Consider the following 113059-nt stretch of genomic DNA (forward strand, 5'->3'; position numbering starts at 1 on the left):
TTGCCGCCGCCGGTGCTGCGCAGCGTCACACCGACCGGCCGGGCGATCAACGCCTCCAGCTCGCGCATCCGCGCGATCATGTCGGCCTCGTGGCGCGGCACCCGGTGGGCATGGCCGTGGCCACGGGGCGCGGTCGCGGCGGCCTGCCGTTCGAGCTGGTCGAACAGCCAGTCGGCGGCGGCCCGCGTGGTCAGCTCCTGCGGCATCCGCTCGAAGCGCTCGGGGCGCAGCTTCGGCCGGAGCGAAGTGAAGACGAGAGTCCGCGCCGGCGCCACGACCACCGGCTCGACGATCACCGGCGCCACCAGAACCGGGGCGGTGGTGACGGTCGTGACCGTCTCGGGCACCTGCACAGGCGTCGCGACGACCGGATCCATCTCCGACTTCAGCGCGCCCTCCGCGGCGGGCTCGTCGAGCACCGCGACCGCGCAGGCCGGCACGGCGCCGACGTCGCCAACGCAATCGGGCGCCGCCACCGCGGCCGGCCCGTCGGCGCGGGCGAAGGTGGTGAAGCCGAAGCTGGCGAGGCCGGCGACGGCGAGCGTGGCGCCGGCGAGGGCAGACGCCAGCGGCGGGCGGAGGGAGGGGGGCAGCAGGGACATGCAGAGCTCCTTCGGGCACGAGGGCCGCGCGAGGAAGGCGGCCGGTTCTGGTGACAGCACGGGGGCTGATCCTTGGCCGCCATCTTGCCCCTCCCCTGCCGCGCTATCCAATAGCGGGGGCCCCGATAGCCCATAGCGCAAGCCCTTTCGGCCCCCGCCGCCCTCCGCTACCCTTCCCCCGAACCGGCAAGAGGATCCCCATGGGCTCGGAGCTTCCCGACTACTACTTCCGCATCCGCGACAACGGCGCGATGGTGTTCCGCGTCGACACCGACAACCGCCACCGGCGCATCGAGATGGACCAGATCGCGGTGGTCAACATCAGGAAGGGCGAGATCAAGCCGCAGGGCGAGCGCAGCCTCTCGGAGGCCGACATCGCCGAGATCGAGCGCTGGATGGCCGCGCGACGCGACCTGCTCGCCCGGCGCGAGGTCGACGACATCCTGCGCGCCGTCGACCACCTCAACACCACCACCCAGTGGGCCCAGTCCACCGCCACCGAGGAGCAGCTCGACAGCGTCACCGACCACCTGCTGCTGGCGATGCACGACCTGCGCACGGTGCTGGTGCGCAAGAAGGCCGACCGGCTGCTCAAGGGGCGCCGGGACGGCTGAGCCGCCGCGCGCCCTTGCAAAGCCGCGGCGGGCGGGCCACATCACCACCGCATGTTCCGCCGCCTCCTCTCCCGCCTCGAAGACGCCGAGCGCCGCTGGCGCCGCGGCTTCGGCCGCGACATCACCGACCCGCGCGAGCGGCGGCGCTCCACGTGGCACTACAACTGGCTCGACCACGCCCACCTGCGCCGCGTCTGGACCAACCAGGTGGAGATCGCCCCCGGCGTCTGGCGCTCCAACCAGCCGACCTTCCGGCGGCTCAGGGAGCTGCGCGACCGGCACGGCGTCCACACGATCCTCAATCTGCGCGGCGAGGACGTGTTCGCCCACTACCTGTTCCTGCGCGAGGAATGCGCCGCGCTCGGGCTGCGGCTGGTCGACGTCAAGCTCAACGCGACCACCGCCCCGACCCGTGAACGGCTCGTCGAGCTGCTCGAGGCGTTCGACCGGGTGGAGCGGCCGTTCCTGATGCACTGCAAGAGCGGCGCCGACCGCACCGGCCTCGCCGCCGCGCTGTGGATGATGCTCAAGGAGGGCCAGAGCCTCGAGCAGGCGCGCGACCAGCTCCACCGCCGCCACTGGCACTACCGCAACGGTCCGGCCGGGGTGATCGACGAGATCCTCGACCTCTACGAGGCGCGCAACACCCGCGCGCCCGTCGCGATCGATACCTGGATCCGCACCGAGTACACCAAGGAGGCCGTCAAGGCCGCGTTCGAGGCGCGGCGGGCGGCGGCGAGAGGCGGCCGGAGCCGCGCCAGAACCGCGCCGAAAGCATGATCGCCGCCGCGCCGAGCCCGATCGTCATGCCGGCCCAGACCCCGATGCCGCCGAAGCCGAAGGTGAAGCCGAGCAGGTAGCCCGCCGGCAGCCCGAGGCCCCAGTAGCTCACCGCCGCGATCAGCAGCGGCACGGCGGTGTCCTGCACCCCGCGCAGCAGCCCGATCGTCATCACCTGCGCCGCGTCCACCACCTGGAACAGCGCCGCGATCGCCAGCAGCACCACGCCGAAGGCGAGGATCTCGGCGCGCATCGGATCGTCCGGCCCCACGAACAGCGCCACCAGCGGGCCGGGCACGGCGAGGAACAGCACCATCGTCAGCAGCGCCATCGCCGCCGACAGCGCCAGCGCGGCGACACCCCCGGTGCGCAGCGCCACCTCGTCGCGCCGCCCGAAGGCGCGCCCGGCCCGCACCGTCGCCGCCTGGCTGAGGCCGAGATGGACGACGAAGGTCATCGAGCTCAGCTGCATCGCGATCCCGTGCGCCGCCAGCGGCACCTCGCCGATCCAGCCCATCATCACCGCCGACACCGTGAACAGCGTCGCCTCCGCCACCGCCGTCACCCCCATCGGCAGGCCGAGCCGGAACACCCGCGCCAGCACCTGCCCGTCGACCTTCCACAGCCGGGTGAACAGCGCGTATTCCGGCGTCTTGCGCATCACGTAGAGCACCAGCACAGCGAACCCGGCGAGCTGCAGGATCAGCGACGCCAGCGCCGCGCCGCGGATACCGAGCTCGGGCGCGCCGAGATTGCCGAAGATCAGCACCCAGTTCAGCCCCGCGTTCAGCACCGCCGCCCCGACCGTCACCCACAGGATCACCCGGGTCCGCTCGAGCACCGACAGGAACGAGCGCAGCGCCATCACGAACAGCGCGGGAAACATCGTCAGCCCGTGGATGCGCAGGTAATCCTGCGCCAGCTGCGCGATCTCCGGCTCCTGTCCGGCGGCTCGGAACAGCGGCCCCGACCACCAGAAGACCGGGTAGACCAGCGCCGCGCTCAGCACCGACAGCCACAGCCCCATCCGCGTCGTGCGCCGGACCAGCACCGTGTCGTCGCGCTCGAGCGCCTCCGCCGCGAGCGGCGCCACCGCCCAGCCGAAGCCGGCGGCGAGCAGGAAGATCAGGATCCACAGCCCCACCGCCAGCGTCACGGCGGCGAGCGCGGTGACGTCGTACCAGCCGAGCATGATCGTATCGACCGAGCTGATCGCCACCTGCGCGACGTTGCTGCCCACCAGGGGCATGCCGAGCACCAGCAGCGCCCGCCCGTGGCCGGTGACGCTCGTCGGCCCCGGGGGCCGGAGAGGGGTGCTCGTCGCGCTCATCCTCCGGCTCTACTCCCGCTCTCTGCGCCGGTCCAGCCCGCCCGCACCGCGCGCGCGCCCCGATCTCTGTCCGGCAAGTATCCGCGGGGGTCCGGGGGCCGCCAGCCCCCGGCGGCACGGGCCCCCCGCACCGCCCCCTCCGCCCTCTCGCGGGCCGCTGTCCGGATTTCCGCCCATGGCGCGGGCCCCCTCTTGCGGGCGCCGCGGCGCAGCGCGACGATGCGCCCATGAGCCCGATCCGCACCCCTTCCCGCCGCACCGTCACCCTCGGCCTCGCCGCCGCGCTGCTGTCCGCCTGCGGCGGCCGCCCCGCGCGCCTCGCCGCCGGCCCCGCCGACACCGCGCCCGACCCGGCGCTGCTGCCCCAGCCCAACCCGGGCTGGGACGCCTGGGTCGCCGCCTTCCGCGGCCGCGCCGCCGCGCGCGGCATCAGCGCCGCCACGCTCGACACCGCCTTCGCCGACGCCGGCTTCCTGCCCGGCGTGATCGAGCGCGACCGCAACCAGACCGAGTTCACCCGCACCCTCGAGGACTACCTCGCCATCGCCGCCAGCGACGAGCGCCTCGCGCTGGGCCGCGCCGCCTTCGCGCGCCACCGGGGGGCGCTGTCGGCCATCGAAGCGCGCTACGGCGTCCCGGCGCACGTGGTGGCGGCGGTCTGGGGCCTCGAGAGCCGCTACGGCACCCGGATGGGCGACATCCCCGTCGTCTCGGCCACCTCGACCCTCGCCTACGAGGGCCGCCGCGGCGCCTTCTTCGAGGCGCAGCTGATGGCGGCACTGCGCATCCTGCAGAGCGGCGACACGGTGCCCTCCAACATGACCGGCAGCTGGGCCGGCGCGATGGGGCATACCCAGTTCATCCCCACCACCTACGAGGCCTTCGCCGTCGACTTCACCGGCGACGGGCGGCGCGACATCTGGTCGGACGACCCGAGCGACGCCCTCGCCTCGACGGCCAACCACTTCGCCGACCACGGCTGGCGTCAGGGCCAGCCCTGGGGCATGGAGGTGGTGCTGCCCGCCGGCCTCGACGCCGGGCTGCTCGGCCGCGGCAAGACCCGTGCGATCTCCGACTGGAACGCCCGCGGCGTGCGCACCCCCGCCGGCCAGCCGATCCCCGACTACGGCTCCGCCGCGATCCTCGTGCCCCAGGCCGGCGGCCCGGCCTTCATGGCGTTCCGCAACTTCGAGGTCATCGCGCGCTACAACAACGCGGTCAGCTACGTCATCGGCGTCGGCCACCTCTCCGACCGCCTCGCCGGCGGCCCGCCGCTCTCGGGCAGCTTCCCGCCCGACGCCGCCGGCCTCACCATCGCCGACCGCAAGGCGCTGCAGGCCGGCCTCAACCGCGCCGGCTTCGACGCCGGCACCCCCGACGGGGTCATCGGCTCCGGCACCCGCGCCGCCATCGAGGCCTACCAGTCCGCCAACGGCCTCCCCGTCACCGGCACCGCCTCGCGCGAGCTTCTCGGCCGCCTGCGCTGACGGTGTCGGGGGGGCGGGTGCGCACGCCCCCGCCCCGCCCGCCGCCCCGCCGCGTCGCCACCGCCCCCGGACCTTGCGCCCCGCGGCGCTTCCCGCCATCACGGGCGGGCGAACCGAGGGGAGACGACCATGTTCCAGAGCTTCGACGCGACGAGCCGGCCCGAGCAGGGGCCGCCGCGGCTGGCGGCGCTGCGCGAGGTGATGGCGGCGGACGGGCTGGACGGCTTCCTCGTGCCGCGGGCGGACGCGCACCAGGGCGAGAACGTGGCGCCGTGCGACGAGCGGCTGGCGTGGCTCACCGGCTTCACCGGCTCGGCCGGCTTCGCGGCCGTTCTCGCCGACGAGGCGGGGCTGTTCGTCGACGGGCGCTACCGGCTGCAGGTGCGCGAGCAGGCGGCGGACGTCTTCACCCCGGTCGACCGCTACGAGGTGCAACTGGGCGACTGGCTCGCCGAGCGGCTGTCGCTCGACGCGCGCGTCGGGTTCGACCCGTGGCTGCACACCGTCGGGCAGGTCGCCGCCCTGCGCGAGCGGCTCGACGAGGCCGGCATCCTGCTCGCCCCGTGCGACAACCTCGTCGACCGGCTCTGGGACGACCGCCCGCCGCCGCCCGACCGGCCCTTCCGCGCCCACGACACCGCGCTCGCCGGCGAGAGCGCGGCCGACAAGCGCGCGCGGCTCGCGGCCGAGCTGCGCGAGGCGGGGCAGCGGGCGGCGCTGCTGACGCTGCCCGACAGCATCGCCTGGCTGCTCAACATCCGCGGCGCCGATGTCGCCCGCACCCCCGTGCCGCGCGCCTTCGCGCTGCTGCGCGACGACGGCAGCGTCGAGCTGTTCTGCGGCCCCGGCCAGGCCGATCCGGTGGCCGACCACCTCGGCCCCGACGTCGCCGTGCTGCCCCGCGACGGGCTGCGCGCGGCGCTGAGCGAGACCGAGGGGCCGGTGCGGCTCGATCCGGCGAGCGCGCCGCAGGTGCTGGCGGACACCCTTGCCGAGGCCGACGTCGAGGTCGTCCACGGCGACGATCCCTGCCTGCTGCCGAAGGCCAGGAAGACCGACGCCGAACTCGCGGGGATGCGCGAGGCGCACCTGCGCGACGGGGCCGCCATGTGCCGCTTCCTGGCCTGGCTCGACGCCACCGCGCCCGACGGCGGGCTGACGGAGATCGCCGTCGTCACCGCCCTCGAGAGCTTCCGGCGCGAGACGAACGCGCTGCAGGACATCAGCTTCGAGACGATCTGCGGCGCGGGTCCAAACGGGGCGATCGTGCATTACCGCGTCACCGAGGCGACGGACCGGCCGGTGCAGCCGGGCGAGCTGCTGCTCGTCGACAGCGGCGGGCAGTACCTCGACGGCACCACCGACATCACCCGCACGGTGATCGTCGGCACGCCCGAGCCGGAGCAGCGCGCCTGCTTCACCCGCGTTCTGCAGGGCATGATCGCGGTCTCGCGCGCCCGCTTTCCCAAGGGCGTCGCCGGGGCACATCTCGACGTGCTCGCGCGCACGCCGCTGTGGCTCGCGGGGCTCGACTACGATCACGGCACCGGCCACGGCGTGGGCGCCTACCTCGGGGTGCACGAGGGGCCGCAGGCCCTGTCGCGGCGCTCCGGCGTGCCGCTCGAGCCGGGGATGATCCTGTCCAACGAGCCGGGCTACTACCGCGCCGACGCCTTCGGCATCCGCATCGAGAACCTGCTCGCGGTGCGCGAGGCGCCGCCGATCGAGGGCGGCGACGCGCGGGTCATGTACGACTTCGAGACCCTCACCTGGGTGCCGATCGACCGACGGCTGATCGACGGCGCGCTGCTGTCACGGCCCGAGAGGGACTGGATCGATGCCTACCACGCCGCTACGTTCACCCGCATCGCGCCCCGGCTCGAGGGCGCGGCGCTGGCATGGCTCGAACAGGCCTGCGCGCCCCTGCCCCGCCCCGGCGGAACCGACAGCTGAAGGAGGGCCTGCATGGCCGACCACATCACGATCCGTCCCGCCGAAGGCACCTGGGTGGTGCGCGCCGGCGGCGCGGTGCTCGGCGAGAGCGACCGGGCGCTCGAGCTCAGCGAGGGCGACTACCCGCCGGTGATCTACTTCCCGCGCGAGGACATCGCGATGACCTTCCTCGACGCCTCCGAGACCCGCTCCTCCTGCCCCTGGAAGGGCGAGGCCAGCTACTACTCGATCCAGTCCAAGAGCCAGACCATCGCCGACGCGGCGTGGTCCTACGAGGCGCCGAAGGACGAGGTGGCGCAGATCGCGGGGCACCTCGCCTTCTACCCGGGCAAAGTGGCGGTGGAGCAGGTCTGAGCGCTCCCCCGGCGGCGCGCCCGGGACGCCTGTCGGGCCAGCCTCCGGCGGGGATATTTGCAAGACAGAGGCGGGCGCGCGCCGCGCGGGCGGTCAGCTGTGCTCTTCGGCGGCGAGCGCGGCGAGGGCGCGGTTGTGGACGCGCAGCGCGTCGACCTGGAACAGGGCGCCGCGCAGCTCGGGGGGCTGGTCGGCGCCGGTGAGGCTGACCACCGGCAGGAAGGCCGGGTTGGTCTTCTCGAACAGCGGCATGGCCTGTTCGAGCGTGGCGGAGATGTCGAGGTAGGTGCCGGCCTCGATCATCTCCCAGCAGGCCGCCTCGGGGGCGGCGCGCGGGGCGTCCCGGGGGCGCATCACCGAGGCGACGTCGAAGGTGGCGAGCAGGTAGGCCTGGGGGCCGGCGGCGAGCTGCACCCCGCGCCGCTGCAGCTGGGTGAGGAAGAAGGAGCGCGCCACGAGGCGGCTCGCGACGGCGGTCGAGGTGGAGACGGAGACCATCACCGCGAGGCCCGTCTGCCAGTCGCCGGTCAGTTCGAAGACGATCAGCGTCGTCGAGATCGGCGCCCCGAGCACCGCCGCCGCCACAGCGCCCATCCCCGCCAGCGCGTAGAGCGTCGCCGCGCCCGACAGCTCGGGCAGCAGGCCCGTCGAGACGATGCCGAAGGCCAGCCCCGTCAGCGCGCCGACCATCAGCGAGGGCGAGAACATCCCGCCGCCCATGCGCCCGCCCACGGTGATCGCCACCGCGACGATCTTGATCGCCACGAAAACCACCGCCTGGAAGAACAGAAGCTCGCCGGTCAGCGCCCGCGAGGTGGTCTCGTAGCCGACGCCGATGATGTGGGGGAAGGCGATGGCGATCAGCCCGAGCAGCAGCCCCGCCGCCGCCGGGCGCGCCCAGTTGGGCGTGCCGGAGCGGATCTGCAGGGCGGTGAACAGGTCCTCCATCCAGAACACCGTGCGCATCAGGATCACCGCGACGATGCCGCAGAGCAGGCCGAGGAGCAGGAACGCCGGCAGCTCGGCATAGAAGGCGAGCGCGTTCTGGTTGGGCAGGACGAACTCGGTGACGCCGCCGTAGACCAGCCGGTTGATGACGGTGCCCGCCGCCGAGGCGATGACGATGGGCGCGAGCGAGTGCACCGCGAAATGGCGCAGCACCACCTCGAGCGCGAACAGCGCGCCGGCGATGGGGGCGTTGAAGCTCGCCGACACCGCCCCGGCCACGGCGCAGCCGAGCAGGTCGCGCCCGGTGATGCCGTCGGCGCGGATCGCCTTGGCGATGTAGGTCGAGACCACCGAGGCCAGGTGCACCACCGGCCCTTCCCGCCCCGTCGAGCCGCCGGTGGAGAGCGTCAGGAACGAGGCCACCGCCGAGGCGAGGCCCGCCTTCACCTCGACCCGGCCGTCGTTCAGCGCCGCGCCCTCGATGACGTCGCCCACCGTGCGCACCCGCGGCCCCTCGCCCCAGCGCTGCATGATGAGCCCGACCGCCAGCCCGCCGAGCACCGGCACCGCGACGATCCACCACCAGGGCAGGCTGGAGGCGAAGGAGTGGAGCCGGGTGATGTCGTCGGTGCCGTAGAGCGCCGCCTGCAGCGCCTCGATGCCGAAGCGGAACAGCAGCGCCGCCAGCCCCGCCGCGATCCCGACCACCAGCCCGATCACCCAGAACTGCGCCCGCGACGGCCCCCGGCTGCGCACCAGCGCCCAGGCGTCGGTGATCACCGTCAGGGCGTCGCGCAGGGCGACGGCCAGTATCGATGGGCGTTGCTCGGCCATCCCGCTCCGGTCTTCCGCTCGCCCGGCGGCCGCGCTAGGACGAGGGCCCGACAGGAGGCCGCCATGTCCGTCACCGCCGCACTCGACGCGTTGTCCGCACTCCTAGGGGATCGCCTGAGCCGGGCCAAGGCCGATCTGGACGCGCATGGCCGCTCGGAATCCCACTTCCCGACGACGCCGCCCGATGCCGTCGCCTATCCCGAGAGCACCGACGAGGTCGCGGCGCTGGTGCGGATCTGCGCCGCCGCGCGCTGCCCGGTGATCGGCTGGGGCGCGGGCACGTCGCTCGAGGGGCACGCGCTGGCGGTGCGGGGCGGGGTCGCGGTGGACTTCTCGCGGATGGCGGCGCTGCTCGAGGTGGCGCCCGAGGACATGGTGGCGCGGGTGCAGCCGGGGATGACCCGCGAGGCGCTCAACACCGAGCTGCGCGCGACGGGGCTGTTCTTCCCCGTCGATCCCGGCGCGAACGCCTCGCTGGGCGGCATGGCCTCGACCCGCGCCTCGGGCACCACCGCCGTGCGCTACGGCACCATGCGCGACAACGTCGCCGCGCTCGAGGTGGTGACGGCGTCGGGCGAGGTGATCCGTACCGGCACCCGGGCGCGCAAGTCGTCGGCGGGCTACGACCTGACCGGCCTGTTCGTCGGCGCGGAGGGGACGCTCGGGCTGATCACCGAGCTGACGCTGCGCCTGCAGGGCCAGCCCGAGGCGATCTCGGCGGCGGTCTGCGCCTTTGCCGACATCGGCGCGGCGGTCGACGCGGTGGTGGAGACGATGCAGAGCGGCGTGCCGATGGCGCGCATCGAGTTCCTCGACGCCGCCTCCGTCGCCGCCGTCAACGCCCATGCCAAGGCCGACTTCCCGCGCACCCCGCACCTGTTCGTCGAGTTTCACGGCAGCGAGGCCGGCGTCGCCGAGCAGGCCGCGCGCTTCGCCGAGATCGCCGCGGAGCACGGCGCGCGGGGCCTCGAGCGGGCGCACCGGCCCGAGGAGCGCAACCGGCTCTGGCAGATGCGCCACCACGCCTACTGGGCGATCCTCGCCTCGCGCCCCGGCGCGCGCGCCATCGTCACCGACGTCTGCGTCCCGCTCTCGCGCCTCGCCGAGGCCGTCGCGGCGACGCAGGCCGACATCGACGCCGCGGGCCTCGCCGCGCCGATCCTCGGCCACGTGGGCGACGGCAACTTCCACGCGATCCTGCTGCTCGACGGCTCCGACGCCGAGCGCCGCGCCGCCGAGCGGGTGAGCCGGGCCATGGTGGAGCGCGCGCTGGAGATCGGCGGCACGGCCACGGGCGAGCACGGGATCGGGATCGGCAAGCTCGGCTACATGGAAGCCGAGCACGGCGCGGCGGGCTGGGGGATGATGGGCGCGCTGAAGGCCGCGCTCGATCCGCACGACATCATGAACCCCGGCAAGCTCGTCCCGCCCCGCCAGGCCGGGCGGCCTAATCCGCGATAAGCGCCCGGGCGGCGTCGCGGGCGGCGTCGGTGAGGGTGTCGCCCGAGAGCATCCGGGCGATCTCGTCGACCCGCGCCTCGGCGTCGAGGGGGACGACCGTCGAGGTGGTCTCGTCGGCGCCCTGGCGCTTCTCGACGCGCCAATGGTGGCCGCCGAGGGCGGCGACCTGGGGCGAGTGGGTGACGACGAGGACCTGCCCGTCGTCGGCGAGGCGCGCGAGGCGGCGGCCGACGGCGGCGGCGGTGGCGCCGCCGACACCGCGGTCGATCTCGTCGAAGATCATCGTCACGCCCTCGGCTTCGCGGCTGAGGCAGACCTTCAGGGCCAGCAGGAAGCGCGACAGCTCGCCGCCCGAGGCGATGCGGTTGAGCGCGCCGGCGGGAGCGCCGGGGTTGGTGGCGACGAGGAAGCTCACCGCGTCGCGCCCCTCTGGGCCGGGTTCGGCCTCGCCGAGCGCGACCGTGAAGACGGCGCGCTCCATCTTCAGCGGCGCGAGCTCGCCCGCCATCGCCGCCTCGAGCCGGCGCGCGGCCTCCTGGCGGGCGGCGGTGAGCGCGGCGGCGGCGGCGTCGTAGGCCTCGGCGGCGGCGGCGGCCTCCTTCTCGAGCCGGGCGAGGTCGCCCTCGGAGCTGTCGAGCCGGTCGAGGCGGACGCGCAGCTCGGCGGCGAACCCGCCGAGCTGGTCGGGCAGGACGTCGTGCTTCCTCGCCAGCCCGCGCAGGGCGAATAGCCGCTCCTCGACCGCCTCGAGCGCGTGCGCGTCGAAGGCGAGCGCCTCGAGGCAGTCGGCGACCCCCTGCTCGGCCTCGCCGAGCGCGTCCATGGCGCGCGACAGCGCCTCGAGCGGCGCGTCGAGGCGGCCCTCGGCGCCGGCGCTGGCGCCGTCGAGCCAGCGGATCGCGTCGCCGAGCAGGCCCTCGGCGCCCTCGTTGGAGAGCGCGGCGTGGGCGCGGGCGATGTCGGTGCGGATGCGCTCGGCGGACTGCATCAGCCGGCGCTGGCTGTCGAGCGCCTCCTCCTCGCCGGGCTCGGGGCCGAGCTTGTCGAGCTCGCCGACGGCGTGGCGCAGGTACTCCTCCTCCGCCCGCAGCGCCCCCGCGGCCTCGCGCGCGGCGTCGAGCGCGCCCCGCGCCTGCCGCCAGTCGCGCCACGCGGCGCGCACCGGGGCGAGGTCGGCCCCGGCGAAGGCGTCGAGCAGGGTGCGGTGGCCGCGCGGGTTGAGCAGGCCCCGGTCGTCGTGCTGGCCGTGCAGCTCGACCAGCACGTCCGACAGCCGCCGCAGCAGCTCGCCGGTGGCGCGGGTGCCGTTGACCCAGGCCGTCTTGCGCCCGTCGCGGCTGTTGACCCGGCGCAGGATCAGCTCGCCGTCCTCGGCGGCGATGCCGGCCTCCGCCAGCACCGCCTCGGCGGGATGGCCGGCGGGCAGGTCGAACAGCGCCGTCACCTCGCCCTGCTCCGCCCCGGCGCGCACCAGCTCGGCGCGTCCGCGCCAGCCGAGCACGAAGCCGAGCGCGTCGAGCAGGATCGACTTGCCGGCCCCGGTCTCGCCGGTCAGCACGTTGAGGCCGGGCTGGAAGTCGAGCTCCAGCCGGTCGATGATCAGCATGTCCCGGATGTCGAGGTTGCGCAGCATGTCAGGTCACGTCCGGGCGGGCCGGACCGTCCTCCTCAGAGCCACTCGCCCCGGACCACCTGCCGATAGATCGAGGACAACCAGCTGTCGCCCGCGGCGCGCATCTCGAGCCCCTGCCCCGTCAGCAGCGCGAAGCTCTCCTGGTACCACTCCGTCGAGCGGTAATTGTGCCCCAGGATCGCGCCGGCGGTCTGGGCCTCGTCGGTGAGGCCGAGCGACAGGTAGGCCTCGACCAGCCGGTGCAGGGCCTCGGCGGTGTGGGCGGTGGTCTGGAAATCCTCGACCACCACGCGGAAGCGGTTCACGGCGGCGGCGAAGTGGTCGCGCTTGAGGTAGAAGCGGCCGACCTCCATCTCCTTCGCGGCGAGGTGGTCGAAGGCGAGGTCGAACTTGGGGATGGCGGCGCGGGCATACTCGCTGTCGGGGTAGACCTCGATCACCGTGCGCAGCGCCTGCAGCGCCTGGAACGTCAGGCCCTGGTCCCGGCCGATCTCGTCGATCTGGTCGTAGTAGGACAGCGCCAGCAGGTACTGGGCGTAGGCGGCGTCGGGGTCGGCGGGGTAGAAGTCGATGAAGCGCTGCGCGGCGGCGCGGGCGTTAGGGTAGTCGCGGTCCTGGTGGTAGGCGGCGGCCTGCATGATGAGGGCGCGCTTGGCGAACTCGGAATAGGGATAGAGCCGCTCGATCTCGCCGAAGTAGAAGGCGGCGTCGTCGGCCTGCCCGCGCGCCAGCTCGTACTCGCCGCGCTCGAAGATCTCGGCGGCGCTGTAGGCGTCGAGCGCGCCGGGCTGCTTGGGATCGAAGATGCCGCAGGAGGCCACCGCAGCCAGCGCGAGGCCGCACAGGAGGGCGCGCGCGCGCCGGGATCCGCTTGCGATACCGCCTGTCATCCCCGTCCTCTTTCCTGCTCTTGTCCGTGCTCTTCCCGCTCCGGCAACGCCCGGAGAGCGGCCGGTGCCCTCAGTCTAGCATAGAAGGATTCGGGGCAAAACGTGCTTTTCGCTCGCGGCCCGATCACACGCGCGCGGGCGTGGCGCTCAGGCGACCGCGTGGAGATCGGCGTGGCTCAGGCCGCTGCCGGGCAGCCGCGCGTCGATGTTGGCGTCGCAGGGCACCCAGGTCCAGGCGGCGGGATCGGCGAAGAGCGCGCGCAGCAGCCGGTTGGTCAGCGTATGGCCGGCGCGGATGCCGGTGTAGCGGCCGAGGATCGGCGCGCCGGCGAGCGCGAGGTCGCCGAGGGCGTCGAGCATCTTGTGGCGCACCGCCTCGTCGGCATGGCGCAGCCCGCCGGGGGTGAGGACGCGGGCGCCGTCGACGACGACGGCGTTCTCGAGGCTGCCGCCGAGGGCGAGGCCGTTGCTGTGCATCGCGTCGATGTCGTCGTTGCGGCAGAAGGTACGGCTGTCGCAGAGCTCGCGCACGAAGGCGCCGTTGGCCATGTTCAGCACCTTGTGCTGGCGGCCGATGGCCGGGTCGGCGAAGTCGATCTCGAAGTCGATCTGCAGCGACGTGGCCGGCGACAGGCGCGCCAGCGCGTCGCCGCGGCGGACCTCGACCGGGCGCAGGATGCGGATCGCGCGCTGCGTGTCGCGCTGCGCGGTGAGGCCGGCGGCGAGGATGCCCCTGACGAAAGGCGCGGCCGAGCCGTCGGCGATCGGCGCTTCGGGCCCGTCGAGGACGACGCGGGCGTTGGCGACGCCGCAGCCGGCAAGCGCCGCCATGACATGCTCGACAGTGGCCACGTCGGCGCCCTCGGGCGCGACGATGCGGGTCATCAGCGGCGACTGCTCGACGAGATCCCAGCGGGCGGGAACGCGCGCCGCGCCGAGATCACCACGCACGAAGACGATGCCGTGGTTGGCGGGGGCCGGGAACAGGCCCATGTGGACCGGGCGGCCCGTGTGCAGGCCGACGCCTTCGAACCAGACGGGTTTGGTCAGTGTCGCTTGCACGGCGGAGATCCTGTCGGACGAATGAGTGATCGCGCTGTTAACGCTTCGTTGACGGGGAGGTAGTTGCCTCGCCCCTGCCCCTCAACTCACTCTTTGCAACGCTTTGCAACATCGACGCCGCAGCGCGGCAATAACGCCACCCTCCGGCGCAGGTCGTCGGTCAAGCTGCTAATATGTCTAGCTAATTCTCAGGTGCCCGCCCGCTGCGTGGCGGCATGCACTTCCGTGATCCGGCTCCGGCACTTGCCAGGCGCAGCGGACCGCGCCGGGTGGCGGACATGATTGGGGGCCGGCTCTTGGGGGAAAGCCGGCCCCGTGACGACCACCTGGGGGGGTCGTGTCGCGGCCCGTGCCTGAAGCGGGCCGCGGTGGCGCTGCGCTGCCGGCCTAGTTGGCCTGGCGGCGCAGGAAAGCGGGTATTTCTATCCGCTCCTGCTCGGGGTCTGCTTCGTTTTCCGGCTCCTGGTGGATCGGCGTGACCTGCGGCCGGCGCTGCTGGGGGGCGGCGGCGGCTTGTTGCTGCTGCGGCTGCTCGGCATGGCCGGTCATCCGGTTGATCAGCGAGTTCAGCCCGAAGCGGGGCTTCTCCTCTTCCTCCTCGGCGCGGCGCTCGGCGCTCGGCGCGGCGGGACGGCTGCCCGGCGCGCGGGCGACCGCGGCCTGCAGGCGCGACATCGCCTCGGGCGAGGGCTTGCTGCCGCCGGTGGCGCGCGGCGCCACGAAGGCTTCCGGCTCGGCCTCGACGCTGGGCGTCGGGCGCGGGCGGTAGGCCGGGGGCGGCAGTGCACCGGTGTCCTCGTCGTCGAAGACGTTCTCGTCGTGGCCGTGACCCTGATGGCCGTCGTCGTCGAACAGGCCGGGCTCCTGCTGCTGGGCGTAGGCCTCGGGCTGCGGCGCCGGCTGGGGTGCGGGCGGGGCCGGGCGCGGCGCGGGAGCCGGTGCGGCGGCGCGGGCCTGCGGAGCCGGGGCGGCCGGGCGCGGCTGCGGCGCGGGGGCCGGCTCGGCCTGGGTCTCGGCGCTGACCTGCTGGCGCAGCGGGGCCGACATCGAGCGGCGCGGCAGCGGCACGTCGTCGGTCTTCTCGGCGGCGTCGATGCCGGTGGCGACCACGGAGACCCGCATCCGGCCTTCCATCTCGGTGTCGAGGGTGGAGCCGACGATGATGTTGGCCTCGCCGTCGACCTTCTCGCGGATCTGGTTGGCCGCCTCGTCGAGCTCGAACAGGGTGAGGTCGTAGCCGCCGGTGATGTTGATCAGCACGCCCTTGGCGCCGTGCAGGCTGATCTCGTCGAGCAGCGGGTTGGCGATCGCCTTCTCGGCGGCCTGGATGGCGCGGTTGTCGCCCTCGGCCTCGCCGGTGCCCATCATCGCCTTGCCCATCTCGTCCATCACCGCGCGGACGTCGGCGAAGTCGAGGTTGATCAGGCCGGGCCGCACCATCAGGTCGGTGACACCCTTGACGCCCTGGTAGAGCACGTCGTCGGCGAGCGCGAAGGCCTCGGTGAAGGTGGTGTTCTCGTTGGCCAGCCGGAACAGGTTCTGGTTGGGGATGATGATCAGCGTGTCGACGACCTTCTGCAGCGCCTCGACCCCGTCCTCGGCCTGCTTCATCCGCTTGCCGCCCTCGAACTGGAACGGCTTGGTGACGACGCCGACGGTGAGCACGCCGAGCTCGCGCGCGGCCTGGGCGATGATCGGCGCGGCGCCGGTGCCGGTGCCGCCGCCCATGCCGGCGGTGATGAAGCACATGTGGGCGCCGGCGAGGTGGTCGACGATCTGCTCGATGCTCTCCTCGGCCGCCGCGGCGCCGACGGTGGCGCGGGCGCCCGCGCCGAGACCTTCGGTGACCTTCACGCCCATCTGGATCTTGGCGGAGGAGCGGGACTGCGCAAGCGCCTGGGCATCGGTGTTGGCGACGACGAATTCCACGCCGTCCAGCTGCTTCTCGATCATGTTATTGACCGCGTTGCCGCCGGCGCCGCCCACCCCGAAGACGGTGATGCGGGGTTTCAGCTCCTCATGCCCGGGCATGGAAAGATTCAATGTCATGTCTGTCCGCCTGTTTCTTTTTCCGGCCCGTCCCTGGGCGATTTCACCTCGGATTAAGACATTCTTAACTGCCATGACCCTGCACGTCACGCCAAAACCCGCGCCGAAACACAAAATAGCCGTGGAAAAGTTGCCCGACCGGCAAGATACTGCCGGTACGGCAAGCGCTAGGAGATGCGGGCCGGCTCCACACCACATCTATAGCCACAGGCGTAGCCGCCGCCGCAGGGTGCGGCGCCGGTCGGGGGTGGCTGATTCTCGGGCGACTGCTCCGCCTGATCCGGACCGCTCCGGGTCCTTGTCATCCTCGCTATCAGGTTATCCACAGGCCGTCACGCGCGAATTTCACCCGCGCGCGACTGCTCGCCCATGCGCCTACCAGTTGTCCTTGAACCACTTCACCGCCCGCTTGAAGCTGCGCGCAGGGTAGCGTTCGGCGGGGATCTCGAAATCCCACCACTCGTCCTGCGGGTGCGCCGCGAACAGCGCGAGGCCGACGGCGCTGGCGAAGGCCGCGCCGGTGGCGGCCTGCGGCAGGCCCTGGACCCGGAGCGGGCGGCCGAGGCGGACCTGCTGGCCGAGGATCTTCGAGGCGAGGCTGTCGAGGCCGGGGATCTGGCTGCCGCCGCCCGTCAGCACGATCTGCTGGCTCGGCAGGTGGTCGAAGCCCGCCGCGTCGAGGCGGCCGCGCACCTCCTCGAGGATCTCCTCGACCCGGGGCCGCATGATCCCGATCAGCTCCGCTCGGCTCACCTTGCGCCGGTCGTGCTCCCAGTCGCCGGTGTCGCCGCCGATCTCGATCTGCTCGCGGTCGTCCATGCCGGTGGCGACGAGGCCGCCGTAGAAGGTCTTGATCCGCTCGGCCACCGACATCGACACCTGCAGGCCCATGGAGATGTCGGAGGTGACGTGATCGCCGCCCATGCGCACGCTGTCGGCGTAGATCATGTGCTTCTTCATGAAGATCGAGATGCCGGTCGAGCCGCCGCCCATGTCGATGCAGGCGCTGCCGAGTTCCTGCTCGTCCTCCACCAGGCTCGAGATGCCCGACACGTAGGCGGAGCTCGCGAGGCCGGCGAGCTCGAGGTCGCAGCGGCCGATGGCGTGGATCATGTTCTGCACCGCCATGTCCTCGACCGTGAGCAGGTGCATGTCGCAGGTGAGCCGGTTGCCGATCTGGCCGCGCGGGTCGGCGAGGCCGGAGCGGTGGTCGAGGGCGAAGTTCACCGGCTGGGCGTGGATCACGTGCCGGCCAGCGCCGTAATCGGGCATCTCGCAGGCGGCCAGCACCCGGCCGATATCCTGCTCCTCGACCATCTGGCCGTGCACGTCGATGGCGCCGTCGAGCCCGTAGGAGCGCGGCCGCGCTCCGCTGAGGCAGGCGATGACGTGGTCGACCCGCACCTGCGCCATCTTCTGCGCCGCCTGCACCGCGGTGCGCACCGCGCGCTCCGTCTCGGCCATCGCGTCGATCTCGCCGAAGCGCACCCCGCGCGAGCGGGTGGTCGCCGCGCCGATGACGCGGAACGAGCTCTGCCCGGCCATCGAGCCGACGCCGTCGCTGTCACGGAAGCGCTCGGGGCCGTCGAAGCGCAGGATCAGGCAGGCGATCTTGCTGGTGCCCACGTCGAGGATCGCGATGACCCCGCGCTGCATCGCCGCCTGGCGCATGTTGCGCATCGCCCTCTGGCTCTCGTAAAGCTCCCTCATCTCGTCTGCCCCATGGTTCTTGCTTCTTTATTGCCCCTGGCCCGGTTCCTGCTCCGCCACGCGGCGCAGGGCGACCATCGCCGGCGGGTTGAGCCGGATCGTCGGTCGCGCGGAATTCCTCATGTCGACGGCGGCGATGTCGCGGCCGAACAGGTCCTTGGCCTCGTCGAGCGCCAGCACCCGCTCCATCGCCTGCACCGCGCCCTCGGCGGGCAGCATCACCTTCTGCCCGTCGGCCAGCACCACGTCCCAGCGGCGCGCGCCCATGCGCACCAGCCCGCGCAACTCGTCGCCCAGCGGGCGCGAGACGCCGTAGAGCGCCAGCGCCTCGGCCAGCGCCGCGTCGGCCCCCTCGCCCGCCACCAGCGGCAGGTCGGGGCGCGCGGCGCGGTTCGCCAGCGGCGCCACGTAGGTGCCGGAAGCGTCGATCAGCTTCAGCCCGTCGCGGGTGCGCCAGACGGCGGCCGGGACCCGCTGCGTCACCGCGACCTCGAGCACGCCCCCGGGCCGGACCCGCACCCGCGCGCTCTCGACGGCCGCGACCGCGCCGACGGTCTGGCGCATCTCCTCGAGGTCGAGCAGGAACGACGACACCGGAAACTCCACCGGCAGCACCCGCCGGATCTCGGCCGACAGCCCCGCGTCGGCGCCCTCGACGGCCATCGCCGTGACGAGGAACTCGGGGCGGTTCTGGATCTGGTCGCGCACCTGGGCGTAGGCGGCGGCGACGGTGTCGCGGTTGGCGGGCTGGCTGATCCAGCCGCCGCCGATCCCGGCCACCACCAGCAGCGGCAGCCCGACACGCAGCATCCGCCGGAAGCCCGGGGTCAGCATCAGCCGCTGGTAGCGGTAGCGCCAGCGCGAGGGGGCCGGATCGCGATAGGCGCGGCTCAACGATCGCAAGAGGCGTCCTCCACCAGCCAGGTGCACAGCTCGGGAAAGCCGATCCCCGCCCAGGCGGCCTGTTCGGGCACCAGCGAGGTCGGAGTCATGCCGGGCTGGGTGTTGATCTCGAGCAGCACCAGCCCGTCGAGCCCGCGGCTCTCGTCCCAGCGGAAGTCGGTGCGCGTCACGCCGCGGCAGCCGATCACCCGGTGCGCGCGCTCGGCGTAATCGCGGCAGGCGGCCCCGATCTCGGCGGGAATGGCGGCGGGCACCTCGTGGCGCGAGCCGCCTTCCTTGTACTTGGCGTCGTAGTCGTACCAGCCGTCGGTGATGATGTCGGTGACGCCGAGCGCGCCGCGCTCACCCATCACCATCGTCGTCAGCTCGCGCCCCGGCGCGAAGGCCTCGACCATCACCCGCTCGGGCATCTCCGCGCCCAGCTTCGGCGGCGCGTTGGCGCCCTCGGCGACGATGTAGACGCCGACCGACGATCCCTCGTTGTAGGGCTTCACCACGTAGGGCGGCGGCAGGACATGCCCCGCCTCGACCTCATCCCGGGTGGCGAGGCGGCTCTCCATGACCGGCAGCCCTTCGGCGCGAAAGGCGTCCTTGGCCCGCTCCTTGTCCATGGCGAGGGCGGAGGCGAGGACGCCGGAATGGGTGTAGGGAAGCCGCAGCCACTCGAGCAGGCCCTGAACGCAGCCATCCTCGCCCCAGCGGCCGTGCAGCGCGTTGAACACCACGTCGGGCTTCGCTTCGGCGAGCCGCTCGGCCAGGTCGGGGCCGGCATCGATCTCGATCGTGGAGAAGCCGGCCTCGCGCAGCGCGTCGACACAGCCGCGGCCGGTCGACAGCGACACCTCGCGTTCGGCCGACGGGCCGCCCATCAGGACTGCAACGAGTGCGGAACGCCCGCCCGACATGTACTCTGCCTCACGCGGGCCGTTCGCGCGGCCCGTCATCTGAAGTCTTCTGGATGGTCGCCCTGCCCGGTTGCCGTCCGGACGAGGCGGAACTGCTCGTCAAGTCGGGGCCGGTTCGCCGACCCTCATGATTTCCCACTCTAGCGTGAGCCCGCGCGCCTCGTAAACCTTTTTCCGCACCGTCTCGCCCAAGGATTCAAGGTCTTGCGCCGTGGCCTCACCGGCGTTGGTGAGGAAGTTCGGGTGCTTCTCGTTCATCACCGCACCACCCAGCCGCGCACCGCGCAGGCCGGCCTCGTCGATGACCTTCCAGGCCTTCAGATCGTGGCTGTCGTCGGGGGCGCCGGTGGAGGAATAGCCGGCCGGGTTGCGGAAGGTGGAGCCGGCGGTGCGGTCCTTGGTCGGCTGGCTCTCGTCGCGCTTGGCGAGCTGGGTCTCCATGCGCGCGGCGAGCGCGTCGGGCTCCCCCGCCTCCGCCTCGAACACCGCCTCCACGATGACCGCCCCGGCGGGCAGCTCGGAGCTGCGGTAGGCGAGCTTCAGCTCGGCGGCGGGCAGCGTGGCGATGGTGCCGTCGCGGTGGACGAGGGTGATCTCGCGCAGGTGGTCGGCGACGTAGGAGCCGTAGCAGCCGGCGTTCATGCGCACCGCGCCGCCGATCGCGCCGGGGATGGTGCGCAGGAAGGTCAGGTCGCGCCCCGCCGCCGCCGCCTTGCGCGCCACGTGGGCGTCCAGCGCCGCCGCGCCGGCGCGCACCAGCCCGTCGTCGCCGATCTCGATGCCGTTGAAGCCGCGCCCGAGCCGGATCACAACGCCCCGGATGCCGCCGTCGCGCACGATCAGGTTGGAGCCGACGCCCATCGGGAACACGGCGATCTCCGCCGGCAGCGCCGCGAGGAACGCGGCGAGGTCGTCGCGGTCGGCGGGCTGGAACAGCCAGTCGGCCGGGCCGCCGACCCGCAGCCAGGTCAGGTCGGAGAGCGGGCGGTCGGCGGTGAGGGTGCCCCGGGGCTCGGGGAGGCGGATCTGGGGCTGGCTGGTCATGCGGCGCTGTCTGCAACGCTTTGGCCGCGCCGGCAAGAGTCGGGCTCAGGCCGCGAGGCGACTGCGCAACCATCGGCCGAGGAAGTAGACGGGCCAGCGCAGGATCGACGCCCCCGCGGCGAGGCAGGCGAGGCCCCACCAGGCCCCGTCGCTCCAGATCACCCAGCCGAGCAGCGGCAGCCCCGTCGCGATCAGCCCGTAGGCGCGGCGCCAGTGGTTGTCGCGGGACGGGATCAGCGCCAGCAGGTTGGCGGTCACGATCCAGGCGAAGGCGGCGGTCAGCGCGAGGGACATGGGCAAAGCTCCGGCGGTTTTCCGGAGGGGGCATAGCGGAGGAGCGCGGCGGGATTATGGCGCGAGGCCCGACGCGGCGCGCGGCCCCCGTAGGCCGGGCTTCAGCCCGGCCCCGCCCGGACGCGTGCCGGGCTGAAGCCCGGCCTACAGGCCGCCGCGGATCACCCTGCGCAGGGGGCGCAGCGCCGCCAGTCCGGCGCCGAGGGCGACGTAGCCCGTCACCGCCTCGGCGGGGTCGGCGCGATAGTGCAGCCACAGCAGCACCGCCGCCGCCAGGGCGAACAGCCAGACCAGCCGGAACAGCAGCCGCGACAGACCCGCCGCGACGATCAGCCCGATCACCCAGACCGCGACCGCCGCCCCGCCGCTCACCGCGCCAGCCGCTCCGGCAGGTTCGTCGCCCAGGCGCTGATGGTGCCCGCGCCGAGGCAGACCACCATGTCGCCGGGCCGGGCCTGCTCGCGCACCAGCCGCTCGAGGTCGTCCTCGTCGGTGACGGCGCGGGCGTGGCGGTGGCCGGCGCGGATCAGCCCGGCGACGAGGTCGTCGCGGCTCGCGCCGGGGATCGGCTCCTCGCCGGCGGCGTAGACCTCGCCGATGGCGACCACGTCGGCCTCGTTGAAGCAGTTGCAGAACTGGTCGAACAACGAGCTCAGCCGCGAGTAGCGGTGCGGCTGGTGCACCGCGATCACCCGCCCCTCGGTGGCCTGCCGCGCCGCCTTGAGCACCGCGGCGATCTCCACCGGGTGGTGACCGTAATCGTCGATGATCGCCACCCCGCCGACCTCGCCGACCCGGGTGAAGCGGCGGTTGACGCCGCCGAAGGCGGCCAGCGCCTCGCGGATCTCGTCGCGCTTCATGCCGAGGTGGCGCGCCACGGCGACGGCCGAGAGGGCGTTGGAGACGTTGTGGTCCCCCGGCATCGGCAGCGAGCAGTCCTCGATGACCGTGCCCTCGCCCTGCAGCGCGATATCGAACTTCGCCACGCCCTTGTCGTAGGTCAGGTTGATCGCGCGCACGTCGGCCTGTGCGTTGAAGCCGAAGGTGACGACGCGCCGGTCGGTGATGCGGCTGACCAGCCCCTGCACGTCGGGATGGTCGGTGCAGCAGACCGCGAGCCCGTAGAACGGGATGTTGGAGACGAAGTCGTAAAACCCCTTCTTCAGCGCCTCCTCGGTGCCCCAATGCTCCATGTGCTCGGGGTCGATGTTGGTGACGATGGCGATGGTGGCGGGCAGCCGGTTGAAGGTGCCGTCGCTCTCGTCGGCCTCGACCACCATCCACTCGCCCTCGCCGACGCGGGCGTTGGAGCCGTAGGCGTGGATGATGCCGCCGTTGATGACGGTGGGATCGAAGCGGCCGTGGTCGAGCAGCGAGGCCACCATGGTGGTGGTCGTCGTCTTGCCGTGGGTGCCGGCGACGGCGATGTTGGACTTCATCCGCATCAGCTCGGCCAGCATCTCGGCGCGCCGCACCACCGGCAGGCCGCGGCGGCGGGCCTCGTCGAGCTCGGGGTTGCCGGGCTTGATCGCCGAGGAGATCACCACCACTTCGGCGCCCTCGAGGTTCTCCGCCCGCTGGCCCTCGAAGATGTGCGCGCCGAGCGAGGCGAGCCGCTCGGTCAGCGGCGTCGTCTTCTGGTCGGAGCCCTGCACCACGTAGCCGTGGTTGAGCAGCACCTCCGCGATCCCGGACATGCCGATGCCGCCGATGCCGACAAAGTGGAGCGGTCCCACGTCGAGGGGGAGTTTCGTCGGAGCCATGTTCTGTCGTTCCCGTCAGAGAGGAGGATTGGGCGTCCCTCTACTGGTCGGCCAGCCGTTCCACCAGCCCCACCAGCCGATCCGTCGCGTCCGGCACGGCCTGCCCCAGCGCGGCGCGCGACATCTGCAGCGCCCCGTCGGCGTCGCCGAGCACCAGCGCGACCTGCTCGGCCAGCGTGTCGACCTGCAGCTTGCCCTCGGGCAGCAGGATCGCCGCCCCCGCCCCGGCGAGGCCGCGGGCGTTGGCGGTCTGCTCGTCGCGGATGGCGCTCGCGAGCGGAATCAGGATCGACGGCCGGCCGATGACGGAGATGTCCGCCACCGACGAGGCGCCGGCGCGGCTGATGACCAGCTGCGCCTCGCTCATCCGCTCGGGCAGGTCGGAGAAGAAGGTGTCGACCTCGGCCTCGATGCCCTCGCCGTAATAGTAGTCGGCCACCCGCGCGACGTCTTCCTCGCGGGCCTGGTGGCTGACCCGCACGTGGCGGCGGATCTCGCGCGGTAGCGCCGACAGCGCCGGCGGCACCACGTCCGACAGGATGCGCGCGCCCTGCGAGCCGCCGATCACCAGCACCGACATCGGGTAGTCGCCCGGCGCGATGTAGGGCGCGCCGGCCCGCGCCAGCACCGCGCCGCGCACCGGGTTGCCGACATGCACGCCCTCGACGCCCTCGGGCAGCTTCGTCGGCCAGGTGCCGCAGGCCACGGCGTCGACGCGGCGCGCGAACAGCTCGTTGACCCGGCCGAGCACGCCGTTCTGCTCGTGGATCATGCGCGGGATCCCGAGCAGGCGCGCCGCCGCCAGCGCCGGGATCGACGGATAGCCGCCGAAGCCCACCACCGCCGCCGGCCGGTCGGCCCGCATCGAGCGGCGCGCGGCCCAGACGCCGGCGCCCACCCGCAGCGGCACCGCCGCCTTGGCGAGCACGCCGCCGCGCGCGAAGGTCGCCGAGGCGATCACCTCCTGCGTCACCGCCTCGGGGAACGCGCCGGAATAGCGCGCGCCGCGCGCGTCGGTCGACAGCTTCACCCGCCAGCCCCTGGCCAGCATCGCCTCCGCCAGCGCCTGCGCGGGAAACATGTGCCCGCCGGTGCCCCCGGCGGCGATGACGAGCAGCGGTGCGCTCATGCCCGCCCCCGGCCCCGCAGGATGTCGCCGATCTCGCCCTGCGGCCGGGTCCGGGTGAAGGCGAGCAGCATCCCCACCGCGATGCCGCTGGCGATCACCGACGAGCCGCCGTAGCTCACGAAGGGCAGCGTCATGCCCTTGGCGGGCAGCAGCCGCACCGCGACGCCCATGTTGATCATCGCCTGCACGCCGAAGGCGCAGGCGAGGCCGGTACCGGCGAGGCGGATGAACGGGTCGCGCTCGCGCATCAGCCGGATCAGCGAGCGCACCACGACGATGCAGAACAGCGCGATCACCGCGAGCACGAGCAGCAGCCCGTATTCCTCGGCGGCGACGGCGATGATGAAGTCGGTGTGCGCGTCGGGCAGCGACCACTTCACCGTCCCCTCGCCCACCCCGGTGCCGAAGAAGCCGCCCTCGCGGATGGCGTTGGTGGCGTAGCCGAGCTGGGTGCGCGGATCGACGTCGGGCGACAGGAAGCCGTCGATGCGGCGCGCGAAGTGCTCGGAGCTGTTGTAGGCGAAGGTGCCCGCGACGACGGTCATTCCCACCAGCCCGATCAGCAGCACCATCGGCGCGCCGGCGACGAAGTACATCACGCCCCACGAGAACAGCACCAGGCAGGCCTGCCCGAAGTCGGGCTGCATCGCGAGGAAGCCGACGATCACCAGCGCCAGCACGAACGAATAGGCCCGCCCCGGCGGCCCGCCGATCTCCTGGCTGGCGGCCATGAACCACGCGGCGACGACGACGAAGCCGGGCTTGAGGAACTCCGAGGGCTGCAGGCTGGCGAAGCCGAGCGAGTACCAGCGCACCGCGCCCTTGCCGAAATCGGTGCCGAAGACCGGCAGCAGCATCACCGCCGCCAGCGACGCGGCGAAGCCGATGGTGGCGAGGCGGCGCACCAGCGTGGGCGACATCATCGACACCGCGAGCATCACCGTCAGGGCGATCATGCCGAAGCCGAACTGGCGGGTGACGTAGTAGAACGGCTCGAGCCCGTTCTTGGAGGCCAGCGGCGGCGAGGCCGCGAAGCCGAGCAACATGCCGATCCCGAACAGGATCAGAACGCAGGACATCGTCCACTTGTCGATCGTCCGCCACCAGCGCGGCAGGATCGGATCCCCCGCCGCCGCCGGAATCGTGCCATGGACCATTTCCGTCATGGATGTACCGCCACGCCTCTGCCCGCCCGGGTTCGCCCCGGATCTGACGGTCAGGTTAGCGCCGTTTCCGCGCCGAAGCCAGCCTTAAGCGAATCGCGCTCCGGCCGGCGGCGGCTCCGCGCCGAGGCCCCTGCCCCGCGCTCAGCGCCACGGTGCGGCGTCGAGCAGCGCCGCCACCGCCAGCGCGAGCTCGGCGCGCGGCAGGATCACCAGCAGCCCCGGCTTGGCCACCTCGAGCCGCACCGGTCCCGTCGCCTCGTTGGAGGTGCCGATCCGGCCGTCGGGCGCGAGCGTCAGCCCGTCGATCGGCCAGCGCAGGCCCTGCGAGCGCCCGGTGATCTCGCGCATGGGAAACAGCGATACCCGCACCCCCGCCGCCAGCGGCAGCGCCAACCGGGGCGGCGCGAGGAAGGTGACGTCCTCGCCGCCGAGCAGCAGGCAGGGGTGCGCCGCCCGGCGCACCAGCACGTTCATCGCGGCGAGTTCGTGATCGAAGCGCCCGCCCGTCATCCCCACCGCGATGACGAGCGGCGCGTCGATCGCACGCAGCGCCTTGTCGAAGTCGGTCGTCTCCTGCTCGGCCACCCGGTGGAGCCGCCCCTCGAGCCGGGCCGCCGCCGCCGCCGACAGGCTGTCCATGTCGCCGATCACCGCTTCGGGCATCCGCCCCAGCTCCAGCACCGAGTCGCCGCCCCCGTCGGCCGCGACGAGCCGGGGCGCCAGCGCGAGCGCCTCGCTCAGCGCCGTCTCGCTCACGGTGCCGCCGCCGGCCAGGGTGATTGGCGCGGTGCTGCGGACAATGGCCGCGCCGGCCTCGGGATTGGCCTCCGGCGCTCCGGGCTGCCCCAAAGTGGTCACGAAATAATCCCCCAATAATCCTCATCCTGTTCCGACTTGCGAACCAGTTCGTGATAGAACCGATGACCGTGGGGATGAGAGAAAGCGAGCAAAGAATGGCCGAGTCGAGCAAGATTCTGACGGTATCCTACGGCACCTTTTCGTGCACCCTCGAGGGGTTCGACGACGCGTTCGACACGATGAAGGCCATCGCGGAATACTTCCGCGACCTCGCCGCCGACGACCGCTACTTCGGCGCCGAGCCCGCCACGCCGGACCCCGAGATGCTGGCCCGCATCGCCGAGCGCGAGGCCGAGCGCCGCGTCGAGGCGCGGCTCGAGCAGGGCGGCTACGTGCTGCGCCCCTCGCTCGCGCCCGCCGCTGCCGCCCAGCCCGCCGCGCCCGCCGACGCCCCGGCTTCGGCCCCGGCCGAAGAGGCGCCAGCGCCCGCGCCGGCCGCCGAGGAGAAGGACCCCGCGCCCCAGGGCTACGGCGAGCACGAGGGCGAGGAGCGCCCCTGGGCCGAGCTCGACCAGGGCGAGCGCCGCCTGATCCGCCGCGCCCGCCGGGCCCGCCGCGACGCCGAGCGCGCCGCCGCCGCCGAGGCGAAGCGGCGCAAGGCCGAGGAAGACGCCGCCCGCAAGCAGGCCGAGGAGGCCGAGCGCGCGGCCGCCGCGAAAGCGGCAGAGGACGCCGCGCGCCGCGAGGCCGAGGAAGCCGCGCGCAAGGAGGCCGAAGAGGCCGAGGCCGCCGCCCGCCGGGCCGCCGAGGCCGCGATCGCCGAGCAGTCCCAGCGCCTCGAGCTCGAGCCGGACTCAGTCGCCGCCAAGCTCGCCCGCATCCGCGCCGTCGTCGGCCGCTCCCCCGCCCCCAGCGCGCCGCAGCAGAGCGCCGGCTACGAGGACGAGGAGACCCCTTCCGATACGCCCGCCGCCGCGCCGCAGGCCGCCCCCGTCGACCCGCTCCGCGCGATCCTCACCGAGCCGGAGGCCGAGGCCGCCGGGGAGGCCGGGACCGATGCGCCCGAAGCCGACGACCGCGTGGTGCCCATCTCGCGCGACGAGGACGAGACCGGCCGCGCCGAGACCGCCGGGCGCAGCGGCGGCATCGCCGAACTCGACGGGCTCGAGGAGCTCGACGAGCTCGTCGGCAGGGACGGCGACGACGACGACACCGGCCTCTCGCCCGACGAGGAAGCTGACCTGCTCGCCGAACTCGCCGAGGTCGAGCGCATCGGCGCCGACGAGGGGGAGACGGAGACGGCAGAGGCCGTTACCGAGGAGGACGCTTCCGAAGGGGAAACCGAGGAGATAGCCGTCGCCGAGGACGCGGAAGGCGAGGACGCCGCCGAGGACGAGGCCGCCCGGGCCGAGACCGAGGCGCCCGCCGAGGCCGACGAAGCTGCCCTGCCGGCCGAGGAGGAGGCTGCCGCCCCCGAGGCCGACGCGGCTCCCGAGGAGGCCGCCGGCCGTCGCCGGAGGGCCGGACTGCTCGCCGGCTCTCCGGACGAGGCGCGGATCCTGTCGGAGACCGACGCACAGCTCAACGAGCCCGAGGGCAACCGCCGCCGCCAGGCCATCGCGCACCTCAAGGCCGCCGTCGCCGCCACCGAGGCCGCCCGCCGGCTTGGCGAGGGAGAGCGCGCGGCCGCGGACGACGGCGAGGAAGGCGAGAACATGTTCCGCGACGACCTCGACCAGGTCGTCCGCCCGCGCCGCGCGCCCCGCGCCCTGTCGCGTTCCGACCGGCCCAAGCCCGCGCCGCTCAAGCTCGTCGCCTCCCAGCGCATCGACGTGCCGCCCGCGCCCGCCGAGGAGCCGGCCGGCCCGGTCCGCCCGCGCCGGGTCCAGAGCGGCGGCGCGAGCGCCCGCCCGCGCGACGGCGAGAGCAATGCCGGCTTCGCCAAGTTCGCCGCCGACATGGGCGCGACCGGCCTCGCCGACCTGCTCGAGTGCGCCGCCGCCCACGAGGCCTTCATCCAGGGCAACGACGACGTGTCGCGCCCGCAGATCATGAAGAAGGTGCAGTCGATCATGCCCGAGCAGTTCAGCCGGGAGGACGGGCTGCGCGCCTTCGGCACGCTGCTGCGCCAGGGCCGGCTCGAGAAGGTGCGCAACGGCCGCTTCCAGGTGGCGCAGACGACCCGCTTCCGCCCGACCAAGGCGGCGTCCAACAGCTGAGCCGTCGCGACGGCCGACGACGCGGGTGCGGGGGGCTGTCTGCCCCCCGTCGCCGTTTCACGGCGACTCCCCCCGAGGATATTTCGAGAACAGAGACGCGGGGGCGCTATTCGCCCCGGCCGACGCCCCGGAACAGGGCGCGGAAGGGCAGCGCCCAGAGCACGCCGAGGCCGGCGTAGACCAGCAGCTCGATCCACACGGGCGGGCGGCCCAGCAGGTTGAGGATGGTCACCGCCGCGACGATGTAGACCGGCAGCCCGACCAGCAGGATCACCAGCGACCAGCGCCGCTTCTGGCGGGGGCTCAGCGCCATCAGTCGGCGAACGGGTCGGTGACGAGGATCGTGTCGTCGCGCTCGGGGCTGGTGGAGACCAGCGCGACCGGGCACTGGATCAGCTCCTCGATGCGGCGGACGTACTTGATCGCCTCCGCCGGCAGGTCGGCCCAGGAGCGCGCGCCCGCGGTGGAGCCTTGCCAGCCGGGGATCGTCTCGTAGATCGGCTCGACCCGCGCCTGCCGCTCGGCGGCGGTGGGCAGGTAGTCGAGCACCTCGCCGTCGAGCCGGTAGCCGGTGCAGATCTTCAGCTCGTCGAAGCCGTCGAGCACGTCGAGCTTGGTCAGCGAGATGCCCGAGACGCCCGAGGTGGCGCAGGTCTGGCGCACGAGGCAGGCGTCGAACCAGCCGCAGCGCCGCTTGCGCCCCGTCGTGGTGCCGAACTCGTGACCGCGCTCGCCGAGCCGCTGGCCGTCCGCGTCGTCGAGCTCGGTCGGGAACGGGCCCTCGCCGACGCGGGTGGTGTAGGCCTTCACGATGCCGAGCACGAAGTCGATCGAGCCGGGCCCGATGCCGGTGCCGGTGGCCGCCTGGCCGGCGATGACGTTGGAGGAGGTGACGAAGGGATAGGTGCCGAAGTCGATGTCGAGCAGCGCGCCCTGGGCGCCTTCGAAGAGGATGCGCTGGCCGGCCTTGCGGCGGTCGTTGAGCACCTTCCAGACCGGCTGGGCGTAGGCGAGGATCTTCGGCGCGACCTCGCGCAGCTTGGTCAGCAGCGCGTCGCGGTCCACCGGCTCGAGGCCGAGGCCCGAGCGCAGCGCGTTGTGGTGCACGAGCGCGCGGTCCACCCGCCGCTCGAGGGTCGGGCCGTCGGCGAGGTCGGCGACGCGGATCACCCGGCGGCCGACCTTGTCCTCGTAGGCCGGGCCGATGCCTCGCCCGGTGGTGCCGATCTTGGCGACGGAGTTCATCCCTTCGCGGGCCCGGTCGAGCTCGCCGTGGAAGGGCAGGATCAGCGGCGTGTTCTCGGCGATCATCAGCGTCTCGGGGGTGATGTCGACGCCCTGGCCGCGCAGGGTCTCGATCTCCTCGAGCAGGTGCCAGGGGTCGAGCACGACGCCGTTGCCGATCACCGACAGCTTGCCGCCGCGCACGACGCCCGAGGGCAGCGCGTGCAGCTTGTAGACAGCGCCGTCGATCACCAGCGTGTGGCCGGCATTGTGCCCGCCCTGGAACCGCGCGATGACGTCCGCCCGCTCGGAGAGCCAGTCGACGATCTTGCCCTTGCCCTCGTCGCCCCACTGGGCGCCCACGACGACCACGTTGGCCATGCTGTCCTCCGACGAAAAACCGGCGTCTCCATAGACCAGACCGCCGGGGCGGGAAACCGGGAAATCGGAGCGCGCGCATCGGAGCGTCGCGGGGGCCGACGGGGGGTTGCGGCAGCGGGCCACAGCTTCTAGATACGGCCCGTTCCAAGAGACAGGCCGCCTCCCCCATGGAAAACGTCATCCTGATCGTTCACCTCCTCCTCGCGCTCTCGCTGATCGGCGTCGTGCTGATGCAGCGTTCCGAGGGGGGCGGGCTCGGCATCGGCGGCGGCGGGGGCGGCATGATGACCGGCCGCTCGGCGGCCACCGCGCTCGGCAAGGTCACCTGGGGCCTCGCGGTCGCCTTCATCATCACCTCGATCGCCCTGACGATCATGGCCGCGCGCGACAGCGCCAGCGGCTCGGTGCTCGACCGGATCACCGACACGCCCGCCGGCGCAGCGAGCGACGCGCTGCCCGACCTCGGCGGCGAGAGCCTGCTGCCCCCCGGCGCGGACGGCAGCGACGGGCTGCTCCCCGCCGCCGACTGAGCGGCCCCGCTCCTTCCACAATCGCTTGAAGACAGCGCTGACGCGGCAACATGATGTTGCGTCGGCGGTTGCGGGGGGCCGGCGAATCCGGCTATCGTTAAATCCCGTGACAGAGGCTCCGCAGCGCCGGAGCGCCCACACCTCGATCACGGGAGATCGCCCCCATGGCCCGCTACGTATTCATCACCGGTGGTGTCGTCTCCTCGCTCGGCAAGGGTCTCGCCTCCGCCGCGCTGGGTGCGCTGCTGCAGGCGCGCGGCTTCTCCGTCCGGCTGAGGAAGCTCGACCCGTACCTCAACGTCGACCCCGGCACGATGAGCCCGTTCGAGCACGGCGAGGTGTTCGTCACCGACGACGGCGCCGAGACGGACCTCGACCTCGGCCATTACGAGCGCTTCACCGGCGTGCCCGCCCGCAAGACCGACTCGGTTAGCTCGGGGCGCATCTATTCCAACGTGCTCGAGAAGGAGCGGCGCGGCGACTACCTCGGCAAGACGATCCAGGTCGTCCCGCACGTCACCAACGAGATCAAGGAGTTCCTGAAGATCGGCGAGGACGAGGTCGATTTCATGCTCTGCGAGATCGGCGGCACCGTCGGCGACATCGAGGGGCTGCCGTTCTTCGAGGCGATCCGCCAGTTCAGCCACGACAAGCCGCGCGGGCAGTGCATCTTCATGCACCTGACGCTGCTGCCCTACCTCGCCGCCTCGGGCGAGCTGAAGACGAAGCCGACGCAGCACTCGGTCAAGGAGCTGCAGAGCATCGGCATCGCCCCCGACATCCTCGTCTGCCGCTCGGAGCACCCGATTCCGCAGAAGGAGCGCGAGAAGATCGCGCTGTTCTGCAACGTGCGGTCCGAGTCGGTGGTGCCGGCCTACGACCTCAAGTCGATCTACGAGGCCCCCCTCGCCTACCACCGCGAAGGGCTCGACCAGGCGGTGCTCGACGCGTTCGGCATCTCCCCCGCCCCGCGCCCCAACCTCGACCGCTGGCACGACGTCGCCGACCGGATCAACAACCCCGAGGGCGAGGTGAACGTCGCGATCGTGGGCAAGTACGTCCAGCTCGAAGATGCCTACAAGTCGATCAAGGAAGCCCTCACCCACGGCGGCATGGCCAACCGGGTCAAGGTGAAGGTGGAGTGGGTCGATTCCGAGCTGTTCGAGCGCGAGGACGCCGCGCCGCACCTCGAGGGGTTCCACGCGATCCTCGTGCCCGGCGGCTTCGGCGAGCGCGGCACCGAGGGCAAGATCAAGGCCGCCCAGTTCGCCCGCGAGCGCCGGATCCCCTATCTCGGCATCTGCCTCGGCATGCAGATGGCGGTGATCGAGGCGGCGCGCAACGTGGCGGGCGTGGCGACGGCCGGGTCGGAAGAGTTCGACCACGAGGCCGGCAAGAAGCGCTTCGAGCCGGTCGTCTACCACCTCAAGGAGTGGATCCAGGGCAACCACAAGGTCGAGCGCAAGGCCGACGACGACAAGGGCGGCACCATGCGGCTCGGTGCCTACGACGCGGCGCTGACGGAGGGCTCGCGGGTGGCCGAGATCTACGGCACCGCGTCGATCGAGGAGCGCCACCGGCACCGCTACGAGGTCGACACCAAGTATCGCGAGGCGCTCGAGGCGCAGGGGCTGTGCTTTGCCGGGATGAGCCCCGACGGGCGGCTGCCCGAGATCGTGGAATGGTCGGATCACCCGTGGTTCATCGGGGTCCAGTTCCACCCGGAGCTGAAGTCCAAGCCCTTCGCGCCGCACCCGCTCTTCGCCGACTTCGTGCGCGCCGCCGTGGAGACCTCGCGGCTGGTCTGACGGCGGCCGTTACTCCCGGTGCGGCGCGGCCATCGCCTCGATGTCCCGGGCCATGCGCAGGAGCGTCGACGAGCGCTCGGCATCCTCGCCGTCCAGCGTCAGCGCGGCGACCTCGATGGCGCGGATCGCGATCTCCAGCGAGACCTGGTAGCGGGTCTCGTCGTCACAGGTGACGAGCAGGTCCGCCACGCGGTCGACGGCGGCTTCCAGCGATCCGCCCGCCGACGTGGAGAGGTGGGGTGTGTTGCTGTCTTTCATGGGTCATCCCTCGACTACAGCAATGCGGACTGCCGGCCTTCAGGATCATCTTCATCCCCGCCGGAAGCCCGGATACTGGACTGGTGCAATGTCTGACGACATGCCCTTCCGGAAGACATAGGCGACTCTTCCGTAGCGTCACGGGCGCGGTCGCTTAACAATTGGAGGTGGAAAACCGCCTTCAGGGCTCGCGCAGGGCCTCGCGCGAGCGGTAGAGCGGCTTGGTCAGGTAATCGAGCACCGTCTTCGAACCGGTGTGCAGCTCCACCGTCGCCTGCATCCCCGGCCGCAGCGAGATGCCCGCCTGGCGCGGGGTCATCGCGTCGGTGTCGAGCGCGACGGTGACACGGTAGTGCGCCTCGCTCTCGGGGCGGCGCTCGTCCTTGAAGGTGTCGGCGCTGACCATCTCGACAGTCCCCTCGAGCGATCCGTGCACGGTGTAGTCGTAGGCCGTCAGCTTGATCGTCGCCGCCTGCCCCGCCACCACGTTGGCGATGTCCTTCGGCGCGATCTGCGCCTCGACGAACAGCTCGTCGCCGGCGGGGATGATCTCGAACATCTCCTCCCCGGGCCGCACGACGCCGCCGATGGTGGTGACGCCGACCGCGTTGACGACGCCGCGCATCGGCGCGCGCACCACGGTCCGGGCGAGCTGGTCCTCGGCGAGGCGCAGCTCCTGCTTGAGCGTCGCGAGGTCGAGCAGCGTCTCCGAGTAACTCGTCGCCCGCTCGAGCTCGGCGGTGGTCTCGATCTCGCTGACCTTGGTCTCGGCGTCGGAGTTCGCCTTGCGCGCCTCCGTCACCTCGAGCAGGGCGACGATGTCGCGCGCGAACAGGTCCTCCAGCGTCTCGAGCTCGCGCGCCGTCTCGGTGGCGAGGCGGCGCGCGCCCTCGAGGCGGGTCGTGTAGTCCGACTGGCGCGCCGCGAGCAGCGCGCGCTCGGAGGCGAGGATGTCGGGGCTGTGGATGGCGTAGTCCTCGGGCACGACGAAATCGAACTGCCCCTCGAGCTCGGCCTCCAGCCGCAGCCGGCGGATCTCGGCGGCGATGACCTGGTCGCGCAGGTCGTCGACGCGGGTGACGAACTGGGTGCCGTGCAGCCGCGCCAGCACGTCGCCCTCCGACACCATGTCGCCCTCGCCCACGGCCAGCTCGGCGAGGATGCCGCCCTCGAGGTTCTGCACGCTCTGCGGCCGCGCCCCGCTGACGACCTCGCCCTGCCCGCGCACGATCTCGTCGAGCGGCGCGAAACGGGCCCAGACGAGGAACACCAGCACCGCCAGCGCCACCACCCAGACCACCAGCGAGGCGCCGCGGCCGGAGGTCTCGCGCTCGATGTCGCTCATCGCGCTCATGCCGGGGCCTTGCGGCCGCGCAGGTGCGCCAGCACCTCGTCGCGCGGGCCGTCCACCACGAGTCGTCCCTGCTGCAGGATCAGCGTGCGTTCGCAGAGCGACAGGATCGGCATCCGGTGCGTGGCGATGATCGCGGTGCGGTCCGCGAGCCAGCCCTCCATGCGGGTGACGAGGGTCGATTCGAGCGTCTGGTCGAGCGCCGCCGTCGGCTCGTCGAGCAGGCACACGCCCGGATCCTGCAGCCACAGCCGCGCCCAGCCGATCGACTGGCGCTGCCCCGTCGACAGCCCCTCGCCGCCGTCATGGATCGCGAGGTCGAGGCCCTTGGGATGGTTGCGCACGAAGGCGCCGATCCCGGCGAAGTCGAGCGCCGCGAGCAGGCGCTCGTCGTCGCGCTCGAGCAGAGACAAGTCGAGGTTTTCGCGCAGGGTGCCGGCGAAGAGCCGCACGTCCTGGCCGAGGTAGCCGATCCCGCGGCGCAGATCGCGCGGCATCACCTGCCCCATGTCCACCCCGTCGACGAGCACGCGGCCGCCGGTCGGGCGGGTCAGGCCGGAGAGCAGCTTGAGCAGCGTCGACTTGCCCGACCCGTTCGGGCCGAGCACCGCGACCTTCTGCCCGGGCCGGATCTTCAGCGCCGGGATGTCGAGGCTCTGACCGCTCTCCTCGTCGTAGGCGTAGCCGATCTCGCGCAGCTCGAAGGCGCCCCGGATCGTCTCGCGGCGCAGGTAGGTGCGGTCCTCGTCGTGGTCCTGCGGCGCCTCGGCGACCGCGTCGAGGGCGGTGAGCGCGGCCTTGACGTTGGACCAGCGCGACAGCGTCCCGGCGAGCTGTGTCAGCGGGCCGAGGGTGCGCGAGGTGAGGATGCCGACGGCGATGATCGTGCCGACGGTGAACTCGCCGGCGAAGACGAGGAAGGTGCCGACGACCACCGCCGCGACGTAGGTCGCCTGCTGCATCCCCTGCGCCCAGAAGGTCAGCGCCGAGGCCAGCCGGCGCTGCTCGGAGGTGGCGACGGCGGAGAGGCCGGTCAGCTCGCTCCAGACCCGGCGGAAGCGGTCCTCGCCGCGCTGGGTCTTGATCGTGTCGGTGTCGTAGATCGCCTCGTGCAGCAGCCGGCTCGCCTTGGTGCTGGCGCCCTGTGTCTGCTGGGTCAGGGCCATCATCTTCTTCTGCAGGAACAGCGACGGCAGCACCATCAGCACCGCGCCGGCGAACAGCACCCAGACGATCTCGCCGCCGATGGAGGCGACGAGGGCGAAGAACAGCACGAGGAACGGCAGGTCGGTGAGCGTGCCGATGGTGGAGGCGGTGAAGAACTCGCGGATCGAGCCGAAGTCGCGCACGGCAGCGAAGGTGGCCGAGGGCGCGCTGCCCTCCGGGTCGCGGCGCATGCCGAGCACCCGGTTCATCAGCAGCGACTGGATGCGCAGCTCGATGCGCCGCCCCGCCCCGTCCATCAGCCGCGCCCGCGCGATGCGCAGCACCGCCTCGAACAGCAGCGCCAGACCCGCCCCGGTCGCCAGCACCCAGAGCGTCGCCGTCGACTGGTGCGGGATCACCCGGTCGTAGACCTGCAGCGAGAACAGCGCCACGGCGACGGCGAGCAGGTTGGCCACCAGCGAGCCGAGCGCGATCTCGGCGACGGGCCGGCGCAGGCCGGTGAACTCGCCCCAGAACCAGTGCCGCGCGCGTCCCTTGACGGCGTGTCGGCGGGCGAGCTCGGTGGCGGGCACCTCGGCGCGCAGCACCCGGCCGGTGAAGTAGGGGGCGAACTCGGCGAGCGTGACCTCGGCGCGGTGGTCGCGGAAGGTCGTGTCGTAGATGGTCAGCGTCTCGCCCGACTGCTCGAGCACGAGCACGAGCTGTCCGCCCGTCATCTCCGCCAGCGCCGGCCAGTGCGCTGGCGTCGGGGCCTTCACCCGCTCGGTGCGCGTCGCGAGGCCGGCGGCGCCGAGGGCGCGGGCGACGGCATCGGGGTCGGCGGCGTCGCTGTCGTCGGAGCCGCCGAGGCCGTCGCGCGCGAGGCTCTCGAGCAGGTCGGTGCGCAGCACGCTGACGCCGAGCAGCGCCGCGTAGGTGGCGGCGAGGTCGGCGCGGGCGTGGTTGCGCGACGTTCCGGCGGCGGCGGGCGCGGCCGGTTCGGCGAGCGGCGGCGGCTCGGGCGCGGCCTCGGCGGGGCCGACGAGCTTGCCGCCCCGCGTGGCGGTGGCGTCGAAGGCGAGGACGGGGCCGGTCATATGCGTTCCCCGTCGACGAGCGTGCCCACCGTCTCGGCGATGCGCGCGCGCGTCAGCAGCACGTCGTGGCGCAGCGTCACCGCCTCGCGCTCGGTGCGCACCTTGGTCTCGAACACGCCGACGACCTCGGGCACCCGGCGCCGGCCAGCCTCGAGCTGGGCGGCGAAGAGCTCGTAGCTCTCGGCGGCCTGCGCGGCGATGGTCCCGGCCTCGGCCGCCTGCCGCTCCTGCGAGGCGAGCAGGCCGCGCAGCTGGCTGAGCTTCCTCGCCGCGTCCTCGCGCGCCGCCGCGACCTCGGCCGCCGACGCCTCGCGGCTGGCCTCGAGCGCGCGCAGCCGGGCGGGCGTGCCGAAGCCGATGCCCTCGCCGCCGGCGGTGATGCCGCCCGAGCTGCCGTCGCTCGAGAGGCTGCCCGAGGCGTTGATCCCCGGCAGCTGCCCGGCCCGCGCGGCGCGCGCCTCCGCCTCGGCGCGCGCGGCCTCGGCCTCGGCCTTGAGCACCGCGAGCGGCGTCTGGTTGCCCGGCGGCGCGACGGGCGACAGCCCCGAGACGGCGGTGACGGGCGCGGCGGCCATGGCCTGCAGCTCCGCCATCGCGGTGGCCGCCGCCTCGCGGTCGGCGGTCAACTCGCTGCGCATCCGGTCGAGCTTGGCGGCGACGAGCTGCTGGTCGGCGCGGTCGACGATGCCGGCGCTCATGCGCTCGTTCATCAGGTAGTGGAACCGCTCCATCCGCGCGATGGCGGCGGCGGTGACATCGGCGCGGGCGCGCGCGGCCTCGGCGCCGATGTAGAGCTCGAGCGCGGTCAGCACCCGCGCGTTGGTGTCCTGCGCCAGCGCGACGGCGGCGACCTCGACGTCGGCGCGGGCGTAGTCGCGCTCGGCGATCTTGCCGCCGTGGTCGAACAGCACCGCGTCCACCACCAGCGACGTCACCACGTCGCCGAGCGAGGTCAGGCTGATCTGCGGACCGAGCGTCGGCAGCCAGTTGAGCTGCGCGGCCTCCGCGCGCAGCGTCGCGGCGCGCAGCTCGGCCTCGGCGGCGCGGCTGTTGGCGGCGAGCACCGCGTCGGTCACCGCGCGCAGGGTGCCGGGCTGGAGCACCGAGCGGCGCTGGAGCAGGCCGGTGATGATCTCGGAGGCGGTGCCGTCTTCCATCTGCGCATCGAGCGCGGCGGCCGGCGCGGTGGCGGCGGCGGCCGTGACGGGTGCGTCGGCCGCCGGTCCGGGGCCGGAGCCGAGCCCGACCCGGTGGCGCGTGGCCTCGGCCACGCCGCCCACCGCGCCGCAGCCCGAGAGGGCCACGGACAGGCCGAGGCAGGCCACGAGGGTGGCCCGCCTGCCGGCTTGCTGTCTGCTCGTCTTCACTCGACCGCCCTGCCCTGCTGTCCTGCCGGTGCCGGCGGCGCACGCAACGCGGCGCGCCCGCCCCCGGCCTCGCGTGCTGCGCGTTCAGATGATGACGTTGATGTCCTCATCGATGATGACCCGACCGCCTTCGTCGCCGAGCGAGTAGATGTCGTAGCTGCGCCCGCCGATGGTCTGGCTCTCCCCGGTCGCGGTCGCGCCGGCGATGGTGACGCTGTCGTCGCTGCCGCCGTGGATGGTCAGCTCGTTGTCGTTGCGCGACAGCTTGTGCAGGTCGTCCGCGCTCAGCGTCAGCTCGCTGTCGAGGGCGAAGTGCAGGTCGATGGAGCCGATGTCGAAGCCCTCGAGGCCGGGATTGTCGACGTCGACGACGTTGGTGCCGCTCTCGTCGAGCACGAACAGCGAGGCATTCTGGTTGCCCGCCGCGTCGGTCGAGCTGATGACCAGCTGCGAGCCGTCGGAGACGGGGCTGTCGAAGTGCAGGTCGATCTCGTCGTAGCGGGTGTCGACCTCGCGCTCGAAGCCGAGGCCGGTCTTGTCGCCGCTGGCGGAGACCGACGTCACCGCGATCCCCTCGTCGGCCTCGGAGATGCCGACCGAGCGCAGCCCGTCCACGCCGCGATCCGTCGACGTCACCAGCGGCACCTCGGGCGCGACGGTGTCGATCTCGAAGCTGTCGGTGATCGTGCGCACGTTGCCCGCCGCGTCGGTCGCGGTGATCGAGACGGCGGCGGTATAGGTGCCGGGCGGGATCTCGGAGGCGGCGAAGTCGACCGTCCAGGCGCCGTCGGCTGCGACGGTGGCGGCGCGGCTGGTGCCCTCGAAGGTGACGGTGACGCTCGAGCCCTGCTCCACGGTGCCGGCGAGGGTGATGCCCGACGCGGCCTCCTGGGCGTTGACGATATCGTCGGCGGTGACGTTCTCGGAGCCGGTGAGCGGCGAGACGATCCGGTCGACGACGACGCTGTCGTTGAGCACGGCGGTGTTGCCGGCGCGGTCGGTGGCGTGGACGGTGACCGGCACGGTGGTCTCGCCGGGCGGGATCTCGCTGCCGGTGAAGGTGGCCGACCAGGTGCCGTCGGCGCCGACATCGACGGTGCGCGAGGCGTCGCCGAGATTGACGACGACGGTCGACCCCGCCTCGACGGTGCCGCCGATGGTGACGCCGGCATCGGCCTCGGCGTCGTTGATGACGTCGTCGCCCGCGACGGGCGCGGAGTCGAAGCCGAAGTTGGTGACGTGGGTGTCGATCACCACGGTGCCCGACGCGCTGGCGCTGTTGCCGGCGGCGTCGGTGGCGGTGGCGGTGGCGACCACCCCGACCTCGCCCGCCGGCACTTCGGCGCGCGTGAAGTCGGCCGACCAGGTGCCCGAGCCGGAAGCGGTGACGGTGCGCACGGCGCCGTTGAACTCGACCTCCACCTGCGCCCCGGCATCGGCGGTGCCCGAGAGCGTAATACCGTCCTCGCGCTCGACGGCGTTGACGATGCCGTCGCCCTCGATGTCGGTGTCGATGGTCACGCCGACGACGGTGTCGACGGCGATGGTGCCGCTGGTGCTGGTGCGGTTGCCCGCGAGATCGGTCGACGTGGCGGAGACCTCGAGGTCGTAGGTGCCCGAGGGGATGTCGGAGGCCGCGACCTCGACCGACCAGCTGCCGCTGCTGCCGGCGGTGGTGGTGTAGTCGGTGCCGCTGACCGTGAGCACCACGGTCGCGCCCGCCTCGGCGGTGCCGCCGATGGTGACGCCGTCGCTGCGCTCGTCGCGGTTGACGGTGCCGTCGGTCTCGACGCTGGCGGTGTCGATGGTGAGCGTGGTCACGGTGTCGACGGTGACGGTGCCCGAGGTGGTCGCCACGTTGCCGAGCGCGTCGGTCGCGGTGACGGAGACGTCGAGCTCGTACTCGCCGCCGGTGACGTCGCTGGCCGGCAGGGTGCAGGTCCAGGTGGTGCCCTCGACGACGGCCTCGTAGGCCTGCCCGCCCACGGTGACGACGACGGTGCTGCCCGCCTCGACCGTGCCCTCGAGGACGACGCCGTCGGAGACCTCCTCGGCGTTCGCGGTGCCGTCGCCCTCGACGGCGTCCTCGTCGAAGCTGACGAAGGTCTCGGTGTCGAGTTCGACGATGTCCTCGGCGGTGCTGGTGTTGCCGTTTTCGTCGGTGATGACGACGGTGACGGGCACCTCGTAGGTGCCGCCGGGAACCTCGTCGGACGGGAAGGTGACGGTCCAGTTGCCGTCGCCGTCCACGACCGTCTCGGCGGTGGCGTCGCCGATGGTGACGGTGATCGCGCCGCCGGCCTCGCCGGTGCCGGTGATGGTCACGCCGTCGGCGTGGTCGGTGCCGTCGACGATGTGGCCGGTGCCCTGGGTGCCGCCGGTGATCTCGACGTCGGGGCGGGTGATGATCTCGCCCTGGGTCTGGCCGCCGTCGTCGTCGCCGTCCTTGGGCCGGACGACCGTCGCGCCGAGGACGCCCGCGCCCACCGCGGCCGCGCCGACGGTGGCGGGGCTGAGGAAGCCGAGGCCGCCGACGAGCGGGGTCAGCAACATGCCGACGCCGTCGTCCTCGGCCGCCACCGCGGCGGCGTCGGTGACGAGGATCTCGGGGCCGCGCAGGAAGAAGAAATCGTCGAGGGGCGACCATTTGCCGAAGTCGCCGGCCTCCTCGTAGGAGGCATAGAGCACGTTGCCCTCGCCCGCCACGAGGTTGACCTGGCTCAGCTCGCCGCCGGCGGAGACGAACAGGACCTGCTCGCCGGTGCCGTTGAAGAAACCCTCGATGGTCAGCGTCTCGCCGTTGGCGAGGATCACCTGCAGCGCCGTGCCGGCGCGGCTGTAGCCGGCGATCTGGCCGGGATAGAGGTTGAGCGAGATGTCGGCGCCGTCGCTCAGCGCGACCGCCGTCTGCCCCGTTCCCTCGCCCATGGATCCGCGTTGAAAATTGCCCGCGTCGTCGCGGACGACGAAATCGATCGTCGACATGCCCTGCTCCGCCTCTATGGCGTCCCGCTCGTAAGTTACTGCTCGGCGGGACTAACTGTTTTGCAAACAGGCTAGCGGCGAGGCGCGCCATTTTCTAGCCACATTTCAGTGCGCTCGGCCCGCAGGGAGCTGTCGTGCCATTCCTGCCACGCGCCCTCGTCGGCGGCGCTGCCGTAGCGGCAACCGGAGGCTCAGACCATGCCTTCCGGGATCCCGGGCAGGTTGCGCCCGAAGCGGCGGGCGGGGGCGACGCGGTAGGGCAGCAGCAGGCCCTCGCGCTGGTCCGGGTCGCGGGCGCGGTCGGCGTAGGCGCGGGCGCGCAAAGTCTCGAGGATATGCGCCGGCTCGTCCGTCGCCGCCGGCCCCTGCCCCGCGGACCAGTGGTCGAGGCAGCGCTGGAGCAGGTGGGTCGCGATGCCCGGGTCGTCGAGCCGCAGGCCGCACTCGGTGTCCCACGACATGCTGCGCCCGTTGAGGTTGGCGGAGGAGACCACGGCCCAGGCGTTGTCGAAGACGGCGATCTTGGCGTGGACGTAGATGATGGGCGCGCCGTCGAGGTGATCGCGGCGGGTGCGGGCGCGCTGCTGGCGCGCGGGCTGGGCGGGGGCGGCGAGGAACAGGCGGCCGCCGAAGGCGGTGGTCAGGCGCGCCACGGCGCGGGCCTGCAGGTACTCGCCGTAGCGCGCGTCGGGGCCGGGACGCGGCAGGAAGGCGACGTCTTCGGGAGCGGCGGGAAGCACGATGATGACGCGCAGGTCCGGGCGCTCGCGGGCGGCGCGCCCCAGCGCGGCGGCGATGCGGCTGTCGCGCAGGAACTGGGTCTCGATGTAGATCACCCGGCGTGCACTGGCGATACCCTCGATGTGCACGGCAAACAGCTCGCTGGCGACGGTCTTCGGCGACAGGCTCGCCCAGGCGCCGTGCCGGCGCGGCGCCGACAGGGTGCGCAGGAACGGCCCCGGCAATTGCGACGGCGGCTGCCGCCCGGCGGTCACGGCCTCGAACTCGCGCAGGTGGCGCAGCGCGTCGGCGACGACCCGGCCGCGCACCAGCATCTGCACGTCGTGCCACGTCTCCTCGGCGGGGCGCTCGTGATCGATCGAGTCGTAGCGGCGCTCGTCGAGGTCGAGGCCGCCCATATAGAGCCATTCGTCGTCGATCACCGCGATCTTCTGGTGGTGGCTCGCCGGGACGTAGTGGACCGGCGGCCAGAACCGGACCCGGCGGCCGTCGTCCTTGAGCAGCGGCATGAGCGCCGGGCTGAGCCGCAGCGCCTCCTGCCGCTCCGCCTCGGGCAGCCGCGACAGCCGGGCGAGCTCGGTGCGGATGCGGCGGCGGGCGTGGGGCCAGAGCAGGAAGGTCGGCAGCCGGCCGGTCCGGGCGGGGTGCATGTTGGCGCGCACCCGCAGCCCGTCGCACGCGCCCGACGCCTCGGCCAGCGCCCAGAACGCGCGCATCGACGCCCATGTCTGGCGATGCAGACCGGGCTTGGCGACCGGGTCGAAGTCGGCAATGGCGAGGTCGATCTCCACCCCCTCGCGCAGCTTGCCGGCGAGCAGGTCGAACCAGTGCGTCCCGTAGGCGCGCCCGGCGCGGGTGCGCAGCCGGGTGAAGGGGTCGAAGATGCGGAACGAGGCGGTGATGCGCACCTGCGCCGCCGCGACGCGCTCCTCGAACGCGGGATAGGCTTCCGCGGCGGTGAGGAGGATGCGCAGATCCTCGATGTCCTTCATCAGTAATCTAGCGTGTCGGGCAGCGCCTCGAGCGGCACGAAGTCGAGCGTCAGCCGCCGCCGGCCGTCGTCGAGGAAGTCGCGCTCGGGCCGGCCGCCGAGCTGGTCGGCGAGGGCGTCGATGAAGTGGTCGCCGATCAGGCCGAGCTCCTCGAATTCCTCCTGCCCCGGCGGCGGCGACACGACCGTCAGCCGCACCCCCTCCCCCTGCCACTTGAGCGAGACGATGACCTCGCCCTCCTCGGGCCGGCCGTAGGAGAGCGTCTCGGCCAGCATCAGCGAGAACGGCACCGCCTGCGGTGGCACCAGGAACACCTCGTCGATGTCGAGGTCGAGCTTGCCGCCGCCTCGCCCGATGCCCTGCTGGGTGGTGATGTCGTGGATGAGCTGGCCGGCGTTGACCGCCGACATGTCCTCGGACTGGTAGAGATTGCGGTGGATCGCGGCGAGGCTGAGGATGCGGTCCTGCAGGCGCGACAGCACCGTGCGCGCCTCGTCGCTCTGGACCTTGCGCCGCTTCATCGAGGTGATCGACGACAGCAGCTGCAGGTTGTTCTTCACGCGGTGGTGGATTTCCTTGAGCAGGATGTTCTTCTCGCGCACCGCGTTCTCGAGCTGCGCCTCGTCGCGCATGACGTTCTCGGCCATCGCCATGAACTCGGCGTCCATCTCGCGGAACTCGGAGGGGATGCCGGCGCGGGCCGGGGTCTCGACGAGGCGGCGGGAGCGGCCGAAGCTGCGCATCTTCTGCTGCAGGCGCTGGACGTGGACGATGACCAGCCAGTGCATCGCCAGCGAGCCGACGGCGAGGCTCGCGATCCACATGATGGCGGGAAACAGCACCGCGGCGAGGCCCGAGGGCAGCCCGCCGAGGGTGCGGTCCTCGATGTCCCAGACGCCGAGCGCGAAGACGGTGTCGGGCACCACGGGCGTCACCGCGTAGATGCGCCGCTCGCCCTCGCGGTTGCGCGCGGTGAAGGCCCGCGCCCCCTCGGCGGCGAGGGCCTCGAGCGGCTGCTCGGGCAGGTCCTCGAGCCCCGACTGCGCCATGCCCGCGGCGCGGCTCAGCACCTCGCCGCGCGCGTTGAAGGTGACCATCTGCATCGGCCGGGACTGGTTGCTGACGAGGGGCTCGGTCTGTTCGCGCCCGAGCAGGCGGTGGGGGATCGAGATCGACACCCAGCCGATATACTCCTCGCCGTCGAACACGGGCTCGGTGACCACGATCACCCACTCGCCCGAGATCGCGCCGTCGGCGCTCGCCGTCACCTGCCGGCGCGGCTCCTCGCTGAGGGTTTCGTAGAGGCTCGACATGGTCATGTCGAGCGGGCGGCCGGCGCTGGAGCAGACCATCTGCCCGTCGAGCGGCACGAAGCCTGCGAACACGAACTCGGGCGAGTCGCGCAGGAAATCCACCATCCGCTCGGAGCAGACGGCCGGATCCTCGTCGAGCAGGTCGATGACGGACGACAGGCCGGAGGCGGCCCCGACGGCGTTCTCGATCAGCACCGATTCCGATGCCGTCGCACGCTCCGTCAGGGCCAGCAGCGCCAGTTCGGACCGGCGCAGGGATTCACGCTCGTACTCGCGCGTCTGCACCACGGCGATGAGGCCGAGGGGCAGCAGGACCATCGACATCAGGATGATGACGCGAAGGGTAAGCCCCTGTCCGGCGCCAGCCTTCGCCCACTCCCCCGAAGTCACAGATGGCCCGTTCCGTTCGAGGCAAGTACCGCCAGAGTCGCGCCGTCGGTCATCTCCATCTCCTCGTCGTCGCGCATGCCGAGCAGCTCGTTGAGCCGGACCCGGCCGCGGTTGGCGCGGCTCTTGATCGTGCCGATGGCGACGCCGCACATCGCGGCGGCTTCCTCGTAGGAGAACCCTTGCGCCCCGACCAGCGTCAGCGCCTCGCGCTGCTCCTCGGGGAGCTTGCTGAAGGCCCGGAAGAAGTCGTTCATCTGCAGCTTGCCGTCGTGCTCGGGCTTTTCGGCAAGGGCGCCGGTGAAGGCGCCGTCGACGTCGGCCACCTCGCGCTTTGCCTTGCGGCGGCCCGAGTAGAAGGTGTTGCGCAGGATGGTGAACAGCCAGGCGCGCAGGTTGGTGCCGGCCTGGAACTTGTCGAGGTTCGACCAGGCCTTGACCACGGTGTCCTGCACCAGGTCGTCCGCCGACGCACCGTCGCGCGTCAGGCTGAGCGCGAAGACGCGCAGGGCCGGCAGGTGCTCCACCAGCTCTTCTTTGGGATCACGCGGAGTCGTCATTCGCTGCGCGCGCCTCCGATGCCGGCTTCCTGCAGCTGCGCTTCCGGTCCGCCGCTGTCCGCTCCGGCCGCACCGCCCTGCTTGTCTTGCTGGCGCAGCTTTTCGAGGAGATCTGTCAGCTTGTCCGGAAGCGCCTCGTTTTCGATCTGTGAAAACGCGCGTTTGAGGTGCGCGTCGATGTCCTCGAGCCGCCCCTTGGGTTTTGCCATAATGATGTTCGTCCCTTACTCTCCGGTCAGGAGCGCACGCGAAAAAAACCTGTACGCACGTCCCTACAGTGGAACTAAAATCCTCGGGGCGACGTTTGGTTCCCGAAAAACGCAGAAAAAAGGGTACGTTTTATGACTGCGACCACCGAGGCGACAGACCTGGCCAACGTGATCGGCAACGAGCTGCCATACCTCCGCCGTTACGCCCGCGCCCTCACCGGGGCCCAGAACTCCGGCGACGCGTATGCGGCCGCCACTCTCGAGGCGATCCTCGAGGACCGTTCGGTCTTCGAAAACGGCGCGTCGCCCCGGGTGGCGCTGTTTTCGGTGTTCCACGGTATCTGGACGAGTTCCGGCTCCCCCGTCGGGGAAGGCGAGAGCGGGCTGGCGAAGGCCGCGCAGGCTCACCTGTCGAAGCTGACGCCGAACACCCGCGAGGCGCTGCTGCTGCACACGATCGAGGATCTCTCGATCGAGGAGATCGCCCAGGTGATGAACACCGACAGCTCCGAGGCCCAGCACCTCGTCGATCTCGCGCAGCGCGAGATGGCCGACAGCGTGTCGGGACGGGTGATGATCATCGAGGACGAGGCGATCATCGCGATGGACCTGCAGGCCATTGTCGCCGACATGGGCCACGCGATCACCGGCGTCGCCCGCACCCGCGACAGCGCCGTCGAGCTCGCCAACACCGAGCGGCCCGACCTGATCCTCGCCGACATCCAGCTCGCCGACAACTCGAGCGGCATCGACGCGGTCAACGACATCCTGGGCGCGCTCGGCGACACGCCGGTGATCTTCATCACCGCCTTCCCCGAGCGGCTGCTGACGGGCGACCGGCCCGAGCCGGCGTTCCTGATCTCCAAGCCCTACCGCGAGGACCAGGTGCGCTCCGCCGTCAGCCAGGCGATGTTCTTCTCCTCGACCGAGCCGCTGCACAGCTGAGGCCGCCCCGTCGTTCCCCGGCGTTCCCGAGACGCCAGAGCCCCGGTGCTGCCCGCAGGCCGGGGCTTCTTCTTCTACCGGAACCGCGCCGCGCGAGGCGGCGTTGCCACGTCAATAGACACATGCAGGAGATCACCATGGCCACGACCACGCAGGCCAAGCAGGCCGCCCAGAAGACCGCCGACGAGGCCGAGCTGTCGCTGAAGGAAGTCTCGGTGCAGCTCGAGGCGCTGAAGAGCGACATCGCCAACCTGACCAGCGCCATGAGCGAGTACGGCAAGGGCCGCGTGCGCGAGGCGAAGAGCTCGGCGGAGGGCTATGCCCGCACCGCGCGCGAGACGGCCGAGGAGCGTGTGGAACGGCTGCAGGCCGAGGCGGAGCGCTACGGGCGCGAGGCGCGCGACTTCGTGCACCAGCAGCCCGGCTCGGCGCTCGGCATCGCGGCGATCCTGGGGTTCATCGTGGGCCTCTTCGCGGCGCGCAAGTGATCGGCACGTTGCTTGGACTGAGGACGACGCTGCGGGCGCAGGCGGCCCTCGCCGCCCGCCGCGCGGCGATCGGGGCGTTCGGGCTGGCGCTGTTGCTGATGGGGCTGTTCTTCCTGACGCTCGCCGCCTGGCTCGGGCTCGCCGCGGCGGTCGGGGCGGTGCTGGCGTCGCTGATCCTCGGCTTCCTGTTCGCGGGGCTCGGCTGCATCCTGCTCGTGATCGCCACGATGCGCCGCACCCGCGTCGCGCCTGCGCCGGTGGCCGCGCCCCCGCCCGCCGCGACGCCCGCCGGCGCGCTGTTCCCGGCGGCGGTGCAGGCGTTCATCGCCGGGCTGGTCGCGGGGCTCAATTCGGGACGGAAGAGGTAGCGACCTGCAGGCAGGCGCGCACGTGCGCGCCGATCTCGGCGGGCGAGAACGGCACGGGGACGTGGTGCAGCAGCGCCGCGCCCGGCCCCTGCCCCGGCCCATCGCCGCCGACCAGCACCATCCGCAGCGCCCGGCCCTTGAGGTGGTCGAACAGCTCGAGCGCCTCGGGCGAATCCTGCCCCGCCGACCAGAACACGAGATCGGGCTCGGCATCCTCCACCCAGCCGGTGCCGGACCAGTGCTCGATCTCCGCGTCGGACACGAACTCGCGGATCTCTCCCTCGAGGTCGAGCGCGAGCAGACGCACCGGCACCGCGATCAACACACGGAAACGTTTGAATGACGGCGATTCGTCCATACCCCATTATGGAACGCCAAGTGCTTCCGTGCATTAAGGAAAGACATAACAAAGGTCGTTCCTCCATGCCCGTCCCCTGCCGCAACTGCCCGCTGCGCCGCTGCGACATTTTCGCTCCGGTCACCGAGCAGGAACTCGCCTTTCTTCAGCGGTTCAAGTCGGGGGAGCTGAAGGTCGCGCCGGGGATGCAGCTGCTGATGGAAGGATCGAACTCGCCCCAGCTCTACACAGTGCTGGCGGGGCAAGGACTGCGCTACAAGACCTTCGCAAGCGGGCGGCGGCAGGTGCTGAACTTCGTCTTCCCCGGCGACTTCCTCGGCCTGCAGGCCGGGATGATGGGCGAGATGCACCACAGTGTCGAAGCGACAACCGAAATGGTGCTTTGCGTGTTCGACCGGAAGGAGTTCTTCAACATCTTCCGACATCACCCCGAGCGCGCCTACGACATCACATGGCTGGCCGCGACCGAGGAGCACTTCCTCGGCGAGACGCTGGCGACGGTGGGGCAGCTTCCGGCGGTGGCGCGAATGGCGTGGGCGCTGATGCGGCTGTTCAACCGGGCCGAGGCCCTCGGGATGACCACCGGCGACAGCTTCCCGATGCCCTACCGCCAGCAGGACCTCGCCGACGCCCTCGGCCTGTCGCTGGTGCACACCAACAAGACCCTCGCCCGCCTGCGCGACCACCAGATCGCGAGCTGGCACGACGGGCACATCAAGATTCACTCCCATGCCGGCCTCGCCGAGTCCGCCGGCGAGGAAGCCGGCGAGTCAGCCTGGATGACCCGGCCCCTCATCTAGTTCGGGCGGACGCTCCTCCTCGAGTGCCTTGCGCGCCGCCTTCTCCGCCCGCCGCAGCCGCCGCAGCGCCGCGTTGAGCGCCGCGCCCAAGAGCACGAGGAAGGCGGAGATGTAGAGCCAAATCAGCAGCGCGATCACCGCCCCGATGGAGCCGTAGACCTCGTTGTAGCGGCCGAAGTTGGCGAGGTAGAGCGAGAAGCCGACGGACGCCGCGAGCCACAGCACCACCGCCAGCACCGCGCCGGGCGAGACCCAGCTCGGGCGATCGCCGCGCGCGTTGGGGCCGAAGCGGTAGAGGATGCCGAGCCCCGCCAGCAGGATGAACAGCGCCACCAGCCAGCGCAGCGCCTCGAGCAGCCACGCCGCCGCAGCGCCGAGCTGCAGGAACGAGAACACGATGGGCGCGATGACCACCAGCAGCAGCGAGGCGACGGACACGCCGATCAGGCTGACCGTGAGCAGCAGCGCCACCATGATCTGGCGCAGCCCGCCCCGATTGGGCTGGCCGTGGATGGCGTTGAGCCCCTGCATGATCGACGCCACCCCCAGCCGCGCCGACCAGAGCGCGATCATCAGCGACAGCAGCGACGTCCAGCCGAGCTGGTCGGTGCGGGCGGCGAGGAGCGCGTTGATCTGCTCGGAGAAGAGCTTGTAGGCCTCGGCGGGGATGAACTCCTCCATCAGCTGGAGCTGCGCCGAGACGATGGCCGGATCGGCCACGAGGCCGAAGATGGCGATGATCGCGCCGATGGCGGGGAAGATCGCGACGATGCCGAAGAAGGCGCACCCGGCGGCGATGAGCCCGAGGTTCTTCTCGCCGATCTCCACCGCGACCGACTTCATCGCCTTCCACCACCGCCCCCGCTGGATCATGCGTCCTCCCTCACGCGAAAGGCCCGCCGCACGGACGGGCCTTCATATGGCAACCGGACTGCGCAAAGCGGCGTCCGCTGTCAATGGTTGCGCAGGGCGTCGATGAGTTCGTCCTTGGACATGTCGGATCGGCCCTCGATGCCGATCTCCTGCGCGCGCCCGTAGAGGTCGTCCTTGCTCCAGTCCTCGTAGGCGGCCGACTTGCCGCCCTTCTTCGAGGGGTGCTGGTCCTCGTTGGCCTTGGCATTGGCGATGCGGGCCGCCTTCTCCTTCGACGCGCCGTCGTCGCGCAGCGCCTCGTAGGTGTCGTCGTCCTTGACCGAATTTCCATGCTTGCTGGACATGCGCTCGCTCTTCGTGGCTGTGGCGGAAGCGCCACGACCGATCGCGACCTGAGGGACGAGGGGACAGGGATGGGTCGCGATCGGTCGTGGACTTTCACAGAGACCGTTGCCTCCGTCTGGAAAGGAAACCCGCGAGTCGGCGGCGGGTTCCCGAGGGACGCGCAATTAGTGCGCTTGTTCGGTCTCCGGGTGGTACTCGTCCTTCACCTGGCCCCAGGCCATCGCCGCGAAGATCAGCGTGCCGCCCACGACGTTGCCCGCGAAGACGGGGAGGAAGAAGTCGAAGACGCCCTCGTAGGCGCCCAGCCCGCCCTCGATCATCAGGAACGCCATCTCGACCGAGCCCGCCACCACGTGGGTGAAGTCGCCCAGCGCGATGAGCCAGGTGAAGACCATGATGACGAGGAACTCGGCCCCGCTCGTGACCAGCGGCATCATCCACACGATCGCCGCCACGAGGATGCCCGCCGGCACGCCGCGCACGAAGCTCTCCCACGCGCCCATGCCGGTGGCGTGTTCGGAGAGGCCGCGGATCGTCGGGATCACCTCCTCGGGCATCGCGCCGACCTGCGCCAGCCACCAGCCCGCGACGAAGGCCCCGACCACATTGGCGCCCAGCACGATGGCCCAGAGGCGGAGCACCCGCATCAGGTTGCGCAGGGTGGGCGCCTGCATGAAGGGCAGCACGGTGGTGATGGTGTTCTCGGTGAAGAGCTGCATCCGGCCCAGGATCACCAGCAGGAAGCCGAAGGAATAGCCGAGGTTCTCGACGATGTACGTCCAGCTCTGCCCCTGGGGCAGGTAGGTGCGCAGCAGCGCCTCGCCGATGACGGAGAAGGAGATCAGCACGCCGGCCGCGATGCCGGCCCAGAACAGCGAGCGCTGTGTCCGTTCGAGCTCTTCCTCGCCGTCGCGCCGGATCACCTCGTAGACGAGCTTGGAGCGCAGCTTGGCCGCGTCCTTCACCAGCTTCTCGTCCGATATATCGCGCAGCCGTTCTTCGGCGCCCCGCTTGGACATGCATCATCCCCCGTCTGAGTCGGGGCTAAACGCTGCGGTGCGGCAGGCGGTTCCCCGCTCTATGTCAGGCGACACGCATCTGTGGCTGGTTCTGGAGCGAGCGCAGGAAGGAATTCGTCCACCAGTCGATATCCGTCTCACGGATCACCTGCATCATCGACAGCCAGCGGGCCCGGCGTTCGTGCAGGTCCATCTTCAGGGCCTGATCGATGGCCTCGGCCATGCTGACGGTGTCGTAGGGGTTGACCATCAGCGCCCCGTCGAGCTGCTCGGCGGCGCCGGCGAAGTGCGACAGGATCAGCACGCCGGGGTCGGCGCCGTCCTGGGCGGCGACGTATTCCTTGGCGACGAGGTTCATCCCGTCCGCCAGCGGTGTCACCAGACATACGTCGGCGCGGCGGTAGAGGCCGGCGACCACGTCGCGCGGCAGCGGACGGCGCAGGTAGCGGATCGGGGTCCAGTCGAGTTCGGCGTGCTCGCCATTGACCGAGCCGGCCATGCTCTCGAGCTGGACGCGGATGTCCTTGTAGGCCTCCACGTCCTCGCGCGAGGGCGGTGCGACCTGGATCATCGTGGCGTGCGGCAGGTTCTTGTCGCGCATGGACAGGTACTTGCCGAACGCCTCGAAGCGGTTGGGCAGGCCCTTGGAATAGTCGAGCCGGTCGACGCCGAGGATCAGCTTCTGGTTCGTCGGCAGGTCGGTGATGGTGATGTCGGCGCGCTCGGCGGCGTCGCGGAACGCGTCGACGTCGATGCCGATGGGGAAGCTGCGGACCTCGAAGTGACGGGTGTCGAGCTTCATGCGGCCGCGCAGGGTGAACTCGGCCGCGGTGTCGCCACGCAGCCATTCGAGGCAGGCGGAGACGTCGCGCTGGGTCTGCAGGCCGATCAGGTCGTAGGCGGCGATCCAGTGCGGCAGCTGCTTGCGGTCGGGCAGCGCGGCGATGTCGGAGGGGTTGGGGAACGGGATGTGCAGGAAATAGCCCATCCGGTTGTCCAGGCCCAGCTTGCGCAACTCGGCGGCGAGCGGCAGGAAGTGGTAGTCGTGGATCCACAGCACGTCGTTCGGCTCGATCACCTCGGCGATGAGCTGCGCGACGCGGGCGTTGACGCCCATGTACTGGTCGCGGTCGCCCTGGTCGACGTCGATCAGGTCGGCGCGGTGGTGGAAGAGCGGCCACAGGACGGAGTTGGCGTAGCCGAGGTAGAAGCCCTCGTGCTCGGCCTTCGTCAGGTCGAAGGCGAGACGGGTGTACTTGTCGTCGGCCAGCGTCTTGAGGCCGCCCGGTTCATCGACGACCTGGCCGGACGAGCCGATCCAGATCCCCCCGCGCGACTCCAGCGCTTCGTGCAACGCCACGACGAGGCCGCCCGACGGCGCCGCCTCGGTGGGAATGCGGTTGGAGACAACGATGAGACGCCCCTGTTGTGACATCGCCCGTCAATCCTCTAGCCAGAGTTCGAGTTGATCACGCACCGCCGCCGGCTCCGGCAGGCGGTAGTTGGCGCCCGTCTCGCCGGGGCCGACCTTGACGGCGAGGCCGTCCTGCTGTCCGGCGACCCACTCGAGCGCGGGCTCGTCGGTGACGTCGTCGCCGAAGAAGACGGGGCAGCGGCCCGCGAAGGCCGCGGTCTTCATCATGCGCTTGATCGAAGCGTCCTTGCTGATCCCCTTCGGGCGCAGCTCGTAGGCCATCTTGGAGTGGTGCAGATCGAAATCCTCGTGCGCCGTCTCCAGCGCGTGGAGGAAGGCGTAGGCGTCGGGCTCCTGCTCGGGCACCTGGCGGAAATGCAGCACCACGCCCGTCGGCTTGCGCTCGGCGATCAGGCCCTCGTGGGTGGCGGCGAAGGCCTCGACCATGTCGCCGAGCCGGTGGACGACATCGCTCTCGGCCAGCGGGTGCGGATTGGTCTCGCCGTCGTAGCGCTCCTCGGCCCCGTGGCAGCCGATGACATTGCCCTCGTAGCCGCCGAGGAACTGGCTGACGACCGAGATCGGGCGCCCGGTGACGATCACCAGCCGGCCGTCGGTCGCCGCGTCGAGGCGGCGCATCAAGTCGGGCATCCCGGACGGAACGGCGACGCCGGAGGGGGTGTCGGCGAGGTCGACGAGGGTGCCGTCGAAGTCAAGAAACAACGCTGCGCGGGAGAGGTCGAGGTCGGGAAGCTCTGGGTCGGCGAACTTGGCGCCGTGCGGTTCGGCCATGAAACCTATCATTTCGTAATACATCGTGTGGATCCCCCCATCGCCCGGCCAGCAGGGCCGCGCCCTAGTCTAACGCATCAGATGCAGGTGTCGTTCCTCGCCAACACGCAAGAATTATGCGGTGCGCGTCCTTGGCAGCCGCGCTGCCTGCATGCTGGCCGACATGCCTCCCAGACAGGCAGCATTATGACCCGGAAACGGTGCGTTCTGCAAGTAAATCCACCCCAGGTTGCATCACAATCCACCACACCCTCTGGGGACAAGATGGCAAAACCGTGGCCGGCCCGCTACTTGGCCGGTGGGCGGCGAAATGCTGCGCCCCGGGGGGATGGGGTCTCGAAACCCGGGGCCGCGTCGGGGTAAGAGCGAAGCACCCATCACAGGTCCGGAGTCGAGCGACGTGATCGATGTCACCGAAGAGGTCAACCAGCTGGCCGACGCGATCCATGCCGCCCGCGCCAGCCGCGAGCGGGTGATGGTCGCCGTGGCGGGGGCGCCGGGGTCGGGCAAGTCGACCTTCGCCGCCGAGCTGCACCGCCGGCTGAGCCTGCAGAAGGTGCGCTGCGCCGCGATCCCCATGGACGGCTTCCACCTCGACAACGCGGTTCTGGAAGCGCGCGGGCTGAAGCTGCGCAAGGGCGCGCCCGAGACGTTCGACTCGCTCGGCTTCCTCAACGCGATGCGCCGGCTGCGCGAGGGCGACGAGGTGGTGCTGCCGATCTTCGACCGCACCCGCGACATCGCCATCGCCGGGGCGGTGGTGGTCGAGCCGTCGTGCCAGGTGGTCATCGTCGAGGGCAACTACCTGCTGTTCAACGAGCGCCCCTGGCTGGCGCTCGCGCCGCTCTGGGACATCTCCGCGCGCCTCGACGTTCCCGTCGCCGAGCTGCGCGCGCGGCTGATCCAGCGCTGGCTGAGCCACGGCCTCAGCCGCACCGCCGCCACCCAGCGCGCCGAGCGCAACGACATCCCCAACGCCCTGCGGGTGGTGGAGAAGTCGCTCGAGGCCGACTTTATCCTTTGACGACGCGCACTAGTGTGTTCCCCTGAAGGTCAACGCAGGGAGGACCAGGCGCGCGCACCGGCCGATAGCACGATGTCACGCCGCTCGACGCGGGCGGAGGTTCGATAAGTGCAACTTGTCCGCCCCCGGCCGCGCCTGCACCCCCTCTCTTGCGCAGATAAACGATAGGCCCCGCCCGCCTCGGCGCGGGGACGCGAACGCGGAGGACAGACATTGGGAGGAGATGGCATGGAGAGGCTGACGCAGAGATCGATGGCGTTCGTTCTGGCCGGCGGACGCGGATCGCGGCTCAAGGAGCTGACCGACCGGCGGGTCAAACCGGCCGTCTATTTCGGCGGCAAGACGAGGATCGTCGACTTCGCCCTCTCCAACGCGATGAACAGCGGCATCCGCAAGATCGCGCTGGCCACCCAGTACAAGGCGCACTCGCTGATCCGCCACTGCCAGCGCGGCTGGAACTTCTTCCGCGCCGAGCGCAACGAGTTCCTCGACATCCTGCCCGCCTCGCAGCGCATGGGCGGCGAGGCGTGGTATCGCGGCACGGCCGACGCGGTGACGCAGAATTTCGACATCGTGGACGATTACGATGTCGATTACGTCATCATCCTGGCGGGCGACCACATCTACAAGATGGACTACGAGATCATGCTGCGCCAGCACGTGGAGACCGGCGCGGACGTCACCATCGGCTGCCTCACGGTGCCGCGCATGGAGGCGACGGCGTTCGGCGTCATGGCCGTCGACGACAACGGGCAGATCACCGACTTCCTCGAGAAGCCCGCCGACCCTCCCGGCACGCCCGACGACCCGGACGTCGCGCTGGCGTCGATGGGGATCTACGTGTTCTCGTGGAAGCTGCTGCGCGAGCTGCTGCTCAAGGACGCGGACGACCCGGACTCGAGCCACGATTTCGGCAACGACCTGATCCCCGACCTCGTCAAGAACGGCAAGGCGATCGCCCACCGCTTCGACATCAGCTGCGTCCGCGATGCCGGCGCGCCGGCCTACTGGAAGGACGTCGGCACCGTCGACGCCTTCTGGGAGGCCAACATCGACCTCACCAACTTCACCCCCGACCTCGACCTCTGGGACACCAAGTGGCCGATCTGGACCTATTCCGAGGGCGTGCCGCCGGCGAAGTTCATCCACGACGAGCGCGACCGGCGCGGGGTGGCGATCTCTTCGATGGTCTCGGGCGGCTGCATCATCTCGGGGACGGAGGTGCGCAACTCGCTGCTGTTCACGCAGGTCCACACCAACTCCTACGCGGTGCTCGACCACGCCGTCGTGCTGCCCCACGTGGTGGTTCACCGCTCGGCGCGGCTGCGCAAGGTGGTGATCGACAGCGGCGTCGAGGTGCCCGAGGGGCTGGTCGTCGGGGAGGATCCGCTCGTGGACCAGGAGTTCTTCCGCGTCACCGAGAAGGGCGTGACGCTGATCACCCAGCCGATGATCGAGAAGTGGAAGGCGGCGCAGTGAAGGTCCTCTCCGTCGCGTCCGAATGCGCGCCGCTCGTCAAGACGGGCGGCCTCGCCGACGTCGCCGGCGCCCTGCCCGGCGCGCTGGCGCCGCTCGGGGTGAAGATGCGCACGCTCCTGCCCGGCTACCCGGCCGTCATGGGCGCGCTCGGGGCGCCGGAGGTCGTCGCCGACGTGGGCGACGCGCTCGGCACCCCGGCGCGGCTGATGGCGGCGACCGTCGCGGGGCTTGATCTGCTGGTGCTCGACGCGCCGCACTTCTTCGCGCGCGACGGCAGCATCTACCTCGGCCCCGACGGGCGCGACTGGTCCGACAACCCCGAGCGCTACGCCGCGCTCTGCTGGATCGCCTCGGAGCTGGCGCAGGGCAGGATCGGCCCCTGGCGGCCCGACCTCGTCCATTGCCACGACTGGCAGGCCGGCCTCGCGCCCTACTACCTGCGCGGCAGCGGCGTGCCGACGGTGATGACGGTGCACAACATCGCCTTCCACGGCCTCGCACCGGCCGCGCGCATGGCCGAACTGCGGCTCGATCCGATCGACTACTCGCCCGAGGGCTACGAATTCTTCGGGCGCATCAGCGCGCTCAAGGCCGGGCTGGTCTGGGCGCGGAAATTGACAACCGTTTCGCCCACTTACGCGGTGGAGCTCATGTCGCCCGAGTTCGGGATGGCGCTCGACGGGGTGATGCGGGCGCGCCGCGCGGACCTGTCGGGCATCCTCAACGGCATCGACACCGACACCTGGAACCCGGCGACCGACCCCGAGATCCGCGGCTACAAATCCGCGAGCGGCAAGAAGCATAACCGGGCCGCCCTGCGCGAGGAGCTGGGCCTGCCCGAGGCGGACGGGCCGCTCTGCGTCGTCGTCTCGCGCCTCACCGAGCAGAAGGGGCTCGACCTGCTGCTCGCCGCCCTGCCCGCCCTCCTCGCGCGCGGGGGCCAACTTGCCTTGCTCGGCTCGGGCGACGGCCACCTCGAGAACGCCTTCCAGGCCGCCGCCGCGCAGGACGGCGTCGCGGTGCGGATCGGCTACGACGAGGCCCTCGCCCACCGCCTGATCGCGGGCGGCGACGCGATCCTCGTCCCCTCGCGCTTCGAGCCCTGCGGGCTGACCCAGCTCTACGGGCTGCGCTACGGCACGCTGCCGCTCGTCGCCCTCACCGGGGGCCTCGCCGACACCATCATCAACGCCTCCCCCGCCGCGCTCGCGCGCGGGGTCGCCACCGGCGTGCAGTTTCATCCGGTCACCGCCGAATCGCTCGCGACGGCCCTCGACCGGCTCTGCGACCTGTGGGAGCAGCCGAAGGTGTGGGCGAAGTTGCAGAAAAACGCCATGTCGCACCCGGTCGGGTGGGAGAATTCGGCTCTGGCCTATTCAGCGCTCTACGAGGGGCTGATAGCCTGAGGCATGAACACAAATGTCAGCATAGCTGCCGGCCGCCCCTACCCGATGGGCGCGACCTTCGACGGCGACGGCGTCAACTTCGCCGTCTTCTCGCAGCATGCCCAGCGGATCGCGCTCTGCCTGTTCGATGAGGACGGGCGCGAGACGCTCAACATCAATCTGCCGGAACGGTCGGGCCACGTCTGGCACGGCTACATCCCCGGCCTGCGCCCGGGACAGCTCTACGGCTACCGCGCCCACGGCCCCTACCGGCCCGACGAAGGCCACCGCTTCAACGCCCACAAGCTGCTGCTCGACCCCTACGCCCGCCGCCTCCACGGCAAGCTGACCTGGGACGGCTCGTTGTTCGGCTACGACGTCGACGCCCGCCACGCCGACCTCACCTTCGACACCCGCGACAGCGCCGCCCACATGCCGCGCTGCGTGGTGGTGGAGGAGGACGACGGCTTCGACTGGCAGGGCGACCGGCCGCTCGAGACGCCGATGGAGGAGACGGTGATCTACGAGGCCCACGTCAAGGGCCTGACGATGCTCAAGCCGGGCCTCGAGCAGCGCGGCACCTACGCCGCCCTCGCCTCCGACCCGATGCTCGAGCACCTGACGAAGCTCGGCATCACCGCGATCCAGCTGCTGCCGATCCACGCGTTCCTCGACGACGAGCATCTGCTCGAGAAAGGGCTGGTAAACTACTGGGGCTACCAGACAATCGGCTTCTTCGCCCCCGATCCGCGCTACCTCTCGGGCGACGATCTGCGCGAGATCAAGGAGATGGTACGCCGCTTCCACGCGGCCGGGATCGAGGTGATCCTCGACGTGGTCTACAACCACACCGGCGAGGGCAACCACCTCGGCCCCACCCTCAGCTTCCGCGGCCTCGACAACCGCAGCTACTACCGGCTGGCGGAGTCGCCGCGCTACTATTTCAACGACAGCGGCACCGGCAACTCGCTCAACGTCGCGCACCCGATGGTGCTGCGCATGGTGCTCGACTCCCTGCGCCACTGGGTCGAGACGTACCATGTCGACGGCTTCCGCTTCGACCTCGCCACCTCGATGGGGCGCACCGAGCATGGGTTCGACCGCGACGCGCCGTTCTTCCAGGCGATCGCGCAGGACCCGGTGCTGTCGCGGGTGAAGCTGACGGGCGAGCCCTGGGACGTCGGCCCCGGCGGCTACCAGCTCGGCGCCTTCCCCAACCCCTGGTGCGAGCACAACGACAAGTACCGCGACGAGGTGCGCAGCTTCTGGCGCGGCGACGCCGACCGGGTGCGCGCGCTCTCGGCGCGGGTCGCCGGCTCGGCGATGCACTTCGACCACGACGGCCGCGCCGCCTCGGCGTCGGTCAACTTCCTGTCCTGCCACGACGGCTTCACGCTGATGGACACCGTCAGCTACAACCACAAGCACAACGAGGCCAACGGCGAGAACAACGCCGACGGCCACGACCACAACGCCTCCGACAATTGCGGCGTCGAGGGGCCGACGGACGACCCGGACATCCTCGAGGCCCGCGCGCGGCGGCGGCGCAACATGCTGGCGACGCTGCTGCTGTCGCAAGGTACGCCGATGCTGCTGGCGGGAGACGAGCTCGGCAACTCGCAGGGCGGCAACAACAACGCCTATTGCCAGGACAACGAGATCGGCTGGGTGACCTGGGACGGGGCCGACCCGGCGTTCCTCGATTTCGCCCGGCAGATCATCCACTTCCGCCGCACCCACCCGACGCTGCGCCAGAAGCGCTTCCTGCACGCGCGCGAGCGCCTCTTCGACGGCGTGCCGGACCTGTTCTGGCGCAACCGCGACGGCTCGGAGATGACCGACGCCGACTGGACCGACCCCGACCGGCGGCACCTGATCGCCGAGCTGCGCACCGCCTCGGGCACGCCGGCCTATGCCAACGTCAGCTACGCCATCATGGCGATCTTCAATGTCGGCGGGGCCCTGACCGTCACCCTGCCGCCGCCGAAGGAAGGGTGGACCTGGATCCGCGAACTGGACACCGCCGATCCGTCGCTCGGACCTTTTGCCGTCACCAAGCCGTTGAAGGTGCACGCCAATTCCGTGGTCGCCCTGATCCTGCGGCCGCAATAAGAGGGAGATTTCTCATGCAGGCCATCCACGTCGACACCAAGCCGATCGAGGGCCAGAAGCCGGGGACCAGCGGGCTGCGCAAGAAGACGCGGGTCTTCATGGAGCCGCACTTCCTCGAGAATTACGTCCAGTCGATCTTCGACGGGATCGGCGGCATCACCGGCAAGACCCTCGTCGTCGGCGGCGACGGGCGCTACTTCAACGACCGCGCGATCCAGGTGATCCTGCGGATGATGGCGGCCAACGGCGCAGCGCGCGCGATCGTCGGGCAGGGCGGCATCCTCTCCACCCCCGCGGCCTCGCACCTGATCCGCAAGCGCGGCACGGACGGCGGGCTGATCCTGTCGGCCAGCCACAACCCGGGCGGGCCGGACGAGGATTTCGGCCTCAAGTACAACGGCCCCAACGGCGGCCCCGCCTCCGAGGGCGTCACCGACCGCATCTTCGCGCGCACCCGCGAGATCGACGGCTACCGGATCGTCGAGGCCCATGACGTCGACATCGGGACGGTCGGGGAGCGCGCGCTCGGCGACATGGCGGTCGAGGTGGTCGACCCCGTCGCCGACTACGCCGCGCTGATGGAGGAGCTGTTCGACTTCGACAAGATCAAGGGCCTGCTCTCCTCCGGGTTCACCCTGCGCTTCGACGCGATGCACGCCGTCACCGGGCCCTACGCCAAGGCGATCCTCGAGGACCGGCTCGGCGCGGCCGAGGGCTCCGTCGTCAATGCCGTGCCGTCGCCCGACTTCGGCGGCGGCCACCCCGACCCGAACCCGATCTGGGCACACGAGCTGATGGCGACGATGACCTCCCCCGAGGCGCCCGATTTCGGCGCGGCCTCCGACGGCGACGGCGATCGCAACATGATCGTCGGCAAGGGCGCCTACGTGACGCCATCCGACAGCCTCGCCGTCCTCGTCGCCAACGCCACCCTCGCGCCGGCCTACCGCGAGGGGCTCAAGGGTGTCGCGCGCTCGATGCCGACCTCCGGGGCGGCCGACCGGGTCGCCGAGGCGCTCGGCATCGACTGCTACGAGACGCCGACAGGGTGGAAGTTCTTCGGCAACCTCCTCGACGCCGGGCGGGCGACGATCTGCGGCGAGGAAAGCGCCGGCACCGGCTCCGACCACGTGCGCGAGAAGGACGGGCTGTGGGCGGTGCTGCTCTGGCTCAACATCCTCGCCGAGAAGCGCCAGCCCGTTTCGCAATTGATGGCCGAGCACTGGGCGGAGTACGGGCGCAACTATTACTCCCGCCACGATTACGAGGCGGTCGAAGCCGATGTCGCGGCCGGCATCATGGACGATTTGCGCGCCGCCCTGCCCGACCTGCCGGGCCGCGAGGTCGGCGGCCTCACCGTCGATGCGGCCGACGAGTTCTCCTATACCGATCCCGTCGACGAGTCCGTCGCGCGCCAGCAGGGGCTGCGGATCTTCTTCGAGGGTGGCGGGCGCGCCGTGTTCCGCCTCTCCGGGACGGGGACCGAGGGGGCGACGATCCGGGTCTACCTCGAGCGGCTGGAGACCGATTCCGACCGGCTGCAGATGGGCGCGCAGGAGGCGCTGGCCCCGATCATCGCCGCCGCCGAAGCCATCTCCGGCGTGCGGGCCCGTAGCGGCCGCGACGCGCCCGATGTCATCACCTGACCTCATGCGCCCACCGCGCCGAAGAGGGTGAGGCCGGCCTTCGGCGGCAAGTTTTCAGTGGTGGCCGGGGCCGCCATGCCGGGCACGAGGAGCTGCCGCGCCTCGCCGGTATGGGGCCAGAACCGGACCCGCCTCGCCAGCCGCCCGCCGGTGCTCGTGGCGAGGACGGGGATCGCCTCCGTCCGCAGGTAGCCGCGGGCGAGGTCGACGTTCTTGTGCCCGATCTGCGGCAGCTTCTCCGACATGTGCGCCCCGCCGAAGACCTTCGCCGCCAAACGCTCCTTGCGCGCGCCGGCCTTGAGCAGCTCGTTGATCAGCAGCTCGATCAGGTACATGCCCCAACGGTCGCTCCCCGGCCGGGAGCGTTCGGGCAGCACGATGTGGTTCATGCCGCCGATGCCGGCCTTGCGATCGTGCAGGCAGACGGCGACGCAGGAGCCGAGCACCGTCGTCAGCACCACCTCCGCCTGGCGCGAGATCGCGATGCCCCCCTGCATGACCGTGATGCAGCGCGCCGCCTCGCCGTATTCCGCCGGCAGGCTCATGCGCGCACCGTGCGGGCTTGCACGGCCGGGGGCTCTGGCCTGCCCTTCCGACCGATCAAACTGCCGCCGGCGCGGCGCGGGACGAGCCGCGCGGCGGCCAGGCGCAACTGGGGGATCAGGGTGTCGGCGTCGTCGACTGGCCTGACGTGCGGAAGATCGGGCGCGCCCGGCATGCCGGGCCGCTCACCGAGCCGGATGCATCCCACGTGCAGCGCGGCGAAGAGGCCGCACAGGAGCCTGAACTCCACGGCCTCGCTCACCTCGGCCGGCAGCAGGACGGCGTCGGCCGATAGGTCTCCGACCGCCGTGTGAAGCTCCGTCAGGTCCGACACGGCAGCGACGACCGTTACCCCGTCCGCGGCATCGAGCAGGCGCTTCAGCCACGGGTAGCGGCCGTAGGGAGATTGTAAAAGGATCAGGCACACGGGCAACTTCCTGCAGGCGGTGTTCGTCCAGCCTAGGGCGAAGACCTTGCCAATTGCTTACCTCCCGAAGATTTCCACCCCCTTTCGCCCGATCCCGCCTGCCTCCTCGCCTGCCAGCCGCGCGCGCACGTCGGCGAGCGCGACGCCGGCGAGCGCCGCCGCGCCGTCTTTCGCTGCCGCGATGGCTTCCAGAAAGACGCGCAGGTCGGCCAGCGCCTGCATCATCCTGTCGAGCGCCTGCAGGTCGGCCGAGCTCGCCGTTCCGTCGAGAAGGCGTTCCTCGAAGGCGGCGAGATCGTCTTCGAGACGCCCGAGCTCGTGCGCCGCGCGGCGCGCCGCTGCGTGCACGGGCTCTATAGCCGCCCCACCACGCGTTCGATGCAGCCGCGAAGCGAGATCGTGGTGAAGGGTTTGCGTATCATGTTGTTCAGGCCCAGTTTTTGCGCCTTCTCGATCAGCTCCCGGTTCGGGCTCCCGGTGATCAGGATGAATCCGATGCGGCTCGTCGCCCGGGTCTGGCGGAGCGCGGCGAGCAGGCCGAGGCCGTCGAGGTGCGGCATGTTCAGGTCCGACAGGACCAGGTGGACCGGGTCCGCGGCGAGGCGCGACAGCGCGGCGCGGGCGTCGCTCTCGGCGCGCACGTTCCAGATGCCGATCTCCTCGAGCGCCTGGGTGATGAGGCCGCGGCTGGTCGACATGTCGTCGACGACCATCACGCGCAAGTTGTCTCTCAGGCTCAAGACGCGGCCTCCCCCGTGGTGCGGCGGTAAGCGGTGGCGCCGGCGCGGGCGTAGGCGGCGGCCGCCGGGCCGGAGAGGCGTTCGGAATGGCCGATGAAGAGCCAGCCTCCCGGGGAGGTGAGCGCGGCGAAACGTTGCCAGAGGGCCTGTTGCGCCGGTCGGTCGAAGTAGATCGCGACGTTGCGGCAGAAGATCGCCTCGAACGGGCGGCAGAGCGGCCACGGCGCGACGAGGTTGAGCGGCCGGAAGCGGACGAGGGCGCGCGCCGACGGCGCGATCCGGCCGGTGCCGTCGGTGAGGGCGGTGGTGCTGGAAATGGTGTCCGGAACGGCTGCGAATTCGTGTGACGCGTAGATGCCGGCTTCGGCGCGATCCAGAGCGCGTTGATCGATGTCGGTCGCGAGGATGCGGATATCGTACCGCTCGGCCTCCGGGCAGGCCGCGAGGAGGGTGAATGCGAGGGAGTAGGCCTCCTGCCCCGTGGCGCAACCGGCCGACCAGACACGCGCCCGCCCGCCGGCGCGGGCGCGGGCGAGGGCGGCGGGGAGGACCTGCTCGCGGAAGAGGTCGAAATGGTGCCGCTCGCGGAAGAAGCGGGTGACGTTCGTGGTTAGCGCGGAGACGAGCTCGGCTTGTTCATCGGCGCCGTGCGGGCCCTGGAGCAACTCGAGATAGGCGCCGAACCCGGGCAGTCGGAGCGCGCGCAGACGCCGGCTCAGGCGGGCGTGGACGAGGGCGCGCTTGCGGTCGCTGAGGTCGAGGCCGAACTGACGGCGCACCAGCGCGGCGATGGCGTCGAACTGGCGGTCCGACAGGTGATGTGCGGGCGTGAGGAGGCTCATGCAGGCTCCTCGAGCGCGGTCGGCAGGACCTGCGCGAGGTCGAGCTGGCGGATCATGCCCTCGTCGGTGGCGATCATCGCGCAGATGCAGCGCGCGGTGTCGTCGCGCCAGAGATCGGGGGCGTCCTGGAGGGCTGCGTCAGGGATGCTCTGGATGGCGTCGACGGCGTCGGAGGCCCGCGGCCTGGGCGCCGAGGGTGGCGACGATGATGACGTGGCGCTCGCTCGGGCGGGTTTCCCCGAGGCCGAGGCGGGCGGCGAGGTCGAGGACGGGGATCACGGCGCCGCGCAGGTTGATGACACCGAGCATGTAGGCCGGCGTGCGTGGCAGCAGCGTTACCGGGGACCACCTCCGAATCTCGCGCACCTGCCGGACGTCGAGGCAGAAGCTCTGGCCGGCGACGTGGAAGGAGATGACTTCGAGCAGGGCGGGGGCGGGATCAGGCATGGGCGGGCTCCTTCGGCGGCGTGGCCGGCAGGGTGGCTTCGGCGACGAGGGCTTCGGGATCGAGGATGAAGGCGATGCGGCCGTCGCCGAGGATCGTCGCCGCGGACAGGCCGGGGACGTGGCCGCAGGTGCCGGTGAGGCTCTTGATGACGACCTGGCGCTGCTCCCAGATCCGCTCGACGGCGAGGGCGCAGAGGCCCCGGGCCTCGCTGTCGCAGAGCAGGAGCATGACCTCCTCGGCGGGCGCGCGGGGCGGCGGCAGGCCGAGGGCGGCGGCGGCGTCGACGACGGGGACGTGGCGGCCGCGCAGGCGCAGGAGGCGACCGTCGGCGCCGAGCTTGTGGAGATCGGCCGGGGCGGCGCGGACGGTCTCGTTGATGGTGGCGATGGGGACCACCATCGTCTGCCCGGCGATGGTGACGATCATGCCATCGAGCACGGCGAGGGTGAGCGGCAGGGTGATGGAAAAGGTGGTGCCCGCGCCGGGGCGGGTGGCGATGGAGACGCGGCCGCCGAGGGCGGCGATGGCGGTCTTGACGACGTCCATTCCGACGCCGCGGCCGGAGAGGCTGGAGATGACGCTGGAGGTGGAAAAGCCGGGCAGGAACAGGAGGTTGTCGATCTCGGCGTCGGTGAGGTCGGCCTCGGGCGAGACCAGGCCGCGAGCCTCGGCGGCGGCGCGGATGCGGGGGCGGTCGAGGCCGGCGCCGTCGTCGGCGATCTCGAGCAGGATCGCGCCGGCGCGGTGGGCGGCGGTGAGGCGCAGGGTGCCGGCGGGCGGCTTGCCGAGTGCGACGCGGCGCTCGGGCGGCTCGATGCCGTGGTCGATGGCGTTGCGGATCATGTGGGTGAGCGGATCGGCGAGGCTGTCGACGACGGTCTTGTCGATCTCCGTTTCGGCGCCCTCGGTGACGAGGCGGACATCCTTGCCCGTCGCGGTGGCGGCCTCGCGGACTATGCGGGACATGCGGCTGAAGAGCGGCTTCACGGGCTGGGCGCGGATCGCCATGACGCCTTCCTGCAGGTCGCGCGCGAGGGCCCGGTAATCCTCCAGATCGCCCGAAAGGGAGGCGCCGGCGGAGAGGCCGAGATCGTCGATGCGCTGGGACAGGACGGCCTGGTTGATGATGAGCTCGCCGACGACGTTCATCATCCGGTCCACCCGGTCGAGATCGACGCGCAATGTCGGGCGGGGCGGCGGCGGTGCGGGAGGAAGCGGCGCCTCGGCGGCAGGGGGCGGCGGGCCCGGCTCGGGCGGCTCGGCGATGTCGAGGCGGCAGAGGCCCTCGGTGAAGGCGAAGACGTCGCGGATGGCGGGCTCGGGCGCGGTGGTCTCGAGGGTCCAGCTGACGTCGGGCGCCTCCCAGCCGGCGGCGAGGGGCGCGAGGGCGCTGGTGTCCGCCTCGATGTCGAGCGGGGCGAGGCCGGCGAGCGCGTCGAACAGGTGGAGCGGCTCGTGGCCGTTGGCGAAGAGGGCCGGCGTGGGCGTGAAGCGGACGCTGCGGGGGCGCTCGGGCGAGAGATCGAGCGCGACCGGCTCGAAGGCGAGCTCGTCGGGTGGCGCGTCGGCGTGCGTGCCGAGCAGGGCGGCGAGCTCGTCGTGCAGCGCCGGACGGGCGGGCGCGGGCGCGCCGGCGCGGGCGGCGGCGACGAGGTCGGCGAGGTGATCGGCGGCGCGCTGGAGCAGGGCGACCAGCGGCGCGCTGGGCTCGAGCGCGTCGGCGCGGAGGCGGTCGAGCACCGTCTCGAAGGTGTGCGAGAATTCGGCGACGGCGGCGAGCTTGAAGGCGCCGGCACCGCCCTTGATGGAGTGGACGGCGCGGAAGAGCGCATGCACCGTCTCGGCATCGGCCGCGCCCGCGGCGAGGGCCGCCAGCCCGTCGGCGAGCGACTCGAGCAAGTCCTCGCACTCCTCGAAGTAGGTCTGCCGGATCGCCTCGTTCATGGCCGTCACATCGCCGTCACGCGGCGCAGGGCGCCGACGAGGGTGTCGTCCTCGAACGGCTTGACGATCCAGCCCGTCGCCCCGGCCTCTCGGGCGCGGGCCTTCAGCTCGGGCGCGGATTCGGTGGTGAGCACGAGGATCGGGACGGCGCGGTTGACCTCGCCGCCGCGGATCGCCTCGATCACGCCGAAGCCGTCGAGGCGGGGCATGTTGATGTCGGTGATGACGACGTCGGCGGCGCTGTCGGCGAAGAGATCGAGCCCGTGCACGCCGTCGGTGGCCGAGGTCACCTCGAACCCCGCGTTCTCGAGGCAGACGCCGAGCAGCGCCCGGATCGTGCGGGAATCGTCGATGGCGAGGACGCGGGGCTTCATGCCGCCGCCTCCTGTGCCAACAGCTCGGCCGCGAGACCGAGCCGCTCCAGCCCCGCGCGGAGCGGGGGCGACGGATCGGCGAGCTCGAACGGCTGCTTGTCGAGCGCCCAGGCGCGCCGGGCGGCGAGCAACATCAGCGCCATGCGCGCGCCGGTGGTGCGAACGCCGGCCCCACTGAGCCGGACGGGGCGCCCGCGCGCGGCGGTGAGGAAGGCGTGCACCGCGACGCACGCCTCGTGCCCGGCGGTGGCCGGCAGTTCGAACGTCTCGCTTTTCATCCTTCCTCCCGGCTGGCTCGTGGCGCAGTCCTAGCCGGGAGGAATTAAGAAATCGTTCGCGCCGCCCCTCAGTCCTTCCGGTTCATCCGGTTCTCGATCAGGTCGTCCACCACCGAGGGGTCGGCCAGCGTCGAGGTGTCGCCCAGCGCGCCGAAATCGTCCTCGGCGATCTTGCGCAGGATGCGGCGCATGATCTTGCCCGAGCGGGTCTTGGGCAGGCCCGGCGCCCACTGGATCAGGTCGGGCGAGGCGATCGGGCCGATCTCGGTGCGCACGAACTGGCGCAGCTCCTGGCGCAGCTCCTCGCTCGGCTCGACGCCGTTCATCAGCGTCACATAGCAGTAGATCCCCTGCCCCTTGATGTCGTGCGGGTAGCCCACGACGGCCGCCTCGGCGACCTTCTCGTGCGCCACCAGCGCGGATTCGACCTCGGCGGTGCCCATGCGGTGGCCGGAGACGTTGAGCACGTCGTCGACGCGGCCGGTGATCCAGTAGTCGCCGTCGGCGTCGCGACGGCAGCCGTCGCCGGAGAAGTAGTAGCCGGCGTAGTCGGAGAAGTAGGTCTTCACGAAGCGCTCGTGATCGCCCCAGACCGTGCGCATCTGGCCGGGCCAGCTGTCCTTGATGCAGAGCACGCCCTCGGCCTCGGCGGTGGTGATCTCCTCGCCGGTCTGCGGCTCGAGCACCACCGGCTGCACCCCGAAGAACGGCTTGGTCGCCGAGCCCGGCTTGAGCGTGGTGGCGCCCGGCAGCGGGGTGATCAGGTGGCCGCCGGTCTCGGTCTGCCACCAGGTGTCGACGATCGGGCAGCGGCCGCCGCCGACCACGCGGTGGTACCAGTTCCAGGCCTCGGGATTGATCGGCTCGCCGACCGTGCCGAGCAGGCGCAGGCTGGAGAGGTCGTGCTTTTCCACCCACTGGTCGCCCTGCCCCATCAGCGCGCGGATCGCGGTGGGGGCGGTGTAGAACTGGGTCACGGAATGCTTGGCGCAGACCTCCCAGAACCGGCCGGCGTCGGGGTAGGTCGGTACGCCCTCGAACATCAGCGTGGTCGCGCCGTTGGCGAGCGGCCCGTAGACGATGTAGCTGTGCCCGGTGACCCAGCCGACGTCCGCCGAGCACCAGTAGACGTCGCCGTCGTGGTAGTCGAAGGTGAAGCGGTGGGTCATCGCGGCGTAGACGAGGTAGCCGCCCGAGGTGTGGACCACGCCCTTGGGCTGGCCGGTGGAGCCGGAGGTGTAGAGGATGAACAGCGGGTCCTCGGCGCCGACCTCGACCGGCTCGAAGCTGTCCGACGCCGTCTTCACCGCCTCGTTGTAATCCACGTCGCGGGCGTCGTCCCAGGGGATGTCGTCGCCCGTGCGGCGCACGACCAGGCTCTTGACGCTGTCCTTGCAGTGCTTGAACGCCTTGTCGGTGTTGACCTTGAGCGGCGTCTTGCGGCCGCCCCGGGGGGCGCTGTCGGCGGTGATCACCACCTTGGCGTCGCAGCCAGAGACCCGCGCGCCGAGCGCGTCGGGGCTGAAGCCGGCGAACACCACCGAGTGGATCGCCCCGATCCGCGCGCAGGCCAGCATCGCGTAAGCCGCCTCGGGGATCATCGGCATGTAGATCACCACCCGGTCGCCCTTGGCCACGCCCATGTCGGCGAGGATGTTGGCCATCCGGCAGGTGGCGGCGTGGAGCTCGCGGTAGGTGATGTGGAGCGCGTCCTCTCCCGGCTCGTCGGGCTCCCAGATGATCGCGGTCTGCTCGCCCCGCGTGGCGAGATGGCGGTCGATGCAGTTGGCGGAGACGTTGAGGGTGCCGTCCTCGAACCACTTGATCGACACCTCGCCCGGCCCGAACGTGGTGTCCTTCACCCGGCTGTAGGGCTTGATCCAGTCGACCCGCTGGCCCTGCTCGCGCCAGAACGCCTCCGGATCGTCGATGGAGGCCGCGTACATGCGCGCGTAGCGCTCGGCATCGACATGCGCGCGGGCGGCCGCGTCCTCGGTGACGGGATACTGTTTGACCTCGGTGCTCATCGGCTCCCCCCTGATGATATCTCGCGATGGCGGGGCGGCGCGGGCCTCCTCCGCCGTCCCTGCAATGCCGGGGGCAGTAGAACGCCCTGCCCGGCCATCGTCCACGAGCGCCGGTTTTCACGGCGGCTTTCTGTAAACCGCTTTGCCCGAGAACGCGAGAGGGCGTCAACGGATTTACCGGGCCGCCCGCCCCGTCGCCGCCTGCGACGCCGAGCCCCCTTCCCCCGCCGCCGCCCCGCCGCTAGCAACGGCGCCAACTGCAGCCACCCGGAGCCCGTGATGCCGAAGCCCCTCGCCGCCCTCGCCCTTCTCGCCCTGCCCGCCGCCGCGCTGGCGCACGAGTACGAGATCGACGGCCTCTCCATCGGCCACCCCGTCGCCTACGAGACCGCCGCCACCGCCCAGAGCGGCGCGGGCTACCTGACGATCACCAACGGCGGCACCCGGCCGGACGCGCTCATCGCCGTCGTCGCCGACTTCCCGCGGGTGATGATCCACACCAGCGAGATGCGGGACGGCGTCGCGCGGATGTCGCGCGTCGAGCGCATCGAGATTCCGCCGGGCGAGACGGTGACGCTGCGGCCGGGCGGCGCGCACGTGATGTTCATGGGCCTCGACGGCGACCCGTTCGAGCCGGGCGAGACGATCCCGGCCACCCTCCTGTTCGAGGGCGCGGGCGCGGTCGAGGTGGAGTTCCACGTCGAGCCCCGCCCCGAGGGCGACATGGCGCACGGGACGGATGGCCACGGCGACCACGACGATCACGACGACCACGCCGGCCACTGACGACACGTTGCACCCGCGCGCCGCTTCCGGTTAGGTCCGCCCGACCGGAACGGCGGAGGCGCAGGATGCAGGACGATCTCAAACCCGGGGCGCTCGACGGCCTCGTCGTGCTCGACCTGAGCCGCATCCTCGCCGGCCCCACGGCGACGCAGATGCTCGGCGATCTCGGTGCCACGGTGATCAAGATCGAGAACCCGCGCACCGGCGGCGACGACACCCGCGCCTGGGGCCCGCCCTACATCCCCCTCAAGGACGGCGCGGCGAGCGACCTGTCGGCCTACTACCTGTCGGCCAACCGCAACAAGCTTTCCGCCGCCGCCGACCTGACCACCGAGGAGGGCCGCGCGCTGGTGCGCCGGATCGCGGCGCAGGCCGACGTGGTGGTGGAGAACTACAAGCCCGGCGGCCTCGCCAAGTACGGGCTCGACCACGAGACCCTGCTCGCCGCCCATCCCGGCCTCGTCTATTGCTCGATCTCCGGCTTCGGCCATACCGGCCCCAACCGCGACCAGCCGGGCTACGACCTGATGGCGCAGGGCTACGGCGGCATCATGAGCCTGACCGGCCCCGTCGAGGGGCCGCCGATGAAGGTCGGCGTGGCGGTGGCCGACGTGGTCTGCGGGCTCTACGCGGCCACCGGCATTCTCGCCGCCCTGCGCCACCGCGACCGCACCGGCGAGGGCCAGCATATCGACCTCGCGCTCGTCGACAGCCAGATGGCCTGGCTCATCAACGCCGGCACCAACTACCTCGCCACCGGCCGCGTCCCCGCCCGGCGCGGCAACGCCCACCCCAACATCGTACCCTACGAGGTCTTCGCCAGCGCCGACGGCCACGTCATCGTCGCCTGCGGCAACGACAGCCAATTCGCCCGCCTCTGCGCCGCCTTCGACGCGCCCGCCCTCGCCGCCGATCCCGCCTTCGCCACCAACGCCGCCCGCGTCGGGAACCGCGAGGCGCTGCTCGCCGCCCTGACGCCGCTGCTCGCCGCCCGCTCCTCGGCCGACATCGTCGCCGCCCTGCAGGCCGCCGGCGTGCCGGTGGGCCCGATCAATGACCTCGAGACCGCCCTCACCTCCGACCAGGCCGAGGCCCGCGGCGCCGTGGTCGAGATGGCCAGCCCCGACACCGAGGAGGGCCGCGTCCGCCTGCTCGGCAACCCGCTGAAGTTCTCGCGCACCCCCGTCACCTACCGCCACGCCCCGCCGCGCTTCGGCCAGGACACCGCCCAGGTCGCCGCCAATTTTCCCGGCCCGCCCGCCGACGAGCCCTGAGCCCCGGCGCCGCCGAGGCCCGCCCCCCTTCATCTGGCCGTAAATATGCCGGGGGTCCGGGGGCAGCGCCCCCGGCCGCTCCCGCCAGGCGAAACGCTCGTCAGGTCTGCTCCGTGAGGCGCACGTAGATGGCCGTCACCGCCAGGATGATCGCGCCGTAGAGGATGCGGCGGGCGCCCTCGGGCATCTGCAACAGCGTCAGCAGGGTGCCGAGCACGGTCAGGATCAGCGCGCCGACGATGGTGCCGGTGTAGCTGCCGCGGCCGCCGAAGATCGAGGTGCCGCCGATCACCGCCGCCGCCACCGAGGGCAGCATCAGCGGGTTCACCAGGCTCAGCGAGGGGGCCTTGATCAGGCCGACGTAGAGCAGGCCGGTGATGCCGGCGATCAGCGCCGAGAGCATGTAGAGCGCCAGGTAGACCTGCCAGGCCCGCACCCCCGACAGCCGCGCGGCGTGGCAGTTGGAGCCGAGCGCGAAGAGCAGCCGGCCGAAGCCGCTGCGGCTCTGGGCGTAGAGGATCAGCGCCGCGAAGGGCAGGAACAGCACCAGCGCGTTGGGAAAGCCCCAGGTGCGGCCGGTGCCGAGCCAGGCCAGCGCCTCGGGCACCACCGAGCCGGTGGCGATGACGAAGCGCTGGTAGACCTGCAGGCAGCCGGTGGCGACGAGGCCGGTGCCGAGCGTCATGATGAGCGGGTGGACGTGGGCGAAGGCGATGCCGATGCCGTTGACCAGCCCGATCAGCAGCGCCGGCACCAGGCTCACCAGGATCGCCAGCGGCGCGCCGAGGAGCGGGGTCATCGTCGCCATCACGAAGGCGGCGACGGTGGCGGCGATGCCGGCGGAGAGGTCGATGCCGCCGGTGAACATGGTCAGCGTCTGGCAGGCGGCGAGCATCGCCAGCGGGATGGCGAACTTGACGGTGTTGGCGATCCAGCGCTCGTTGACGATGCCGGGGCGCATGTATTCCAGGATCGCCACCAGGAGCGCCAGCAGCACCAGCAGCGGCAGCACCGGGCGGTCGGCGAGGAACCGGCCGACCCGGGCGAGGGCGGCGGGGCGGTCGGCGCCGGCGCTCATGTCTGCCGGCCCTTCACCGCCAGGATGCCGCCGAGCATCACCACGATCACCATGATCGTTCCCTCCACGATGGTGGTCACGTTGGGGTCGACGCTGGCGAGCGTCAGGTCCATCCGCACCAGCCGCAGGATGATCACCGCCAGGATCGGCCCGAGCAGCCCGCCGATGCCGCCGCCGAGCACCACGCCGCCGAGCACCGCCGCCGCCACCGCGGCGAGCAGGTAGGGGCCGGGGATCGGCTCGCCGATGCCGGTGGACATGGTCAGGGTCAGCCCGCCGAGCGCCGCGAACAGCCCGCCGATCGCGTAGGCGGCGACGCGGGTGGCGCGGGTCGGCACGCCCGAGCGGTAGGCCGCGAGCTCGCTCGAGCCGGTGGCGTAGATGTAGAGGCCGAGCTTGGAGCGCTTGAGCGGCACCCAGACCACGGCGAGGCAGACCACGAGGAACACCAGCGACTTGGGCACCCAGGGCACCACGCTGCCGACGATCAACTCGCGCAGCCAGGGCGCCGCGGCGCCGCCGGGCGCGTTCAGGATCAACAGCGCCACGCCTTCCCAGACGTAGAGCATCGCCAGGGTGGCGACGATGTCGGGCACCCTCGTGATCACGATCAGCGCGCCGTTGATCGCCCCCATAGCCAGCCCGACCACCAGGACGAAGGCCACGACCAGCCCCGCGGTCAGGTCCCCCGCGCCGTCCATCAGCACCGCCGCGGTGACCGAGGCGACGGCCATCATCGAGGCCACCGACAGGTCGATCCCGCCGACCAGGATCGCCACGGTCATCGCCGCGGTGGCGAAGGCGAAGGGCAGCGAGGCGCGGGCCAGGCTCTCGAAGCCGGAGGCGGAGAAGTCGGGCTGGATCGCCTTGGTCAGGATCGCCAGCGCCACCAGCAACCCGACCAGTCCGAGCACCCAGCCGCTCTTGCCGAGCTGGCGGATCATGCGTCTGCCTCCTCGGGCGCGAGCCCGTAGGCCGAGCGCATCAGCCGGGCGTCGCTGGCGTCGGCGGCGTCGAGGATCTCGACGACGCGGCCCTTGAACATCACCACGGCGCGGTCGCAGGCGAGGCGGACCTCCTCGAGCTCGGAGGTGAAGTAGAGCACCGCCGCCCCCTGCCCGGCCAGCTCGCGGACCAACTCGTAGATCTGGCGCTTGGTGCGCACGTCGATGCCGCGGGTCGGGTCGAACAGCAGCAGCGTCTCGACCCCGGCGGCGAGCCAGCGGCCGATGGTGACCTTCTGCTGGTTGCCCCCCGAGAGCCGGCGCACCTCGCCCATGGCGCGGGTGTCGATCTGCATCCGCGCGATCGCGGCGTCGACCCGTTCCGCCTCGCGGCGCATGGCGATCGGGCCCCAGCGGCGCGGCCGGGCGACCAGCGGCAGGGCGATGTTCTCGCGCACCGAGCGCTCCGACAGCAGCGCCTCGGCGCGGTCGCCGGGGACGTAGGTGAGGCCGGCGGCGATGGCGTCGGCGGGGTGGCGGAAGCTCGCGGGGCGGCCGTCGATCTCGAGCCGTCCGCGGGCGGCGGGGCGAAAGCCGGCGAGCACGTCGAACAGCTCGTCCTGGCCCTGGCCCTCGAGCGCGACCATGCCGAGCACCTCGCCGGCATGGAGGTCGAAGGACACGTCCTCGAGCGCGGTCCCCGCCCCGAGCCCGGCGACCCGCAGCCGCGGCGTGCCGGTGGGCGCGGCGGCGCGGGCGCGGGCGCCGCGGGCGCCGGGGGTCAGCGCGGCGCCGAGCATCATCTCCACCACCCGGTCCTCGACGCCGGGCTCGATCCTCAGGTCGCCGACGGTGGCGCCGTCTCGCAGCACCACGGCGCGGTCGCAGAGCTCGGCGATCTCGGTGAAGCGGTGCGAGATGTAGATCACCGCGCGGCCCGCGTCGGCCTGTTCGCGCACCACCCGCAGTACCCTCTCGACCAGGTCGGTGGGCAGCGCGGCGGTCATCTCGTCGAGCATCAGCACGTCGGGCTCGGCGGCGATGGCGCGGGCGAGGTCGAGGATCCGCAAGGTCGCCAGCGGCAGCCGCCCGGCGGTCTCGTCGAGCCGCAGCCCCTCCACGCCGAGCTCGCGCACCCAGTGCAGGAACGGCTCGACTGGGGTGTCGCCGAGGCGCAGGTTCTGGGCGACGTCGAGGTCGGGGATCAGCGCCGGCTCCTGGTAGACCGGCACGATCCCGGCGGCGCGGGCGGCGGCGGGCGAGGCCAGGGTGCCGTCGCGGCCGTGCAGCCGGATGGTGCCGCCGTCGCGGCGCAGGGCGCCGGTGAGGATCTTGACGAAGGTCGACTTGCCCGCGCCGTTGGCGCCCATCAGCGCCACCACCTCGCCGGCGCGGATCGTCAGCGCGGCGTCCGACAGCGCGGTGACCGCGCCGAAGCGCTTGGCCACGCCGCTCGCCTCCAGGACCGGCGGCGTCGCCGCCGCTGCCTCGTCGCGCATCCCGTCCCTCCCTCGTGAATACGCCCGGCCACCTGTTCCGGCAGCCGGGCGCCGTGGCCGGCTTACTCGCCGGGGCCCTTGCAGGCGATGATCTCGTCCATCGTGTAGGTGGTCCAGCCGTCGATGGAGACGCTCACCGGCCATTCCGGATCGAGGTTCGGGTTCTGCGCCGCTTCGATCTGCGCCCGGCCCTCCTCGGTGGTGTTGTCCCAGAGCGCCGGGTCGACGAGGACAATCCGATCCTCGGGCGTCTCGCCGCCGAGGATCTGCAGCGCCAGGGTCACCCCCGCCCCGCCGATCGAGCCCGGGTTGGTCACCGCGGCGCCCTCGAGCCCCTCGACCTCGGCGAGCTGGCCGACGAAGCCGGCGTTGTCGGCGCCGACGATCGGCACCAGCGGCGCGTCGCTCTCGAGGAAGGCGTCGACGATCACGTTGTCGATGCCGCTGGTCCACACTCCGTCGAAGGGGATGCCGGTGGAGAGGTAGTCGAGCATCTGCTGCTTGCCCTGGTCCTGCTGCCAGCCGGTGAAGACCTCGTGCGCCACGTTCACGTCGGGGTATTCCTCGAGCGCCCGGCGGAAGCCGGCGTCGCGGTCGTCGTCGGCCGCCGCGCCGGCGGCGCCGCGCATGTAGACCACGTCGCCCGAGCCGCCCATCTGCTCGAACAGCCACTTGGCGCCGAGATAGGCGTATTCCTCCTGGTTGTTGGAGACCACGTAGGCGCTTTCCTCGGTCACCGCCTGGTCGACTGCGACGACGACGATGCCGCGGTCGGTGGCTTCCTTGATCGCCGAGTTGATGCCCTCGGGGTTGGCGGGGTTGACGACGATGGCGTCGACGCCGGCCTCGATCAGGTTGCGGATGTCCTCGAGCTGGCCGGCCGCGTCGGTGTTGCGGTGGGCGATGTTGAGGCTCTCCACCTGGCCGCTGTCGAGCGCCTGCGCCTTCATCGCGCAGATCATCTCCTCGCGCCAGCCGTTGCCCTGGACGGTATTGGAGATGCCGATCGTGTAGTCCTGCGCCGAAGCCGCGCCGCCGGTCGCCGCCAGGATCGCGGCCATCGCGGTCGCTTGAAGAATGCGTCTCATGTGCTTCCCTCCCTTGGGAAAATTGCTTGTTCTTATCGCCCTACTTCACGAAGGGAGCGAGGACGTCCCGGGCGAGCAGGAAGCCACGCTTGATCTTGTCGTCCGACCCTTCGAAAGTCCGGTCCTCGTGTTCGATGATGATCGGCCCGTCATACCCGGCCCGGTACAGCCCGGAGAAGAAGCCGGGCCAGTCGACATCGCCGAGCCCCGGCATCCGCGGCACCTGCCAGCCCATGCCGACGCTCATCACGCCGTTGTCGTAGAGCCCGTCGCGGTCGATCATCACGTCCTTGGCGTGGGCGTGGACGATGCGGGGGCCGAACTCCTTGAGGAAGCGGGTCTGGTCGATCATCTGCCAGACCAGGTGCGAGGGGTCGAAGTTCATCCCCACCGCGTCGCCCCAGGTCTCGAAGATGCGCCGCCAGGTCTTCGGCGAATAGGCGATGTTGTGCCCGCCGGGCCACTCGTCGTAGCTGAAGATCATCGGGCAGTTCTCGAAGGCGAGCACGACGCCGTTGTCCTTCGCGTGTTCGATCACGTCCGGGAAGATCTCCTCGGCCCGGGCCCAGTTGTCGTCGAGCGTGAGGGTCCGGTCGCCGCCCATGAAGGTGTTGACGACGCGGACGTTCATCTTCGACGCGGCGCTGATCACCAGCTTGAGGTGGGCGAGCACCTCGTCGCGGTGAGCGGCGTCGGAATGCAGCGGGTTGGGGTAGTAGCCGAGCCCGGAGATGGTGATGCCGCGCTCGGCGAGCATCTGGTTGATCTCCACCCCGCGCGCCTCGGTCATGTCGGCGACGTCGATGTGGCTGGTCCCGGCATAGCGCCGCGCCTCGCCGCCGCCCACCGGCCAGCAGGCGACCTCGAGCGCCTCCATCCCCGCCGAGGCGGTCCAGGCGGCGACCTCCTCGAGGCTCTGGTCGGGGAACGGGGCGGTCAGCAGGCCGAGTTTCATGCGTCTGTCCTCATTGGCGTATCTTCGTCCAGGCCCCGGCGCGGGCGCTCTCGAGCACCGCCTCGCAGAGGGCCATCTCGTAGTGGCCGTCGGCGAAGTCGGCCCAGGTGGCGCCGTCCCGGCGGCCGCCGGCGGCGACGTCGGAATAGACCTGCCGGAACAGGGCGAAGAAGGTGTCGGCAAAGCCCTCCACGTGGCCGCCGGGCAGGCTCGCGGCGGCGGCGCCGGTGGGGTTCATCAGCGCGCCGTCGCGCTGCAGGATCTGGTTGGGCGCGTCGCGGTGGCCGATCCACAGGTGGTCGGGCGTCTCCGCCTCCCACGCCGCCGACGCCGCGGCCCCGGCGATGTCCCAGCGCATGGCGTTCTTGCGGCCGGTGTTGACCTGGCTCACCGTCAGCGTGCCGCGCGCGCCGCTGGCGTAGCGCAGCAGGATCTGGGCGGTGTCCTCGGTGTCGATGGCAACGGGCTCGGTGTCGCCGCCGGCGCTGGCGAAGGTGGCGACGGGGCCGGCGGGCCGCTGCCGCTCGGGCAGGAAGGTGGTGAGCTCGGCGAACACCTCGACGGGCCGCTCGCCGAGGATGAAGCTCGTCAGGTCGACCCAGTGCGTGCCGATGTCGCCCACCGCGCGCAGCGCGCCGCCGGCCTCGGGCAGCAGCCGCCAGTTCCAGTCCGTGGGCCGGGCCAGCCAGTCCTGGTGGTAGGAGCCGGTGACGAAACGCGGCGCGCCGAGCTCGCCGGCGGCGATCATCCCCCGCGCCTGCTGGTTGAGCGGGTAGAAGCGGGTGTTGTAGCAGACCGCCGCGACCTTGCCCGACGCGGCGGCCCGGGCGACCATGTCGGCGCTCTCCTCGGAGGTCATCGCCAGCGGCTTCTCGCAGACCACGTGCTTGCCCGCGTCGAGGATCGCGCAGACCTGCGGGTAGTGCGCCTGGTTGGGCGACGTGACGTGGACCACGTCGACCGCGCTGTCGGCGAGCAGCGCCTCGAGGCTGTCGTAGGCGTGCGCGACGCCGAGCTCCGCCGCCCGCGCGCGGCCGCGCCCGGGGCTGCTGCCGAGCACGCCGCGCACGTCGACCCCGAGCCGGCGCAGGGCCCACAGGTGGACGGTCCCGATGAAGCCCGTGCCGACGATCGCCGCGCCGATGCCGCCTTGCCCGCTCATGCGCCCTCGCTCCCTTCCGCCCGACCTTCACGCAACGGAATAGCCTCCGTCAACGGCCAGGCAGGTGCCGGTCATGAACCGCGCCGCCTCCGAGGCCAGGAACAGCACCGGTCCGGCGATGTCCCCGGGCTCGCCCCAGCGCCCGGCGGGGGTGCGCGCCGCCACCGCCGCCACGTGGGCGGGATCGGTGCGGCTGCGGGCCGATTGCTCGGTGACGATGAAGCCCGGCGCGACGGCGTTGACCCGGATGCCGTCGGGCGCCCAGGCGATGGCGAGCGACTTGGTCAGCTGCGCCACCGCCGCCTTGCTCGCGCCGTAGGCGGGGTTCTTCGGGCTGCCGAAGCTCGCGTACATCGAGGCGATGTTGATCAGCGCCCCCTGCCCCGCCTTGAGGTGGCGGTGGAAGGCGTGGGCGGTGCGGAAGCTGCCATGGAGGTTGATGTCGACGACGCGGGCGAAGAAGTCCGGCTCCATCTCCTCGCCCCGCGCGGTGATCGCGGCGCAGTTGACGAGCACGTCGAGCGCCTCGGTCCGCTCGGCCAGCGCGGCGACGGCGGCGCCGTCGGTGACGTCGAGCTGGCTGTAGGCGAAGCGGCCGCGGTCGGGCGCGGCGGGCTCGGGCTCGACGCCGGTGATGGCGACGCCGGCCCCCGCCTCCTGGAACGCCCGGGCGATGGCGGCGCCGATGCCCGCCCGGCTCGCGCCGATCACGAGCACCTCGGCGCCGCGGAAATCGAACCGCGCGCTCCGCTCCTGCTGCCGCTCGGGCATCGCTCCCCCTCGCGCCGACGGCCCCGCCTCCCAACGGTGCCGACCGGCCAACTCACTCCACGCCCTGCACTCTTGTGCAAGTCGCGAGCCGCCGCAAGAGGTACGTCAGAACGCGCCGTGGACCTTCTGCTCGAGGTCGATGGCCACCCCGCTGAGCGGCGCGGAGGCGTCGCTCAGCAGCCAGACCGCCTGCCGCGCCGCCTCTTCCGGGCGCAGCAGCCGCCCCAACGGCCGGCTCGGCGCGAGCGCCTCGGCCCAGTCCTCGCCATTGCCCAGCGTCTCCGCCTGCATCCGCTGCTCGCCCTCGGTGAGGGTCCAGCCGAGGTTGATCCCGTTGACCCGGATCCGCTCGGCCATGTGGGCGCGCGCGGCGTTCTTGGTCAGGGTCAGCAGCGCGCCCTTGGTGGCGGAGTAGACGGCGAGGTCGGGGGCGCCGCAATGGGCGTTGACGGACAGGATGTTGACGATCGCGCCCGGCGCGGCCCGCGCCTGCATGTCGCGCACCGCCTGCTGCATCAGGAAGAACGGCGCGCGGGCATTGACGGCGAAGAGCCGCTCCCACAGCGCCGGGTCGGCGTCGGTGAGCGCGCCCCGGTCGGTGAGCGCGGCGGCGTTGACCAGCCCGTCGATGCGCCCGTACGCCACCCGCGCCGCCGCCGCGATGGCGTCCGGCGCGTCCGGCTCGACGAGGTCGGCCACCTGACGCGCCGCGCCGAGGTCGTCTGCCACCGCGTCCAGCCCCGCCGCGTCGCGGTCCGTCAGCAACAGCTCCGCCCCCGCGCCCGCCGCACACCGCGCCACCTCGCGCCCCACCCCGCTCGCCGCGCCAGTCACGATCAGCGCCCGTCCCGCCAGCGACACCTCCATCAGCGCGGCTTCGGTGGGCGGGCAGAGTCGGGTGCAGGGATCATCGGCGGGCCTCCGGTTGTGCGGTCAAATCTATAGGAGCCGCCGTGGCGAGACGGAAGAGCATGGCTCAGTCCCAAGGCGCGGGCTCGTCGGTCATGCCCTGCCCGAACCGGTTCTCTCTATGCCAGCGCAGGTTGCCCGGGTGCGGGGTGTGGGCCGGGTTCGCCGGCTTCAAGAGCTTGCGGCCGGGTTGGATGAGCCGCTCGACGACCTCGCCCGGCACCTTGTTGTGCGAGATGAGGATTGTCTCGTTATCTTCGGCGACAGAGATGAGGCCCCGGTCGAACATCCAGTGCAGCGTCCCAGACAGCGCCAGTCCGTTGCGCACCGCGTCGCTCCCCTGGCACTCGACCGGGCGGATGTGGGCGGCCTGCACCTCGGGCCGCCCGCCGCCATTGCGCAGGCGCAGCCCCGACATGGCGCAGCGAAAGTCGTAGGCATCGCGCACCTTTCGCCGGAACGCGACGTCGCGATATGGGCGGCGGGTCAACCGCTCCAGCACCGGCCGTTCGAAGGAGGCGGCGTCTTCCGCCATGGCCGGCTCGGGGTCGAAGCGGGCCGCCTCCTGCGCCTCGAGGCTTTGCGGCAAGCCCAGCGAAACAATACGGGCGAAGTCGCTCTCGGGGAGGCGGCGGACCGCGAGTTGGACCGCCCCGCCTCGCTTCGGCGTACCGTCGGGCTCGGCCAGCGCGGCTTCGAGCGGCCGCCCCTCGACAAGGCGCGGCACCTCGGCGTCGAAGTCGAGATAGGTGCCGGGCTCAATTAGCGCGAGATAGCGACCGGGAGCCCCCGGCTTCTCGATGACCTGAGAAATCTTCGCGACGGCGAAATAGCCGCGCGGGCCCGCCTTCACAGGCTCGTAGTAGACGACCCAGTCGTCCACCGCCGCGCGCACCGCCTTCAGGTACGTCTGCGGGAAATCATAAACCACGTCCGGCTCGTCGTCGTAGATCGAGCCGGCCTTGTGCAACAGGACAAGCTTCACCATGGCCGCAGAAGATCACAGCTGGCCGGGGTGACAAGAATATTCTCACATCCCGAACACCCCTACCCCAGCGGCACGCGCCAGACCGCTTCGGAGGCGGTGATGAAGAGGCGGTGGCGGGTGGGGTCGAGGGTGAGGTTGGAGGTCTTGGCCGGGAGGCGGATGTGGAGCAGCGGGGTCGCGTCGGGGGCGAGGACGTGGACGCCGTCCCAGGCGCTGGTCCAGACGTTGCCGGCGGCGTCGATGCGCAGGCCGTCGGGGACGCCGGCGTCGATCTCGACGAAGACCGTGCCGCCCGAGAGGGTGCCGTCGGGGGCGACGTCGAAGACGCGGATGTGGTGCGGACGCGAGGGGTCGTAGGGGTCGGGGCTGCCGGCGCCGCGCGAGGCGCCGCTGTCGGCGATGTAGAGGCGGCGGCCGTCGGGGGTGAAGGCGAGGCCGTTGGGGCGGTCGAAATCGTCGGCGGCGATGCGGACCTCGCCGGTGGCGGAATCGACGCGGTAGACGTAGTTGCCGCTCTGCTCGCTCGGCGCCGTGTGGCCCTCGTGGTCGCTCTCGATGCCGTAGGGCGGATCGGTGAACCAGATGCTGCCGTCGGCGGCGGCGACCACGTCGTTGGGCGAGTTGAGCCGACGGCCCTCGTAGGCGTCGGCGACCACCTCGTAGCCGCCATCGCGCCGGGTGCGCGAGACGCGGCGCGCCCCGTGCTCGCAGGTCAGGATGTCGCCGCCGGCGTCGAGGGTGCGGCCGTTGGCGAAGTGCGCGGGCTGCTTCCACACCTCGAGCCCGCCGGCCTCGCTCCAGCGCATGACGCGGTCGTTGGGAATGTCGCTGAAGAGCAGGCTGCCGTCCCAGGGCAGCACCAGCGGGCCCTCGGTCCAGATGCAGCCGTCGGCGATCTTCTCGGGCCGCGCGTCGGGGGGCAGCTGCGCCGCCCCGCGCTCGTCGTGGATCTCGATGCTCGCGTCGTCGCCCATGCCGTGGCCCTCCCTCTGCCGCGCCGTCATAGCAGGGCCGGCGCGGCGCAGGGAGGGGGTCAGTCGAGCGTGACCCGCACGTGCGGGCAATCCGCCTCGCCCTCCAGCGGCCAGAGCCTCGTGCCGGTCAGCGCCTCGCTCAGCCCGGCCTCGCGCATGCTGAGCGCGACGCAGAGGGTCCGCTCGCCGTGCCGCCGCTCGAAAGCGAAGACGCCCTCGGGCATCTCGCGACGGTGGTAGCTGCCGTGCAGGAAGAGGTCGGGGTTGTCGCGGCGCGCCGCGAGCAGCGCCCGCGTCAGGGCGAGCTTGCGGGCATCGAGCGGACGGGTCAGCACGGACGGATCGTCGAGCGCGCGGGCGCGCAGGTCGAAGTCGACCGGGCGACGGTTGTCCGGGTCGGTCAGGGCGTAGGCGGCGAGCTCGCAGCCCTGGTAGATGTCGGGGATGCCGGGGATCGTCAGCTTGAGCACCGTCTGGACGATCGACATCCGGTCGGCTTCCGACAGGATTTGCTCCACGTCGCGGGCATGGCGCGGGAAGTGCGAGGCGAGCCGGCGGACGTAGCTCTGGGCGGCCTCCTCGAGCTCCAGGTCGGGCGCGGTCCAGAAGCTCTCGCTCTTGGCCTCGCGCAGCGCCTTGACCACGTGGTCGGCGAGGCGGTCGGCGAGGTCGCCGTCGGCCTGGTCGATGGCGAGGAAGGTCTGGGCGACGTACCAGACGAGGTTGTCGTTGATCCGCGCCGGCGCGAAGCCGCGGCAGATCCGGTGCCACGCCTCGAAGGCCGCGGGCTCGCGGGTGATGGCGGCGATGCGCATCCGCGCGTCCTCGCTGCGCTTGGTGTCGTGCGAAGAGGTCAGCGACAGGCCGTGGGGCATGATCTCGGCGCGCCGCTCCATGGCGCGGTGGAAGCCTTCGAAGCCGAGCGGATCGTCGTCGGGCTCGCCGCCCACCTCGTTGGCCGAGAGCAGCTTCACCTCGCGGTAGAAGGCGGTGTCCTCCTGGCTCTTGGCGACGGCCGCCCCGGTGACCTGCTGCATCCGCAGCCGGAACCGCGCCGTCGCCGCGCCGGGGCGGGTGAGCACCTCGACGAGGAACGGCAGCGCGCCCGGGTCCTGCAGCTGCGCCGCGGCGCGCTGGCCGGTGCGCTGGACGAGCTTGACGTCGGCCTCGCTGATCTTCTCGGCCGTCATGTAGGTGCGGTAGCGCGGGAAGGCGCAGATGAAGGCGAGCAGCGCCTCGCGCAGGGTCTCGGGCCCGAACTCGACGCCGACGGGATCGCTCGAGGCGATCTCCTGGAACTGGCTGTAGAGCTGCCAGAGCTCGGCGGCGAGGTCGTGGGTCATGATCTGGTGGCGCGCGGTCCAGAGCGCGTCCTCCACCGACTCGGTGCGCCCGGTCGCCTCGCGGTAGGCGGCCTCGATCCGGTCGAGCCCGGCGGCGTCGGTGAGCAGCCGGTTGAGCGCGCGGGCGACGACGTAGCCCGTCGTCCCCTCGATCGGCCACTCGCGCGGCGGCATCTCGGGGCCGGAGAGGATCTTCTCCACCCAGATCGGCGTCTCCCCCACCCGCGCGCGCAGCCGCTCGAGGTAGGCGGTCGGGTCGGCGAGGCCGTCGACGTGGTCGATGCGGATGCCCTCGACGATGCCCTCGTCGACGAGCTGGAACAGCAGCCGGTGGGCGTCCTCGAACACCGCCGGGTCCTCGACGCGCACGCCGATCAGGCCGGTGACGTTGAAGAAGCGCCGGTGGCTCAGCGCGTCGCTCTCGGTGCGCCAGTGCACCAGCCGCCACGGCTGCTCGGCGTGGAGCTCGCGCAGCGCGACGATGTCGCCGCCGCGCGCCCTGGAAAGCGACGGGGTGTCGGCCAGCGGCACCCGCAGCCCGCCGGTGACGAGCACCGGGCCGTCGTCGTCGTCCTCGACGGAGAAGCCGTCGCCCTCGCCCGCGAGGATGCGCTCGAACGGCGCGGTGAGCCACGGCAGGCGGATGCGGTCGTGGCCGGGGTCGAGGTCGAAGTGGCCGGCGTAGTCGCTGTCGGCGCCGTGGCGCAGCACGTCGCGCAGCCAGGGCGTCGCGACGGAGAAGGCCATGTGGTTGGGCACGATGTCGAGGATCAGCCCCAGCCCCTCGGCCTTCAGCGCCGCCGACAACCGCCGCAGCCCCTCGAGGCCGCCGAGCGCGGGCTCGATCTCGTTGGGGTCGGTGACGTCGTAGCCGTGGGTCGAGCCCGGCTGCGCGGTGAAGAGCGGCGAGGCGTAGAGGTGGCTGACCCCGAGCCGCGCGAGGTAGGGGGCGAGCCCGGCGGCGCGGTCGAAGTCCATGCCGTTGCGGAATTGCAGGCGGTAGCAGGCAGTGGGGAGGGTCATGCGGTCGCGTCCTGTGGGCGGGGGCGTTCCTGGCGCATCAGCGCGGTGCTGGCGGCGAAGACGGGGTGGCTCTCGAGCGCGGCGAGGTCGGTCGGGCTGCGCGGGCGCCAGTTGGGGTACTCGTCGAGGGTGCCGGGCAGGTTGGTCGGCACTGCGGGCCCGACGAGGTCGGCGAGCCGCACCCCCACGAGCCGCGACTTCGTGCGGGCGAGGAAGCGGTGGCAGGCGTCGAGCATCTCGGGCGGCATCTCGGCGGCGTCGGCGTCGAGCCGGCCGCGCAGCGCGCCGGCGCGGCGCAGCACCCGGATCAGGTCCTTGCGCTCCTCGCGCCGGTGCAGCGCGTCGGCGTCCGAGCGTTCCTCGTCGACCAGCCCGTGCTCGCGCCGCCGCTCGACGTCCTCGCCGCGCCACCACGCCGAGAGCACCGGCAGGTCGTGGGTCGAGATGCAGGCGAGCGCCGCCTCGGGGTAGCGGGCGAGGCCCTTGAAGCCCGTCTCCGTCTGCTCGAAGACGAGGATGCGGTAGGAGAGGATGTTGGCCTTCTCCATCGCGCCGCGGAAGCCCCTGGGCACGAAGCCGAGGTCTTCGCCGATCACCACCGCCTCGTGTTCCTGGCTCAGCTCGGCGAGCACCCGCACCATGTCCTGGAACGGGAAGCGCAGGTGGGTGCCCTCGGCGGGGCTCGCGCCCTCGGGGACGAGGAAGAGCTGCCAGAGCGCCATCGCGTGGTCGATGCGCAGCGCGCCGGCGTCGCGCAGCTGGGCCTCGATCATGTCGCGGAACGGGGCGAAGCCGGCGGCGCGCAGGGCGGTGGGCGACGGGGCGGAGAGGCCCCAGTTCTGGCCCTCGGTGGCGAACATGTCGGGCGGCGCGCCGACCGACAGGCCCGGCAGCGCGGCGGCGGCGCCCGACCAGGTGGCCGAGCCGTCGGGCGCTTCGCCGACGGCGAGGTCGAGGTAGAGGCCGATCCGCATCCCCGCCGCGCGCGCCGCGTCGGCGGCCTCGGCGAGCTGGGCGCGGGCGATCATCTGCAGCCAGACGTGGAAGCGCACCTCTCCGGCCAGCTCGGCCCGCAGGCGCGCCACCTCCGGCGCCGCGGGATCGTGCAGCGCCCCGGGCCAGTCGCGCCAGCCGGCGCCATGACCGTCGGCGGCCATCTTCAGCGAGATCGCCTCGAACAGCGCGTGCAGCTCCAGCGCCTCCCCGCCCGCGGCGGCGAAGGCGTCGAGGCCGTCGCGCGCGGTGCCCGCGTCGAAGGCGGCGCGCAGGGCGGCGAGCTTCACGCGCACGAGCGCGGGGTAGTCGAGCAGCTCGGCCTCGCGCAGGGCCGCCACCTCGGCGGGCGCGTCGAGCCCGAGCCGATCGGGGGCGATGTAGAGCGGGTTGAGGTAGCGGCGGTTGGACGGGAAGAACGGGCTGCGCCGGTCGGGGTCGGCGAGGAACAGGGCGTGGACCGGGTTGATGCCGAGGAAGTCGGCGCCCGCGCGCCCGCAGATCGCGGCCAGCTCGGCGAGGTCGGCGAAGTCGCCGATGCCCCAGTTGCGCGCGGAGCGCAGCTCGTAGAGCTGGCAGAAGATGCCCCAGCCCGGCGCCTCGGCGAGCGAGGCGGGCGACCAGCAGCGCGCGTCGTCGGGCAGGCTCATGCGCCGGGGCGCGGGCTGGCCCTTGGGCGGTGCGTCGGCGTCCTGGCCGAGCCCCTCGAGGATCAGCCGGAGCGTCGCCTCCGGCACCGGCCGGTCGCCCTCGCCGAAGGGGTCGTCGTAGGCGAGCGTCAGCCCGTGATGTCCCGCCAGCCGCTCCACCCCCTCGCTCATGCCGTCACCCTGATCCAATGCACCGCGCTGTTCGGCGCCCCGAGCGCGCCGACCTTGTGGAGCTCGCGCCCCTGCGCCGCCGGCATCTCGCGCGCGGCGGAGGCGAAGTTGGCGCGCAGCTGGAGCAGCGCGCCGTCGAGCTGCCAGTCGACGGCGAGCACGCCGTCCTCGGCCGCGAGCAGCCGCCCTGCCCCGCCCGTCGTGCCGGCGAGGTGCGGGACGATCTCCGCGTGGCGCAGCTCGAGGAGCCGCCGGACCCGGGCCTGCGCCTCGCGCCCCGCGTCGCTGTCGCGCCGCGCCGGGTCGAGGGTCGACATCTCCATCGTCTCCCGCGCGATCGGGTCGGGCACGTCGTCGAAGCCGGCGAAGCCCTTGAACTCCTCGCGCCGCCCCTTGCGCACCGCCTCGCCGAGCTCGCCGTCGAAGCCCGCGAAGAAGCAGAAGGGCCGCGTCTCGCCGTACTCCTCGCCCATGAAGAGCATCGGGATGTGGGGCGAGAGCAGCAGGATCGCAGTCAGCGCGTCCAGCGTCTCGGGATTCGCCAGCGTGACGAGCCGGTCGCCGCGGGCGCGGTTGCCGGTCTGGTCGTGGTTCTGCAGGAAGTCGACGAACGCGGTGGGCGGCAGGTGCGCCGAGGGCGCACCCCGGCCGGTCTCGCCCTGGAAGGCGAAGCCCTCGGCGAGCGCGCGGCCCAGCAGGCCGAGCGGATCGGTGGCGTAGTCGCCGTAATAGCCCTCGCTCTCGCCGGTGGCGAGGACGTGGGCGGCGTTGTGGAAGTCGTCGTTCCACTCGCCCGAATGCAGCACGATCTCGCCGTCCTCGCCGCGCTCGTGCAGATGGGTGACGTTGCGGTTGTCCTCCGTCGTCAGGTGGACCGGCCGGTCGAGGCGCGCGCGCAACTCCCGTGCCAGCTCGATCAGCAGCTCCGGGTCGGACGGGTCCTCGATCTGGTCGATGGCGTCGAGGCGCAGGCCGTCGAAGCCGTACTCGGTCAGCCAGTAGAGCGCGTTCTCGATGAAGAAGCGGCGCACGGGCGGCGCGCGGTAGTCGATGCCCGCGCCCCACGGCGTGTGGCGGGCCTCGTCGAAGAAGCCCGGCGCGTAGGCGTGGAGGTAGTTCCCGTCGGGGCCGAAGTGGTTGTAGACCACGTCGATCAGCACCATCAGGCCGCGCTCGTGGGCGGCGGCGACAAAGGCGGCGAGGTCGTCGGGCGTGCCGTAGGCGGGGTGCGGGGCGTAGGGCAGCACGCCGTCGTAGCCCCAGCCGCGGTCGCCGCCGAACTGGGCGAGCGGCAGCAGCTCGATGGCGGTGATGCCCAGCGCGGCGAGCCGGTCGAGCTCGGCGGCGGCGGCGCGGTAGGTGCCGGCGGGGGTGAAGGTGCCGACGTGCAGCTCGTAGATCACCGCCTCTTCCCACGGCCGCCCGGCCCAGAAGCCGCCTGCGCGCGGCGCGGTGAGCCGCGACAGGCCGTGCACGTCGCCTGCCTGCCGCCGCGCGGCCGGGTCGGGGACGACGAGCCCGTCGGGCAGCACGAAGCCGTAGGCGTCGCCCTCGGAGGCGGCGCGCTCGAGGCTGAACCAGCCCTCGCCCGCCGCCTCCATCGGGTGATCCTCGCCGTTCAGGCGCAGGCTCAGGCCGTCCACCCCCGGCGCCCACAGGCGGAAGCGCCAAGTGCCGTCGTCGCGGGGCTGGGCGCCCCAGGTGTAGTCGAGGTCAGCCACGGCCCGTCGTCTCCAGAAGCAGCATCGAGCGCGCCGGCAGCGGCACGGTGCCGCCGTCGATCCGGTCGCGCCCCTTGGGATCGGCCACGCCTTCGAGCGTGTCGACGAGCTTGCTCCAGCGGCGCTTGTCGCCGCCGGGGAGGTAGACGTCGAGATCGGTCTCGCTGGCGTTGAGCACCATGTAGAGGAAGGTGTCGTGCTCGTGCATGAGCAGGCCGACGGCCTTCGAGATGCCGTTGTCCCAGTCGCCCTCCTCCATGCGCTGCCCGTCGGGGCGCAGCCACTTGGCGAAGCGGTTGTGGCGCGCGTCGGCGCCGGAATGGAGGTAGCGCTCGGCGAGGAACAGGCCCTTGGTCTTGCGGATGCGGACCAGGCCGCGCACGAAGCGCTCGAACGCCTCGTCGCGCTCGGAGGCCTCCCAGCCGAACCAGTTCATCTCGCCGGGCTGGCAATAGGCGTTGTTGTTGCCCCCCTGGCTGCGGCCGCGCTCGTCGCCCATGAGCAGCATCGGGGTGCCCTGGCTGAACAGCAGCGTCGCCATCAGGTTGCGGCGCTGGCGGTCGCGCAGGGCGGTGATCCCGGGATCGTCCGTCTCGCCCTCGACGCCACAGTTCCAGCTGAGATTGTGGGAGTGGCCGTCGCGGTTGTCCTCGCCGTTCGCCTCGTTGTGCTTGTCGTTGTAGGAGACGAGGTCCATCAGCGTGAAGCCGTCATGGGCGGTGATGAAGTTGACGCTCGCCCAGGGGCGGCGGCCGGCATGGTTGAAGGTGTCGGCCGACCCGAGCAGCTTGCTGGCGAGCTTGGGCAGCGTGCCGCTGTCGCCCTTCCAGTAGGCGCGGGTGGTGTCGCGGTAGCTGTCGTTCCACTCGGCCCAGCCCGGGGGGAAGTTGCCCACCTGGTAGCCGTTGGGCCCGGTGTCCCAGGGCTCGGCGATGAGCTTCACGCCGGCCAGGATCGGGTCCTGGCGCACCGCCTCGAGGAAGATGGCGTGCTCGCTGTAATGGTCGCGGTCGCGCCCCAGCGTGGTGGCGAGGTCGAAGCGGAAGCCGTCGACGTGGCACTCCTCGACCCAGTAGCGCAGCGAATCCATCACCATCTGCAGCACGCGGCTGTTGCGCAGGTTGAGCGAGTTGCCGCAGCCGGTGGTGTCGAAGTAGTAGCGCGGATCGTCGGCGAGCGTGTAGTAGCTGGCGTTGTCGATGCCCCGGAACGACAGCGTCGGGCCGCGCTCGGAGCCCTCGGCGGTGTGGTTGTAGACCACGTCCATGATCACCTCGATCCCCGCCTCGTGCAGGCGGCGGACCATCAGCTTGAACTCGTGCAGCGAGCCGTCGGGCGTCAGGTAGCGCGGCGCGGGGGCGAAGAAGCCCAGCGTGGAATAGCCCCACCAGTTCACCAGGTTCTTCTCGGTCAGGTAGCCCTCGTCGTAGAACGCCTGCACCGGCAGCAGCTCCAGCGAGGTGACGCCGAGGCTGACGAGGTGGTCGATGACCCGCGGGTCGGCCAGCCCCTCGAAGGTGCCGCGCAGTGGCTGCTCGATGCCGTCGTGGCCCATGGTCATGCCGCCGACATGGGCCTCGTAGACCACCGTCCGGCCCCACGGCACGTCGGGGCGGATGTCGCCGCCCCAGGTATGCGCGGTGTCGACGACGACGCATTTCGGCATGACGAAGGCGCTGTCGCGCCGGTCGAAGGAAAGGTCGGCCTTGTCGTGGTTGAGCTTGTAGCCGAACAGCGAGTCGTGCCAGCGCAGGTCGCCCTTGTGCTGCAGCGCGTAGGGGTCGAGCAGCAGCTTGTTGGGGTTGAATCGATGGCCCGCCTCGGGGGCGTAGGGGCCGTGGACGCGATAGCCGTAGAGCTGGCCGGGGCGCACGTCGGGCAGGTAGCCGTGCCAGACCTGGTGGGTGAACTCGGGCAGCTCGATGCGCTCGATCTCGCGGCGGCCGCGGTTGTCGAAGAGGCAGAGCTCGACCTTGGTGGCATGGGCCGAGAACAGGGCGAAGTTGGTGCCCGACCCGTCCCAGGTCGCGCCGAGAGGCACGTCCGACCCGGCGAGGATCGGACGGTTCGTGATCGCTGCGGGAGCGTCCATGTTGTGCATTTACTCCGGAGAGAGAAATATCGTGCCGAGCGGCGGCAGGGTGAGTGCGGCCGACGCGGGCTGGCCGTGCATTCCCTCGCCCGTGGCGCGAATGGTGCCGTTGGCCACGCCGGAACCGCCGTAGTCGCTGGCATCTGAATTCAGAACTTCCCTCCAGGTTCCCTCGAGCGGCAATCCGACGCGGTAGCCCTCGCGCACCACCGGCGCCATGTTGGAGATCACCGCCACCGGGCGGCCGTCGTCGGCCCAGCGCAGGAACGAGAAGGTGTTGTTGTCGGCGTCGCCGCCCTCGATCCACTGGAAGCCCTCGGGGGAGCAGTCGCGCCGGTGCAGCGCCGGGGTGGCGCGGTAGAGCGCGTTAAGATCGCGCACCAGCTTGCGCACCCCGTCGTGCATCGGATCGTCGAGCAGGTGCCAGTCGAGCGACTGGTCGTGGTTCCACTCGCGCTCCTGGGCGAACTCGCCGCCCATGAAGAGCAGCTTCTTGCCCGGATGGCCCCACATGAAGCCGTAATAGGCCCGCAGGTTCGCGAACTTCTGCCAGCGGTCGCCCGGCATCTTGCCCAGCATCGAGCCCTTGCCGTGCACCACCTCGTCGTGGCTCAGCGGCAGCACGAAATTCTCCGAGAAGGCGTAGACAAGGCCGAAGGTCATCTGGTGGTGGTGGTACTTCCGGTGGATCGGATCGAGCGACATGTACTCGAGCGTGTCGTGCATCCAGCCCATGTTCCACTTGAAGTCGAAGCCGAGCCCGTCCTCGCTCACCGGCCGGCTGACGCCCGGAAAGGCGGTGCTCTCCTCGGCGATGGTGAGGCTGCCGGGCGCGTAGTGGCGGGCGGTCTCGTTGACGCCCTTGAGGAAGTCGATCGCGTCGAGGTTCTCGCGCCCGCCGTAGCGGTTGGGGATCCACTCCCCCTCGTTGCGCGAGTAGTCGAGGTAGAGCATCGAGGCGACGGCATCGACGCGCAGCGCGTCGACGTGCAGTTCCTTGAGCCAGTAGGTCGCCGAGGCGCGCAGGAAGTTGGCGACCTCGCGGCGGCCGTAATTGTAGATCAGCGTGTTCCAGTCCTTGTGGAAGCCGAGCCGCGGGTCCTCGTGCTCGTAGAGCGCGGTGCCGTCGAAGCGGGCGAGGCCGTGGGCGTCGGACGGGAAGTGCGCCGGCACCCAGTCGACGATGACGCCGATCCCAGCGCCGTGCAGCCGGTCGACCATCGCCGCGAAGTCCTCGGGCGAGCCGAAGCGCGAGGTGGGAGCGTACATGCCGACGGGCTGGTAGCCCCAAGAGCCGGAGAACGGGTACTCCGTCACCGGGAGGAACTCGACGTGGGTGAAGTTCATCTCGGTGAGGTAGTCGATCAGCTGCTCGGCGAGGGCGGCGTAGTCGAGCATGCTGTTGCCGTCGCCGCGCCGCCAGCTCTCGAGGTGGACCTCGTAGATGGAGATCGGGTCGGCGCGCTGGTCGGGCCGGCGCGCCTCGATCCAGCCGGCGTCGGTCCATTCGTGGCGCACCATGCCGTGCACGACCGACGCCGTCTCGGGCGGCACCTCGGCGGCGAAGCCGACCGGGTCGGCCTTGAGCGGCTGCAGGTGGCCGTAGGTGCCGAGGATTTCGTACTTGTAGGTCTCGCCGCGCCCGATGCCGGGCAGGAAGATCTCCCACACGCCCGTCGCGCCGCGCCGGCGCATCGGGTGGCGGCGGCCGTCCCAGGCGTTGAAGTGGCCGACGACGGAGACCCGACGCGCGTTGGGCGCCCAGACGGCGAAGGAGGTGCCCTCGACGCCCTCGTGGGTCATCGGGTGCGCGCCGAGGCGGCGGTAGATCTCCTCGTGCCGCCCCTCGCCGAGCAGGTACTCGTCCATCTCGCCAAGGACGGGGCCGAAGGCGTAAGGGTCGTGCATCTCCCACTCGTGCCCCTGCGGGTTGCGCAGGCGCAGGCGGTAGGGGAACGGCTTCTTGCGACGCCCGAGCGCCGCGTGGAAGAAGCCTTCCGAGTTGATCAGCTCGAGCTTACAAGCCGACTTGCCCTTGGCGTCGATCACCTCGACCTCGGAGGCGTCGGGCGCGAACACGTTGACAACGATCGGCCCCGTCTCGGAGGCGAGGCGCATGCCGAGGAAGCGGAACGGGTCGCCGTGCTGGCCGCGCAGGATTGCATCGATGTCGGTGGCGGGAGGAGCGGTGTCCGGGATCAAGAGCTTTCTCCGTTTTCGCCGAGGAGGGACAGAAGGCCGCGCAGCGGAATGTCGATCCAGTCGGGACGCATCGACATCTCGTAGGCGACTTCATAGGCGGCCTTCTGGATGAGGAACAGGTCGAGCAGCGCTTCCTCGAACTCCGCGTCGGGGCGCAGCGAGGCGTCGCCGAGGGTCTCGCGGTAGGCGTCGAGGAAAGCGCCCTGGGTGACGGCGCGCCAGCCCTCGATGCCGGCGAGGGTGCGCTCGGGGTCGGCGCCGAGCTCGAGGCGGCGGCGGACGGTGGACCAGAGCGCGTAGTCGAAGCTGCGCAGCATCCCCGCCACGTCGCGCAGCGGCGACGACTTGGCCTGCCGCTCGGCGAGGCTGCGGGTGGGTTCGCCCTCGAAGTCGATGATCATCACGTCGGTCTCGACCACGAGCACCTGCCCGAGATGGTAGTCGCCGTGGATGCGGCAGCGCCCGCCCGAGGGGGTGAGGCCGCGCAGAGCCTCGAGCCGGGCGTCGAAGCGGCCGCGTGCGTCGAGCACCTCGTCGGCCAGCGCCCGGCCGGTCTCGTCGAGGCCGTCGCGGTGCGCGGCGAGGCGGTCGAACACGTCTGCCAGCTCGCCGCGGACGTCGTCGACGAGGCTGGCGAGGTCGTCCTCGCCCATCGGCTCTTCCGCGAAGGCGCTGCCCGGCGCGCCGCTGGCGAGCGCCAGGTGCAACTCGCCGGTGCGCCGCCCGAGGACCGCGCCGAGATCGAGCGGGCCGCCCATCACGTGGGCCTCCTCCTCGTCGCCCTCCTGCGAGGCCGCCTCGGTCATCTCCTCGCGCTCCATGTCGCGCTCGAGCGCCTCGGTCACGTAGCGCCACGCGTCGCCCTGGTTGCGCACGAACTCCGACGCCGCCGCGAGGGTCGTGGGGGTGCCGTCGGGGGCGATCCAGTCGAGCGTGCCGAGCAGCGCCGGGCTCGCCTCGAAGTCGGTCTCCTCGGTAAGGAAGCGCGCCACCTCGATGTCGGGCTGCACGCCGCCCCGCAGGCGGCGGTAGAGCTTCAGGATCACCTTGTCGGAGAAGGCGATCGAGGCGTTGGACTGCTCCGCCGACAGCAGGCGCGGCTCGCCGGGATCGGCGGCGAGCTCGGCAAGGCCGGGGCTGCCGCGGAATTCGATGCTGCCCTCGCTCGCGGGCATCGTCGTGCTCTCGACCATCGCGCCGAGCAGCGTGCGCGCCATCTCCTCGTCGACCGCGCCGTCGAGCACCGCGCCGACGCGGTTGGCCTGGCGCAGCTTCGCCAGCGTCGCCGGCAGGCGCGGGCCGATGGTGAGCGCGTCCTCGCCCCAGACCGCCGAGACCGGCAGGAAGTAGCGCGCCTCGCCGCCGCTGGAGGCGACATCGACCACCGAGAGCATGTGCCGCCCCTGCCCCATCTCGGCGAGCTTGTGCATCGTCACCTTGCCGATCCGCTCTTCCTTGGCGGCGAACCAGCGCTGCAGCGGCAGGTACTCGCGCAGGGTCTGGCGCTCGAACTGCGCCGCCGAGGCGTCGCGCAGGGCCGAGCCGATCGTGCCGTCGCGGGTGGTCAGGGTCAGGAAATCGGGCAGCATCTGGGTGTACGGCGTATGCCACTCGGGCGCCGCCTCCTCGTCGGCCAGCAGGAACCAGTAGAACCCGTAGGCCGGCAGCGTCAGCAGGTAGGGCAGCTCGCCCACCGGCGGGAACGGCGACTGCGCGGTCAGCTCGACCGGCACCCGGCCGGAGAACTCCGACAGGTCGATCTCCGCCGCCTGCGCCTGGCGCGACAGGTTGGCCACGCAGAGCACCGTCTCGCCCTCGTGGCGGCGCAGGTAGGCGAGCACCTTGCGGTTGCGCGGGTAGAGCAGCTCGATTTCGCCGCGCCCGAAGACGGGGTGGCGCTGGCGCACCGCGATCATCCGCTTGACCCAGTTGAGCAGCGACGTCGGCGAGCTCTGCTGCGCCTCGACGTTGATCGCCTCGTAGCCGTGCACCGGATCCTGGATCGTGGGCAGGTAGAGCTGCTGGGGATTGGCGCGGCTGAAGCCGGCATTGCGGTCGGCCGACCATTGCATCGGGGTACGCACCCCGTCGCGGTCGCCGAGGTAGTAGTTGTCGCCCATGCCGATCTCGTCGCCGTAGTAGACGATCGGCGTGCCGGGCATCGACATCAGCAGGCTGTTGAGCAGCTCGATCTTGCGCCGGTCGTTCTGCAGCAGCGGCGCGAGACGGCGGCGGATGCCCATGTTGATCCGCGCCCGCCGGTCCTCGGCGTAGAAGTTCCACAGGTAGTCGCGCTCGCGATCGGTGACCATCTCGAGCGTCAGCTCGTCGTGGTTGCGCAGGAAGATCGCCCATTGGCAATCCTCCGGGATCGCCGGCGTCTGGCGGATGATGTCGGTGATCGGGTAGCGGTCCTCCTGCGCCACCGCCATGTACATCCGCGGCATCAGCGGGAAGTGGAAGCCCATGTGGCACTCGTCGCCCTCGCCGAAATAGGGGCGGGTGTCCTCGGGCCACTGGTTCGCCTCGGCCAGCAGCATCCGGTTCTCGTAGTGCTTGTCGAGATCGGCGCGGATCGCCTTCAGCACGTCGTGGGTCTCGGGGAGGTTCTCGTTGTTGGTGCCGTCGCGCTCGACGAGGTAGGGGATCGCGTCGAGCCGCAGCCCGTCGACGCCCTTGTCGAGCCAGAAGTGCATCACGTCGAGCACCTCCTCGAGCACCTTCGGATTGTCGAAGTTGAGATCGGGCTGATGGTCGAAGAAGCGGTGCCAGTAGAACTGCTCGGCCACCGGATCCCAGGACCAGTTGGAATCGTGGGTGTCGTTGAAGATCACCCGCGTCTTGTCCATCCAGCGGCTCGGATCGTCCGACCAGACGTAGAAATCGCGCTCGGGGCTGCCCTTGGGCGCGCGGCGAGCGCGCTGGAACCACTCGTGCTGGTCGGACGTGTGGTTGATGACCAGCTCGGTGATCACCTTGAGCCCGCGCCGGTGCGCCTCGTCGACGAAGCCCTGGAAGTCGTCCATCGTCCCGTATTGCGGGTTCACCGCCTTGAACTCGGCGATGTCGTATCCATCGTCGCGCAGCGGCGAGGGGTAGAAGGGCAGCAGCCAGATCGCCGTCGCACCGAGTTCCTGGACGTGGTCGAGCCGCCGCATCAGGCCGGCGAAATCGCCGATGCCGTCGTTGTTGCTGTCCTGGTAGGCCTTGACGTGGACCTGGTAGATCACCGCGTCCTTGTACCAGTCGGCCTCGGTCGCGCCGGGCTCGGCGGCGAGAAGTTTCCTGTCTGCGATGGTCATGCGACGCCTCCGGGCGGGAACAGCTTCCAAATGGCATAAGGCCGGTTGACCGGGTCGAGCGCGAGCCGGTGATCCTTGCCGTGCCAGGTGAAGCGGTTGCCGTGGATGGCGTCCTCCACCTCGATCGAGGCGGCGTCGGGCAGACCGAACTCCCAGAGCGGCAGCTCGAAGCCGAACTCCGCGCCGTTGTGCGGGTCGATCAGCACATGGAACAGCAGGTAGTTGCGGTGCGCCTCGTCGAAGCGGCCGTAGTAGAGCACCCGCTCGTCGTGGGCCTTGAAGAAGCGCAGGTTGAGGAAATCCTTCATCGCCGGGTTCTCGCGGCGGATCCGGTTGATGAGACGGATGTCATCCTTGATGTGGCCCTCGGCGTCCCAGTCGCGGTGGCGCAGCTGGTACTTCTCGGAATCGAGGTACTCCTCCTTGCCCGGCAGCGGCGCGCTCTCGCAAAGCTCGAAGCCCGAATACATCCCGTAGTTCCCCGCCAGCGACGCCGCCATGAGCAGCCGGGTGCGGAAGCCGGCGCGGCCCGAATACTGCAGGAAGACCGGGTTGATGTCAGGAGTGTTGGTGAAGAAGTTGGGCCGCATGTAGTGGCGGCACTCCTCGGTCGTCAGCTCGGTGAGGTACTCGGTCAGCTCGTGGGCATTGTTGCGCCAGGTGTAGTAGGTGTAGCTCTGGTTGAAGCCCACCTTCGCGAGCCGCTTCATCACCTTGGGCCGGGTGAAGGCCTCCGACAGGAAGATCGCGTCGGGGTACTCGCGGCGCACCTCACCGATGATCCACTCCCAGAACGGGAACGGCTTGGTGTGCGGGTTGTCGACGCGGAAGCTCAGCACCCCGTGGCCGGCCCAGAACAGGAACAGGTCGCGGATCGCGTGCCAGAACGGCGTGTTGGGGCGGCCGTCGTCGAGGTAGTAGCGGAAGTTGACGATGTCCTCGTACTTCTTCGGCGGGTTCTCGGCGAACTTGATCGACCCGTCGGGGCGGCGCTCGAACCAGTCGGGGTGTTCCTCGATCCAGGGGTGGTCGGGCGAGGCGTTGAGGGCGATGTCGAGCGCGATCTCGAGCCCCTTCTCGGCGGCGGCGGCGACCAGCGCGTCGAAATCCTCGAGCGTGCCGAGTTCGGGATGCACCGCGTCCATGCCGCCCTCGGGCGAGCCGATGGCGTAGGGAGAGCCGATGTCGCCGGGCTCGGCCTTGAGCGAGTTGTTCTTGCCCTTGCGGTTGGTGGTGCCGATCGGGTGGATCGGCGGGAAGTACAGGACGTCGAAGCCGAGGTCGCGGACGTAGTCGAGCCGGCCGATCACGTCGCGGAAGGTCCCGTGCTGCCCCTCCGGCCCCGCCGAGCGGGGGAACAGCTCGTACCAGGCCGAGAACGCCGCCCGCTCCCGGTCGACCCAGAACGGCAGGTCGTCGTAGCGGGTGACGTTGGCGCGGGGGCCGAGGCGGGCCATCAGGGCGTTGGCGTCCGCGCCCAGCAGCGTCTCGGCGTCGCCGGCCTTGGCGGCTTTCTGCAGCGCCTTCAGCGCCGGGCCGAGCCCCTGCCCGCGCGGCGCCTTGCACGCGGCAAGCATCTGCCGCGCCTCCTCCATCTCGACGGAGACGTCCTGGCCCGCGTCGAGCTTCTTGCGGGTATCGCGCGCCCAGGTCCCCCAGAGATCGCGCCACGCCACCAGCGACAGCTGCGCCGGGCCGGGTTCGGCGAAGGTGACCTCGGCGCTCCAGCGGTCGTTGACGCCCTTGAGCATCGGCATCTCGCTGCCGTCGGCCTTGACCAGGGCCGCGGCGATGACCTCGTGGCCGTCGCCGAAGATGTCGGCGCTGACCTCGACGAGCCATCCCGCCACGGCCTTCGCAGCGAAGCGGCCGCCGTCGATCTCGGGGCTCACGGCCTCGATCACGAGCCGCTTGGCGGCAAGGTCCTGCAAGGTTGCGTCAGAATCGGTTTTGCGTGGCGTCTTTGCGGCCATCTATCCCTGTCCCCCATGATCGTTCCGCTGCCCGGGAACGTTTGCTCCTGAACAGCAAACGAGCCAGAGGCGACCCGGTTCCTGCCCGCCTCGAGGCTAGGGCACAATCTCAGGCGGAGTCGTCAACGATCTTCCGCACCGGCGCATCTGCCCGGAAAACAGGCGGCGCGCCCGCGCCCCGGCGGACCGGTGCGCACGGGAGCGGCCATGGCCACGCTCAGCGCCGACCATCGCCACCCGCGCTCCCCGCCGTGGCCGGCTTCCTGGCGATCGCAAGGACGGCAGGCGCAGTGCCGCCACGACCGGCACAAAACCCCGCCATCCGCCCTTGCATCCCCTCGCCACCTTCCGCTAGAGACGCCGGCGGAGAGGTGGCCGAGTGGTCGAAGGCGCACGCCTGGAAAGTGTGTAGGCGGGAAACCGTCTCGAGGGTTCGAATCCCTTCCTCTCCGCCACCATGGCCTTTTTATAGATACATGACAGTGACTTGCCGGAATTCCCGTCGGCTGGACATCCTGCTATCCGCCAATAGCTTGTCTGACTCCTAACCGGGTGAGCGGGAGCATGATGTTTGATGACTCAAGTGAGGTCGTCGGCCTACGAGGTTGATATTCAACGCTACTCGAATGAGCGTGCTAGCTGATCTCCAAGGTCAACGTGTTGCTCAGCCTGCGCCACCATCGGTCCCTTCACGACCGCCGCTCCCGCCCCCCTCAGTCCCTCTGCGCGCGCCAGGCGCGGTAGCGGTCCTCGGTCTCGGGGTCGGTCGGCGGGTAGAGGCCGATCACCGGGACGCCGCGCTTCACCTCTTCCAGCACGAAGTCCTCGAACAGCTCCATCTCGGCGCTGTCGGCCGCGATTTCGTCGGCGAGGTGGCGGGGGATGACCATGACGCCGTCCTCGTCGCCGAGCAGGATATCGCCGGGATAGACGGCGACGCCGCCGCAGGCGATGGGCAGGCCGATGTCGACCGCGTGGTGCTTGGTCAGGTTGGTCGGGGCCGAGGGCTTGGCCGCGAAGACGGGCATGTCGAGCGCGCCCGCCCCGGCGGCGTCGCGGATGCCGCCGTCGCTGACTACGCCCGCCGCGCCCCGGACCTGCAGGCGGGTCAGCAGGATCGAGCCGGCCGAGGCCGCAGTGGCGTCCTGGCGGCAATCCATCACCAGCACCGCGCCGGCGGGGCATTCCTCGACCGCGACGCGCTGCGGGTGGTCCGGCTCGCGGAAGGCGGTCAGCGGGTCGGTGTCCGGACGCGTGGGGATGTAGCGCAGGGTGTAGGCGGGCCCGACCATGCGGGGCTTGCCGGGCGCGAGCGGCCGGACGCCCTGGATGTAGGCGTTGTGGTAGCCGCGCTTGAACAGCAGCGTCGCCACCGTGGCGGTGCTCGCCGCGGCGAGGCGCGGGAGGGTGTCGGGCTTCAGCGCGATCGTGTCGGCCGGTGCGGGATTCGCCATGTCGGTCTCCTTGTTCCTTCAAGCGTCGGCGTGCGGGCGCAGGGACGGGACCTCGACGAGCGCGCCCTTGCCCTGGACCACCTGCCCGGCGAGGGCCGCGGCGGCGGCGATGGCTGTCTCGAGCGGCTGCCCGGCGAGGACGCTGTCGAGCAGGCCCGCGTTGAAGCTGTCGCCCGCCGCGGTGGTGTCCACCACCTGCGCGACCGGCGGGACGGGCACCCGCCCGCGGCGGCCGTCCTGCAGGAAGTGCACCGCGTGGGGCCCGTTCTTGACCACGACGCTGCGCACCCCGGCCCTCGCATAGCGGTCGGCGGTGGCGTCGGGGCCGGCATCGCCGAACCAGGCCGCCTCGTCCTCGAAGGACGGCAGGGCGATGTCGCTCACCGCCGCCCCCTGCATGATTGTCTCGGTCATCTCGCCGGTCCCGGCCCAGAGGCGCGGGCGCAGGTTGGGGTCGAAGGCGATGGTCCGGCCCGTGGCGCGCGCCTGCGCCAGCGCCCGTAGCAGCGTCGCGCGGCCGCACTGGTCGAGGATGGCGAGGGTGATGCCGGAGAAGTAGACGACGTCGGCCCGCGCCATCGCCGCGGCCAGCGCGTCCGCGTCGCCGGCCAGCTCGCGGGCGGCGGACTGGCCGCGCCAATAGGCGAAGCTGCGCTCGCCCTGCTCCAGCGTGATCAGGTAGAGGCCGACGGTCCGCCCCGGGATCACCCGCAGCCCGCCCCCGTCGATGCCCGCGGCGCTCATCGCCGCGCGCATCTGCTGCGACAGGGCGTCGTCGCCGATGGCCGAGAAGTAGGAGATCCTGCTCTCGGGGCGCAGCCGGGCGAGGTACCACGCGGTGTTGAACGTGTCTCCCGCGAAGCCGAGGCGATAGGTCCCCGGCAGGTCCGCCGGGGCCAGTTCGGCCATGCATTCTCCGATCGACAGGATGTGCATCGGCCCTCCCTTTCCACTCCGGCGCGCCGGCTCAGCTGAAGAGCACGCCGCCGTTGATGTCGACGTTGGTGCCGGTCATGAAGGCGCTGTCGTCGCAGGCCAGGAACAGCACGAGGTTCGCGGTGTCCTCGACCGTGCCCTGCCGCCTGAGCGGCGCGGTCGCCTCGTAGCCGCGCCGGCCGGCGTCCGGCGTGTGAATGTTGTGGAAGTCGGTGTCGATCATCCCAGGGCAGAGCGCGTTGACGCGGATGTCGGGGCCCAGCTCCTTGGCGAGGCCGCGGGTCATGGTCATGATCGCGCCCTTGGAGCTGGCGTAGGCCACCGCCCCTGCCCCGCCGCCGTCGCGGCCGGCCTGGCTGGCGAGGTTGACGATGGCGCCCTTGTCCATGTGCGGCAGGCAGGCCTTGACCATCAGGAAGGTGCTGGTGACGTTGAGGTCCATCACCGCCTGCCAGTGCTCGAGCTCCATTTCGGCGATGGTCTTGCGCCCGATCAGGCCGCCGGCGTTGTTGACCAGCACGTCGACGCGGCCGAACTCCTCGACGGTCCGCGCCACCAGCGCGTCCACGTCGGCCTGTCTGGTCAGGTCGCCCTGCATGGCGAAGGCCTTGCCACCGCGCCCGGTGATCTCCGCGACGGCCTCCTCTGCCCCGGTGCCCGTCGAGAAGTAGTTGATCGCGACGGCCGCGCCCTCGGAGGCGAGCTTGAGCGCCGCGGCGCGGCCGATGTCCCGTCCGCCGCCGGTGACGATGGCGGTTTTTCCCTGCAGTTTCATGGTCTTTTCCTTGTGTCTTGTCTTTGCTCAGGACTCGAGCCTGCGGAAGTAGTCGAAGATCTCGGGCACGTTGCCCTGTCCCATGCCTGCCTCCACAGCCGCCTGCAAGTTGTGCGAGGTGCCCTCGGCGATCTCGGCGCGGGTGCCGAGATCCTCGGCCATCTTCAGGAAGTAACCGAGGTCCTTGTTGGCGTTGCTGATCGAGAAGCCGAGGTCGCTGACCCCGTCGACCGCGTAGTTCTTGCAAAAGCCCATGAAGGGCGAGTTCGACGGGCCGGTCGACATGATGTCGTAGAGCTGCGCCCGGTCGACCCCGGCGCGCTCGGCCACGGCGAAGGCCTGGGACATGGTGCAGACGGTGGTCATGCCCATGAAGTTGTTGATCAGTTTGGTGACGTGGCCGTTGCCCAGCGCGCCGAGGTGGAAGACGTTCTCGCCCTGCTCCTCGAGCACCGGCCGGACCTTGTCGAACCACTTGCGCTCGCCGGCGGCCATGATGTTGAGCAGCCCGTCCTTGGCGTGCGCGGGCGTGCGGCCGAGCGGCGCGTCGACCATGCCCGCCCCCTTGGCGGCGAGGTCGGCGCCGATCTTGCGGGTGGAGGCGGGGATCGAGGTGCCGAAATCGACCAGCACCTTGCCCTCGGTGATGCCGGCGAGGATGCCGTCATCGCCGTAGACGAGCTTTTCCACGACCTCCGAGGTCGTCAGGCAGAGCATCACGATGTCCGCCGCCTCGGCGAGCGCCTTGGCCGAGGCCGCCTCGCGGGCGTTGCCCCGGTCGGTCACCGCCTTCACGGCGTCCGCGTCGAGGTCCATCACGACCAGCTCGTAGCCACGGGTCTGCAGGTTCGCGACCATGTTGCCGCCCATCAGGCCGAGGCCGATGAAGCCGATGACAGGTTTGGTCATGTGGATGTCTCCCTTGGAGCGTAACGGATTGCGGTGTCAGAGAAAATCTTCGCGGTGGGGCGTGAACATGTCGATCAGGACGCCCGCCTCGAGGCAGGTCGCGCCGTGGACGATGTTCGGCTCCTTGTAGAGGCTGTCGCCGGGGCCGACAGTGTAGGTCGCCTCGCCCACGGTGAACTCGAAGCGGCCCGAGACGACGTAGGTGATCTGCTCGTGCGGGTGGCTGTGCAGCGCCGCGACGGTGCCGGTCTCGAAGGAGACCTCGACGCACATCAGGTTGTCGTTGTAGGCGCCCACCTTGCGCGTCAGGCCACCGCCGGCGTCGACGGTCTCGGCCTCGGCGGCCGGGAAGTGGTTCTTGGTCATGTCTCTCGCTCCCGGATCAGGTGTTGGCCAGCTTCTTCATCACGACCCTGAACGTGTTCTCGTCGGCGTCGGTGAAGTAGAGATCCGCGTCGTAGCCCTGGTCGTCGAGGAAGTTGAAGATCCGCTTCGGCGCCTCGAGCCGGTAGGGCACGAGCAGCGTCGCGATGCGGTGGCGGGTGGCGGCGGGGTAGCGCGCGGTCAGGAAGGTGCTGACCGGCAGGCCCTCGTAATCGGCGGGATCGACGCCGGGGAAGTCTGTGGTCTGCGACAGCTCGGGCTTGCCCGCCTCCGACCAGACCACCTGCCCGTAGAACCCCGCCTTCTCGCCCGTGTTGCGGAAGCTGGTCCGGCCGAGCTCGTAGGGGTTGTTGGCGTGCAGCAGCCAGTCGACTGTGACCGGCGTCTCGGCGTCGACCTTGTCGACGATCACGAAGTAGCTGTTGCGCACGAAGTAGATCTCGCGCTCGGCCAGAGTCACCTCGGGCGACAGGCTCCGGTAGGCCTCGGTGGCGTCGCCGCGGATGTAGTGGTGATCCTCGCGGGGCTCGGCGGCGAGGATGCGGCCGGTGGCGGCCATCGCCTTGGCCTTGTCCTTCTCCGCGTACTGGCCCTTGCCGTTGATCAGGATCGCGTTCTTCGAGCGCGTCTGGCGCCGCCACTCGCGGTGCATCGACGAGTTGAAGGCGACGTAGTAGCCCGACTGGATCGCCAGGTCCTCGCCGTAGGCGGCCATGCAGAAGGCGTTCTGGTCGCCGTGGCTGTGGCTGATCGAGCCGAACGGCGAGGACTTGAAGACGAACTGGATGTGCTCGTCGGGGTCGTCCATCGCGTGCTGGATGCCGACCCAGCCGATGCCGCGGAAGTGGCGCAGCCCGCCCTCCGGCGGCGTCGCCTCGACCACCGGGAAGTCGGTCTGAAAGGCCATCTCGTCGAACCGGGTGTCCCACCAGCCCCAGTTGTAGAACTCCATCTCCGTGCCCGGGTTCAGGCGCAGGTTCTCCTCGCAATACCACTGGTAGGCGCCCTTGCCCGTCACCCCGCCGAACTGGCGCATGTTGAGGCCGGTCTTGATGCCCGGCAGATCGCCCTGGGTGCTGTCGTCGCCGAAGGTGGCGCGGCGGGTGTTGGGGGCCTTGCAATAGAGCGGGAAGTCGCCCGTGTTCTGCAGGAAGGGGCGCTGGTAGAGATCAATGCCGGTGTAGCTCTTCAGCCGGTTCGCGGCGTCGATGAGATAGGCCATGCCCATCATCCAGTAGTTCGTGCCCTCGGCCCACCCGCCGTCGGCGTCGCCCCAGGGCGAGTAGACGGTGAACAGGAACTCGATGCAGTAGTCGAGCCAGCCGCGCACCTCGTCGTCGCCGTCTTCCAGCAGCGCGATGCACGCGGGGATCAGCGTCAGCGACACCGAGCGCACGGCGTGGCTGTCGTAGGGAAAGAGGTGGATCTTGGCGTTGACTATTGCGTGCTCGGCGATGTCGCGGGTGCGCTCGCGCAGGGCGGCGCGGACGGTGGCGCGCTCCTCCTCGGTGAGCTGGTCGTGGAGCCAGTCGTAGCCCCAGGCGAGCGCGTTGTTGACGCGGTAGGCCCACTCGTCGGTGTAGGCGCGCGAGGTGACCCCCATCGGGTCCCAGCTCGCCGCCTCGAGCAGCTGCGCCTTGGCCTTGTCGAGCATCTCCTGGTTGCCGGTCACCTTGCCGCCGATGGCGAGGTGGCGGATCGCGTACCAGACCTCCTGCAGGTCGATGTAGGTCTGCCGCCAGATCGGCGCAACGCGCTGGTGGTTCGGGTAGCCGGCCGGCTCGCGCATAAGCTCGCGCTCCATCCACGGCAGGACCGAACCTTCGTAGAAGGCGTCCCACGCGCAGTGGGTCGGATCGACCGCCACGGCCTTGCGGAAGGCATCCAGCCGCTCGGGGGTCAGCCAGAGCCGCGGATGGGCGCGGGTCGCGCCGTCGAGCCGCACCGCGCGCGCGGGCAGCGGCGTCTCGGGCAGGTCGGCCGCGAGGGTGAAGCTGCGGGTGCTGCTCCACTCCGTCACCGGCTTGCCCGTCCCGGCGTCGCAGACCGCGTAGGACCAGTGCCACCGGCCGGGCTCCAGCACGCGGTCGGGGGTGAAGAAGTTCAGCGGGATCGGGGCGAAGGTCAGCGTGTCCTTCGCGGGAAAGTCGGCGTCGCGCGACAGGCGCAGGACGTAGGACGCCTCGTCCTCGATCACCGGCAGCCACGAGAAGCGCGGCGGGTTCTCGACGATGTCGCTCCGCTCGGTCGGGGCGTACTGGATCGTCAGGCGGCCCGCCTTGGGTTCGTCGAGGGTCGGCAGGGTTCGGGCGAGCATGGGCTATCCTTGCGGGTCGGCGGTGACGTGGAGGGCGCACGGCCAGCCGGAGCCGGCCGTGCTGTCGATGCTATTGGAAGGCGTCAGCTGTACTGGCGCTCGTAGGCCGAGTTCATGACGTCGAGCACGTCCTGAAGGCCCATGTCGTTGAGCGTCTCGATGTAGTCGTCCCACTCTTCCTTGACGTCGCCCGAGCCGAGGATCCAGGCCTGCTGGCGCTCCAGCATGTAGGTCTGCAGCGACGGCCAGTAGCGGTCGTAGACCTCCTGCTCTTCCTGGTTGAAGGACACGCCGAGGAACTGCTCGACCAGCAAATCCTCGCTGTCGTAGAGCTCGATGCCCTCGCGCGCCGAGTCCCGGGTCCACTGCCACTCGTAGCGGTAATCCTGCGGGTAGCCGCGGTAGACCTGCGCGCCCTCGAGGTACATCTGGCTGTTCACCGGCTCGCCGGATTCCAGCACCTCGGGCTTGTAGACCGGCTCGCCGTCGACCATGTCCCAGGTCTTGCCCTCGACGCCGAAGTTGGCCAGCAGCGCGCCCTCCTCGGAGAACCAGTAGTCGAAGTACTTGATGGTCTCGACCGGGTGCTCATTGGCGTAGGAGATCGCCCAGCCGTCGGGCTTCATCGGGATGCGGCGATTTTCCTCGATCCGCACGCCGCTGACCGATTTCGGCGGCAGGAAGGGAACGAAGTCGAAGCCTTCGACCTTGTCGGCGAGCGCGACGTTGTAGCCCGAGGTGGAGGCGAACCAGTCGTGGGTCATGCCGCCCAGGTTCTCGCCCAGCAGGTAGTCGCGGGCCGAGCTGCCGCGGGTGAAGAGCTCGGGGTCGATCAGGCCCTCTTCGTACCACTGGGCGATGTTGGCCAGCCCGTCGCGGTATTCGTCCTGCGCGTAGGGATGCGCCACCTGGCCGTCCTTGAGGTAGAACTGGTGATAGACGTCCGCCCCGGTCGAGCGGGCGTCCCAGAGCGTCAGCAGCCGCAGGACCTCTTCCCAGTCGCGCACGAAGAACGGGATCTCGTCCTGCATGCCGTTGCCGTTGGGGTCCTGGTCGCGGAACGCGACAAGCACCTCGTAGAGCTCGTCGACGTCGTCGGGCCGCTCCAGCCCGAGCGCGTCGAGCCAGTCCTGGCGGACGAACCAGGCGCGGGCGTATTTGCCGTCGGGCAGGTAGGGGATGTAGTAGACGTTGCCGTCGTAGGCCGAGATCGCGTCCCAGATCTCGGGATGCTCGTCGAACCAGGCCCTGATGTTGGGCGCGTGCTCGTCAACGAGGTCGTTGAGCGGAACGAAGGCGCCCTGCGGGCCGTACTCGTTGACCGGCTGGCGGATGTTGGCGCCGCCGACGATGTCGGGCAGGTTGCCGGCGGCGAGCAGCAGGTTCATCGCCTCGGAATTGTCGGTGGTGTTGCGGCCCGAGGTCTGGTCGACCAGGTGGATGTTGGTCCGCTCGCGGGCGACTTCCTCGACCGGGTAGATCTCGGAGGTGTCGCCGCCGGGGCCGTAGCCCTGGGCCCGGGCCCAGTGCATGTGGATCGTCAGCTCCAGAGGTTCGTCGACGATCGGCAGCTCGATGTCCTGTGCCAGGACGGGCGCGGTCATGGCCGTGCTGGCCAGCATGGCGATGGAAAGTCCTAAGGTTCGCATGGTGTCCTCCCTGTTGCGAAAATGGCCGTTCATTCCTTCACTCCGCCCAGCAGGATGCCCTTGCTGAAGTACTTCTGGAGGAAGGGGTAGATGAGCAGGATCGGTATGATCGAGCAGACGATGATCGCGGCGGTGACGGTCTCGACCGAATAGGCCGCGGTCAGCAGGGTCGTGGAGAATTCCTCGTCGTCCGAGAGCTCGACGATGACCTGGCGCAGGTAGACCTGCAGCGGGATCTTGTCCTCGTCCTGGAGCAGCACCATCGCCCAGAAGAACCCGTTCCAGCGCGACACGATGCAGAACAGCGCGACGGTGGCGATGGCGGGCTTGGACAGCGGCATGTAGACCTTCCAGAGCACCTGGAACTCGTTCGCCCCGTCCATCCGCGCGGCCTCTTCGAACGATTGCGGGATCGCCTCGAAGAAGTTGCGCAGCAGGATGATGTTGAAGCCGTTGACCGCGAAGCCGATGATGATGCCGAAGTAGCTGTCGAGCAGGCCGAGGTCGCGGAAGTTCAGGAAGAACGGGATCAGGCCGGCGTTGAACCACATGGTGAAGGCCACCATCAGGTTCCAGAACCGCCGCCCGTAGAGCTGCGGGCGCGACAGCGCGTAGGCGCCGGGGATGATGATGAGCAGGCTCATCAGCGTGCCGAACACCGTGTAGATGAAGGTGTTGCCGTAGGAGGTCCAGAACAGCCGCTCGCTCAGCACCTGCTTGTAGGCCTCGATGGTGAACCCGACCGGGGTCAGCAGCACGTTGCCGGCCCGCGCCTCGAACCCCGTCGAGAGCGACAGCGAGACGATGTAGATGAACGGATACAGCGTCGAGATCGTGAACAGCGCGATCAGGACCATGTTGGTGATGACGAACAGCTTGTCGCCGCGCGAGTAGAGGTTCATGTTGGCCATCGTCTTCCCCCTCACCAGAGCGACGTGCGCGAGTAGCGCTTGGAGATCGTGTTGGCGGTCATCACCAGGATGAAGGCGACCACGGCGTTGAAGAGGCCGGCGGCGGCGGCGAAGTCGTACTGGCCGCCCTGCAGGCCCTGGCGGTAGATGAAGGTGTTCACCACGTCCGCCGTCGCATAGGTCGCCGGCTGGTAGAGCAGGATGATCATCTCGAAGCTGATCTCGAGGATGTTGCCGATGCGGATGATCAGCATGATGATGATCGTCGGCATGATCGACGGGATGGTGATCTTCCACATCATCTGCCAGCGGCTGGCGCCGTCCACGACCGCGCTCTCGTAGAGCGTCGGCGACACCCCGGCGATGGCCGCGAGGTAGACGATCGACTGGAAGCCCGCCTCCTGCCAGATGCCGGTGCCGATGAAGATCGGGCGGAACCACTCCGGCTTGGTCAGGAAGTAGATGCTGTCGAAGCCGAGCCACTCGAGGATCGTGTTCACGATGCCCGCCGAGGGCGAGAAGGCGGTGATCACGATGCCAGCGATGATCACGGAGGAGATGAAGTGCGGCAGGTAGACGATGGTCTGCGCCGTCTTCTTGAACTTGTCGTTCAGGATCTCGTTGAACATCAGCGCCAGGAAGATCGGCACCGGGAAGCCGAAGAGCAGCCCGTAGGCGCTCATGATGATCGTGTTGCGCAGGGCGCGCAGGAACTGGTCGTTGTTGAACAGCGTCTCGGAATGCTGAAAGCCGATCCACGGGCTGTCGGCGATGCCGCGGAAGATTGAGTAGTCCTTGAAGGCGATCTGCAGGCCCCACATGGGCTTGTAGAGGAAGACCAGCAGCCAGACGATCGTCGGGACCAGCATCACGTAAAGCTGCCACTCGCGGCGGACGTGGTCGCCGATCCGCTGGATCCGGCCCGGCTTGCGCCGGCGCTGCGCCTCGGACGCGTCAAAGAGGAGGTTCTCGGTCGTCGGACCGGTGAAGTTGGGATCGATGCTCATGTCTCGGTCACCTGTCCCGGCAGCGCCTTGCCGGTCTCGGCGTCGAAGACGCGGACCAGCCCGGGCGCGATGGTGAAACCGGAGATGCCGTTCAGCACGTCCATCTGCCCCACGGTCTCGGTGCGGATCACGAAAGGCGCGTTCTGCAGGCTGGCGTGGATCAGCGCCTCGGAACCGAGCGTCTCGATCAGGTCCACGTCGACCTCCACCCGGCCCGGCGTGTTGTCTTCGGCGATGGTGACGAACTCGGGCCGGATGCCGAGGATCACGTGCCGGCCCACCGAGTCCTGCAGCGAGGGGATCGGTGCCAGCGGCAGCCGGTTGGAGCCGAACTCGGCCACCGGCCCCGTGTCTCCCGCCGCGATGGTGGCGTCGACCATGTTCATCGGCGGCGAGCCGAGGAAGCCGGCGACGAAGGTGTTGGCCGGGTTCAGGAACAGCTCCATCGGCGTGCCGATCTGCTCGATCCGGCCGTCGTGCATGACGACGATGCGGTCGGCGAGCGTCATCGCCTCGACCTGGTCGTGGGTGACGTAGATCGAGGTCACGCCGAGCCGCTTGTGCAGCCGCTTGATCTCGGCGCGCATCTGGGTGCGCAGCTTGGCGTCGAGGTTGGAGAGCGGCTCGTCGAACAGGAAGACCTTGGGGTTGCGCACGATGGCGCGGCCCATGGCGACCCGCTGGCGCTGGCCGCCTGAGAGGTCGGCGGGGCGGCGCTCGAGGTAGTCGGTCAGCCCGAGGATGCCGCCGACCTCCTGCACCTGCGCCTCGATCCGCTCCTTCTTCTCCTTCCGGATCCGCAGGCCGAACGCGATGTTGTCGGCCACGTTGAGGTGCGGGTAGAGCGCGTAGTTCTGGAACACCATCGCCACGTCGCGATCCTTGGGCGCGACGCGGTTCACGTGACGGCTGTCGATGGTCAGGTCGCCGTCGGTGATCTCCTCGAGCCCGGCGATCATGCGCAGCGTCGTCGACTTGCCGCACCCGGACGGGCCGACGAGGACGACGAATTCCTTCTCCCGCACTTCGAGATCGATCCCGTGGACCACCTGGACCGCGCCGTAGGATTTGACGAGCCCCTGAAGACTGACGCCGGACATGGCTCCTCCCTCTCGTGTGCCGGGCCTCCCAGCCCATGTGTTCCCTGCGGCCGATTCGGCGCCGCCTGAAACTGGGATACTAGTAATTGGACTGGTATACTAGTCGTAACTGCGCTAACCTGTGATGAGAGCATTCAGAGAGAGGCCGAGACATGGTTCAGGTGCGCCCTGCCGGAGAACGAAGGACGAGCGTCGACGACATTTTCCACGCGATCCAGGAGGACATCCTGAGCCTGCGGCTGCGGCCGGGGGACAAGCTCTCCGAGGCCGAGGTCGCAGCCCGGTTCGGGGTGTCGCGCCAGCCGGTGCGGGACGCCTTCAGCCGCCTCGCCAACCTCGATCTGCTGCTGATCCGCCCGCAGCGCGCCACCGAGGTGCGCCGCTTCTCCATGCGCGAGATCGTCAAGTCGCGCTTCGTGCGCGCCTCGGTCGAGAAGGAGGTCCTGCGGCTGGCAGCCGAGAAGTGCGACGCAGTCGGCGCGGCGATGCTCAAGGCCGCCCTCGCCCAGCAGGACGAGGCGATCCGCCGGCGCGACGTCGAGGGTTTCGGCGAGCTCGATTACGACTTCCACCGCACCCTCTGCGATATCGCCCATGCGGATTTCGCCTTCGACGTCATCATGGCCGAGAAGTCCAAGGTCGACCGGCTCTGCCTCCTCGGCCTGTCCAAGGAAGATCGGATGCCGGAGCTGGTCGCCGACCACCGGGCCATCGCCGAGGCGGTGGAGCGGCACGACGCGGAGACCGCGGTCGCCGCCGGCGCGCGGCACCTGTCGCGGCTCGACGAGACGATCGAGAGCATCTCGGCCACCAACCAGGACTACTTCGAACCCGAAGACCTGTAGGCCGAGAATGCCCATCCCGCTCCGCAGGTCGTCGCCGGGGGCCGCCGCCGGCGCCCCGCGCCCGGAGGCCCGCGCCTCCGCATGACCACCACCGTATCTCCGGATTATCCGGCTCCCGGCGCCAGAAGCGTCTTCCTCCTCGCATGGCCGATGACGCTGAAGGCGATCATCCTGCACGGCACCGTCGTCATCGACGCCTACCTCGTCTCCTCGCTCGGCGAGACCTCGCTGGCCGCGATGGGGCTGGCCGCCGCCATCGCGGGCTTCGTGCTCGGCGGCATCCTCGCCTTCGCCAACGCGATGCAGATCCGCACCGCGCAGGCCTTCGGCACCGGCGACCGGGTGTTCCTCAAGTCCGCCCTCGCCTCGGGCATGAGCGTGAGCCTCGCGGTCGGCTGCCTCGGGCTGCTGCTGATCTCGCTCTTCGGCGGCGCGCTGATCGGGGCGATGGCGCCGAGCGGCGAGGTCGCGCGGCTCGCCAGGGACTACCTGGCGATCTTCTCGCTGGTGATCCTGGGCGAGGCCGTCGGCCAGTGCCTGTCGAGCTACTTCAACGGCTGCGGCCGCACCAAGCTGCCGCTCTACAGCTTCTGCCTCGCCCTGCCCATCAACGTCGCGACCAGCATCGTGCTGATCCACGGCTACTTCGGCCTGCCCGCCTTCGGGGTGCGCGGCGCGGCGATGGGCAGCGCCATCGCGGTGAGCGTCCAGGTCGCCTTCCTGGTCTGGCGTTTCGTGCGGCTCGACGGCGACCTCGCCCGCCTCGCCGGCTGGCGGCACGGCACCTTCGGCGCCACGCTGAAGCGGCACCTCGCCTTCGCCCTGCCGATCGCCGCCACCTTCTTCAGCGCCACCTCCCCCACCCATGTCTGCACGCTGATCTACTCCCGGCTGAGCCTGAACGAATTTGCCGCGATGACGATCATCGCACCCTGGATCATGGTCGCCGGCACCGTCGGCATGCAGTGGGCGCAGGCGACGGGCATCATCGTGGCGCAGCTGCTGGGCCAGCGGCACCCGGTGGCGGTGCTCGACAGCTTCCTCGCGGCCGCGTGGCGCGGCGCCTTCATCGCCGCGGCCGTCGTCGCGGCGGCCTACGCCGCGGTGTGCCTGTCTGCCGATATCCTCTACGACGATCTCGCGCCCGAGACGCGCCAGGTGCTGCTGGGCTTCCTGCCCGTCCTGCTGCTGCTGCCCTTCCCCAAGGGCTCGAACGCGATCTGCGGCAACACCCTGCGCGCCAGCGGCGACACGATCTACGTGATGCACATCTTCGTCTGGTCCCAGTGGCTGTTCCGGGTCCCGGCCACGGCGCTGGCGGTCGTCGTCTTCGACTGGCCGGCCTTCTGGGTGCTGACGATCCTGCTGGCGGAGGAGATCGTGAAGCTCCCCGCCTTCCACCGCCGCCTGCTCCGGGGCGACTGGAAGCACTCCGACGTGAGCGCCTGAGCCGCGCCGGCGGCCCCGGGCGGCCCCGGGGGAATCAGAGGCCCAGGAGCCGGGGCAGCGTCAGCGAGATCGCCGGCACGAACGTGATGAGCAGCAGCGCGACGAGGATGGCGAAGTAGAACGGCCAGATCGTCCGCACCGCCTTCTCCATCGGCAACCGCCCCACGGCGCAGCCGACGAAGAGACACGAGCCCACCGGCGGCGTGCACAGGCCGAGGCCGAGGTTCACCAGCAGGATCATCCCGAACTGGTAGGGGTCGACCCCCACGCTCGCCGCCACCGGCAGGAAGATCGGGGTGCAGATCAGGATCAGCGCCGCCATGTCCATGATCATCCCGAGGATCAGCAGGATCACATTGATCATCAGCAGGATCATGATCGGGTTCTCGGTCAGCCCGGTCAGCAGGCCCACCATGCGGGCCGGCACCTGGTAGAAGGTCAGCATGTAGGCGAAGGCCGCGGCGCAGGCGATCAGGATCATCACCATCGACGTGGTCCGTACCGACTGGCGCACCGCGAGGCGGAAGTTCTCCCAGGTGATCGCCCGGTAGACGAGCAGCGTCACCAGGAAGGCGTAGATCGCCCCGAAGGCGCCCGACTCGGTCACCGTGAAGACCCCCGACAGCACCCCGCCGACGATGATGACCGCGGTGAGCAGCCCCGGCAGCGCGCCCACGAAGCTCAGCGCCATGGCGGTCCAGCCCGGGAAGCGCTCGGCCCGGTAGCCGCGCTTGACCGCCACGAGGTAGGCCGCCGCGGCGAGGCAGAGGCACATCAGCACCCCCGGCACCACCCCGGCGAGGAACAGCTTGGAGATCGACACCCCGCCGCCCACGGCGATGGCGTAGATGATCATGTTGTGGCTGGGCGGGATGATGATCCCGGCGATCGAGGAGGTGACGGTCACGTTCACCGCGTAGTCGGCGTCGTAGCCCTTCTCCTTCATCACCGGCACCAGGATCGAGCCGAGCGCCGAGATGTCGGCCACCGCCGAGCCCGAGATGCCGCCGAAGAGCATCGAGGAGAACACGTTGACGATCCCCAGACCTCCGCGCACCGCGCCCACCGCCGCCTGGGCGAAGCGGACCAGCCGGATCGCGATGCCGCCGTGGAACATCAGCTCGCCGGCGAAGATGAAAAACGGGATCGCCATCAGCGAGAAGACGTTGATCCCCGAGATGATGCGCTGGAAGCCGATCATCAGCGGCAGGCCCTCGTACCAGAAGGCGGCGATCGCCGAGATGCCGAGCGCGAAGGCCACCGGGGTCCCGATCAACACGCACAGGCCGAAGAGGCCCAGCAACACCAGCAGTCCCATGGTCGTTCCTATCGTTCTTGAGCGCGGGGATTATTCGATGGTGTCGCGGCGCAGGTCGCGCCCCTGCACCACCCGCCACAGGTGGGCGAGGGAAAACAGCACGATCAGGCCGCCGCCGACGGTCAGGGGCAGGCTCCGCAGCCCTTCGGGCAGGCCGATCAGCGGGATCAGCGAGCCCCATTTGAACAGCGTCAGCTGGCCGCCGTAGATCAGCATCAGCAGGCCGAACCCGGCCAGCAGCAGGTCGGTCGCGACGACGAAGACCGTCCGCAGCCAGGCGGGCACCAGGCCGCGCAGCAACGACACCGACAGGTGGGTGTGCTCGTGGACGCCGACCGCCGCGCCGAGGAAGGCGATGACCATGACCAGCAGCAGGGCGGCCTGTTCGACCCAGGTCGGCGTGGCGTTCAGCACGTAGCGGCCGAAGACCAGCCAGCCGAAGATCACCGTCAGCACCACCAGCGAGACACCGGTGATGAAGCGGCAGAGAGCGGCGATCGCGTCCAGCAGCCGGTCGAGCCCGCTGCCGCTGTCCGTCGCCGCCGTCCCCTCTTGCGCGTCGCTCATGTGTTGCCCTCCGGACAGGATCGCCCCGGCGGAGGACCCGCCGGGGCAATTCGTCAGGCAAGGATCAGTCGGTGGACTGGATCAGCTCGACGAGCGGACGCAGGTCCGGGTTCTCGGCGAGGTAGGTCTCGTAGACCGGCTGCATCGCCTCCTGGAACGGCGCCTTGTCGGCGATCTCGTTCACCGTCACTCCGGCGCCCTCGACGGTCTCGCGGCTCGCCGCCTCGCGCTCAGCCCAGAGCTCGCGCTGCAGCTCGGCGGATTCGACGGCGGCCTCGCGCACCGCGGCCTGGTGCTCTTCCGACAGGCCGTTGAAGGCGTCGGCGTTGATGCAAAGGCACTCGGGGATGATCAGGTGCTCGCTGACGGAGAAGAACGGCGCGACCTCGTAATGGCCGGTCGACTCGTAGGAGGGCCAGTTGTTCTCGGCCCCGTCCACGACGCCGGTCTGCAGCGCCTGGTAGACCTCGGCGAAGGCCATCGGCGAGGGGTTGCCGCCCATCTCGGCGATCATGCCGGAATAGAGGTCGTTGTTCATCACCCGGACCTTCATCCCCTCCACGTCCTCGGGCGAGGCGATCGGGCCGTCGCCGTTGTAGAACGAGCGCGCGCCGGCGTCGTACCAGGCGAGCGGGATCAGGCCCTTCGCCTCCATGCCGTCGGCGATCATCTGGCCGCCCTCGCCGTTCAGCACACGGAACATGTGCTCGACGTTCTTGAAGATGAACGGCAGCGAGACGACGTTCGCCTCGGGCACGATGGGGCCGATCGGGCCGAGGTTGAAGTTGCCCACGGCCAGCCCGCCGAGGCGCACCTGCTCGATGGCGTCGGGCTGGCTGCCCAGCGTGCCGCCGTGGAACATCTGCAGCGTGATCTCGCCGTCGGTCTTTTCCTCGACCAGCTCGGCGAAGCGGTCCATCGCCACGGTGTTGGGGTAGCCCTCGACGTGGATGTTCCAGCCGCGCCAGTCCTGGGCGGCGGCTGCGCCGGCAAGCATGGTCAGCGCGGTGGCCGCGCCGACGAGTGAAGCCGTGATGGTCTGGTACATGAGTGTCCTCCCTTGGATCTGACCAGCATGCCGCCCGGAGGGGCGGCGGCTATCGCCGGACCCGTCTGTCGCGGGTCGCGGCATGGGGTGCTGAAGTCTCCTCCCTCCAGCGATCTGTTCGACCGTCTCGCGGGGCAACACACGATCGCCCCGCTCCGCCGGTTCTTAACTGCAATGGTTACTAGTATACCAGTGTTGTCAAGCCATCTCTTCACCTGGCGCACCTTTTGTCGGCGCGCCCGGCGCGAACCCCTCACGCGCGGCGCCGCCACTCCATGAGCACGTCGGGAGTTTTCTCCTCGTTGCCCGCCCCATCGGTCTCGCGGATCACGGCAAAGCCGTGCCGGGCATAGAACCGGATCGCGCCGGTGTTGGCCCGGAACACCCAGAGCTGCAGCCTGTCCTGCCGCGCCTTGGCGTTCTCGATCAGCGCGCTCCCGACGGATCGGCCGGTGTGGCCGGGCAGCAGATAGAGATGCTCCAGCCAGTCCGTCCTGAATGCGCAGAAGCCGATCGGCGCGCCGCCCGCCTCCGCGACCCAGACCGCGCACTCGGCGAACACCCGGGTCCGGTAGAAGCGCTTGTCGCCCTCCAGGCTGTGCAACCGCGGCAGGTAGGGCAGGAAATGCTCGCGCGACGCGCGCGCGATCTCGGCGATGGCGTCGCTCTCGTCGGGCCGCGCGGGCCTGATCGTCACTCCGTCCATCGCTCCCCCGATCAGTAATCCCACATCGTCCCGTCGGTCAGCCGCACGACGGGGTGGCTGCCGGGCCGGTATTCGTAGCGCGCCGCCTCCGCCTCGTCGAAGTCGACGCCGAGGCCCGGCGCGTCGCTGACATGCACCATTCCGTCCTCCATCCGGTGGTCGGACGGAAACAGCGCGTCGCAGTCCGGCGTGCCGAGGACGAGGTATTCCTGGATGCCGAAGTTCGGTGCCCAGGCGTTGAGATGCGCGTGGGCCGCCATGCAGAGCGGCGAATGGCTCGGCGCGCCGTGAAACCCGGTGCGCACGTGGTGCAGCCCGGCGAGGTCGACGATCCGCTTCACGTGGGTGATGCCACCGGCATAGGTCGCGGCGACGCGGATGAAGTCGATCAGCTCCTCCTCGATCAGCTTGTTGCACTCCCAGATCGAGTTGAAGACCTCGCCGATGGCGATGGGGGTGGTGGAGTGCTGCCGGACCAGGCGCAGCGCGGCCTGGTCCTCGGCCGGCGTCGGGTCCTCCAGCCAGTAGAGGTCCACCGGCTCCACCGCCTTGGCGAACTGCGCCGCCTCGCGCGGGGTCAGCCGGTGGTGGACGTCGTGCAGGATGTGCAGGTCAGGGCCGAAGCGCTCGCGGATCGCCATCAGCGCGCCGGGCATCCAGCGCAGATACTTGCCGCTGTCCCAGATCTCGGTCTTCGGCCGGATGCCCGAGAAGTCGCTGATGTAGTGTTTCGAGGCGCCCCTTTCCTCGGGCACGGCGTAGCTCGCGGTCGGCATGCCGGGGATGCCGCATTGCACCCGCACGGCCTTGTACCCCTGCTCGACGTAATGGGCGATGC

98 protein-coding genes and 1 tRNA gene (1 of these 99 only partly in view) are annotated in these 113059 nt (G+C 70.9%); 23 read left to right on the forward strand and 76 right to left on the reverse strand.

The genetic code is table 11. From position 1 onward, the window contains the following. A partial coding sequence (locus OG2516_RS20375) for a hypothetical protein (RefSeq protein WP_007254551.1) occupies positions 1-602 on the reverse strand: 602 nt, incomplete at its 3' end. A 200-nt stretch (positions 603-802) separates the two neighbouring features. Between OG2516_RS20375 and OG2516_RS05060 the strand changes: the two genes are divergently transcribed. Together OG2516_RS05060 and OG2516_RS05065 are read left to right on the forward strand one after the other, a co-directional pair. Further along, complete coding sequence (locus tag OG2516_RS05060) at positions 803-1216, forward strand: hypothetical protein (protein ID WP_007254552.1); 414 nt, start codon at positions 803-805, stop codon at positions 1214-1216. 51 nt (positions 1217-1267) lie between these two features. After that, positions 1268-1996 carry a fused DSP-PTPase phosphatase/NAD kinase-like protein gene (locus tag OG2516_RS05065; protein ID WP_007254553.1) on the forward strand — a complete coding sequence of 243 codons (729 nt, stop codon included), beginning with the start codon at positions 1268-1270 and terminating at the stop codon, positions 1994-1996. On the opposite strand, the gene OG2516_RS05070 is transcribed toward OG2516_RS05065, so the two are convergent. Beyond that, positions 1920-3326 (reverse strand): MATE family efflux transporter, encoded by a 1407-nt coding sequence (locus OG2516_RS05070; protein WP_007254554.1) that lies wholly within the window; start codon positions 3324-3326, stop codon positions 1920-1922. The genes OG2516_RS05065 and OG2516_RS05070 overlap by 77 nt on opposite strands. 227 nt (positions 3327-3553) lie before the next feature. On the opposite strand from OG2516_RS05070, the gene OG2516_RS05075 reads away from it, so the two are divergent. The 3 genes from OG2516_RS05075 to OG2516_RS05085 all read left to right on the forward strand — a co-directional run bounded on the left by OG2516_RS05075 (position 3554) and on the right by OG2516_RS05085 (position 7120). Beyond that, positions 3554-4813 (forward strand): lytic murein transglycosylase, encoded by a 1260-nt coding sequence (locus OG2516_RS05075; protein ID WP_007254555.1) that lies wholly within the window; start codon positions 3554-3556, stop codon positions 4811-4813. Between the two features lie 129 nt (positions 4814-4942). Further along, positions 4943-6766 (forward strand): aminopeptidase P family protein, encoded by a 1824-nt coding sequence (locus OG2516_RS05080; RefSeq protein ID WP_007254556.1) that lies wholly within the window; start codon positions 4943-4945, stop codon positions 6764-6766. Positions 6767-6778: 12 nt separating this feature from the next. Next, the gene (locus tag OG2516_RS05085; protein WP_007254557.1) at positions 6779-7120 is read left to right on the forward strand and encodes a DUF427 domain-containing protein; all 342 of its coding nucleotides are present in this window, start codon (positions 6779-6781) and stop codon (positions 7118-7120) included. 93 nt (positions 7121-7213) lie between these two features. Here the strand turns inward: OG2516_RS05085 and OG2516_RS05090 are convergent, their stop codons facing one another. Beyond that, positions 7214-8902, reverse strand: a complete 1689-nt coding sequence (locus OG2516_RS05090; protein WP_007254558.1) for a chloride channel protein — start codon at positions 8900-8902, stop codon at positions 7214-7216. Between the two features lie 63 nt (positions 8903-8965). Here OG2516_RS05090 and OG2516_RS05095 point away from each other — a divergent pair, with 63 nt between their 5' ends. Next, a complete protein-coding gene (locus OG2516_RS05095; protein WP_007254559.1) occupies positions 8966-10363 on the forward strand; it encodes an FAD-binding oxidoreductase in 1398 nt (465 codons plus the stop codon). On the opposite strand, the gene recN is transcribed toward OG2516_RS05095, so the two are convergent. The 14 genes from recN to OG2516_RS05165 form a co-directional block, all read right to left on the reverse strand. Next, positions 10350-11996, reverse strand: a complete 1647-nt coding sequence (gene recN / locus OG2516_RS05100; protein WP_007254560.1) for a DNA repair protein RecN — start codon at positions 11994-11996, stop codon at positions 10350-10352. The genes OG2516_RS05095 and recN overlap by 14 nt on opposite strands. A 35-nt stretch (positions 11997-12031) precedes the next feature. Beyond that, positions 12032-12886, reverse strand: coding sequence for an outer membrane protein assembly factor BamD (locus OG2516_RS05105; RefSeq protein ID WP_007254561.1), 855 nt, complete (start codon positions 12884-12886; stop codon positions 12032-12034). A gap of 147 nt (positions 12887-13033) precedes the next feature. Next, positions 13034-13948 carry a UDP-3-O-acyl-N-acetylglucosamine deacetylase gene (gene lpxC, locus OG2516_RS05110; RefSeq protein WP_007254562.1) on the reverse strand — a complete coding sequence of 305 codons (915 nt, stop codon included), beginning with the start codon at positions 13946-13948 and terminating at the stop codon, positions 13034-13036. Positions 13949-14335: 387 nt separating this feature from the next. Next, entirely contained in the window at positions 14336-15997 is a 1662-nt protein-coding gene (gene ftsZ, locus OG2516_RS05115) for a cell division protein FtsZ (RefSeq protein ID WP_040614980.1), read from the reverse strand. A gap of 375 nt (positions 15998-16372) precedes the next feature. Continuing rightward, positions 16373-17707 (reverse strand): cell division protein FtsA, encoded by a 1335-nt coding sequence (ftsA, locus tag OG2516_RS05120; RefSeq protein ID WP_007254564.1) that lies wholly within the window; start codon positions 17705-17707, stop codon positions 16373-16375. A 27-nt stretch (positions 17708-17734) separates the two neighbouring features. Further along, on the reverse strand, positions 17735-18610 hold the full coding sequence (locus OG2516_RS05125) for a cell division protein FtsQ/DivIB (RefSeq protein WP_342626086.1): 876 nt from the start codon (positions 18608-18610) through the stop codon (positions 17735-17737). Then, entirely contained in the window at positions 18598-19479 is an 882-nt protein-coding gene (locus tag OG2516_RS05130; RefSeq protein ID WP_007254566.1) for a D-alanine--D-alanine ligase, read from the reverse strand. The genes OG2516_RS05125 and OG2516_RS05130 overlap by 13 nt, the downstream gene beginning before the upstream one ends. 135 nt (positions 19480-19614) lie before the next feature. Further along, positions 19615-20559: a UDP-N-acetylmuramate dehydrogenase gene (murB, locus tag OG2516_RS05135; RefSeq protein ID WP_007254567.1), complete on the reverse strand. Its 945-nt coding sequence runs from the start codon at positions 20557-20559 to the stop codon at positions 19615-19617. Between the two features lie 45 nt (positions 20560-20604). Further along, the gene (locus OG2516_RS05140) at positions 20605-20853 is read right to left on the reverse strand and encodes a DUF2484 family protein (RefSeq protein WP_007254568.1); all 249 of its coding nucleotides are present in this window, start codon (positions 20851-20853) and stop codon (positions 20605-20607) included. A gap of 144 nt (positions 20854-20997) precedes the next feature. Then, on the reverse strand, positions 20998-21225 hold the full coding sequence (locus tag OG2516_RS05145; RefSeq protein ID WP_007254569.1) for a hypothetical protein: 228 nt from the start codon (positions 21223-21225) through the stop codon (positions 20998-21000). Next, entirely contained in the window at positions 21222-22616 is a 1395-nt protein-coding gene (gene murC / locus OG2516_RS05150) for a UDP-N-acetylmuramate--L-alanine ligase (RefSeq protein ID WP_007254570.1), read from the reverse strand. Before murC ends, OG2516_RS05145 begins: the two co-directional genes overlap by 4 nt. 40 nt (positions 22617-22656) lie before the next feature. Further along, a complete protein-coding gene (locus tag OG2516_RS05155; RefSeq protein WP_007254571.1) occupies positions 22657-23745 on the reverse strand; it encodes a UDP-N-acetylglucosamine--N-acetylmuramyl-(pentapeptide) pyrophosphoryl-undecaprenol N-acetylglucosamine transferase in 1089 nt (362 codons plus the stop codon). After that, entirely contained in the window at positions 23742-24911 is a 1170-nt protein-coding gene (gene ftsW, locus OG2516_RS05160) for a putative lipid II flippase FtsW (protein WP_007254572.1), read from the reverse strand. The genes OG2516_RS05155 and ftsW overlap by 4 nt, the downstream gene beginning before the upstream one ends. Positions 24912-25052: 141 nt before the next feature. Continuing rightward, positions 25053-25760 carry a thiamine diphosphokinase gene (locus OG2516_RS05165; RefSeq protein ID WP_007254573.1) on the reverse strand — a complete coding sequence of 236 codons (708 nt, stop codon included), beginning with the start codon at positions 25758-25760 and terminating at the stop codon, positions 25053-25055. 104 nt (positions 25761-25864) lie between these two features. Here OG2516_RS05165 and OG2516_RS18905 point away from each other — a divergent pair, with 104 nt between their 5' ends. Then, positions 25865-27928, forward strand: coding sequence for a hypothetical protein (locus OG2516_RS18905; RefSeq protein WP_007254574.1), 2064 nt, complete (start codon positions 25865-25867; stop codon positions 27926-27928). A 106-nt stretch (positions 27929-28034) separates the two neighbouring features. On the opposite strand, the gene OG2516_RS05175 is transcribed toward OG2516_RS18905, so the two are convergent. After that, positions 28035-28241 carry a DUF2842 domain-containing protein gene (locus tag OG2516_RS05175; protein WP_007254575.1) on the reverse strand — a complete coding sequence of 69 codons (207 nt, stop codon included), beginning with the start codon at positions 28239-28241 and terminating at the stop codon, positions 28035-28037. After that, complete coding sequence (locus OG2516_RS05180) at positions 28241-29533, reverse strand: adenylosuccinate synthase (RefSeq protein ID WP_007254576.1); 1293 nt, start codon at positions 29531-29533, stop codon at positions 28241-28243. The genes OG2516_RS05175 and OG2516_RS05180 overlap by 1 nt, the downstream gene beginning before the upstream one ends. A gap of 167 nt (positions 29534-29700) precedes the next feature. On the opposite strand from OG2516_RS05180, the gene secG reads away from it, so the two are divergent. Next, positions 29701-30063, forward strand: a complete 363-nt coding sequence (gene secG, locus OG2516_RS05185; protein WP_007254577.1) for a preprotein translocase subunit SecG — start codon at positions 29701-29703, stop codon at positions 30061-30063. 164 nt (positions 30064-30227) lie between these two features. Continuing rightward, entirely contained in the window at positions 30228-31871 is a 1644-nt protein-coding gene (locus tag OG2516_RS05190) for a CTP synthase (protein ID WP_007254578.1), read from the forward strand. A gap of 9 nt (positions 31872-31880) precedes the next feature. Here OG2516_RS05190 and OG2516_RS05195 read toward each other — a convergent pair whose 3' ends face one another. From OG2516_RS05195 to OG2516_RS05235, 9 genes are all read right to left on the reverse strand, one after another. Next, positions 31881-32129, reverse strand: coding sequence for a hypothetical protein (locus tag OG2516_RS05195; protein WP_007254579.1), 249 nt, complete (start codon positions 32127-32129; stop codon positions 31881-31883). A gap of 181 nt (positions 32130-32310) precedes the next feature. Then, complete coding sequence (locus OG2516_RS05200) at positions 32311-33483, reverse strand: beta-barrel domain-containing protein (protein ID WP_007254580.1); 1173 nt, start codon at positions 33481-33483, stop codon at positions 32311-32313. Then, positions 33480-35723: an ATP-binding cassette domain-containing protein gene (locus tag OG2516_RS05205; protein ID WP_007254581.1), complete on the reverse strand. Its 2244-nt coding sequence runs from the start codon at positions 35721-35723 to the stop codon at positions 33480-33482. The genes OG2516_RS05200 and OG2516_RS05205 overlap by 4 nt, the downstream gene beginning before the upstream one ends. Beyond that, the gene (locus OG2516_RS05210; RefSeq protein WP_156799272.1) at positions 35720-37090 is read right to left on the reverse strand and encodes a TolC family protein; all 1371 of its coding nucleotides are present in this window, start codon (positions 37088-37090) and stop codon (positions 35720-35722) included. Before OG2516_RS05210 ends, OG2516_RS05205 begins: the two co-directional genes overlap by 4 nt. Before the next feature lie 84 nt (positions 37091-37174). Next, positions 37175-40075, reverse strand: coding sequence for an Ig-like domain-containing protein (locus tag OG2516_RS20860; protein ID WP_007254583.1), 2901 nt, complete (start codon positions 40073-40075; stop codon positions 37175-37177). Between the two features lie 191 nt (positions 40076-40266). Continuing rightward, complete coding sequence (locus OG2516_RS05220) at positions 40267-41808, reverse strand: phospholipase D-like domain-containing protein (protein ID WP_007254584.1); 1542 nt, start codon at positions 41806-41808, stop codon at positions 40267-40269. Continuing rightward, the gene (locus tag OG2516_RS05225; protein WP_156799273.1) at positions 41808-43439 is read right to left on the reverse strand and encodes a sensor histidine kinase; all 1632 of its coding nucleotides are present in this window, start codon (positions 43437-43439) and stop codon (positions 41808-41810) included. Before OG2516_RS05225 ends, OG2516_RS05220 begins: the two co-directional genes overlap by 1 nt. Positions 43440-43507: 68 nt before the next feature. Beyond that, positions 43508-44068, reverse strand: a complete 561-nt coding sequence (locus OG2516_RS05230; RefSeq protein ID WP_040614981.1) for an RNA polymerase sigma factor — start codon at positions 44066-44068, stop codon at positions 43508-43510. Then, positions 44065-44277 (reverse strand): NepR family anti-sigma factor, encoded by a 213-nt coding sequence (locus tag OG2516_RS05235; protein WP_007254587.1) that lies wholly within the window; start codon positions 44275-44277, stop codon positions 44065-44067. Before OG2516_RS05235 ends, OG2516_RS05230 begins: the two co-directional genes overlap by 4 nt. Before the next feature lie 132 nt (positions 44278-44409). On the opposite strand from OG2516_RS05235, the gene OG2516_RS05240 reads away from it, so the two are divergent. The 3 genes from OG2516_RS05240 (at position 44410) to OG2516_RS05250 (ending at position 46078) form a co-directional block, all read left to right on the forward strand. Further along, the gene (locus OG2516_RS05240) at positions 44410-45222 is read left to right on the forward strand and encodes a response regulator (protein WP_007254588.1); all 813 of its coding nucleotides are present in this window, start codon (positions 44410-44412) and stop codon (positions 45220-45222) included. Positions 45223-45359: 137 nt separating this feature from the next. Further along, the gene (locus tag OG2516_RS05245) at positions 45360-45710 is read left to right on the forward strand and encodes an ElaB/YgaM/YqjD family protein (protein ID WP_192808353.1); all 351 of its coding nucleotides are present in this window, start codon (positions 45360-45362) and stop codon (positions 45708-45710) included. An 8-nt stretch (positions 45711-45718) separates the two neighbouring features. Further along, the gene (locus OG2516_RS05250; RefSeq protein ID WP_156799274.1) at positions 45719-46078 is read left to right on the forward strand and encodes a hypothetical protein; all 360 of its coding nucleotides are present in this window, start codon (positions 45719-45721) and stop codon (positions 46076-46078) included. Here OG2516_RS05250 and OG2516_RS05255 read toward each other — a convergent pair. Then, positions 46056-46385 carry a hypothetical protein gene (locus OG2516_RS05255; protein ID WP_192808354.1) on the reverse strand — a complete coding sequence of 110 codons (330 nt, stop codon included), beginning with the start codon at positions 46383-46385 and terminating at the stop codon, positions 46056-46058. The two genes, OG2516_RS05250 and OG2516_RS05255, sit on opposite strands and share 23 nt — an antisense overlap. 116 nt (positions 46386-46501) lie before the next feature. Here OG2516_RS05255 and OG2516_RS05260 point away from each other — a divergent pair, with 116 nt between their 5' ends. Then, entirely contained in the window at positions 46502-47236 is a 735-nt protein-coding gene (locus tag OG2516_RS05260) for a Crp/Fnr family transcriptional regulator (RefSeq protein ID WP_007254592.1), read from the forward strand. Here the strand turns inward: OG2516_RS05260 and OG2516_RS05265 are convergent. From OG2516_RS05265 to otsB, 5 genes are all read right to left on the reverse strand, one after another. Further along, on the reverse strand, positions 47207-48109 hold the full coding sequence (locus OG2516_RS05265; protein WP_007254593.1) for a YihY/virulence factor BrkB family protein: 903 nt from the start codon (positions 48107-48109) through the stop codon (positions 47207-47209). The two genes, OG2516_RS05260 and OG2516_RS05265, sit on opposite strands and share 30 nt — an antisense overlap. Before the next feature lie 80 nt (positions 48110-48189). Continuing rightward, positions 48190-48453 (reverse strand): DUF7218 family protein, encoded by a 264-nt coding sequence (locus OG2516_RS05270; RefSeq protein ID WP_007254594.1) that lies wholly within the window; start codon positions 48451-48453, stop codon positions 48190-48192. A 165-nt stretch (positions 48454-48618) separates the two neighbouring features. Continuing rightward, complete coding sequence (locus OG2516_RS05275) at positions 48619-49473, reverse strand: formate/nitrite transporter family protein (protein ID WP_007254595.1); 855 nt, start codon at positions 49471-49473, stop codon at positions 48619-48621. A gap of 64 nt (positions 49474-49537) precedes the next feature. Further along, the gene (locus OG2516_RS05280) at positions 49538-50908 is read right to left on the reverse strand and encodes an alpha,alpha-trehalose-phosphate synthase (UDP-forming) (protein ID WP_007254596.1); all 1371 of its coding nucleotides are present in this window, start codon (positions 50906-50908) and stop codon (positions 49538-49540) included. Between the two features lie 6 nt (positions 50909-50914). Beyond that, positions 50915-51679, reverse strand: coding sequence for a trehalose-phosphatase (gene otsB, locus OG2516_RS05285; RefSeq protein ID WP_007254597.1), 765 nt, complete (start codon positions 51677-51679; stop codon positions 50915-50917). 400 nt (positions 51680-52079) lie between these two features. Here otsB and OG2516_RS05290 point away from each other — a divergent pair, with 400 nt between their 5' ends. From OG2516_RS05290 to OG2516_RS05310, 5 genes are all read left to right on the forward strand, one after another. Then, a complete protein-coding gene (locus tag OG2516_RS05290; RefSeq protein WP_007254598.1) occupies positions 52080-52703 on the forward strand; it encodes a nucleoside/nucleotide kinase family protein in 624 nt (207 codons plus the stop codon). A 228-nt stretch (positions 52704-52931) separates the two neighbouring features. Then, positions 52932-54182 (forward strand): glucose-1-phosphate adenylyltransferase, encoded by a 1251-nt coding sequence (gene glgC, locus OG2516_RS05295; protein ID WP_007254599.1) that lies wholly within the window; start codon positions 52932-52934, stop codon positions 54180-54182. After that, entirely contained in the window at positions 54179-55588 is a 1410-nt protein-coding gene (glgA, locus tag OG2516_RS05300) for a glycogen synthase GlgA (RefSeq protein WP_040614982.1), read from the forward strand. Before glgC ends, glgA begins: the two co-directional genes overlap by 4 nt. Before the next feature lie 3 nt (positions 55589-55591). Beyond that, positions 55592-57679: a glycogen debranching protein GlgX gene (gene glgX, locus OG2516_RS05305; protein WP_040614983.1), complete on the forward strand. Its 2088-nt coding sequence runs from the start codon at positions 55592-55594 to the stop codon at positions 57677-57679. Positions 57680-57693: 14 nt separating this feature from the next. Beyond that, the gene (locus tag OG2516_RS05310; protein WP_007254602.1) at positions 57694-59325 is read left to right on the forward strand and encodes an alpha-D-glucose phosphate-specific phosphoglucomutase; all 1632 of its coding nucleotides are present in this window, start codon (positions 57694-57696) and stop codon (positions 59323-59325) included. Between the two features lie 2 nt (positions 59326-59327). On the opposite strand, the gene OG2516_RS05315 is transcribed toward OG2516_RS05310, so the two are convergent. The 10 genes from OG2516_RS05315 to acs form a co-directional block, all read right to left on the reverse strand. Further along, positions 59328-59870, reverse strand: coding sequence for a chemotaxis protein CheD (locus OG2516_RS05315; protein WP_007254603.1), 543 nt, complete (start codon positions 59868-59870; stop codon positions 59328-59330). Continuing rightward, positions 59867-60295, reverse strand: a complete 429-nt coding sequence (locus tag OG2516_RS05320; RefSeq protein WP_007254604.1) for a hypothetical protein — start codon at positions 60293-60295, stop codon at positions 59867-59869. The genes OG2516_RS05315 and OG2516_RS05320 overlap by 4 nt, the downstream gene beginning before the upstream one ends. 57 nt (positions 60296-60352) lie before the next feature. Next, entirely contained in the window at positions 60353-60643 is a 291-nt protein-coding gene (locus tag OG2516_RS05325) for a hypothetical protein (protein ID WP_007254605.1), read from the reverse strand. A 5-nt stretch (positions 60644-60648) separates the two neighbouring features. After that, positions 60649-61035 carry a response regulator gene (locus OG2516_RS05330; RefSeq protein ID WP_040614984.1) on the reverse strand — a complete coding sequence of 129 codons (387 nt, stop codon included), beginning with the start codon at positions 61033-61035 and terminating at the stop codon, positions 60649-60651. Beyond that, the gene (locus OG2516_RS05335; protein ID WP_007254607.1) at positions 61032-61877 is read right to left on the reverse strand and encodes a CheR family methyltransferase; all 846 of its coding nucleotides are present in this window, start codon (positions 61875-61877) and stop codon (positions 61032-61034) included. The genes OG2516_RS05330 and OG2516_RS05335 overlap by 4 nt, the downstream gene beginning before the upstream one ends. Positions 61878-62015: 138 nt before the next feature. Continuing rightward, on the reverse strand, positions 62016-62324 hold the full coding sequence (locus tag OG2516_RS05340) for a chemotaxis protein CheW (RefSeq protein ID WP_007254609.1): 309 nt from the start codon (positions 62322-62324) through the stop codon (positions 62016-62018). Then, a complete protein-coding gene (locus tag OG2516_RS05345) occupies positions 62317-64269 on the reverse strand; it encodes a chemotaxis protein CheA (RefSeq protein WP_007254610.1) in 1953 nt (650 codons plus the stop codon). Before OG2516_RS05345 ends, OG2516_RS05340 begins: the two co-directional genes overlap by 8 nt. 5 nt (positions 64270-64274) lie before the next feature. Then, positions 64275-64643, reverse strand: a complete 369-nt coding sequence (locus OG2516_RS05350) for a response regulator (RefSeq protein ID WP_007254611.1) — start codon at positions 64641-64643, stop codon at positions 64275-64277. Next, positions 64640-64921, reverse strand: a complete 282-nt coding sequence (locus OG2516_RS05355) for a hypothetical protein (RefSeq protein WP_007254612.1) — start codon at positions 64919-64921, stop codon at positions 64640-64642. Before OG2516_RS05355 ends, OG2516_RS05350 begins: the two co-directional genes overlap by 4 nt. A gap of 68 nt (positions 64922-64989) precedes the next feature. Then, entirely contained in the window at positions 64990-66948 is a 1959-nt protein-coding gene (gene acs / locus OG2516_RS05360) for an acetate--CoA ligase (RefSeq protein WP_007254613.1), read from the reverse strand. A 279-nt stretch (positions 66949-67227) separates the two neighbouring features. On the opposite strand from acs, the gene OG2516_RS05365 reads away from it, so the two are divergent. After that, positions 67228-67734: a copper chaperone PCu(A)C gene (locus OG2516_RS05365; protein ID WP_007254614.1), complete on the forward strand. Its 507-nt coding sequence runs from the start codon at positions 67228-67230 to the stop codon at positions 67732-67734. Between the two features lie 65 nt (positions 67735-67799). Beyond that, entirely contained in the window at positions 67800-69008 is a 1209-nt protein-coding gene (locus OG2516_RS05370; protein WP_007254615.1) for a CaiB/BaiF CoA transferase family protein, read from the forward strand. Positions 69009-69108: 100 nt separating this feature from the next. Here the strand turns inward: OG2516_RS05370 and OG2516_RS05375 are convergent, their stop codons facing one another. The 17 genes from OG2516_RS05375 to OG2516_RS05455 all read right to left on the reverse strand — a co-directional run bounded on the left by OG2516_RS05375 (position 69109) and on the right by OG2516_RS05455 (position 94846). Further along, positions 69109-70086: an ABC transporter permease gene (locus OG2516_RS05375; RefSeq protein WP_007254616.1), complete on the reverse strand. Its 978-nt coding sequence runs from the start codon at positions 70084-70086 to the stop codon at positions 69109-69111. Continuing rightward, positions 70083-71030: an ABC transporter permease gene (locus OG2516_RS05380; RefSeq protein ID WP_007254617.1), complete on the reverse strand. Its 948-nt coding sequence runs from the start codon at positions 71028-71030 to the stop codon at positions 70083-70085. Before OG2516_RS05380 ends, OG2516_RS05375 begins: the two co-directional genes overlap by 4 nt. After that, positions 71027-72529: a sugar ABC transporter ATP-binding protein gene (locus OG2516_RS05385; RefSeq protein ID WP_007254618.1), complete on the reverse strand. Its 1503-nt coding sequence runs from the start codon at positions 72527-72529 to the stop codon at positions 71027-71029. Before OG2516_RS05385 ends, OG2516_RS05380 begins: the two co-directional genes overlap by 4 nt. 62 nt (positions 72530-72591) lie before the next feature. Continuing rightward, positions 72592-73617, reverse strand: a complete 1026-nt coding sequence (locus OG2516_RS05390) for a substrate-binding domain-containing protein (RefSeq protein WP_040614985.1) — start codon at positions 73615-73617, stop codon at positions 72592-72594. A 40-nt stretch (positions 73618-73657) separates the two neighbouring features. After that, on the reverse strand, positions 73658-74572 hold the full coding sequence (locus OG2516_RS05395; RefSeq protein WP_007254620.1) for a sugar phosphate isomerase/epimerase family protein: 915 nt from the start codon (positions 74570-74572) through the stop codon (positions 73658-73660). A gap of 10 nt (positions 74573-74582) precedes the next feature. After that, positions 74583-75734 carry a Gfo/Idh/MocA family protein gene (locus OG2516_RS05400; protein ID WP_007254621.1) on the reverse strand — a complete coding sequence of 384 codons (1152 nt, stop codon included), beginning with the start codon at positions 75732-75734 and terminating at the stop codon, positions 74583-74585. A gap of 27 nt (positions 75735-75761) precedes the next feature. Further along, positions 75762-76505, reverse strand: coding sequence for an SDR family NAD(P)-dependent oxidoreductase (locus OG2516_RS05405; RefSeq protein ID WP_007254622.1), 744 nt, complete (start codon positions 76503-76505; stop codon positions 75762-75764). A 105-nt stretch (positions 76506-76610) separates the two neighbouring features. Beyond that, complete coding sequence (locus tag OG2516_RS05410; protein ID WP_007254623.1) at positions 76611-77372, reverse strand: oxidoreductase; 762 nt, start codon at positions 77370-77372, stop codon at positions 76611-76613. Positions 77373-77481: 109 nt separating this feature from the next. Next, positions 77482-78402, reverse strand: a complete 921-nt coding sequence (locus OG2516_RS05415; RefSeq protein WP_007254624.1) for an HNH endonuclease — start codon at positions 78400-78402, stop codon at positions 77482-77484. Between the two features lie 59 nt (positions 78403-78461). Next, positions 78462-79376, reverse strand: a complete 915-nt coding sequence (locus OG2516_RS05420; protein WP_007254625.1) for an SMP-30/gluconolactonase/LRE family protein — start codon at positions 79374-79376, stop codon at positions 78462-78464. Between the two features lie 59 nt (positions 79377-79435). After that, positions 79436-81742, reverse strand: a complete 2307-nt coding sequence (gene treY / locus OG2516_RS05425) for a malto-oligosyltrehalose synthase (protein WP_007254626.1) — start codon at positions 81740-81742, stop codon at positions 79436-79438. Then, a complete protein-coding gene (gene malQ / locus OG2516_RS05430) occupies positions 81739-83556 on the reverse strand; it encodes a 4-alpha-glucanotransferase (protein WP_007254627.1) in 1818 nt (605 codons plus the stop codon). The genes treY and malQ overlap by 4 nt, the downstream gene beginning before the upstream one ends. Continuing rightward, the gene (gene treZ / locus OG2516_RS05435; RefSeq protein WP_007254628.1) at positions 83553-85277 is read right to left on the reverse strand and encodes a malto-oligosyltrehalose trehalohydrolase; all 1725 of its coding nucleotides are present in this window, start codon (positions 85275-85277) and stop codon (positions 83553-83555) included. The genes malQ and treZ overlap by 4 nt, the downstream gene beginning before the upstream one ends. Next, positions 85270-87378: a glycogen debranching protein GlgX gene (glgX, locus tag OG2516_RS05440; protein WP_007254629.1), complete on the reverse strand. Its 2109-nt coding sequence runs from the start codon at positions 87376-87378 to the stop codon at positions 85270-85272. Before glgX (OG2516_RS05440) ends, treZ begins: the two co-directional genes overlap by 8 nt. Then, positions 87379-89571 (reverse strand): 1,4-alpha-glucan branching protein GlgB, encoded by a 2193-nt coding sequence (glgB, locus tag OG2516_RS05445; RefSeq protein WP_007254630.1) that lies wholly within the window; start codon positions 89569-89571, stop codon positions 87379-87381. It abuts the gene before it with no gap. Continuing rightward, on the reverse strand, positions 89568-92873 hold the full coding sequence (gene treS / locus OG2516_RS05450; protein WP_007254631.1) for a maltose alpha-D-glucosyltransferase: 3306 nt from the start codon (positions 92871-92873) through the stop codon (positions 89568-89570). The genes glgB and treS overlap by 4 nt, the downstream gene beginning before the upstream one ends. Next, entirely contained in the window at positions 92870-94846 is a 1977-nt protein-coding gene (locus OG2516_RS05455) for a maltotransferase domain-containing protein (protein WP_050769114.1), read from the reverse strand. The genes treS and OG2516_RS05455 overlap by 4 nt, the downstream gene beginning before the upstream one ends. A 365-nt stretch (positions 94847-95211) precedes the next feature. Here OG2516_RS05455 and OG2516_RS05460 point away from each other — a divergent pair. Beyond that, positions 95212-95301 (forward strand) — tRNA-Ser (locus OG2516_RS05460). 258 nt (positions 95302-95559) lie between these two features. On the opposite strand, the gene OG2516_RS05465 is transcribed toward OG2516_RS05460, so the two are convergent. The 10 genes from OG2516_RS05465 to OG2516_RS05510 all read right to left on the reverse strand — a co-directional run bounded on the left by OG2516_RS05465 (position 95560) and on the right by OG2516_RS05510 (position 106288). Next, positions 95560-96300 (reverse strand): ribonuclease activity regulator RraA, encoded by a 741-nt coding sequence (locus tag OG2516_RS05465; protein ID WP_007254633.1) that lies wholly within the window; start codon positions 96298-96300, stop codon positions 95560-95562. A gap of 18 nt (positions 96301-96318) precedes the next feature. Then, positions 96319-97236, reverse strand: a complete 918-nt coding sequence (locus OG2516_RS05470; protein WP_007254634.1) for a sugar kinase — start codon at positions 97234-97236, stop codon at positions 96319-96321. Between the two features lie 31 nt (positions 97237-97267). Beyond that, positions 97268-98011 carry an SDR family NAD(P)-dependent oxidoreductase gene (locus OG2516_RS05475; protein WP_007254635.1) on the reverse strand — a complete coding sequence of 248 codons (744 nt, stop codon included), beginning with the start codon at positions 98009-98011 and terminating at the stop codon, positions 97268-97270. A 27-nt stretch (positions 98012-98038) separates the two neighbouring features. Further along, entirely contained in the window at positions 98039-98920 is an 882-nt protein-coding gene (locus OG2516_RS05480; protein WP_007254636.1) for an NAD(P)-dependent oxidoreductase, read from the reverse strand. Between the two features lie 36 nt (positions 98921-98956). After that, a complete protein-coding gene (locus OG2516_RS05485; protein WP_007254637.1) occupies positions 98957-99286 on the reverse strand; it encodes a cupin domain-containing protein in 330 nt (109 codons plus the stop codon). A 16-nt stretch (positions 99287-99302) separates the two neighbouring features. Then, on the reverse strand, positions 99303-101621 hold the full coding sequence (locus tag OG2516_RS05490) for a DUF4962 domain-containing protein (protein ID WP_007254638.1): 2319 nt from the start codon (positions 101619-101621) through the stop codon (positions 99303-99305). Positions 101622-101704: 83 nt separating this feature from the next. Next, positions 101705-103225, reverse strand: coding sequence for an extracellular solute-binding protein (locus OG2516_RS05495; protein WP_156799343.1), 1521 nt, complete (start codon positions 103223-103225; stop codon positions 101705-101707). 74 nt (positions 103226-103299) lie between these two features. Next, the gene (locus tag OG2516_RS05500) at positions 103300-104181 is read right to left on the reverse strand and encodes a carbohydrate ABC transporter permease (RefSeq protein ID WP_007254640.1); all 882 of its coding nucleotides are present in this window, start codon (positions 104179-104181) and stop codon (positions 103300-103302) included. A gap of 11 nt (positions 104182-104192) precedes the next feature. Next, positions 104193-105188, reverse strand: a complete 996-nt coding sequence (locus OG2516_RS05505; protein ID WP_007254641.1) for an ABC transporter permease — start codon at positions 105186-105188, stop codon at positions 104193-104195. Further along, entirely contained in the window at positions 105185-106288 is a 1104-nt protein-coding gene (locus tag OG2516_RS05510) for an ABC transporter ATP-binding protein (RefSeq protein WP_007254642.1), read from the reverse strand. The genes OG2516_RS05505 and OG2516_RS05510 overlap by 4 nt, the downstream gene beginning before the upstream one ends. A 152-nt stretch (positions 106289-106440) precedes the next feature. Between OG2516_RS05510 and OG2516_RS05515 the strand changes: the two genes are divergently transcribed. Together OG2516_RS05515 and OG2516_RS05520 are read left to right on the forward strand one after the other, a co-directional pair. Then, positions 106441-107133: a GntR family transcriptional regulator gene (locus OG2516_RS05515; protein ID WP_007254643.1), complete on the forward strand. Its 693-nt coding sequence runs from the start codon at positions 106441-106443 to the stop codon at positions 107131-107133. 150 nt (positions 107134-107283) lie between these two features. Further along, positions 107284-108582: an MATE family efflux transporter gene (locus tag OG2516_RS05520; protein WP_007254644.1), complete on the forward strand. Its 1299-nt coding sequence runs from the start codon at positions 107284-107286 to the stop codon at positions 108580-108582. A 34-nt stretch (positions 108583-108616) separates the two neighbouring features. On the opposite strand, the gene OG2516_RS05525 is transcribed toward OG2516_RS05520, so the two are convergent. The 5 genes from OG2516_RS05525 to manD all read right to left on the reverse strand — a co-directional run. Beyond that, complete coding sequence (locus OG2516_RS05525) at positions 108617-109900, reverse strand: TRAP transporter large permease (RefSeq protein WP_007254645.1); 1284 nt, start codon at positions 109898-109900, stop codon at positions 108617-108619. A 30-nt stretch (positions 109901-109930) separates the two neighbouring features. Continuing rightward, on the reverse strand, positions 109931-110467 hold the full coding sequence (locus OG2516_RS05530; protein ID WP_007254646.1) for a TRAP transporter small permease: 537 nt from the start codon (positions 110465-110467) through the stop codon (positions 109931-109933). A 64-nt stretch (positions 110468-110531) separates the two neighbouring features. Continuing rightward, complete coding sequence (locus tag OG2516_RS05535; RefSeq protein ID WP_007254647.1) at positions 110532-111515, reverse strand: TRAP transporter substrate-binding protein; 984 nt, start codon at positions 111513-111515, stop codon at positions 110532-110534. Positions 111516-111768: 253 nt separating this feature from the next. Further along, a complete protein-coding gene (locus tag OG2516_RS05540) occupies positions 111769-112221 on the reverse strand; it encodes a GNAT family N-acetyltransferase (RefSeq protein WP_007254648.1) in 453 nt (150 codons plus the stop codon). Between the two features lie 11 nt (positions 112222-112232). Beyond that, positions 112233-113059, reverse strand: the 3' portion of a protein-coding gene (gene manD, locus OG2516_RS05545; RefSeq protein ID WP_007254649.1) for a D-mannonate dehydratase ManD. Its footprint extends 400 nt past the window's final position; the window shows 827 of its 1227 coding nt (coding positions 401-1227); the start codon falls outside the window, past its right edge; the stop codon is at positions 112233-112235.

The sequence above is a fragment of the Oceanicola granulosus HTCC2516 genome (genome assembly GCF_000153305.1).
GTDB lineage: Bacteria > Pseudomonadota > Alphaproteobacteria > Rhodobacterales > Rhodobacteraceae > Oceanicola > Oceanicola granulosus.

Coding starts and splice junctions, on each gene's coding strand:
- OG2516_RS05540 (WP_007254648.1), bottom strand. CDS start 112,221: ATGGACGGAGTGACGATCAGGCCCGCGCGGCCCGACGAGAGCGACGCC.
- OG2516_RS05505 (WP_007254641.1), bottom strand. CDS start 105,188: ATGAGCATCGATCCCAACTTCACCGGTCCGACGACCGAGAACCTCCTC.
- OG2516_RS05220 (WP_007254584.1), bottom strand. CDS start 41,808: ATGAAGGACATCGAGGATCTGCGCATCCTCCTCACCGCCGCGGAAGCC.
- OG2516_RS05105 (WP_007254561.1), bottom strand. CDS start 12,886: ATGACAGGCGGTATCGCAAGCGGATCCCGGCGCGCGCGCGCCCTCCTG.
- OG2516_RS05190 (WP_007254578.1), top strand. CDS start 30,228: ATGGCCCGCTACGTATTCATCACCGGTGGTGTCGTCTCCTCGCTCGGC.
- OG2516_RS05270 (WP_007254594.1), bottom strand. CDS start 48,453: ATGTCCAGCAAGCATGGAAATTCGGTCAAGGACGACGACACCTACGAG.
- OG2516_RS05130 (WP_007254566.1), bottom strand. CDS start 19,479: ATGGGCGGCCCGTCGGCCGAACGCGAGGTGTCGCTGTCGACCGGCCGC.
- OG2516_RS05405 (WP_007254622.1), bottom strand. CDS start 76,505: ATGCCCGAGCGGCAGCAGGAGCGGAGCGCGCGGTTCGATTTCCGCGGC.
- OG2516_RS05385 (WP_007254618.1), bottom strand. CDS start 72,529: ATGCGCGACGAGGCAGCGGCGGCGACGCCGCCGGTCCTGGAGGCGAGC.
- OG2516_RS05280 (WP_007254596.1), bottom strand. CDS start 50,908: ATGTCACAACAGGGGCGTCTCATCGTTGTCTCCAACCGCATTCCCACC.
- OG2516_RS05140 (WP_007254568.1), bottom strand. CDS start 20,853: ATGTCCCTCGCGCTGACCGCCGCCTTCGCCTGGATCGTGACCGCCAAC.
- OG2516_RS20860 (WP_007254583.1), bottom strand. CDS start 40,075: ATGTCGACGATCGATTTCGTCGTCCGCGACGACGCGGGCAATTTTCAA.
- OG2516_RS05500 (WP_007254640.1), bottom strand. CDS start 104,181: ATGGCCAACATGAACCTCTACTCGCGCGGCGACAAGCTGTTCGTCATC.
- OG2516_RS05095 (WP_007254559.1), top strand. CDS start 8,966: ATGTCCGTCACCGCCGCACTCGACGCGTTGTCCGCACTCCTAGGGGAT.
- ftsZ (WP_040614980.1), bottom strand. CDS start 15,997: ATGACATTGAATCTTTCCATGCCCGGGCATGAGGAGCTGAAACCCCGC.
- glgC (WP_007254599.1), top strand. CDS start 52,932: ATGGAGAGGCTGACGCAGAGATCGATGGCGTTCGTTCTGGCCGGCGGA.
- OG2516_RS05475 (WP_007254635.1), bottom strand. CDS start 98,011: ATGAAACTGCAGGGAAAAACCGCCATCGTCACCGGCGGCGGACGGGAC.
- murC (WP_007254570.1), bottom strand. CDS start 22,616: ATGGCTCCGACGAAACTCCCCCTCGACGTGGGACCGCTCCACTTTGTC.
- OG2516_RS05335 (WP_007254607.1), bottom strand. CDS start 61,877: ATGAGCCTCCTCACGCCCGCACATCACCTGTCGGACCGCCAGTTCGAC.
- OG2516_RS05060 (WP_007254552.1), top strand. CDS start 803: ATGGGCTCGGAGCTTCCCGACTACTACTTCCGCATCCGCGACAACGGC.
- OG2516_RS05480 (WP_007254636.1), bottom strand. CDS start 98,920: ATGACCAAACCTGTCATCGGCTTCATCGGCCTCGGCCTGATGGGCGGC.
- OG2516_RS05350 (WP_007254611.1), bottom strand. CDS start 64,643: ATGAAGCCCCGCGTCCTCGCCATCGACGATTCCCGCACGATCCGGGCG.
- OG2516_RS05415 (WP_007254624.1), bottom strand. CDS start 78,402: ATGGTGAAGCTTGTCCTGTTGCACAAGGCCGGCTCGATCTACGACGAC.
- OG2516_RS05390 (WP_040614985.1), bottom strand. CDS start 73,617: ATGAGACGCATTCTTCAAGCGACCGCGATGGCCGCGATCCTGGCGGCG.
- OG2516_RS05155 (WP_007254571.1), bottom strand. CDS start 23,745: ATGAGCGCACCGCTGCTCGTCATCGCCGCCGGGGGCACCGGCGGGCAC.
- OG2516_RS05510 (WP_007254642.1), bottom strand. CDS start 106,288: ATGTCCGGCGTCAGTCTTCAGGGGCTCGTCAAATCCTACGGCGCGGTC.
- glgX (WP_007254629.1), bottom strand. CDS start 87,378: ATGCACAACATGGACGCTCCCGCAGCGATCACGAACCGTCCGATCCTC.
- OG2516_RS05420 (WP_007254625.1), bottom strand. CDS start 79,376: ATGGGCGACGACGCGAGCATCGAGATCCACGACGAGCGCGGGGCGGCG.
- OG2516_RS05340 (WP_007254609.1), bottom strand. CDS start 62,324: ATGCCTGATCCCGCCCCCGCCCTGCTCGAAGTCATCTCCTTCCACGTC.
- OG2516_RS05370 (WP_007254615.1), top strand. CDS start 67,800: ATGCAGGACGATCTCAAACCCGGGGCGCTCGACGGCCTCGTCGTGCTC.
- OG2516_RS05275 (WP_007254595.1), bottom strand. CDS start 49,473: ATGTCCAAGCGGGGCGCCGAAGAACGGCTGCGCGATATATCGGACGAG.
- treY (WP_007254626.1), bottom strand. CDS start 81,742: ATGACCCTCCCCACTGCCTGCTACCGCCTGCAATTCCGCAACGGCATG.
- OG2516_RS05200 (WP_007254580.1), bottom strand. CDS start 33,483: ATGAGCGCGATGAGCGACATCGAGCGCGAGACCTCCGGCCGCGGCGCC.
- OG2516_RS05240 (WP_007254588.1), top strand. CDS start 44,410: ATGACTGCGACCACCGAGGCGACAGACCTGGCCAACGTGATCGGCAAC.
- OG2516_RS05195 (WP_007254579.1), bottom strand. CDS start 32,129: ATGAAAGACAGCAACACACCCCACCTCTCCACGTCGGCGGGCGGATCG.
- OG2516_RS05465 (WP_007254633.1), bottom strand. CDS start 96,300: ATGGCGAATCCCGCACCGGCCGACACGATCGCGCTGAAGCCCGACACC.
- OG2516_RS05400 (WP_007254621.1), bottom strand. CDS start 75,734: ATGAGCGGGCAAGGCGGCATCGGCGCGGCGATCGTCGGCACGGGCTTC.
- OG2516_RS05455 (WP_050769114.1), bottom strand. CDS start 94,846: ATGGCCGCAAAGACGCCACGCAAAACCGATTCTGACGCAACCTTGCAG.
- acs (WP_007254613.1), bottom strand. CDS start 66,948: ATGAGCACCGAGGTCAAACAGTATCCCGTCACCGAGGACGCGGCCGCC.
- OG2516_RS05310 (WP_007254602.1), top strand. CDS start 57,694: ATGCAGGCCATCCACGTCGACACCAAGCCGATCGAGGGCCAGAAGCCG.
- OG2516_RS05265 (WP_007254593.1), bottom strand. CDS start 48,109: ATGATCCAGCGGGGGCGGTGGTGGAAGGCGATGAAGTCGGTCGCGGTG.
- OG2516_RS05375 (WP_007254616.1), bottom strand. CDS start 70,086: ATGAGCGCCGGCGCCGACCGCCCCGCCGCCCTCGCCCGGGTCGGCCGG.
- OG2516_RS05225 (WP_156799273.1), bottom strand. CDS start 43,439: ATGGTCCTGCTGCCCCTCGGCCTCATCGCCGTGGTGCAGACGCGCGAG.
- secG (WP_007254577.1), top strand. CDS start 29,701: ATGGAAAACGTCATCCTGATCGTTCACCTCCTCCTCGCGCTCTCGCTG.
- malQ (WP_007254627.1), bottom strand. CDS start 83,556: ATGAGCGAGGGGGTGGAGCGGCTGGCGGGACATCACGGGCTGACGCTC.
- OG2516_RS05530 (WP_007254646.1), bottom strand. CDS start 110,467: ATGAGCGACGCGCAAGAGGGGACGGCGGCGACGGACAGCGGCAGCGGG.
- OG2516_RS05230 (WP_040614981.1), bottom strand. CDS start 44,068: ATGACGACTCCGCGTGATCCCAAAGAAGAGCTGGTGGAGCACCTGCCG.
- OG2516_RS05535 (WP_007254647.1), bottom strand. CDS start 111,515: ATGTACCAGACCATCACGGCTTCACTCGTCGGCGCGGCCACCGCGCTG.
- OG2516_RS05490 (WP_007254638.1), bottom strand. CDS start 101,621: ATGCTCGCCCGAACCCTGCCGACCCTCGACGAACCCAAGGCGGGCCGC.
- OG2516_RS05260 (WP_007254592.1), top strand. CDS start 46,502: ATGCCCGTCCCCTGCCGCAACTGCCCGCTGCGCCGCTGCGACATTTTC.
- OG2516_RS05355 (WP_007254612.1), bottom strand. CDS start 64,921: ATGAAAAGCGAGACGTTCGAACTGCCGGCCACCGCCGGGCACGAGGCG.
- glgX (WP_040614983.1), top strand. CDS start 55,592: ATGAACACAAATGTCAGCATAGCTGCCGGCCGCCCCTACCCGATGGGC.
- OG2516_RS05365 (WP_007254614.1), top strand. CDS start 67,228: ATGCCGAAGCCCCTCGCCGCCCTCGCCCTTCTCGCCCTGCCCGCCGCC.
- OG2516_RS05520 (WP_007254644.1), top strand. CDS start 107,284: ATGACGCTGAAGGCGATCATCCTGCACGGCACCGTCGTCATCGACGCC.
- OG2516_RS05485 (WP_007254637.1), bottom strand. CDS start 99,286: ATGACCAAGAACCACTTCCCGGCCGCCGAGGCCGAGACCGTCGACGCC.
- recN (WP_007254560.1), bottom strand. CDS start 11,996: ATGCTGCGCAACCTCGACATCCGGGACATGCTGATCATCGACCGGCTG.
- otsB (WP_007254597.1), bottom strand. CDS start 51,679: ATGGCCGAACCGCACGGCGCCAAGTTCGCCGACCCAGAGCTTCCCGAC.
- OG2516_RS05525 (WP_007254645.1), bottom strand. CDS start 109,900: ATGGGACTGCTGGTGTTGCTGGGCCTCTTCGGCCTGTGCGTGTTGATC.
- ftsA (WP_007254564.1), bottom strand. CDS start 17,707: ATGAGGGAGCTTTACGAGAGCCAGAGGGCGATGCGCAACATGCGCCAG.
- OG2516_RS05245 (WP_192808353.1), top strand. CDS start 45,360: ATGGCCACGACCACGCAGGCCAAGCAGGCCGCCCAGAAGACCGCCGAC.
- OG2516_RS05470 (WP_007254634.1), bottom strand. CDS start 97,236: ATGCACATCCTGTCGATCGGAGAATGCATGGCCGAACTGGCCCCGGCG.
- OG2516_RS05065 (WP_007254553.1), top strand. CDS start 1,268: ATGTTCCGCCGCCTCCTCTCCCGCCTCGAAGACGCCGAGCGCCGCTGG.
- OG2516_RS05205 (WP_007254581.1), bottom strand. CDS start 35,723: ATGACCGGCCCCGTCCTCGCCTTCGACGCCACCGCCACGCGGGGCGGC.
- treS (WP_007254631.1), bottom strand. CDS start 92,873: ATGACCATCGCAGACAGGAAACTTCTCGCCGCCGAGCCCGGCGCGACC.
- OG2516_RS05070 (WP_007254554.1), bottom strand. CDS start 3,326: ATGAGCGCGACGAGCACCCCTCTCCGGCCCCCGGGGCCGACGAGCGTC.
- OG2516_RS05410 (WP_007254623.1), bottom strand. CDS start 77,372: ATGGAGGTGTCGCTGGCGGGACGGGCGCTGATCGTGACTGGCGCGGCG.
- OG2516_RS05315 (WP_007254603.1), bottom strand. CDS start 59,870: ATGAGCCTGCCGGCGGAATACGGCGAGGCGGCGCGCTGCATCACGGTC.
- OG2516_RS05380 (WP_007254617.1), bottom strand. CDS start 71,030: ATGATCCGCCAGCTCGGCAAGAGCGGCTGGGTGCTCGGACTGGTCGGG.
- OG2516_RS05345 (WP_007254610.1), bottom strand. CDS start 64,269: ATGAACGAGGCGATCCGGCAGACCTACTTCGAGGAGTGCGAGGACTTG.
- OG2516_RS18905 (WP_007254574.1), top strand. CDS start 25,865: ATGGCCGAGTCGAGCAAGATTCTGACGGTATCCTACGGCACCTTTTCG.
- OG2516_RS05180 (WP_007254576.1), bottom strand. CDS start 29,533: ATGGCCAACGTGGTCGTCGTGGGCGCCCAGTGGGGCGACGAGGGCAAG.
- OG2516_RS05075 (WP_007254555.1), top strand. CDS start 3,554: ATGAGCCCGATCCGCACCCCTTCCCGCCGCACCGTCACCCTCGGCCTC.
- OG2516_RS05085 (WP_007254557.1), top strand. CDS start 6,779: ATGGCCGACCACATCACGATCCGTCCCGCCGAAGGCACCTGGGTGGTG.
- murB (WP_007254567.1), bottom strand. CDS start 20,559: ATGACCAGCCAGCCCCAGATCCGCCTCCCCGAGCCCCGGGGCACCCTC.
- OG2516_RS05395 (WP_007254620.1), bottom strand. CDS start 74,572: ATGAAACTCGGCCTGCTGACCGCCCCGTTCCCCGACCAGAGCCTCGAG.
- OG2516_RS05515 (WP_007254643.1), top strand. CDS start 106,441: ATGGTTCAGGTGCGCCCTGCCGGAGAACGAAGGACGAGCGTCGACGAC.
- OG2516_RS05235 (WP_007254587.1), bottom strand. CDS start 44,277: ATGGCAAAACCCAAGGGGCGGCTCGAGGACATCGACGCGCACCTCAAA.
- OG2516_RS05080 (WP_007254556.1), top strand. CDS start 4,943: ATGTTCCAGAGCTTCGACGCGACGAGCCGGCCCGAGCAGGGGCCGCCG.
- OG2516_RS05175 (WP_007254575.1), bottom strand. CDS start 28,241: ATGGCGCTGAGCCCCCGCCAGAAGCGGCGCTGGTCGCTGGTGATCCTG.
- OG2516_RS05090 (WP_007254558.1), bottom strand. CDS start 8,902: ATGGCCGAGCAACGCCCATCGATACTGGCCGTCGCCCTGCGCGACGCC.
- OG2516_RS05495 (WP_156799343.1), bottom strand. CDS start 103,225: ATGACCGCGCCCGTCCTGGCACAGGACATCGAGCTGCCGATCGTCGAC.
- ftsW (WP_007254572.1), bottom strand. CDS start 24,911: ATGACGGAAATGGTCCATGGCACGATTCCGGCGGCGGCGGGGGATCCG.